This window comes from Bradyrhizobium sp. USDA 376, assembly GCF_054063675.1.
This window is the reverse complement of record NZ_JBSSGN010000001.1, coordinates 7,390,082-7,500,148: the sequence shown is the minus strand read 5'-3', so window position 1 is coordinate 7,500,148 and position 110,067 is coordinate 7,390,082. Positions and strand designations below refer to the sequence as shown.

At 63.5% G+C, this 110,067-nt stretch carries 115 protein-coding genes, 3 tRNA genes and 1 pseudogene (2 of these 119 only partly in view); 68 read left to right on the top strand and 51 right to left on the bottom strand.

What is annotated here, in order from left to right; translation table 11 throughout:
• From ACVJ19_RS35245 to ACVJ19_RS35235, 3 genes are all read left to right on the top strand, one after another.
• A protein-coding gene (locus ACVJ19_RS35245) for an FAD-dependent oxidoreductase (protein WP_453953658.1) crosses the window boundary here: on the top strand, window positions 1–1,241 show its 3' portion. Its footprint begins 307 nt before the window's first position; only the last 1,241 of its 1,548 coding nucleotides appear in the window; the start codon falls outside the window, past its left edge; the stop codon is at window positions 1,239–1,241.
• A gap of 258 nt (window positions 1,242–1,499) precedes the next feature.
• Entirely contained in the window at window positions 1,500–2,837 is a 1,338-nt protein-coding gene (locus ACVJ19_RS35240) for an amidohydrolase family protein (RefSeq protein WP_453953657.1), read from the top strand.
• 478 nt (window positions 2,838–3,315) lie between these two features.
• Window positions 3,316–5,079: a CYTH and CHAD domain-containing protein gene (locus tag ACVJ19_RS35235; RefSeq protein ID WP_453953656.1), complete on the top strand. Its 1,764-nt coding sequence runs from the start codon at window positions 3,316–3,318 to the stop codon at window positions 5,077–5,079.
• Between the two features lie 118 nt (window positions 5,080–5,197).
• Here the strand turns inward: ACVJ19_RS35235 and ACVJ19_RS35230 are convergent, their stop codons facing one another.
• From ACVJ19_RS35230 to ACVJ19_RS35215, 4 genes are all read right to left on the bottom strand, one after another.
• Window positions 5,198–5,821: a transglutaminase-like cysteine peptidase gene (locus tag ACVJ19_RS35230; protein WP_453953655.1), complete on the bottom strand. Its 624-nt coding sequence runs from the start codon at window positions 5,819–5,821 to the stop codon at window positions 5,198–5,200.
• A 331-nt stretch (window positions 5,822–6,152) separates the two neighbouring features.
• On the bottom strand, window positions 6,153–6,764 hold the full coding sequence (locus tag ACVJ19_RS35225) for a PilZ domain-containing protein (protein ID WP_026312634.1): 612 nt from the start codon (window positions 6,762–6,764) through the stop codon (window positions 6,153–6,155).
• Between the two features lie 137 nt (window positions 6,765–6,901).
• A complete protein-coding gene (locus ACVJ19_RS35220; RefSeq protein WP_453953654.1) occupies window positions 6,902–8,143 on the bottom strand; it encodes an MFS transporter in 1,242 nt (413 codons plus the stop codon).
• 275 nt (window positions 8,144–8,418) lie between these two features.
• Window positions 8,419–8,898 carry a GNAT family N-acetyltransferase gene (locus tag ACVJ19_RS35215; RefSeq protein WP_453953653.1) on the bottom strand — a complete coding sequence of 160 codons (480 nt, stop codon included), beginning with the start codon at window positions 8,896–8,898 and terminating at the stop codon, window positions 8,419–8,421.
• 233 nt (window positions 8,899–9,131) lie between these two features.
• Here ACVJ19_RS35215 and ACVJ19_RS35210 point away from each other — a divergent pair, with 233 nt between their 5' ends.
• The 5 genes from ACVJ19_RS35210 to ACVJ19_RS35190 all read left to right on the top strand — a co-directional run bounded on the left by ACVJ19_RS35210 (window position 9,132) and on the right by ACVJ19_RS35190 (window position 12,924).
• A complete protein-coding gene (locus tag ACVJ19_RS35210; RefSeq protein WP_453953652.1) occupies window positions 9,132–9,770 on the top strand; it encodes a Clp protease N-terminal domain-containing protein in 639 nt (212 codons plus the stop codon).
• A 134-nt stretch (window positions 9,771–9,904) separates the two neighbouring features.
• Entirely contained in the window at window positions 9,905–11,056 is a 1,152-nt protein-coding gene (locus tag ACVJ19_RS35205; protein WP_453953651.1) for a zinc-binding dehydrogenase, read from the top strand.
• A 48-nt stretch (window positions 11,057–11,104) separates the two neighbouring features.
• Window positions 11,105–11,878 (top strand): IS5 family transposase, encoded by a 774-nt coding sequence (locus tag ACVJ19_RS35200; protein ID WP_014498128.1) that lies wholly within the window; start codon window positions 11,105–11,107, stop codon window positions 11,876–11,878.
• Window positions 11,879–11,892: 14 nt separating this feature from the next.
• The gene (locus ACVJ19_RS35195; protein WP_453953650.1) at window positions 11,893–12,309 is read left to right on the top strand and encodes a VOC family protein; all 417 of its coding nucleotides are present in this window, start codon (window positions 11,893–11,895) and stop codon (window positions 12,307–12,309) included.
• A gap of 102 nt (window positions 12,310–12,411) precedes the next feature.
• Window positions 12,412–12,924 carry a hypothetical protein gene (locus ACVJ19_RS35190; RefSeq protein ID WP_453953649.1) on the top strand — a complete coding sequence of 171 codons (513 nt, stop codon included), beginning with the start codon at window positions 12,412–12,414 and terminating at the stop codon, window positions 12,922–12,924.
• Between the two features lie 18 nt (window positions 12,925–12,942).
• On the opposite strand, the gene ACVJ19_RS35185 is transcribed toward ACVJ19_RS35190, so the two are convergent.
• On the bottom strand, window positions 12,943–13,296 hold the full coding sequence (locus tag ACVJ19_RS35185) for a cupin domain-containing protein (RefSeq protein ID WP_453953648.1): 354 nt from the start codon (window positions 13,294–13,296) through the stop codon (window positions 12,943–12,945).
• 116 nt (window positions 13,297–13,412) lie between these two features.
• Entirely contained in the window at window positions 13,413–14,153 is a 741-nt protein-coding gene (locus ACVJ19_RS35180) for a metallophosphoesterase family protein (protein ID WP_453955269.1), read from the bottom strand.
• A gap of 848 nt (window positions 14,154–15,001) precedes the next feature.
• Between ACVJ19_RS35180 and ACVJ19_RS35175 the strand changes: the two genes are divergently transcribed.
• On the top strand, window positions 15,002–16,942 hold the full coding sequence (locus tag ACVJ19_RS35175; protein WP_453953647.1) for a DEAD/DEAH box helicase: 1,941 nt from the start codon (window positions 15,002–15,004) through the stop codon (window positions 16,940–16,942).
• Window positions 16,943–17,019: 77 nt separating this feature from the next.
• Here the strand turns inward: ACVJ19_RS35175 and ACVJ19_RS35170 are convergent, their stop codons facing one another.
• Both ACVJ19_RS35170 and ACVJ19_RS35165 read right to left on the bottom strand, forming a co-directional pair.
• Window positions 17,020–17,316 (bottom strand): hypothetical protein, encoded by a 297-nt coding sequence (locus ACVJ19_RS35170; RefSeq protein WP_453953646.1) that lies wholly within the window; start codon window positions 17,314–17,316, stop codon window positions 17,020–17,022.
• Between the two features lie 129 nt (window positions 17,317–17,445).
• Window positions 17,446–17,952 carry a GNAT family N-acetyltransferase gene (locus ACVJ19_RS35165; RefSeq protein WP_453955268.1) on the bottom strand — a complete coding sequence of 169 codons (507 nt, stop codon included), beginning with the start codon at window positions 17,950–17,952 and terminating at the stop codon, window positions 17,446–17,448.
• Between the two features lie 146 nt (window positions 17,953–18,098).
• Here ACVJ19_RS35165 and ACVJ19_RS35160 point away from each other — a divergent pair, with 146 nt between their 5' ends.
• The gene (locus ACVJ19_RS35160) at window positions 18,099–18,485 is read left to right on the top strand and encodes a COG4315 family predicted lipoprotein (protein WP_439368945.1); all 387 of its coding nucleotides are present in this window, start codon (window positions 18,099–18,101) and stop codon (window positions 18,483–18,485) included.
• Window positions 18,486–18,900: 415 nt separating this feature from the next.
• The gene (locus ACVJ19_RS35155; RefSeq protein ID WP_453953645.1) at window positions 18,901–19,386 is read left to right on the top strand and encodes a phasin; all 486 of its coding nucleotides are present in this window, start codon (window positions 18,901–18,903) and stop codon (window positions 19,384–19,386) included.
• A 278-nt stretch (window positions 19,387–19,664) separates the two neighbouring features.
• Here ACVJ19_RS35155 and ACVJ19_RS35150 read toward each other — a convergent pair whose 3' ends face one another.
• Both ACVJ19_RS35150 and ACVJ19_RS35145 read right to left on the bottom strand, forming a co-directional pair.
• Entirely contained in the window at window positions 19,665–20,456 is a 792-nt protein-coding gene (locus ACVJ19_RS35150) for a Crp/Fnr family transcriptional regulator (protein ID WP_456739487.1), read from the bottom strand.
• Between the two features lie 210 nt (window positions 20,457–20,666).
• Complete coding sequence (locus tag ACVJ19_RS35145; protein WP_453953644.1) at window positions 20,667–21,221, bottom strand: PAS domain-containing protein; 555 nt, start codon at window positions 21,219–21,221, stop codon at window positions 20,667–20,669.
• 452 nt (window positions 21,222–21,673) lie between these two features.
• On the opposite strand from ACVJ19_RS35145, the gene ACVJ19_RS35140 reads away from it, so the two are divergent.
• Together ACVJ19_RS35140 and ACVJ19_RS35135 are read left to right on the top strand one after the other, a co-directional pair.
• Window positions 21,674–22,495 (top strand): rhomboid family intramembrane serine protease, encoded by an 822-nt coding sequence (locus tag ACVJ19_RS35140; RefSeq protein ID WP_453953643.1) that lies wholly within the window; start codon window positions 21,674–21,676, stop codon window positions 22,493–22,495.
• Window positions 22,496–22,683: 188 nt separating this feature from the next.
• Window positions 22,684–23,112, top strand: coding sequence for a CBS domain-containing protein (locus ACVJ19_RS35135; RefSeq protein WP_453953642.1), 429 nt, complete (start codon window positions 22,684–22,686; stop codon window positions 23,110–23,112).
• A gap of 19 nt (window positions 23,113–23,131) precedes the next feature.
• On the opposite strand, the gene ACVJ19_RS35130 is transcribed toward ACVJ19_RS35135, so the two are convergent.
• Window positions 23,132–24,172 (bottom strand): patatin-like phospholipase family protein, encoded by a 1,041-nt coding sequence (locus ACVJ19_RS35130; protein ID WP_453953641.1) that lies wholly within the window; start codon window positions 24,170–24,172, stop codon window positions 23,132–23,134.
• A 244-nt stretch (window positions 24,173–24,416) separates the two neighbouring features.
• On the opposite strand from ACVJ19_RS35130, the gene ACVJ19_RS35125 reads away from it, so the two are divergent.
• Window positions 24,417–25,490, top strand: a complete 1,074-nt coding sequence (locus ACVJ19_RS35125; RefSeq protein WP_453953640.1) for a hypothetical protein — start codon at window positions 24,417–24,419, stop codon at window positions 25,488–25,490.
• Window positions 25,491–25,661: 171 nt separating this feature from the next.
• On the opposite strand, the gene ACVJ19_RS35120 is transcribed toward ACVJ19_RS35125, so the two are convergent.
• Window positions 25,662–26,555, bottom strand: coding sequence for a LysR family transcriptional regulator (locus tag ACVJ19_RS35120; protein WP_453953639.1), 894 nt, complete (start codon window positions 26,553–26,555; stop codon window positions 25,662–25,664).
• A gap of 101 nt (window positions 26,556–26,656) precedes the next feature.
• Here ACVJ19_RS35120 and ACVJ19_RS35115 point away from each other — a divergent pair, with 101 nt between their 5' ends.
• The 3 genes from ACVJ19_RS35115 to ACVJ19_RS35105 all read left to right on the top strand — a co-directional run bounded on the left by ACVJ19_RS35115 (window position 26,657) and on the right by ACVJ19_RS35105 (window position 29,073).
• Window positions 26,657–27,640, top strand: coding sequence for an aldo/keto reductase (locus ACVJ19_RS35115; RefSeq protein ID WP_453953638.1), 984 nt, complete (start codon window positions 26,657–26,659; stop codon window positions 27,638–27,640).
• 299 nt (window positions 27,641–27,939) lie between these two features.
• Entirely contained in the window at window positions 27,940–28,134 is a 195-nt protein-coding gene (locus ACVJ19_RS35110; protein ID WP_130369487.1) for a hypothetical protein, read from the top strand.
• Window positions 28,135–28,740: 606 nt separating this feature from the next.
• Window positions 28,741–29,073 carry a hypothetical protein gene (locus tag ACVJ19_RS35105; protein WP_453953637.1) on the top strand — a complete coding sequence of 111 codons (333 nt, stop codon included), beginning with the start codon at window positions 28,741–28,743 and terminating at the stop codon, window positions 29,071–29,073.
• Here ACVJ19_RS35105 and ACVJ19_RS35100 read toward each other — a convergent pair.
• On the bottom strand, window positions 29,036–30,025 hold the full coding sequence (locus ACVJ19_RS35100; RefSeq protein ID WP_453953636.1) for an integrase core domain-containing protein: 990 nt from the start codon (window positions 30,023–30,025) through the stop codon (window positions 29,036–29,038). The genes ACVJ19_RS35105 and ACVJ19_RS35100 overlap by 38 nt on opposite strands.
• A 171-nt stretch (window positions 30,026–30,196) precedes the next feature.
• Between ACVJ19_RS35100 and ACVJ19_RS35095 the strand changes: the two genes are divergently transcribed.
• Together ACVJ19_RS35095 and ACVJ19_RS35090 are read left to right on the top strand one after the other, a co-directional pair.
• A complete protein-coding gene (locus ACVJ19_RS35095) occupies window positions 30,197–31,300 on the top strand; it encodes an IS4 family transposase (protein WP_453947895.1) in 1,104 nt (367 codons plus the stop codon).
• A 486-nt stretch (window positions 31,301–31,786) separates the two neighbouring features.
• Entirely contained in the window at window positions 31,787–34,249 is a 2,463-nt protein-coding gene (locus tag ACVJ19_RS35090) for a putative bifunctional diguanylate cyclase/phosphodiesterase (RefSeq protein ID WP_453953635.1), read from the top strand.
• Here the strand turns inward: ACVJ19_RS35090 and ACVJ19_RS35085 are convergent.
• From ACVJ19_RS35085 to ACVJ19_RS35070, 4 genes are all read right to left on the bottom strand, one after another.
• Entirely contained in the window at window positions 34,235–35,494 is a 1,260-nt protein-coding gene (locus tag ACVJ19_RS35085; protein ID WP_453953634.1) for a serine hydrolase domain-containing protein, read from the bottom strand. The genes ACVJ19_RS35090 and ACVJ19_RS35085 overlap by 15 nt on opposite strands.
• A 191-nt stretch (window positions 35,495–35,685) precedes the next feature.
• Window positions 35,686–37,158 (bottom strand): methyl-accepting chemotaxis protein, encoded by a 1,473-nt coding sequence (locus ACVJ19_RS35080; RefSeq protein ID WP_453953633.1) that lies wholly within the window; start codon window positions 37,156–37,158, stop codon window positions 35,686–35,688.
• Window positions 37,159–37,297: 139 nt separating this feature from the next.
• Window positions 37,298–38,968 (bottom strand): pilus assembly protein TadG-related protein, encoded by a 1,671-nt coding sequence (locus ACVJ19_RS35075; protein WP_453953632.1) that lies wholly within the window; start codon window positions 38,966–38,968, stop codon window positions 37,298–37,300.
• Window position 38,969: 1 nt separating this feature from the next.
• The gene (locus ACVJ19_RS35070; RefSeq protein WP_453953631.1) at window positions 38,970–39,383 is read right to left on the bottom strand and encodes a TadE/TadG family type IV pilus assembly protein; all 414 of its coding nucleotides are present in this window, start codon (window positions 39,381–39,383) and stop codon (window positions 38,970–38,972) included.
• Between the two features lie 218 nt (window positions 39,384–39,601).
• Between ACVJ19_RS35070 and ACVJ19_RS35065 the strand changes: the two genes are divergently transcribed.
• Window positions 39,602–40,465, top strand: a complete 864-nt coding sequence (locus ACVJ19_RS35065; RefSeq protein ID WP_453953630.1) for a LysR family transcriptional regulator — start codon at window positions 39,602–39,604, stop codon at window positions 40,463–40,465.
• Window positions 40,466–40,499: 34 nt separating this feature from the next.
• Here ACVJ19_RS35065 and ACVJ19_RS35060 read toward each other — a convergent pair whose 3' ends face one another.
• Window positions 40,500–41,063 carry a nitroreductase family protein gene (locus tag ACVJ19_RS35060; protein WP_453953629.1) on the bottom strand — a complete coding sequence of 188 codons (564 nt, stop codon included), beginning with the start codon at window positions 41,061–41,063 and terminating at the stop codon, window positions 40,500–40,502.
• Window positions 41,064–41,156: 93 nt separating this feature from the next.
• A complete protein-coding gene (thrS, locus tag ACVJ19_RS35055) occupies window positions 41,157–43,199 on the bottom strand; it encodes a threonine--tRNA ligase (protein WP_453953628.1) in 2,043 nt (680 codons plus the stop codon).
• Window positions 43,200–43,383: 184 nt separating this feature from the next.
• Between thrS and ACVJ19_RS35050 the strand changes: the two genes are divergently transcribed.
• Together ACVJ19_RS35050 and ACVJ19_RS35045 are read left to right on the top strand one after the other, a co-directional pair.
• Window positions 43,384–44,565 (top strand): MFS transporter, encoded by a 1,182-nt coding sequence (locus ACVJ19_RS35050; RefSeq protein ID WP_453953627.1) that lies wholly within the window; start codon window positions 43,384–43,386, stop codon window positions 44,563–44,565.
• 92 nt (window positions 44,566–44,657) lie between these two features.
• The gene (locus ACVJ19_RS35045; protein WP_453953626.1) at window positions 44,658–45,047 is read left to right on the top strand and encodes a hypothetical protein; all 390 of its coding nucleotides are present in this window, start codon (window positions 44,658–44,660) and stop codon (window positions 45,045–45,047) included.
• Window positions 45,048–45,075: 28 nt separating this feature from the next.
• Here ACVJ19_RS35045 and ACVJ19_RS35040 read toward each other — a convergent pair whose 3' ends face one another.
• Window positions 45,076–45,402 carry a hypothetical protein gene (locus ACVJ19_RS35040; protein WP_453953625.1) on the bottom strand — a complete coding sequence of 109 codons (327 nt, stop codon included), beginning with the start codon at window positions 45,400–45,402 and terminating at the stop codon, window positions 45,076–45,078.
• 167 nt (window positions 45,403–45,569) lie between these two features.
• Window positions 45,570–46,892: an alpha/beta hydrolase gene (locus ACVJ19_RS35035; protein WP_453953624.1), complete on the bottom strand. Its 1,323-nt coding sequence runs from the start codon at window positions 46,890–46,892 to the stop codon at window positions 45,570–45,572.
• 315 nt (window positions 46,893–47,207) lie between these two features.
• Between ACVJ19_RS35035 and ACVJ19_RS35030 the strand changes: the two genes are divergently transcribed.
• Together ACVJ19_RS35030 and ACVJ19_RS35025 are read left to right on the top strand one after the other, a co-directional pair.
• Window positions 47,208–48,575 (top strand): APC family permease, encoded by a 1,368-nt coding sequence (locus ACVJ19_RS35030; RefSeq protein ID WP_453953623.1) that lies wholly within the window; start codon window positions 47,208–47,210, stop codon window positions 48,573–48,575.
• Between the two features lie 2 nt (window positions 48,576–48,577).
• The gene (locus tag ACVJ19_RS35025; protein WP_456739486.1) at window positions 48,578–49,789 is read left to right on the top strand and encodes a hypothetical protein; all 1,212 of its coding nucleotides are present in this window, start codon (window positions 48,578–48,580) and stop codon (window positions 49,787–49,789) included.
• Here ACVJ19_RS35025 and ACVJ19_RS35020 read toward each other — a convergent pair whose 3' ends face one another.
• Entirely contained in the window at window positions 49,790–50,002 is a 213-nt protein-coding gene (locus ACVJ19_RS35020; RefSeq protein WP_453953621.1) for a hypothetical protein, read from the bottom strand.
• Window positions 50,003–50,073: 71 nt separating this feature from the next.
• On the bottom strand, window positions 50,074–50,412 hold the full coding sequence (gene yidD, locus ACVJ19_RS35015) for a membrane protein insertion efficiency factor YidD (RefSeq protein WP_211412739.1): 339 nt from the start codon (window positions 50,410–50,412) through the stop codon (window positions 50,074–50,076).
• Between the two features lie 248 nt (window positions 50,413–50,660).
• Here yidD and ACVJ19_RS35010 point away from each other — a divergent pair, with 248 nt between their 5' ends.
• The gene (locus ACVJ19_RS35010) at window positions 50,661–51,566 is read left to right on the top strand and encodes a hypothetical protein (RefSeq protein WP_453953620.1); all 906 of its coding nucleotides are present in this window, start codon (window positions 50,661–50,663) and stop codon (window positions 51,564–51,566) included.
• Window positions 51,567–51,694: 128 nt separating this feature from the next.
• Here the strand turns inward: ACVJ19_RS35010 and ACVJ19_RS35005 are convergent, their stop codons facing one another.
• The gene (locus ACVJ19_RS35005) at window positions 51,695–52,144 is read right to left on the bottom strand and encodes an iron-sulfur cluster assembly scaffold protein (RefSeq protein WP_211412737.1); all 450 of its coding nucleotides are present in this window, start codon (window positions 52,142–52,144) and stop codon (window positions 51,695–51,697) included.
• 252 nt (window positions 52,145–52,396) lie between these two features.
• On the opposite strand from ACVJ19_RS35005, the gene folE reads away from it, so the two are divergent.
• The 5 genes from folE to ACVJ19_RS34980 all read left to right on the top strand — a co-directional run bounded on the left by folE (window position 52,397) and on the right by ACVJ19_RS34980 (window position 57,838).
• Window positions 52,397–53,077, top strand: a complete 681-nt coding sequence (gene folE / locus ACVJ19_RS35000) for a GTP cyclohydrolase I FolE (RefSeq protein ID WP_453953619.1) — start codon at window positions 52,397–52,399, stop codon at window positions 53,075–53,077.
• A 28-nt stretch (window positions 53,078–53,105) separates the two neighbouring features.
• Window positions 53,106–53,528: a phosphoribosyl-AMP cyclohydrolase gene (hisI, locus tag ACVJ19_RS34995; RefSeq protein WP_453953618.1), complete on the top strand. Its 423-nt coding sequence runs from the start codon at window positions 53,106–53,108 to the stop codon at window positions 53,526–53,528.
• 174 nt (window positions 53,529–53,702) lie between these two features.
• Window positions 53,703–54,764, top strand: a complete 1,062-nt coding sequence (locus tag ACVJ19_RS34990; protein ID WP_453953617.1) for a lytic transglycosylase domain-containing protein — start codon at window positions 53,703–53,705, stop codon at window positions 54,762–54,764.
• Between the two features lie 291 nt (window positions 54,765–55,055).
• Window positions 55,056–56,231 (top strand): DUF2336 domain-containing protein, encoded by a 1,176-nt coding sequence (locus tag ACVJ19_RS34985; RefSeq protein ID WP_453953615.1) that lies wholly within the window; start codon window positions 55,056–55,058, stop codon window positions 56,229–56,231.
• Between the two features lie 356 nt (window positions 56,232–56,587).
• Entirely contained in the window at window positions 56,588–57,838 is a 1,251-nt protein-coding gene (locus ACVJ19_RS34980) for an IS110 family RNA-guided transposase (protein ID WP_453948482.1), read from the top strand.
• A 221-nt stretch (window positions 57,839–58,059) separates the two neighbouring features.
• Here the strand turns inward: ACVJ19_RS34980 and ACVJ19_RS34975 are convergent, their stop codons facing one another.
• The 3 genes from ACVJ19_RS34975 to ACVJ19_RS34965 all read right to left on the bottom strand — a co-directional run bounded on the left by ACVJ19_RS34975 (window position 58,060) and on the right by ACVJ19_RS34965 (window position 60,087).
• Window positions 58,060–58,638: an Hpt domain-containing protein gene (locus ACVJ19_RS34975; RefSeq protein ID WP_453953614.1), complete on the bottom strand. Its 579-nt coding sequence runs from the start codon at window positions 58,636–58,638 to the stop codon at window positions 58,060–58,062.
• A gap of 27 nt (window positions 58,639–58,665) precedes the next feature.
• A complete protein-coding gene (locus ACVJ19_RS34970) occupies window positions 58,666–59,211 on the bottom strand; it encodes a response regulator (RefSeq protein ID WP_008549760.1) in 546 nt (181 codons plus the stop codon).
• 96 nt (window positions 59,212–59,307) lie between these two features.
• Window positions 59,308–60,087, bottom strand: coding sequence for an NAD kinase (locus ACVJ19_RS34965; protein WP_453953613.1), 780 nt, complete (start codon window positions 60,085–60,087; stop codon window positions 59,308–59,310).
• Window positions 60,088–60,336: 249 nt separating this feature from the next.
• Between ACVJ19_RS34965 and ACVJ19_RS34960 the strand changes: the two genes are divergently transcribed.
• Window positions 60,337–61,902 carry a S10 family peptidase gene (locus ACVJ19_RS34960; RefSeq protein WP_453953612.1) on the top strand — a complete coding sequence of 522 codons (1,566 nt, stop codon included), beginning with the start codon at window positions 60,337–60,339 and terminating at the stop codon, window positions 61,900–61,902.
• Here the strand turns inward: ACVJ19_RS34960 and ACVJ19_RS34955 are convergent.
• Together ACVJ19_RS34955 and ACVJ19_RS34950 are read right to left on the bottom strand one after the other, a co-directional pair.
• Window positions 61,892–63,276: pseudogene (locus ACVJ19_RS34955) on the bottom strand (serine hydrolase domain-containing protein). The gene ACVJ19_RS34960 and the pseudogene ACVJ19_RS34955 overlap by 11 nt on opposite strands.
• Window positions 63,277–63,385: 109 nt before the next feature.
• Window positions 63,386–63,928 (bottom strand): tetratricopeptide repeat protein, encoded by a 543-nt coding sequence (locus ACVJ19_RS34950; RefSeq protein ID WP_453953611.1) that lies wholly within the window; start codon window positions 63,926–63,928, stop codon window positions 63,386–63,388.
• 249 nt (window positions 63,929–64,177) lie between these two features.
• Between ACVJ19_RS34950 and ACVJ19_RS34945 the strand changes: the two genes are divergently transcribed.
• From ACVJ19_RS34945 to ACVJ19_RS34930, 4 genes are all read left to right on the top strand, one after another.
• Window positions 64,178–64,630, top strand: coding sequence for a His-rich protein BRANT (locus ACVJ19_RS34945; protein WP_453953610.1), 453 nt, complete (start codon window positions 64,178–64,180; stop codon window positions 64,628–64,630).
• A gap of 194 nt (window positions 64,631–64,824) precedes the next feature.
• Window positions 64,825–65,259, top strand: a complete 435-nt coding sequence (locus ACVJ19_RS34940; RefSeq protein WP_453953609.1) for a hypothetical protein — start codon at window positions 64,825–64,827, stop codon at window positions 65,257–65,259.
• Between the two features lie 286 nt (window positions 65,260–65,545).
• Entirely contained in the window at window positions 65,546–66,253 is a 708-nt protein-coding gene (locus tag ACVJ19_RS34935) for an outer membrane protein (protein WP_453953608.1), read from the top strand.
• 264 nt (window positions 66,254–66,517) lie between these two features.
• Window positions 66,518–66,760, top strand: coding sequence for a hypothetical protein (locus ACVJ19_RS34930; protein ID WP_453953607.1), 243 nt, complete (start codon window positions 66,518–66,520; stop codon window positions 66,758–66,760).
• Window positions 66,761–66,773: 13 nt separating this feature from the next.
• Here ACVJ19_RS34930 and ACVJ19_RS34925 read toward each other — a convergent pair whose 3' ends face one another.
• Together ACVJ19_RS34925 and ACVJ19_RS34920 are read right to left on the bottom strand one after the other, a co-directional pair.
• A complete protein-coding gene (locus ACVJ19_RS34925) occupies window positions 66,774–67,028 on the bottom strand; it encodes a hypothetical protein (protein WP_453953606.1) in 255 nt (84 codons plus the stop codon).
• 304 nt (window positions 67,029–67,332) lie between these two features.
• On the bottom strand, window positions 67,333–67,722 hold the full coding sequence (locus tag ACVJ19_RS34920) for a hypothetical protein (protein ID WP_453953605.1): 390 nt from the start codon (window positions 67,720–67,722) through the stop codon (window positions 67,333–67,335).
• A gap of 104 nt (window positions 67,723–67,826) precedes the next feature.
• Here ACVJ19_RS34920 and ACVJ19_RS34915 point away from each other — a divergent pair, with 104 nt between their 5' ends.
• Window positions 67,827–67,994: a hypothetical protein gene (locus ACVJ19_RS34915; protein ID WP_453953604.1), complete on the top strand. Its 168-nt coding sequence runs from the start codon at window positions 67,827–67,829 to the stop codon at window positions 67,992–67,994.
• Window positions 67,995–67,997: 3 nt separating this feature from the next.
• Here the strand turns inward: ACVJ19_RS34915 and ACVJ19_RS34910 are convergent, their stop codons facing one another.
• The gene (locus ACVJ19_RS34910; RefSeq protein ID WP_453953603.1) at window positions 67,998–68,189 is read right to left on the bottom strand and encodes a hypothetical protein; all 192 of its coding nucleotides are present in this window, start codon (window positions 68,187–68,189) and stop codon (window positions 67,998–68,000) included.
• Window positions 68,190–68,442: 253 nt separating this feature from the next.
• Here ACVJ19_RS34910 and ACVJ19_RS34905 point away from each other — a divergent pair, with 253 nt between their 5' ends.
• The 4 genes from ACVJ19_RS34905 to ACVJ19_RS34890 all read left to right on the top strand — a co-directional run bounded on the left by ACVJ19_RS34905 (window position 68,443) and on the right by ACVJ19_RS34890 (window position 73,595).
• On the top strand, window positions 68,443–70,140 hold the full coding sequence (locus ACVJ19_RS34905) for a methyl-accepting chemotaxis protein (RefSeq protein WP_453953602.1): 1,698 nt from the start codon (window positions 68,443–68,445) through the stop codon (window positions 70,138–70,140).
• Window positions 70,141–70,403: 263 nt separating this feature from the next.
• A complete protein-coding gene (locus ACVJ19_RS34900; protein ID WP_453953601.1) occupies window positions 70,404–71,117 on the top strand; it encodes a class I SAM-dependent methyltransferase in 714 nt (237 codons plus the stop codon).
• 101 nt (window positions 71,118–71,218) lie between these two features.
• Window positions 71,219–73,054, top strand: a complete 1,836-nt coding sequence (locus tag ACVJ19_RS34895; RefSeq protein WP_453953599.1) for an outer membrane protein assembly factor BamB family protein — start codon at window positions 71,219–71,221, stop codon at window positions 73,052–73,054.
• 121 nt (window positions 73,055–73,175) lie between these two features.
• Window positions 73,176–73,595 (top strand): GFA family protein, encoded by a 420-nt coding sequence (locus ACVJ19_RS34890; RefSeq protein WP_453953598.1) that lies wholly within the window; start codon window positions 73,176–73,178, stop codon window positions 73,593–73,595.
• Window positions 73,596–73,950: 355 nt separating this feature from the next.
• Here ACVJ19_RS34890 and ACVJ19_RS34885 read toward each other — a convergent pair.
• The 3 genes from ACVJ19_RS34885 to ACVJ19_RS34875 form a co-directional block, all read right to left on the bottom strand.
• Window positions 73,951–74,025: transfer RNA gene (locus ACVJ19_RS34885), tRNA-Thr, on the bottom strand.
• Window positions 74,026–74,087: 62 nt separating this feature from the next.
• Entirely contained in the window at window positions 74,088–75,278 is a 1,191-nt protein-coding gene (locus tag ACVJ19_RS34880) for a tyrosine-type recombinase/integrase (protein WP_453953597.1), read from the bottom strand.
• Window positions 75,275–75,724, bottom strand: coding sequence for a hypothetical protein (locus tag ACVJ19_RS34875; RefSeq protein ID WP_453953596.1), 450 nt, complete (start codon window positions 75,722–75,724; stop codon window positions 75,275–75,277). The genes ACVJ19_RS34880 and ACVJ19_RS34875 overlap by 4 nt, the downstream gene beginning before the upstream one ends.
• Window positions 75,725–75,844: 120 nt before the next feature.
• Here ACVJ19_RS34875 and ACVJ19_RS34870 point away from each other — a divergent pair, with 120 nt between their 5' ends.
• The 10 genes from ACVJ19_RS34870 (at window position 75,845) to ACVJ19_RS34825 (ending at window position 82,336) form a co-directional block, all read left to right on the top strand.
• Entirely contained in the window at window positions 75,845–76,042 is a 198-nt protein-coding gene (locus ACVJ19_RS34870; RefSeq protein ID WP_453953595.1) for a helix-turn-helix domain-containing protein, read from the top strand.
• A gap of 509 nt (window positions 76,043–76,551) precedes the next feature.
• Window positions 76,552–77,961 carry an AAA family ATPase gene (locus tag ACVJ19_RS34865; RefSeq protein WP_453953594.1) on the top strand — a complete coding sequence of 470 codons (1,410 nt, stop codon included), beginning with the start codon at window positions 76,552–76,554 and terminating at the stop codon, window positions 77,959–77,961.
• A 190-nt stretch (window positions 77,962–78,151) separates the two neighbouring features.
• Complete coding sequence (locus ACVJ19_RS34860; protein ID WP_453953593.1) at window positions 78,152–78,454, top strand: hypothetical protein; 303 nt, start codon at window positions 78,152–78,154, stop codon at window positions 78,452–78,454.
• 125 nt (window positions 78,455–78,579) lie between these two features.
• Window positions 78,580–78,864 (top strand): hypothetical protein, encoded by a 285-nt coding sequence (locus ACVJ19_RS34855; protein WP_453953592.1) that lies wholly within the window; start codon window positions 78,580–78,582, stop codon window positions 78,862–78,864.
• A 43-nt stretch (window positions 78,865–78,907) separates the two neighbouring features.
• A complete protein-coding gene (locus ACVJ19_RS34850; RefSeq protein WP_453953591.1) occupies window positions 78,908–79,345 on the top strand; it encodes a hypothetical protein in 438 nt (145 codons plus the stop codon).
• A complete protein-coding gene (locus tag ACVJ19_RS34845; protein ID WP_453953590.1) occupies window positions 79,342–79,581 on the top strand; it encodes a hypothetical protein in 240 nt (79 codons plus the stop codon). The genes ACVJ19_RS34850 and ACVJ19_RS34845 overlap by 4 nt, the downstream gene beginning before the upstream one ends.
• Before the next feature lie 465 nt (window positions 79,582–80,046).
• On the top strand, window positions 80,047–80,241 hold the full coding sequence (locus ACVJ19_RS34840) for a hypothetical protein (RefSeq protein ID WP_453953589.1): 195 nt from the start codon (window positions 80,047–80,049) through the stop codon (window positions 80,239–80,241).
• A 13-nt stretch (window positions 80,242–80,254) separates the two neighbouring features.
• Window positions 80,255–80,782 (top strand): ATP-dependent Clp protease proteolytic subunit, encoded by a 528-nt coding sequence (locus ACVJ19_RS34835; RefSeq protein ID WP_453953588.1) that lies wholly within the window; start codon window positions 80,255–80,257, stop codon window positions 80,780–80,782.
• Window positions 80,783–81,550 (top strand): LamG-like jellyroll fold domain-containing protein, encoded by a 768-nt coding sequence (locus tag ACVJ19_RS34830; RefSeq protein ID WP_453953586.1) that lies wholly within the window; start codon window positions 80,783–80,785, stop codon window positions 81,548–81,550.
• 30 nt (window positions 81,551–81,580) lie between these two features.
• Window positions 81,581–82,336, top strand: a complete 756-nt coding sequence (locus ACVJ19_RS34825; protein ID WP_453953585.1) for a LamG-like jellyroll fold domain-containing protein — start codon at window positions 81,581–81,583, stop codon at window positions 82,334–82,336.
• Between the two features lie 3 nt (window positions 82,337–82,339).
• Here ACVJ19_RS34825 and ACVJ19_RS34820 read toward each other — a convergent pair whose 3' ends face one another.
• From ACVJ19_RS34820 to ACVJ19_RS34795, 6 genes are all read right to left on the bottom strand, one after another.
• Entirely contained in the window at window positions 82,340–82,474 is a 135-nt protein-coding gene (locus ACVJ19_RS34820) for a hypothetical protein (RefSeq protein WP_453953584.1), read from the bottom strand.
• A 226-nt stretch (window positions 82,475–82,700) separates the two neighbouring features.
• Window positions 82,701–83,042: a hypothetical protein gene (locus ACVJ19_RS34815; RefSeq protein WP_453953583.1), complete on the bottom strand. Its 342-nt coding sequence runs from the start codon at window positions 83,040–83,042 to the stop codon at window positions 82,701–82,703.
• 1,469 nt (window positions 83,043–84,511) lie between these two features.
• Complete coding sequence (locus ACVJ19_RS34810) at window positions 84,512–85,135, bottom strand: hypothetical protein (RefSeq protein ID WP_453953580.1); 624 nt, start codon at window positions 85,133–85,135, stop codon at window positions 84,512–84,514.
• A gap of 70 nt (window positions 85,136–85,205) precedes the next feature.
• Window positions 85,206–85,592, bottom strand: a complete 387-nt coding sequence (locus ACVJ19_RS34805) for a hypothetical protein (protein ID WP_453953578.1) — start codon at window positions 85,590–85,592, stop codon at window positions 85,206–85,208.
• Window positions 85,593–85,721: 129 nt separating this feature from the next.
• Window positions 85,722–86,486, bottom strand: coding sequence for a hypothetical protein (locus ACVJ19_RS34800; protein ID WP_453953577.1), 765 nt, complete (start codon window positions 86,484–86,486; stop codon window positions 85,722–85,724).
• Window positions 86,473–86,982, bottom strand: a complete 510-nt coding sequence (locus ACVJ19_RS34795) for a Panacea domain-containing protein (protein WP_453953576.1) — start codon at window positions 86,980–86,982, stop codon at window positions 86,473–86,475. Before ACVJ19_RS34795 ends, ACVJ19_RS34800 begins: the two co-directional genes overlap by 14 nt.
• Before the next feature lie 489 nt (window positions 86,983–87,471).
• Between ACVJ19_RS34795 and ACVJ19_RS34790 the strand changes: the two genes are divergently transcribed.
• Window positions 87,472–88,191, top strand: a complete 720-nt coding sequence (locus ACVJ19_RS34790) for a hypothetical protein (RefSeq protein ID WP_453953575.1) — start codon at window positions 87,472–87,474, stop codon at window positions 88,189–88,191.
• 540 nt (window positions 88,192–88,731) lie between these two features.
• Window positions 88,732–89,508 carry a hypothetical protein gene (locus tag ACVJ19_RS34785; protein ID WP_453953573.1) on the top strand — a complete coding sequence of 259 codons (777 nt, stop codon included), beginning with the start codon at window positions 88,732–88,734 and terminating at the stop codon, window positions 89,506–89,508.
• 242 nt (window positions 89,509–89,750) lie between these two features.
• Here the strand turns inward: ACVJ19_RS34785 and ACVJ19_RS34780 are convergent, their stop codons facing one another.
• Window positions 89,751–90,044 (bottom strand): hypothetical protein, encoded by a 294-nt coding sequence (locus tag ACVJ19_RS34780; protein ID WP_453953571.1) that lies wholly within the window; start codon window positions 90,042–90,044, stop codon window positions 89,751–89,753.
• Window positions 90,045–90,580: 536 nt separating this feature from the next.
• Between ACVJ19_RS34780 and ACVJ19_RS34775 the strand changes: the two genes are divergently transcribed.
• The gene (locus tag ACVJ19_RS34775; RefSeq protein WP_453953569.1) at window positions 90,581–90,934 is read left to right on the top strand and encodes a hypothetical protein; all 354 of its coding nucleotides are present in this window, start codon (window positions 90,581–90,583) and stop codon (window positions 90,932–90,934) included.
• Entirely contained in the window at window positions 90,931–91,185 is a 255-nt protein-coding gene (locus ACVJ19_RS34770; protein ID WP_453953567.1) for a hypothetical protein, read from the top strand. Before ACVJ19_RS34775 ends, ACVJ19_RS34770 begins: the two co-directional genes overlap by 4 nt.
• Window positions 91,186–91,569: 384 nt before the next feature.
• Here the strand turns inward: ACVJ19_RS34770 and ACVJ19_RS34765 are convergent, their stop codons facing one another.
• Complete coding sequence (locus ACVJ19_RS34765) at window positions 91,570–92,055, bottom strand: hypothetical protein (RefSeq protein ID WP_453953565.1); 486 nt, start codon at window positions 92,053–92,055, stop codon at window positions 91,570–91,572.
• A 326-nt stretch (window positions 92,056–92,381) separates the two neighbouring features.
• On the opposite strand from ACVJ19_RS34765, the gene ACVJ19_RS34760 reads away from it, so the two are divergent.
• Together ACVJ19_RS34760 and ACVJ19_RS34755 are read left to right on the top strand one after the other, a co-directional pair.
• Complete coding sequence (locus ACVJ19_RS34760) at window positions 92,382–92,867, top strand: hypothetical protein (RefSeq protein WP_453953563.1); 486 nt, start codon at window positions 92,382–92,384, stop codon at window positions 92,865–92,867.
• Window positions 92,868–92,923: 56 nt separating this feature from the next.
• On the top strand, window positions 92,924–93,403 hold the full coding sequence (locus ACVJ19_RS34755; protein ID WP_453953561.1) for a hypothetical protein: 480 nt from the start codon (window positions 92,924–92,926) through the stop codon (window positions 93,401–93,403).
• Between the two features lie 192 nt (window positions 93,404–93,595).
• Here the strand turns inward: ACVJ19_RS34755 and ACVJ19_RS34750 are convergent.
• Window positions 93,596–93,681, bottom strand: a tRNA-Tyr gene (locus ACVJ19_RS34750).
• 207 nt (window positions 93,682–93,888) lie between these two features.
• Here ACVJ19_RS34750 and rlmB point away from each other — a divergent pair.
• Window positions 93,889–94,716 carry a 23S rRNA (guanosine(2251)-2'-O)-methyltransferase RlmB gene (rlmB, locus tag ACVJ19_RS34745; protein ID WP_453953560.1) on the top strand — a complete coding sequence of 276 codons (828 nt, stop codon included), beginning with the start codon at window positions 93,889–93,891 and terminating at the stop codon, window positions 94,714–94,716.
• Window positions 94,717–94,964: 248 nt separating this feature from the next.
• Here rlmB and ACVJ19_RS34740 read toward each other — a convergent pair whose 3' ends face one another.
• Together ACVJ19_RS34740 and ACVJ19_RS34735 are read right to left on the bottom strand one after the other, a co-directional pair.
• Window positions 94,965–95,996 carry an LLM class flavin-dependent oxidoreductase gene (locus tag ACVJ19_RS34740; protein ID WP_453953559.1) on the bottom strand — a complete coding sequence of 344 codons (1,032 nt, stop codon included), beginning with the start codon at window positions 95,994–95,996 and terminating at the stop codon, window positions 94,965–94,967.
• 135 nt (window positions 95,997–96,131) lie between these two features.
• Window positions 96,132–97,055 (bottom strand): LysR family transcriptional regulator, encoded by a 924-nt coding sequence (locus tag ACVJ19_RS34735; protein WP_453953558.1) that lies wholly within the window; start codon window positions 97,053–97,055, stop codon window positions 96,132–96,134.
• 112 nt (window positions 97,056–97,167) lie between these two features.
• Here ACVJ19_RS34735 and ACVJ19_RS34730 point away from each other — a divergent pair, with 112 nt between their 5' ends.
• From ACVJ19_RS34730 to ACVJ19_RS34720, 3 genes are read left to right on the top strand one after another with little or no spacing between them, the layout of a single operon-like run.
• Window positions 97,168–98,526 carry an MFS transporter gene (locus tag ACVJ19_RS34730; protein ID WP_453953557.1) on the top strand — a complete coding sequence of 453 codons (1,359 nt, stop codon included), beginning with the start codon at window positions 97,168–97,170 and terminating at the stop codon, window positions 98,524–98,526.
• Complete coding sequence (locus tag ACVJ19_RS34725; protein WP_453953556.1) at window positions 98,523–99,026, top strand: GAF domain-containing protein; 504 nt, start codon at window positions 98,523–98,525, stop codon at window positions 99,024–99,026. Before ACVJ19_RS34730 ends, ACVJ19_RS34725 begins: the two co-directional genes overlap by 4 nt.
• Before the next feature lie 13 nt (window positions 99,027–99,039).
• Window positions 99,040–100,287 (top strand): amidohydrolase family protein, encoded by a 1,248-nt coding sequence (locus ACVJ19_RS34720; RefSeq protein WP_453953554.1) that lies wholly within the window; start codon window positions 99,040–99,042, stop codon window positions 100,285–100,287.
• A 6-nt stretch (window positions 100,288–100,293) separates the two neighbouring features.
• Here ACVJ19_RS34720 and ACVJ19_RS34715 read toward each other — a convergent pair whose 3' ends face one another.
• The gene (locus ACVJ19_RS34715) at window positions 100,294–102,351 is read right to left on the bottom strand and encodes an ATP-dependent helicase (RefSeq protein WP_453953552.1); all 2,058 of its coding nucleotides are present in this window, start codon (window positions 102,349–102,351) and stop codon (window positions 100,294–100,296) included.
• Between the two features lie 128 nt (window positions 102,352–102,479).
• Between ACVJ19_RS34715 and ACVJ19_RS34710 the strand changes: the two genes are divergently transcribed.
• Complete coding sequence (locus ACVJ19_RS34710; protein WP_453953550.1) at window positions 102,480–103,070, top strand: TMEM175 family protein; 591 nt, start codon at window positions 102,480–102,482, stop codon at window positions 103,068–103,070.
• Between the two features lie 9 nt (window positions 103,071–103,079).
• On the opposite strand, the gene ACVJ19_RS34705 is transcribed toward ACVJ19_RS34710, so the two are convergent.
• A complete protein-coding gene (locus ACVJ19_RS34705; RefSeq protein WP_453953549.1) occupies window positions 103,080–103,460 on the bottom strand; it encodes a YciI family protein in 381 nt (126 codons plus the stop codon).
• A gap of 201 nt (window positions 103,461–103,661) precedes the next feature.
• Between ACVJ19_RS34705 and ACVJ19_RS34700 the strand changes: the two genes are divergently transcribed.
• Both ACVJ19_RS34700 and ACVJ19_RS34695 read left to right on the top strand, forming a co-directional pair.
• Complete coding sequence (locus ACVJ19_RS34700; RefSeq protein WP_080134380.1) at window positions 103,662–103,847, top strand: hypothetical protein; 186 nt, start codon at window positions 103,662–103,664, stop codon at window positions 103,845–103,847.
• Between the two features lie 13 nt (window positions 103,848–103,860).
• Window positions 103,861–104,064, top strand: a complete 204-nt coding sequence (locus ACVJ19_RS34695) for a hypothetical protein (RefSeq protein WP_453953547.1) — start codon at window positions 103,861–103,863, stop codon at window positions 104,062–104,064.
• A 10-nt stretch (window positions 104,065–104,074) separates the two neighbouring features.
• Here ACVJ19_RS34695 and ACVJ19_RS34690 read toward each other — a convergent pair whose 3' ends face one another.
• The gene (locus ACVJ19_RS34690; RefSeq protein WP_453953546.1) at window positions 104,075–104,788 is read right to left on the bottom strand and encodes a substrate-binding periplasmic protein; all 714 of its coding nucleotides are present in this window, start codon (window positions 104,786–104,788) and stop codon (window positions 104,075–104,077) included.
• A 332-nt stretch (window positions 104,789–105,120) separates the two neighbouring features.
• Here ACVJ19_RS34690 and ACVJ19_RS34685 point away from each other — a divergent pair, with 332 nt between their 5' ends.
• Window positions 105,121–107,532 (top strand): ATP-binding protein, encoded by a 2,412-nt coding sequence (locus tag ACVJ19_RS34685; RefSeq protein WP_453953545.1) that lies wholly within the window; start codon window positions 105,121–105,123, stop codon window positions 107,530–107,532.
• Window positions 107,533–107,849: 317 nt separating this feature from the next.
• A tRNA-Gly gene (locus tag ACVJ19_RS34680) sits at window positions 107,850–107,923 on the top strand.
• Window positions 107,924–107,995: 72 nt separating this feature from the next.
• Here ACVJ19_RS34680 and ACVJ19_RS34675 read toward each other — a convergent pair.
• The gene (locus ACVJ19_RS34675) at window positions 107,996–108,118 is read right to left on the bottom strand and encodes a hypothetical protein (RefSeq protein WP_453953544.1); all 123 of its coding nucleotides are present in this window, start codon (window positions 108,116–108,118) and stop codon (window positions 107,996–107,998) included.
• A 26-nt stretch (window positions 108,119–108,144) separates the two neighbouring features.
• The gene (locus ACVJ19_RS34670) at window positions 108,145–108,354 is read right to left on the bottom strand and encodes a hypothetical protein (RefSeq protein WP_018647175.1); all 210 of its coding nucleotides are present in this window, start codon (window positions 108,352–108,354) and stop codon (window positions 108,145–108,147) included.
• A gap of 93 nt (window positions 108,355–108,447) precedes the next feature.
• Between ACVJ19_RS34670 and ACVJ19_RS34665 the strand changes: the two genes are divergently transcribed.
• The 3 genes from ACVJ19_RS34665 to gmd all read left to right on the top strand — a co-directional run.
• Window positions 108,448–108,930: a metallophosphoesterase family protein gene (locus ACVJ19_RS34665; protein ID WP_453953543.1), complete on the top strand. Its 483-nt coding sequence runs from the start codon at window positions 108,448–108,450 to the stop codon at window positions 108,928–108,930.
• A 279-nt stretch (window positions 108,931–109,209) separates the two neighbouring features.
• On the top strand, window positions 109,210–109,473 hold the full coding sequence (locus ACVJ19_RS34660; protein WP_453953541.1) for a hypothetical protein: 264 nt from the start codon (window positions 109,210–109,212) through the stop codon (window positions 109,471–109,473).
• A gap of 156 nt (window positions 109,474–109,629) precedes the next feature.
• A protein-coding gene (gmd, locus tag ACVJ19_RS34655; RefSeq protein WP_453953540.1) for a GDP-mannose 4,6-dehydratase crosses the window boundary here: on the top strand, window positions 109,630–110,067 show its 5' portion. The gene runs 633 nt beyond the window's last position; the window shows 438 of its 1,071 coding nt (coding positions 1–438); its start codon is at window positions 109,630–109,632; its stop codon lies beyond the right edge, outside the window.

Genomic DNA, 110,067 nt, shown 5'->3' with positions numbered 1-110,067 from the left:
CCGCGATCGACCGTGCCGAGGCCATTCAAAGTGCCGAGGACATCCACTGCGATTTTCAGCGGGTGGACGGCTACTGGGTGTTGGCGCCCGAAACGCCCGCGTCTGAACTGGATCAGGAATTGGATTGCTGTCGCAAGCTCGGGATTCCCGCCGAAAATTGCGTCGAGCCGACAGCATTCCATTCCGGAGGTCTGGCGCGTTCGTTGCGCTTCACCCGCCAGGCGCGCCTGCACCCGACCAGATATCTCGCCGGACTCGCCGGCGCACTGCAGCGCCGTGGGGCGCAGCTCTACGCCGATACCTGCGTTGAAAGCATCCGTGAACAGCATGGCGACATGGTCGTGACGACCATCTCGGGTCACGAGGTCCGTGCCACCCACGTGGTGGTCGCGACGAACTCGCCGGTGAATGTGCAGGTGGCGATCCATACCAAGCAGGCGCCTTACCGCACTTATGCGCTCGCCGCCAAGATTCCGGCCGGCGCGTTGGAGGATGCGCTGTATTGGGACACGCTCGATCCCTATCACTATGTCAGGCTTCAGCCGTTCTCTGCAGACGAGGACTTCGTCATTATCGGCGGAGAAGATCACAAGTCCGGCGAAGCCGACGACGGCGCACAGCGCCTAGCTGCGCTCGAACGCTGGGCGCGCGAGCGATTGCCGGATTTGCGCGAGGTCACTCATCGATGGTCGGGTCAGGTGCTGGAGCCGGTCGATTTCACCGGCTTCGTTGGCCGCAGCCCCGGTGAGGAGCACCTCTTTATCGTCAGCGGCGACTCCGGACAGGGCATCACGAACGGGCTTATGGCGGGCATGTTGATTGCGGATCTCATCATGACTGGCGCGAGCCCGTGGGAGGAGGTCTACGCCCCGGCACGGAAGATTCAGAAGAACATCGGCGAGTTCATCAGCGAGAACATCACGCCTCTCAAGAATTTCGCGGAGTATCTCACCGCGAGTGAGATCGCGAGCGTCGAACATTTGCGGCCGGGGGAGGGACGCCTCGTCCGCCATGGCCTGAAAAAGGTTGCGGCATGCCGGGACCGGAACGGACATTTGCATTTCCATTCGGCGAGCTGTACCCACTTGGGCTGCGTCGTGCACTGGAATTCACTCGAGCAGTGCTGGGATTGCCCATGTCACGGGTCGCAGTTTGCGCCTGACGGCACCGCGCTCAACGGCCCCGCGGTCTCGCCGCTGGGCGAGGCCGATTGGCCGACCAATGTTGAAGCCGCAGAGTGAGCGGCAATCCCCAAAATGTTGCTGACCGCCTGCGGCCTGACGTCACACGCGACCTCTTTGATTCATTTGCTTTGATTCAATTGCCGCCGGACGAGCCGATCCCTCATCAAGGGAGATAGCAGAGCTGCATATGGCCGCCACGGTTGTAAGTTGACGGACGCTAAACGTCGGCGTCAACTGTCGCCAGACGTTGCGTGCCTGCCATCACCCCTCGCGTAGCCTGAACCTGTGCGGAAGGCTGATATGTCGGGTTTGAGGATGTCGGCCAAAGTTTTCGCTATCGCTGCATTGCTTGCCGGCATTGCGATGGTGCTCGGCAGCCTGTCATCCGCATCGGCTCAGGAAGCCGCGGTCCTGTTCCGCAATGTCCGGATCTTCGACGGCAAGGGCAGCGCGCTCTCGGCGCCATCCAGCGTCCTCGTCAGAAACGGCGTCATCGAGAAGATTTCGGCGCCGGACGCCACGACCACCGCTGAGGTCATCGACGGCGGCGGCCGCGTGCTGATGCCGGGGCTGATCGATGCGCATTGGCACGCGATGCTGGTGCGTCCGACGCCGGCCGCGGCTCTCGGCGACGTTGGCTACAACAATCTGCTCGCCGGCAGTGAGGCGACGGCGACGCTGATGCGCGGCTTCACCACGGTGCGTGACATGGGCGGGCCCAGTTTCGGCCTCAAGCGGGCCATTGACGAGGACCTCGTCGCCGGTCCGCGCATCTATCCCTCCGGTGCCATCATCACCATCACCAGCGGCCATGGCGACTTCCGGCAGCTCACCGATCTGCCGCGAACGATCGGCGGCATGCTCAGCCGCATGGAACTGGTCGGAGGCAGCATGGTCGCCGACAGTCCCGACGAGGTCCGCGTGCGGGCGCGCGAGCAGCTGATGCAGGGCGCCTCCCAGGTCAAGCTCACGGCCGGCGGTGGCGTCGCATCGCCGTTCAGCCCGCTCGACGTCTCCACCTTCACCGAGCCCGAGCTGCGCGCGGCCGTCGAGGCCGCCGACAATTGGGGCACTTACGTTGTCACGCACGCCTATACGCCGGTCGCGATCCAGCGCTCGATCGCGGCCGGCGTGAGGTGCATCGAGCATGGTCACCTCATGGACGAGGCGAACGCGAAGCTGATCGCGGAGAAGGGCATCTGGCTCAGCACGCAGCCGTTCCTCGACCTCTCAGGTGCCGCTGCGCTCGGACCTGCGGAGCAGGACAAAATGCGACAGGTCGTTGCCGGCACGGATCGCGTCTACGCGCTGGCGAAGAAGTACAAGATCAAGACCGCGTTCGGCACCGACGTGCTGTTCTCGAAGGCGCTGGCGGACAAGCAAGGCTCGATGCTGGCCGCGCTGACGCGCTGGTACACGCCGGCCGAAGCGCTGGCCATGGCGACGTCGGCGAACGGCGAGTTGCTGGGCCTGTCGGGCCTGCGCAATCCCTATCCCGGCAAGCTCGGCGTGGTGGAGGAGGGCGCGCTGGCCGATCTCCTGCTCGTCGACGGCAATCCGCTCGACAACATCGCCCTCGTCGAATATCCCGCGAAGAATTTCGTCGTGATCATGAAGGGCGGCAAGATCTACAAGAACGGTCTTGCGCACTGACACGCATCGCGTGGTGCGATCTGGCGAAATTTGGACCGCTTCTAGTCCCGATCGTCGGGAACCAGCCTTTTGCGCAGCGAACTCTCTGCGACTTCCGGAACCGCGGCAGGCGGCGCGGGACTTGCCACAAGAGGGCTTGTCGCAACAGGGCTTGTCACAATTCCGGGACTGTCATCGGCGGCGTGACTTCTAAGCGTCTCCAGAACCAGAAAGAATTTCTCGGCTAGCATGAGTCAATCTCACTGACGCGTTCATCTCGCTTTCGAGAACGGCGAGATTCGCTATTGAATTCGATCACCTAATGCGTTTGGCGGCAATTTAATTCGGCGCCTCAAACCGGATTGTGACAAACTTTGCCGGATTTTGTGCCCGACACGTCATGTGGACGATCACGCACTGCGGCGCAACGTTACTATTCAACGTGGATCGCTCCGGCTATATGCTGTTGCCCTGTCATCAAACTGTCATGTCACCGCAAATGCTAAAATCAGACGCAACGCCGGCTCGCAAGAACCCGGGCGCGCCGGATCAGAATCCTGTCTCGAAGGACAACAAGAGAACGCAAGCCGTCGCCGGCTTGCTCAGGCAGATTGAACCGGCGGAACGAAGCGCGGAACCTGCAAACGTCGAGAGCGGTGTGATCGATCAGGCACCATTGCAAGGCACTGCGCCTGCATCGGAGCCACCTCAATCGAACGCCATTGCGCGTCCCGCCGGCGAAATCGAGCTCAAGCTTCTCGTCGATGCCGATCGCATGGCACATTTCAGCGCTGCGCCCGTCATCGCGGCGAACGCGCGCAACAAGGGCACGAAAAAGCGTCTCAAGTCCGTCTACTACGACACGCCCGAGCGGGCACTTCGTCGCGCCGGCTTAAGCTTGCGCGTACGCCAAAGCGGCACGCGCTTCGTCCAGACCGTGAAGACCGACGCCGCGGACGATCCGCTGCGCCGTGGCGAATGGGAAGCGAGCGTGCCATCGCTTGCGCCCGATCCCGCTTTGGCATTGCCATTCATGCCGGAGAAGCTTCGCAGCCATCTCGGCGCGCAGCCGCTGGAAGCGGTCTTCACGGCCGACATCCATCGGCACACACGCATCGTCGATCTGCCGTCCGGCACGGTCGAGATCGCCTTCGACCAGGGCGAGCTGACGGCCGGCGACCGGTCGCTGCCGGTGAGCGAGATCGAACTGGAGCTCAAGAGCGGCAGCGCGAGCGCGATCTACGAGATCGCGCTGCGGCTTGCGGAGCACGGCGCGGTGAAGCCGTCGATCCGCAGCAAGTCCGCGCGCGGCTTCGACCTTGCTGCGGACAAGGCGCCTTCGGCGCACCGCCCGCGCAAGCTTCGGCTCGATCCGTCGGTCACGCTCGACGAGGCCTTCGCCACGATCCTGCGCTCCTGCTTCCTTCATCTGCTGCAGTCCTTGCCGGCGGCCGAAGACGGGCGCAATCCGGAAGGCGTGCATCAGCTGCGCGTCTCGCTGCGCCGGCTGCGCTCGGCGCTCGATCTGATGCGCTCGGCCGGTGCGCTCAGCAATCTCGATGCGCTGCGGTCGGAAGCCAAATGGCTGGCGCAGGACCTGTCCGCCGCGCGCGACTGGGACGTGTTCCAGCTCGACACCTTGCCGGCGATCGCAAAAGCCTGTCCTTCGGTCGCGGGCTTCGATGCGCTGGGGCGGGTCGCAGCGCAGCGTCAGTCGGAGGCCTATCGCAAGGCGCACAATGCGCTCGATGATCGCCGCTGCGCCGTCTTCCTGATCAGCCTCGGCGGCTGGATCGAGACGCGGGGCTGGCGCAACGACGTCGTGCCTGAAGATCTCGGCCTGCTCGCCGAGCCGGCGGTCAATTTCGCGCAGCGCGTCCTGTCGGAGCAGCACGCCAAGGTGCTCAAGCGCGGCCGCCGCTTCAAGTCGCTCACGGTCGACGAGGTGCACCGGGTGCGGCTCGCGGCCAAGCGTCTGCGCTATCTCAGCGAGTTCCTGCTGCCGCTGTTTGCCGATCGCAGGTCCGCGCGAAAATTCGCCCGCAGGCTCGCCGGCCTGCAGGAGGAACTCGGCGCTTTCAACGACATGGCGGTGACGGCCTCATTGCTCGACGGGCTCGGCTCCGAAGATCGTGACAGCGCCATCGCGGCGGCCGCGATCGCCGGCTGGCAGGCGCGTGCATCGATCGGCGTGCAGGGGTCCTTGCAGGACAGCTGGCGAGACTTCACCGCGGCGCGCGTGCCGTGGTCGTCGCAGAACTGATCGCGTGTCCCCAAAAAAGTTGCGGCCAGCCATTGGGGGATGGCTGGCCGCGCGCGAACCGGTCTGGGACGGGGAGGGGTGGGGATGTGACCGGGTCGCGTAACCTGTTGTCTCGTTCCTAGTCTCTTGCGCTGGCGGTGGAGACCGCCGGCTTGGTATCGCCGAGCGAGACCCAGACGTTGGGATCGTTCTGCGACTGGCGCTTGACGAAGCGGTAGCCGGTCTCCGTCCAGGCAACGACGTTCTCGTTCTGATTGTCGAGAACGAACTCGCCCTTGTCGGTCTTCACCGTCAGCACCGCGTGGCCTTCGCCCTTCTTGTCGCGCACGACGGTGATGAGCAGGGCCTCGCGCGGCCAGCCGGCATCCATCAGCATCTTGCGCTTCAACAGCACGTAGTCTTCACAGTCGCCGTAACCGTCCGATGGCAGCGACCACTTCTCGATCACGCCCCAGTGCTCCTGGTCGGTCAAAGGCTTGACGGTCTCGTTGACCCAGCGATTGACCTTGACGAGGTCGCGCCACGCGGTCTGCGACATCACGATGTCGCGCGGCTGCGTCGGCCCGCCCTGACACTGAGCGGCGTTGTCCGCACAGAACTCGACCCAGCCGATCGGCGCACGCGTGGTGTCGCCGAGGCTCGCGTAGAGCAGACGGCCTTCGCCGGCCTGCGCTGCCGCGCTGATCCCGAAGAGCATGGCGGCGATCGCCAGTCCCTTCCCCTGTCCCCTGAAATCAAACATTGCGGCCCCCGTTTCTTGTTGGGACCACATTGCGCACGGAGCTTTTGAGTTGCCGCTAAGTCGACCAAGTCAAGTCGAGACGAATACAAGTAAAACCAGCGGCTAATTCGATCTATACTTGAATAAAACTCGTCTAAAATTTGAAATGACTGCAATTGATTCAAACTTTATCGATTAACGCGGAAACGCTGGCGGAACCGCCGTTTCGGCGCGCAGGCGGCCCTCGCGTTAACCCGCGCAGCGCCCGTCACAACGCATGAAAGAGGCGGCGTCCGCAGTGCGGAAGCCGCCTTTAGGGCTGGAAAATCAGTGGTTTTGGCGCGGTTGCGCTTTACCGCGCGGTAACGCTCTCTTCGAGTGTCTCGGCCGGCTGCTCGTGCATGAACTCCAGCGCGAAGCCGTCTTCGAGGTTTCGGACCACGCGGCCCTGGACCCGGCCGAGCAAAACTGTCGACTTCAGCGGCGGGCGGTTCTCGGCGGCGATGGCCGCGCCCGACAGCGACAGGTCGATGATGCGGCAGGTCATCTTGGTGCCGTCCTCGAGCGTCAGCACCGCGATCGGGTTGCGCGGCACGATACGGTCGTGGCGGCGGTCCTCGGGCAGGTTGAGGATGTCTCGGTTGGCGAGCCAGGTGAGCTGGGCCGCGAGCTTGTCGCGCTTCCTGGGCGTCGCCCCGATCGTCATGGCAAAGCCATTGTCGATGATACGGGTGATCTTGCCCTCGACGCGGCCGATATGGTCGAGATAGGCGACCACGCGGTCGCCGACATTGCCGATGCCGGGGGCGAGCAAAGCGAGGCCGCCCGGCGACATGTTGATCACCTGGCAGGGGAATTCGCGGCGGTCCGGCAGCATGTAGCGGCCGAGCAGGTGCACCTTGACCCGCTGGAAACGCCGACGTTCCTCGGCGGCCGGAAGAAATTTTTTGTTCGCCAACGCCATTTTCAACACCCGACCCCCCGCCCGGGCGGAGTCCGGCACGACCCTAAGGTGCATAGGGTTAATGACGCGTTAGGATCGGACGCGCCGGTTACGGACAGACACAATCGAATGTCACCTCCCGAGGGGGGCGCGACCGGTCAGGCCGTCCGCGTCCCCCGCCGATATAGCAGGAGCAGCAGCGTCAGCAGCACGGCGGCCGAGAGCCCGAGCGACCAGTGGATGCCGATCGCCGCGCCGAACACGCCGACCGTGATGCCGCTGAAGGCCCGCATGCCCAGCCCGGCCATATTATAAAGGCCGACGACGCGGCCGCGGATGTCGTGCGGCGCGTTCAGCTGCACCAGCGCCTGCGCCATGGTGTTGAACGAAAGCTCGAAGAAGCCCGCGAAGAACAGCAGCACGATCGCGACCGGATAGATCCGCATCGCGGCGAAGCCGAGCAGCGCCACGCTCCAGAGCATCGCGAGCGTGATCGCGGTGCGCGGCGTGCCCTTCAGCCGTCCCCAGGATTCCAGCGCGATGCCGGCGAGCAGCGCGCCGGCCGCATCCGCTGCGAGCAGCACGCTGTAGGAGACGCCGGGATCGCCATGGCCGAGATCGCCGGCAAAGCCCGGCATCTGGGCATGATAGGCATTGCCGATCATGAAGGAGGTGAGGCCGGCGAGCCACGTCATCGCCGTCAGCACCGGCTGCTTGCCGATGGCGCGGATGGTGAGCATGATGTCGGCTAGGCCGCGCACCGCAAAGCGCCGCGCAGCCAGGCTCTTGTCCCGCACCGGCGCCCAGAACAGCCACAGCAGCATCGGCAGGTAGAACAGCGTGTTGACGATGATGCCGTGCGAGGGGCCGAGCGTCAGCATGATGATCCCGCCAACGGCCGGTCCGACCAGGATGCCGAGGTAGCGCGCCATCGCGTTCAGCCGCACCGCGCTCGGCAGGTCGGCGGGGCCGACGAGGTCGTAGAGCAAGAGCTGGTTCGGCGTCTGCCACAGCACGCCGGCGCAGCCATGGATCACCAGCAGCAGCATCGCATGCCACATCTGGATGGTGTCGGTGAGGAAGAAGAAGCCCCATCCGGCCGAGGCGACGATGAACAGCAGCATGCCGCACTGGATGATCCGGCGCGGATCGAACCGGTCGGCAAGCCCGCCGACCGCGACGGAGAACAAGAGGAACGGCAGCCAGTGCGACAGCACGGCAAAACCGCCCAGCGTCGGCGAATGGAATTTCTGGAACACCACCCAATAGCTGATCACGTGCTCGATATTGTCGGCCATCATCGCTAGCACGTAAGCCGTGAACTGGAGACGATACGGCACGGATCTCATCGCCGCGAACGAGCCGGACGCGACCACGGGATTTTGGGGAAGGGGGTTCAAGCGGGCACCTGGGTGGAATTTCAACCGTCCGTACACGGTCGCTGGTGAAGGCTCAAGACACTTGGGTGTGCTCGAACATCAGCCATGCAGTGCCGCCACACCCACCGCCGTCATCCCCGCGCAACCGCGAAGCGGTTGTCGCTGGAGGTGCGCGCTCTTGCGCGCCTCGAAGGATGGGCCGCAAGCGCCCGTAGCCCATCCTTCGAGGCTCCCTTTGCGATGCTAAAGCATCGCAAGGCTCGCACCTCAGGATTACGGCGGTTGTGGTCACGAGACTAGCCCAGCGACTTCACGTAAACCGCATACGGCACACCCAAAATATCCGGCGCCTCGCGAATCCGGACAAATCCCATCCGAAGATACATCGGCAGCGCGACCGTCATGATCGGCGTCGTGTGCAGCGCGATCACCAGCGACTGGTCGCGCTCGGCGCGGCGCAGGCATTCTTCCGTCAATTGCCGGCCGATGCCCTTGCCGCGCGCGAGGGGATCGACCACCAGCATGCGGATGACCGGCCAGGCCGGATCGAAGAAGGCCGCCTTCGGCGCTTTCGGACCGACATAGGCGACGGCGCCGACGATCTGGCCGCCATCTTCGGCGACGATGATCTCGCCGGATTTGACAAGCTCCGGCATCTTCGCGACGTGAGTCATGAACAGCGGCCAGTCGGAATAGTGCTGCTCGAACTCCGCGAACGCCGCCAGAGCGACACGGACGATCGCGTCGGCATCTGCTGGCAGATAGTCACGCAGCATCGGCCTTGTCCTAAACCAGCAACTGCATCTAGACTATTTGCGATTTACACCGGGCGCCACTATTGGCAGGCGGCGGCCGGCGAGCCACCTTTCTCTCAGGTTGATACGACCTGCCGCTTGCACCCTTGCGGGAATGGTGAACGTATCGCACGCATGTCTTGGCCCCTTTGCCGAACAACGGGTCAGCAACGCAAGCACTGGCTTCCCGAACAGTTCAAGCAAAGGACAAAGCCATGCGCGACTTCCGCGATGCCAAAGCTATGGCGCACACGCTACGCGCCTCTCTCGTTTCCAAGGGTCTCAAGATTTCGGTTGCGGAAAGCCTTGAATTGACCGCCGAGCTGTTTGGCTTGGCTGACTGGAATACGCTTGCTGCTGCTATTCGGCGCGAACCGCCCGCGTCCGATACGGCCTCGTCCCAGCCGCCGCCTGCAAGCATCAGATGGCCTTCGGGATTTACCCGAGAACTCGATTTGACCCTGAAAAGGGCGCTCACCTACGCGCAAGCGCGAAAGCACGAGTTCGCGACGCTAGAACATCTCTTGCTTGCGCTGCTGGATGATCCGGATGCCTTGGAGGTGATGAAGGCCAACCAGGTTGACCTCGAGGCCCTGAGGCGAGCCACGACCTCGTACATCGATGACAAGCTGAGCACCTGGGTGATGATCAGCGACGAGCGCGACACGACGCCGACGGTTGCGTTTCGACGAGTGGCGCATCGTGCAACCGTGCGCAGCCTGCAACGCGAAACGAGCGGGCTGGACGTGCTGGCGACCATGTTCGGTGAGAACGCAAGTCCGGCGGTTTGGCTCCTGAGCGAGCAGGGAATGACGGGCGAACGTCTTGAGAGGACGCTTCCTCGCGCCAGTTGAGAGGAACGGCAAACGTTTCCCGTCCTTGCGGAGCTGAGATGCGCGCTAGGGTGTTTGCAATGCCGTATGGCTGTCATAGGCTGATCTCAGCCCGCACCCATCAATCATAACAGACGAGCACTGAGGAAACAGCCATGCAACAGATCCGCGTCTGCACCCACGCAGGGCCGGGCTCGGAGCCCGTCATCCGCACCGTGCCGTGGCCGAAGGTCGGCAGGAAGGCTGCGCTGATCAAGGTCGGCGCCTGCGGGGTCTGCGGCACCGACCTGCATATCCTCAAAGGACACTGGCCGAAGCCGCTGCCCTGGCCGTTCACGCTTGGCCACGAGCTCGGCGGCATCATCGTCGAATGCGGCGACGAGTTCACCGAGGATTTTATGAGCAAGCCGCTGACGGTCGGCTCCAAGGTGATGATCCCGCCGCTGATGCCGTGCGGGCGCTGCTATTACTGCATCCATTATCCGCAGACGGCGAACAAATGCCTGACGCCGGTCTATTACGGCCGCTATCTCGGCTTCGACAAGGCGCCGCACATGTGGGGCGGCTGGGCCGAATATGTCTATGTCGATCTCGAGATGCTGCCGGGCACCAAGATCTACAAGCTGCCCGACGACATGTCGCTGCGCCTCGGCGCGCTGTCGGAGCCGCTGACGTCCTGCATCCGGGCCTTCAACCGCGCGACCCGCGCCGGTGGCTTTTCCTGGGGCGACACGGTGGTGATCCAGGGTTCGGGCCCGATCGGCATTCTCGCGGTCGCGGCCGCCAAGGAGATGGGGGCGGGGCGCGTGATCTGCGTCGGCGCGCCGGAGGAGCCGCGGCTCAAGCTCGCGCGCGAGTTCGGCGCAGAAGCGACTGTCAACATCGAGGAGCTCAAGTCGCCGCAGGAGCGCATCGCGCGCGTGCGCGACATTGTCGGCGGCTTCGGTGCCGACCTCGTGATGGATTGCTCGGGCCATCCCACCGCCGGCCCCGAAGGCATCGAGATGCTGCGCGACGGCGGCACCTATGTCGAGATGGGCCAGTTCACCGACGCCGGCTCGATCGACACGTCATGGCACCGCATCTGCACCAAGGATCTCAACGTGCTGGGATCCTGGGGCTTTACCGGCAACGATCTGCCGCTCGGCGTCGACATGCTCTACCGCACGCGTGACAAATATCCGTGGCTGAAGATGCAGACGATCTACCCGTTCACGGAAGAGGGCGTCGCGCAGGCGGTGAAGGACGCGATGGCGATGAAGACGGTGAAGTCGACCATCGTGCCGTGGCCGGAGCTGGTGGACTAGAACCTATCTCAAAATTGAAGATCAGCGTCGATCGGCTATAAAGGAAAGATGATTCGGCTGACGGACGAGCAATGGGAGCGCATCCGGAAACACTTTCCGGAAGAGCACATTGCCGACGGCCGGCCGGGCCGGAAGCCGATTGCGACACGTCAGGTTCTCGAAGCCGCTCTTTGGATTTTGAACACGGGCGCGCAGTGGCACATGCTGCCGCAGTGCTATCCGAACTATAAGACCGTACACCGTCGCTTTCAGAACTGGTGTCGCAATGAAGTGTTGCGGCGCGTTCTGACCGATATAGCCAACGAACTTCGTGAGAAAGGCTTGCTCGACGAAGAGGAGTGTTTCATCGACGCGACCTTTGCGATGGCCAAAGGCGGCGGTGCAGAGATCGGCCCAACGAGGCGCGGAAAAGGCTTAAAAATCATGGCGATTGTGGATCGCCACGGTTTGCCGCTTTCAGTGAGCACGCATGCCGCGAACCATCACGAAGTGCGCTTGGTACAGCTCTGCTTCGACTTCTACATGATCGAGGCCAAGCCAGAGAACCTGATCGGCGACCGCGCCTATGACAGCGATTCGCTCGACGATGAACTGCGCTCACAAGGCATCGAGATGATCGCGCCACATCGTTCAAACCGAGTGAGGTCGCTCACCCAGGACGGCCGCAGGCTCCGTCGTTATACTCGGCGTTGGCTGGTCGAACGCTTCTTCGCCTGGATACAGTGGCGGCGGCGCCTGCTGGTCCGCTGGGAGTTCTATCCGCAAAACTTCCTCGGCTTCGTCCAGCTCGCTTGCCTGCTGATCCTGTTTCGACAATTTTGAGATAGGTTCTAGGCATGATAGACGAGAAGCCAAGCAAACCCCGCTCACCCTTCGGCGCCATCCGCGCGATCGACTACACCGTCATCTTCGTCCGCGACATGGCCGTGATGCGGCGCTTCTACGAGGACGTGCTCGCCTTTCCGCTCTCGCGCGAGCTCTCGCCGAACTGGATCGAGTACGCCTTGGGCCCCAATACGCTGGCTCTGGCAAAACCGAGCCGGACCGCTTCCGATCCGCCGACGCCGGCGGGCAGCGCCTCGCTGCAACTGGCCTTCAAGGTCTCACCAGCCGAGGTCGATCAATGCGCCGACGACCTCGTACGGCAGGGCGTGGCGCTGCTCTCGCCGCCGACGGACCAGTCCTTCGGACATCGCACGCTGTTCTTTCGCGACCCTGACGGCAATCTTCTGGAGGTCTATGCCGAAATCTGAGCCGGCCGATGCCCGAAAAGTTCCACCAGGAATTCGCAAGTTATTCACGCCTGGGTGAAACTTAAGTCCCAGTTCCGGCTTTCAGTTCGCGGGAGAGGTCTCGTGAAGCGAATCCTGAAACCCGTCACTTACATCCTGGCTGCGATCTACTTCCTGGTAGATGCGGTCTTCATGGCCGTGGCGATGCCGATTTCGCGCTGGATCGGGCGGCATTTCGAATTCAGGCGATTGCGCGCCTGGATCAGGGCGCTTCCACCTTATCCGTCACTCGCCTTGTTTTCCGTGCCCGTCATCATTCTGGAGCCGATCAAGCCCTTGGCGGCCTACCTCGCCGCGACCGGTCAGGTCGTGAGCGGTGCGGCGACATTCATCATCGGCGAATTGTTAAAGCTCGTGCTGGTCGAACGCCTGTTCCATCTCACGCGCGACAAGCTGATGCGGATTCCGGCCTTTGCCTGGACCTACGGGAAGTTCGCGGAGGCGAAGGCGTGGCTGCAGGCAACCGAAGCCTGGCGGGCCATCCGTGCTCTGAGCCGCGCGGCGAAGGACACGGTTGCGCGCGCAAAAGCCAAGCTGGTCGGTAGCTTCAGCAGGCTGGCGACCTCGAGGGACTAGGCGCAACTGCATTGGCACTCATGCGAGCTTGCGCGCAGCGGCGGTCGCCTTGTCGCCGGTGTTCGGGGTGCCGGTCGGCTCGATCAGCATGAGATGAACCTCCTCGCGGGCTACCGGGCGATGCTCGACGCCTTTAGGTACGACGTAGAGTTCGCCCGGGCCGAGCGTCACCGTCCGATCGCGCAGCTCGATGTCGAGACTGCCCTTCAGGACCAGAAAGAAATCGTCGGTGTCGTCGTGCTTGTGCCAGGTGAATTCGCCCTTCACCTTCACCACCATCACGTCGCAATCGTTGAAGGTCGTGACCGTGCGCGGCGACCAATAATCTCCAAAGGTCGCGAGCTTGTCGGCAAGCGATATTCCGTCGGCCATGGGCCCTCCAGTTTTGTTTTCAGTGAGGCACGATTTGGGATCGGGTAGCGGGCGCGACAAGGCCGTATTCGTTCACCGGTCGATCCTGCCCTGCGGAGGGTGCTCGGAGCCAGCTTCTATTTGACGTATCCGGACAACATGGCCTGTGCCCATTCAGGGCGGTTGTTGGCGAGTGCACGCGCCGAGGCCGCCTCCCAGTCGTATTCGAGAGCCAGAAGTTCGGCCTGCCAGCCCCTTTTTCGCTTCGTGATGATCGCATATCGGGCGTGCGGCGAGCGGTGTTCCAGTTTTGCGGCAAAGGGAATGTCCGCGAAAACCGGGCATCCGACGCTCCCCGGATTGAGGACCAGACACTCGCGCGGCCCGTGAACGACGGCCTGACGGTGGCTATGGCCACACAGCACCACGCGCGCCGCCGGCTCGCTCGCAAGGCGTGCCTCCAGCACGTCGCGGCGTGCCGGCACAAAGCGGCCGTCGTCGAGCGATTCCTCCAGCAGGCACGTCGTGTCGTTCTCGGGCGTGCCATGGCAGGCCAGGATTCCATCGTCCAGTCGCAGCTGGGAGGGCAGGCCGTGGAGTGCGCGACGCTGCTCCGCAGTCAATGCGTTGCGCGCAAACAGACCTGCCGGCGAGAGCTTGTCGTCCGGAAACTCCTCGATCCAGCGATCATGATTTCCTCGCACGGTCGGCAATGACAGCGACTCGAGTGCTTCGAAAGTCTCTTTCGGCCACAACGGGCTGGTGACGCAATCGCCAAGGTTGACCGTACGATCGACGCCGCGCGCCTTGATGTCGGCCAGCACGGCCTCCAAGGCGGCGAGGTTGCCGTGGATGTCGGAAATGACTGCCAATCGCATCGTCGTGCTCCCTATTCTATTTCGCCTGAGCTTAGTTCTGCCAGGTCGCTGGACATATCTAGCATCGGCCGATGGCACGTTCACCCACTTGCCATCCCTGATCGGGCTTTCCTTCACCACCTTTGCGCCTACCACCTTCGTGCCCTCGATCTCCCGCACGATCCGTTCGTCCGGCCCCACGATCCCGAGATCGAACTCGCGATCCGGCGTGACGAGGGTCAGGCGCTGACCGGCGATCACGACCACCGTCATGTTGTTGCGCTCGCCCTCCGCCGCCCATGCGCGGATGTCGCGGGCGTAGGGCTCCCTGCGCCAGGCGTTGGGAGAGCCCGGGTCGCAGCGGACTTCGATGCCGTCCTCCGAGGTGGTCAGGACGAGCTTTGACCGGCTTGGCTTCCATCGTTCCTCGAGGAGATCGTTGACCAGCCACAGGCAGGCGAAGTCCTCGCATTCACCCGGCCGCGTCGCGTAGATCGCGCAGCCGCGGCCGGCCTTGCAATGCCGGCACCAGGTGTTCGCGGGCTTGGCCAGCGCCTCGATGGCCATCACCTTGCAGCAGAGCGTGCAGTCGCCGCAGGTGCGTTTGACGGAGGACGTCACGCGGTCATTCCCATCCGATCCGGAGGGTCTCAGGTTAATAAAGGTAGCCGCAAAAATCCGCTGCAACCTTCAGGCGCGGGGCTCTCTCCGGAAAGCCATGCATCAAAGGCATGGTGATTTGGCAGCACTTGGCGTAAAGAGCCTCCAATCAAATCGCCAGCGTGCGGCCAGGCCCTTTGCCGCGCACGCCAGCTCAGGTCCGCCGGGTTCATCGTTCCGCGCCTGAATTAACCAAGGTTTCCCATCTCGTGTCTCTTCCGGCCCTGACCCCGCCGCTCGCCCGAGCTTTGGCCGAGCGGAACTATGATTCACTGACCCCCGTCCAGCTCGCCGTGCTCGCCCACGAAGCCACCAGCCGCGACCTTCTGGTCTCGGCCCAGACCGGCTCCGGCAAGACCGTCGCCTATGGATTGGCGATCGCCAAAAATCTTCTCGATGATGCCGAGCAGTTCGAGCAGGCCGGTGCACCGCTCGCCCTAATCGTGGCGCCGACCCGCGAGCTCGCGCTTCAGGTTCAGCGCGAGCTGGCCTGGCTCTATGGGCATGCAGGCGGGCGCGTCGTCTCCTGTGTCGGCGGCATGGATCCGCGGCGCGAGCAGCGCGAGCTGGCCGCTGGCGCGCACATCGTCGTCGGCACGCCCGGGCGGCTGTGCGATCATTTGCGGCGCGGCCGTCTCGATATCTCCGAGCTCGCCGCCGTCGTGCTCGACGAGGCCGACGAGATGCTCAATCTCGGTTTTCGCGAGGACATGGAATTCATCCTCGAGACCACGCCGGAGGCGCGCCGCACGCTGCTGTTCTCGGCGACGTTTCCGCGCGGCATCGTCGCGCTGGCCAGGCAATATCAGCGCGACGCCTTCCGGATCGAGGTCGCCGGCGACGAAGGCGGTCATGCCGATATCGAGTATCGCGCGATCCGCATCGCGCCCGCCGATGTCGAGCATGCCGTCGTCAACGTGCTGCGCTTCCACGAGGCGCCGAGCGCGCTGGTGTTCTGCAGCACGCGCGATGCCGTCAGGCATTTGCAGGCAGCGCTGCTGGAGCGCGGCTTTGCCGTGGTCGCCCTGTCGGGCGAGCTGACGCAGAACGAGCGGACCCTGGCGCTGCAGTCGCTGCGCGACGGTCGCGCCCGCGTCTGCGTCGCGACCGACGTTGCCGCCCGCGGCATCGACCTGCCGAGCCTCGACCTCGTCATTCATGCCGATTTGCCCAACGACGCCGAGGTGATGCAGCATCGCTCGGGCCGGACAGGGCGCGCGGGCCGGAAGGGGACGAGCGTCCTGCTGGTGCCGCCCGCGCGGCGGCGGCGTGCGGAACTGTTGCTGAACCTCTCGGGCATCGACGCGGACTGGGGCACGGCGCCCCAGGCGGACGAGATCCGCAAGCTCGATCACGCGCGCATGAAGGACGTGCTGTTCACCGAGGAGACGACTCCCGACGATCTGGCCTTGGCGCAGGCGCTATTGGCCGAGCGGTCGGCTGAGGACATCGCCGCGGCGCTCGCGCGACTTTACCGCGCGCGGCTGCCGTCGCCCGAAGACATCATTGATCCCGGCGAGCGGACCGGTCGGCCGCGCGACGAGCGTGGTCGTGACAGGTTTGATGGCGGTGACGATCGTCCGGCCAAGCCTCGGAAGCCCGGAAAAGCATCGTCGAAGCATGGCATGGGCGAGGCGAGCGTCTGGTTCCGCGCCGCGATCGGGCGGCGCAAGAATGCGGAGGCGCGCTGGCTGCTGCCGATGATCTGCCGCCGCGGCGGCATCGACAAGCGCGACATCGGCGCCATCAAGATCATGGACACCACCACCGAGTTCGAGATTTCCGAGCGGGTCGCGGAGTCCTTTGCCGCGAAGATCAAGCGTCCGGACAAGGAGGACAGCATCCGCATCGAGCCGATGGCGGATGCGCCGCAGCGGCAGGCGGATTCGGAAGAGCGGTCACACGCGCCGCGGCGCGAGCGCGGCGACAGCGATCATCGTGAACGTCAGGGCGACCGCCCGCGCGAGGCACGTGAATTCAAACCACGCGGCAAAGCGCTTGGCGAGCGCGGGCCGAAATTCGACGATGCGCCTTCGTTCGGAAAGAAAAAGAAGCACAAGAGCAAGCCGGGCCATGCAGAGCCTTCGGTCACGCCGTGGCCTGTCAAAGGTGCGCCGGGAAAGAAATCGAAGAAGAAGCGTCGCGGCTGAACGTCCGTCGTCCAGCGCAGACGCAATGATGCCGCCGGATTGCACCGGCGACATCATCTCGAAAGTCAGGTGTGGGCTCAGCGGCCACCGCCGCCACCGCCGCCACCTCCGCCGCCGCCACCACCGCCGGCATCACGCAGTGCCGAATTGTAGCGCGGGTCGGTCTGCTTCATGTAGGTGGGCGAGACATCGTTGGTGAGGCGAACGACGCGCCGTCCGCCTTGGTTCGGTGCCTCGACGAAGCCCATGCAGCCTTCGAAGAAAGCGGTGTCGCAGCCATAGGTCCGATACTGCGCCGCGTTGGCGCTGGTCGCGGTGAACGCAGCCGTCGCAGCGAATGCAATCAAGGCAACTTTCGACAATGTGAGTTTCATAGACATTCTCCAGTCTCGGTTCGGCGAGACCGGAACGGCCCGCACGGTTCTTCGACGGGAGCTGGCCGAAAGCGGTTCGAGGGCGCGGCTTCACGCCCGCGTGAGCCGAGCGGGGCTGGTGGAGAGGCGTTACGTCGCAGCGAGGTCGCGGAGCATGTAGGTCGCGCCGTTGCCGTAGGATGCGAGCTTTTCGCTTAATTCCGTGTTCGCCGTGACGGGCTGAAAGCCGAGGCGTTGCCACAGCGGCCGCGTGGCGTAGACCGAGACCAGCGCGAGAGCAGGGATGGCCGAAGCGCGAGCCAGTCCCTCGATTGCTACGACATAAGCGCGTGCTACACCGCCGCGGAAATCGGGCAGCACGGCGACGTCGTGCAGATAGATGCAATCCGCATCGTCGGGGATGAGTTCGAGGAAGACATCAAGCGGCGGAATCCGGTGCTGCTTCCAGGGATGCGCGAGGCCGTAACCAACGATCTCGTCGTCCGCGATGAGCGCGCGGCAGCCATCGGGATAGAGCCGCATCTTTTCCGCGAACACCTCGGCTCGTTCCGGAAGGTCGGGATGGATGCGCGCCGCGATCGCGCTGATCGCGGGCAGGTCGGAGGCGCGCGCGGGACGCCAATGCGGCTTGTTCATGTCGGTCCGTCGTTCGGTCTCACTCATTCCAGTTTATTCCGCCGCGCCGGTGCGCGCAGCGAAAAATATCTTGGCCGCGCGCGCAGGAATAGGACGCCTCGCGCGGCGTCCTACCCATGCAAGCCAATTGCATGACAGGAGACACCATGACGTCCTCGATCCGCCTCGCGCTCACGCTCGCCGTCTCGCTCGCGATCGTTCCCGCTGCCTTCGCCGCGCCGCCGACCAAGACCGGCAAGACCGACAAGGGCAACGTGCTCACCGACGCCAAGGGCATGACGCTCTATACCTTCGACAAGGATGCCGACGGCAAGTCGGCCTGCAACGGGCCGTGTGCGACGAACTGGCCGGTGCTGAAGGCTGAGGCGAGCGACGCCCCCGGCGACGGCTACACCATCATCACGCGCGACGACGGCTCCAGGCAATGGGCCTACAAGGGCAAGCCGCTCTACACCTTCGCCAAGGACCAGAAGCCCGGCGACATCACCGGCGACGGCTTCTTGAACGGTGCGTGGCATCTGGCGATGCCCTGACGGATCGCGCCCGGTGCGCCGTCTTACGGAGGCAGGCGCACCGGGTCGCACGCGGGCGCAAATCCGGCAAAAAAGATCGTGTTGCAAGCGCTATCATTTGCCTCGCAGCAGGGGCGTTGCTGCGCTGATCTCAAGTTGGCGCATGCGATCGCAACAACTTCAAAGATGCAAAGCGCGGTCTGCGCCGCTTCGCCGCATCCATTGCACAAATTCGCGCTGAGAGTCTGAAAGCGAACCGAACCGGGCAGTCTCTTCGGTCATAGTTGGTCCTGCAAGGGGACGGGGGCGGTTATCCGCAGCAACAATCCCACCGTGTTGAAAGTAGCAGTATTGGTGTCCTGGTGCGGCACGCACCTCGACGCCCGGGGGGAGTCTTCAATCCGTGATCTAGTTTCGCTTGAAAGGATGAAAGCCCGTGACTGATGCCAGTGTGAAAGTCGAGACGAATGCCGCTCCGCAAGACGTGGGGGCCAACGGAAGCGCAAAGCTCCAGTTCGACGTACCGTTCTTCAACATGCAGACGATGTTCGGCAGTTTCGCCGAGCAGGGCGCCACGCGGGCCCAGGCAAATTTTGCGAAGGTGAGGGCGACTTCGGAGGAAGTCACCACAGCTCTCTGCGATGCCTATTCGACCAATGCCAAGCGTGCCGCCGACTACGGCATCAAGCTCATCGAAATATCCCACGTCAATACCACCTCCACGCTGGACTTCATTTCCCAGCTTGTCGATGCGAGGTCGTTTGCCGATCTCGTCAACCTCTCCACCGCCCACAGCCGCAAGACCTTTGAAGCAACTTCGGCCCAGAACCGCGAACTCTGGGACCTCGCCCAGAAGGTCGCGACGGAAACGGCCGAGCCGATCAAGCAGAGCTTCAACCGGGTATTGCGTAGCGCTGCTTGAGTCGAAGCGGTTGGCCGCGCGGACCGGCTGGACGAGCGTCTTCGCAAGAAGAGGCGCCGTCCAGCCGGTTGCGGCCTCCCTCACTGTTGAGGTGATGCCAAGCTGGAGGAAATCACGATGGGTATGGTGATGATCAAGTGCCCGGAAACGGGAGACGCCATTCCGACCGGCATCGAGATGGATGGCGAGAGGTTTCGGTGCAGTGCGGTGTTCTTTTCGCGCACCTATTGCAGGATGTGCGCCGCGACGCACGAATGGTTCGCCAGAGAGGCGTGGGTCTACGAGTCGGTCTTGGCGAACGGCGGGTCCGGGGGTAGGCAGCCAATCCGCGCCGGCGCGGCGTGAAGGACCCTCGGCGCATCCTGCGAAACGATCCGATCGATCCTGCGGCTCATCACCTTGTAGCACTCACAGGCGATGATCTCGAGCCGGTGCCTGTCGATCTCCAGCTGGCCGCGCCGGTTGGACTTGATTGCCCGTGATGAGCGCAACGCGCTCACCACGTGCGTGACCGTGGTGCGGCGGACCCCGAGCAATTCCGACAGCGTCTCCTGCGTCAAGGGCAGGATGTCACCACCATCCGTCCGGTCGTGGATGTGCAGCAGCCAGCGGGCGAGGCGCGCCTCGACCGAATGCAGAGCATTGCAGGCTGCGACGTGCTGGAATTGCGTCAGCAGCGTCCTGGTGAGAAGCTGAACCGAACTTGCAATGGCGGGACTGCGTTCGAGCGCAGCGTGAAATCGCGCGGGCGAAATCTGCAGCGCCGTCCCGGCCACGCGGACGACCGCAGTCATGGGTGATCGGATCGGGCCGAGCGCCGTCATCAGTCCGACGGCACCGTCGTTGCCGATCACGGCAGTTGCCGCCGTCTGTCCGTTCGGCAACTCCATGATGAGGGCGATCGCGCCGCTGCAGGGAAAGGAGAGGTGCTCGATCTTGTCGCCCGACCGAACCAGGACTGCGTCGTGCCGGAGCTCGACTTTTCGCAAATGGGGTGCAAGCAACGCGAAATCGGCCGGCGGTAACGCAGCTAACAACCGATTACCAACTCTGGGCGCGTGCTCCATCACGGGAATCATCCCTGGACGGAGGCTCGGCAGACGCATCTTCACCAACCGAGCCGCGTTGCCGCTTGCCACGGCAAACGAATTAAACGCGTGTTAAAAGCTAACGTTCCGCTGGCCGATTGGCAAGCCGGTACGCGAATGAGTCTGAGCGCGATCAGGCCTCGAAGACCGCAGGCCGTTTGCAAAGCTGCGCGTCTGACGCGAGCGCTGCTCCTAGCGCAGCCCCTCATACACCATCAGCCCGCGTGCGATCTGCAGTTTGCGGATCGCGCGCGGCAGCAGCTTCTCCGGCTGATGCAGGTAGCGCCAGGAGGTGAGGGTGAAGGCTGAAAGCGCGCCGCATTCGTCGTCGAACGGCGCGAGCACGCCGGTGACGCTCACCGGCGTATGCGGGCGGGCGTTGAAGGGCAGCAGCAGGAGCTCGAGATGCGCCTTGCTGCCGTCCTCGCGCGCGGCGGTGACGCCGGCGATCGCACCAAGCGTCTCGTCGGCGACGATGGTCGCGATGTCCTCGATCTCGCTGCGGCTGGCCGCTGTGAACAGCGCCGTAAAGCTCCGGTCCTTGAGGTCGATCCCGGCAAGCGCGCAGACGCGGGTACCGGCAACGCGGAAGGGGAAGCCGAGATTGGGCTCGCAGGACAGCACGAAGATGTCGCCGAGCAGGCCGCGGACCGCGGCCGGATCGATGTCGGCCCGGTCAGGGGCCCGCGCATTGCCGCGCTTCTTGTCCCAATATGCGAAGAACGCGCGGCTCGACGGATGTTTCATGGCTGACGCTAACCCCGGGGCGCAACCTGGCGGGACAGATCTGTCCCGCTTCAGTGCACCCGCGATCCCTTCTGTTGTTGTGCAGGAGGGGATTTGCAGCGTCCATGCCGCGGGGGCGTTTTCACGCCTGTTGAGGCAGTCTTTGCGTCGTTAACGTTAAATTAACTATGCGCTTCGCGTCTCGCGCGGGACTGCTATGGTGACCGCGGTCGCAAGCCTCGCCGCTTTTCTCCAGGTTCTCGGCGGGGCCTGTACACAGGGCGTCAAACAGTTTGGCCACGGGCCGGGGAGGGGTGGGGATACACCTTCATTCCTCAGGTATCGGAAGGCCGACACGGACAGGCAGGGCTTTCCCAGGGCCCTGCCTTTTCCTTTTGTGCACTTGCGCAAGGCCGGCAAAGACGACTATCTCCAAGCCTGTCGCTCCGATAGGGCCTGAAAGCGAAGCTGCCTTGGATTCCCCGCAAGATTCGTCACCGCAAGGTCCTCAGCCGGGCCTGCCGGCCGTCCATGAGGAGGCTCCGCGCGAGCCGATCCTGACGCTGCCCGCGGCGCTGACCGCCTATATCGTGCTGCTGGCGGTGATCCATCTGCGGGTGCTGCTGCCGCCGGAGCTCGAGAACTGGACTATCGACGCCTTCGGCTTCATCCCGAAGCGCTACGATTCCTCGCTGCTCAATCTGCAGATCCCCGGCGGCGCCGGCGCCAAAGTCTGGAGCTTCTTCACCTATTCGCTGCTGCACGCCAATCTGACCCATCTCGGCTTCAACGTGCTGTGGCTGCTGCCGTTCGGCAGCGCGCTGGCGCGGCGTTTCGGCGCTGTCAGGTTCTTCGTCTTCATGGCGGTGACGGCGGCGGCCGGCGCGCTCGCCCATCTCGTCACCCATGAGCATGCGGTGGCGCCGATGATCGGCGCCTCGGCCTCGGTGTCGGGCGCGATGGCAGCCGCGATCCGCTTTGCCTTCGCCCGCGGCAGCTTCCTCTCCTTCAGCCGTTCGGACGCCGATACCGCCGCAAAAGTTCCCGCGCTGCCGCTGTCGCGTGCACTACGCGACGGCCGGGTGGTCGGCTTCCTCGCAGTCTGGTTCGGCGTCAACATCATCTTCGGCGTCGGCGCGATCGGCATCGATGCCGAGACCACCAGCGTCGCGTGGCAGGCGCATATCGGCGGCTTCTTCGCCGGCCTCTTGCTGTTCGCGCTGTTCGATCCCGTGCCGCGCGTGCGAAGCGATGCTGCGGATGCGTCATCACGGGACGCTTCTGACCGTGTTTGAAGCGGCGCTTGCGGCGCGGCCCGAATTCATCCATCATTCCCTGGAAGAATGTTCCGAAGCGACAAGCCCATAGCGGCAACGCTTCGACAAGCGCGCGAGCGTGAAACCCGCGCCAAAACTGTTAGTTGAAGACTCGCGAACAAGTCCGGACCGCCAATGGCGGAAGGCTCCGATTCAGGGAGGCGACAATGACGGTACGTTCCATTCTCAACACCAAGGGCCACCAGATCATGAGCGTCGAGCCCGACGCCAAGCTGTCGGCTGCGGTCAAGCTGCTCGGTGAGAAGAAAATCGGCGCGGTGCTGGTGATGAACGAGAGCCGGCTGGAAGGCATCCTGTCCGAGCGCGACATCGTGCGCGTGCTCGGCGAGCGCGGCGCCGGCGTGCTGGAGGAGCCGGTCTCGGAGGTCATGACCCGCAAGGTCGTCACCTGCAAGGAGACCGACACCGTCGCCGAGCTGATGGAGACGATGACGACAGGCAAGTTCCGCCATTTGCCCGTCATCGACAACGGCAAGGTGGTCGGCCTGATCTCGATCGGCGACATCGTCAAGCGCCGCGTCCAGGAATACGAGACCGAGCAGGAAGCCCTGCGCGACTACATCAAGACGGCCTGACGGACCCCACGCGTCCGCCTTACTCGCCCGCTTTGGGCGCGTGGCCAGCGGGCGCCGGCGCGAGCACCTCGATCGCCTCCTGGATCGACTCCAGCGCGCGGTCGGCGGCGCGCGTGCCATGGGCGATCAGGTCCTGTGCGCGGTGGAAGTCGAACCAGCCGAAGTGGCCGACCCGCGGCGTGATCAACATGTCGGGCGGATCGCCGGCGAGGCGCGCGCGGGTGATGCGGTCCTGCATGATGTTGAAGGCATCGACCATCACCGAGGAGATGCCGGGCCGTCCGCCGCCGCCGAAGAACTCGCGCTTCATGGTCTTCTCGGGCGAGAACAGGCGCGGAAAGCGCCGCTTGGTCGTCGTCGCCTCGGCCTCGGGCGCGACCGGGGCGGGCGCGGCGCCGTGTGCATGGATCGTCGTGGAATGGGTGAAGACGTCGCTGGAAAGATTTGCGGCGATGACGATTTCGGCGCCGAGCGCGCGGGCGGCCGAGACCGGCACCGGATTGACCAGCGTGCCGTCGACCAGCCAGCGGTCGCCGATCAGGACCGGTGAGAAGATGCCGGGCAGGGCGTAGGACGCCCGCATCGCGTCGACCATGCGGCCGCGCGTCAGCCAGATCTCGTGGCCGGTGCGGACCTCGGTCGCAACCGCGGCGAACTTGACGGGCAGGTCCTCGATCAGGGTCTGGCCGACCGCCTCCTCGAGCCGGGTTGCGAGCTTCTCGCCGCCGATCAGGCCGGAGCCGTTGAGGCGGATGTCGAGATAGCCGAGGATATTGCGCATGCCCTGCAGGCTGCGCCCCCAGTCTTCCAGCGTGTCGAGCCGACCGGCCGCATGGAGGCCGCCGACCACGGCGCCGATCGAGGTGCCGACCACGACGTCGGGCACGATGCCGTTGGCAATCAGGGTCCTCAGGATCCCGATGTGGGCAAAGCCGCGCGCCGCGCCGCCGCCGAGTGCGAGGCCAATGACCGGCCGGCGGATGCTACCGAGGCCGACCTTTTCGCCGGCCTTCTCGCCGTTGGAGCCGTTCGAGCCGCGGCCCTTCAAGATCTCCAGCACCAAAACTCTCCTCCGCTGGGCCACCCACCGCCAGACTACGCACCCCAATTGCGCTCCGCCATATCAGGGGTGAAGCATGGTTTATGCCGCTTTGGAAAAGGCGCTGGGCAGGAGTATGGCGAGGGGCGGTTGCCTTAAGTCTAATCACGCAGCATCAGTCGGGTTCCATAGATCGCATGGGGGCCGTATTTCCTGGGATATCCGAGGCTTGAATTTGCCGCGTTTTCGGTGAAAAGCAGGGAACATGACACGCGGGGGTGACGGCATCATCGGATGGCGGCGCAGCGGCAGGCTGCTGCCGGCGCTGATCCTTGCCGCCTGCCTCGTGACAGCAGGCCAAAACGCTGCGCAGGCGCAGCTTTTCTCCGATCGCCCGCCGCCGGTGCCCCCGGCCTCGGTGCCCGATCCCGGCGGTGCCGTCAGCCTGGCGCCGCCCTCCGGCCCGGGCGCCGGACCTCCGAGCCTGCCGCCGACCCTGACCCAGCCGGTGACGCCCAGCATGCCGCCGCCCGCGGTCACGACCGTACCGTCGGCCGCGCCGCTCAATGCGGCCGTGCCCGGCCAGGGCGTGCTGTCGCTGACGGCGAAATACGGCAAGGACTCGGCCCCGATCACCAGCGGCCTGGTCTGGCGGGTGTTTGCCGACCGTCCCGACGAGAACGGCACCTTCAAGCTGATCCGCGAGGACCGCAGCGCCACGCCGAACATCGTGCTGCCGCCCGGCAACTACGTCGTCCACGTCGCCTTCGGCCTCGTCAGCGCGGTGCGCACCGTCAGCCTCAAGGCCGAGACCGACCGCGAGTCCTTCGTGCTGCCGGCGGGCGGCCTGCGCATCGAGGGCCGCGTCGGCACCAGCCGCATTCCGCAGAACCAGATCTCGTTCGCGATCTACAAGGGCAGCCAGTTCGAATCCGGCGAGCGCGCCTCGCTGGTGCCCAACGTCGCCGCCGGCGACGTCGTGCTGATCCCGGAGGGCACCTACTACATCGTCTCCAACTATGGCGATGCCAATTCGGTGGTGCGCTCGGACATCCGCGTCCAGGCCGGCAAGCTCACCGACGTCACCATCACCCACCGCGCCGCGGTCATCACGCTCAAGCTCGTCAGCGACAGGGGCGGCGAGGCGCTTGCCAACACCGCCTGGTCGGTGCTGACCCCCGGCGGCGACGTCATCAAGGAATCGATCGGCGCCTTCCCGCGCGTCGTGCTGTCCGAAGGCGAATACCGCGCCATCGCCAAGAACGAGGGCAAGGTCTACGAGCGCGGCTTCAACGTCGTGAACGGCGTCGACGGCGAAGTGGAAGTGGTGGCGCGGTAGTCTTTCGCCTCTCCCCGCTTGCGGGGAGAGGCCGGAATTTGCGAAGCAAATTCCGGGTGAGGGGGACTCTCCGCGAGTCCAATTCTTACCGTTCTCGCGGACGCAGCCCCTCACCCCAACCCTCTCCCCGTAAGAACGGGGCGAGGGAGCGCACCTCCGCTGTGGCGGCTCTCACTTCCGATACCTCAGCGCCTCCACCAGCACCGCAAACGCCGGCGTCGGCTGCCGCCGGCTCGGGTAATAGAGGTGATAGCCGGCGAACGGCGCGCACCAGTCGGCGAGCACGCGGATCAATCGTCCGTCGGCGATCTCGCGCTTCACGATGTCCTCCGGGACATAGGCAAGACCAAGCCCCGCCAGCACGGCATTCATCCGCAAGAGGCCGGTGTTGAACACGAGCTGGCCGTCGACGCGCACCTTCATGGCGCGGCCTCGCTTCTCGAACTCCCAGGCGTAGATCCCGCCATAGGTGGGCAGGCGAAGGTTGATGCAATTGTGCTCGGTCAGATCCTGCGGCCGCTTCGGCTTGCTGTGCGCGGCGAAATAGGCCGGTGAGCCGACGACAGCCATGCGCATCTCCGGCCCGATCCGCACCGCGATCATGTCTTTCGCAACCTGCTCGCCGAGCCGCACGCCGGCGTCGTAACGCTCGGCGACGATGTCGGTGAGGCCATAGTCGACGACGAGCTCGACCTTGATATCAGGGTAGCGCGGCAGCAGCTTTGCGAGCGCCGGCCACAGGATGGTCTGTGCCGCATGCTCGCCGGTGGTGATGCGCACGGTGCCGGCTGGCGTCTCGCGCAGCGCGGTCAGCGCCGACAGCTCCGCGTCGATTTCGGCGAAGTGCGGCCCGATATTGCGCAGCAGGCGTTCGCCGGCCTCCGTCGGCGCGACGCTGCGGGTGGTGCGGGTGAGGAGCCTTAAGCCCAGCCGCTCCTCGAGGCCGCGCACGGTGTGGCTGAGCGCCGATTGCGATAACCCGAGCTGGGCTGCAGCGCGGGTAAAACTGCGCTCGCGCGCGACCGCGAGGAAGGCGAGGAGGTCGTTGACGTTGGTGCGGGCCATTCATGAATCCGGATCATGAGTACATGCCGCTTTTATCACCTAATCGCAGGCTCGCGCGCGGCCTAAATTCGGAGGCCGGAGACGATGAAGGAGAGCTGACGATGCAAACGCGCAAACTGGGCAAGAGTGGCCTCGAAGTCTCGGCCCTCGGCCTCGGCTGCATGGGACTGAGCTACGGCTATGGTCCGGCGACCGGGACGGCGCAGGCCATCACGCTGATCAGGAGCGCCTTCGAGCGTGGCGTGACCTTCTTCGACACTGCCGAGGCCTACGGTCCCTTCACCAATGAGGAATTGCTCGGCGAGGCGCTGGCGCCGTTCCGCGACAAGGTCGTCATTGCGACGAAGTTCGGCTTCAGCGGCGGCAAGGTCGAGGCCGGGCTCGACAGCCGGCCCGCCAACGTCAAGGCGGTGGCGGAGGCCGCCTTGAAGCGGCTCAGGACCGACCGCATCGATCTGTTCTATCAGCATCGCGTCGACCCCGACGTGCCCGTCGAGGAGACCGCTGGCGCGGTGAAGGAGTTGATCCAGGCCGGCAAGGTCCTGCATTTCGGCATGTCGGAGGCGGGCGCGCAAACCATCCGCCGCGCCCATGCGGTGCAGCCCGTCACCGCATTGCAAAGCGAATATTCGCTGTGGTGGCGCGAGCCGGAGCAGGAGATCCTGCCGACGCTGGAAGAGCTCGGCATCGGCTTCGTACCGTTCAGTCCGCTCGGCAAGGGCTTTCTGACCGGCGCGATCACCGAGAGCACGACATTCGACAAGAGCGACTTCCGCAATATCGTACCGCGCTTCTCATCCAGCGCACGAAAGGCGAACCAGACGCTGGTCGAGCTGCTCGGCGAAATCGCCACGGCGAAGCAGGCGACGCCGGCACAGATCGCGCTGGCCTGGCTGCTGGCGCAGAAGCCGTGGATGGTGCCGATTCCCGGCACCACCAAACTGCACCGGCTCGAGGAGAACCTTGGCGCGGCGGTGGTAACGTTGTCTGAGGCCGATCTCGCTGCGATTGCAGGAGTGCTGGCCAGGGTGCCTGTGCAAGGCGATCGTTATCCCGCGCATCTCCAGGCGCGAGTCGGCCGTTAACACATATTGCGTGCAGCCCGGTGAGCGTTTGCTTACCAGGCTCCGCGTCTTGTGTTCCGGTTTGAATACGCGTGCGAGCGCCATCAAGCGGCGTTGGAAGGCCGGTTAACACCGGTAAAGTTGGCTTATTCCACCGACGTCACGACGCCATCATCGCCGGTGGAAGATACGTAATTCCGACAATCAATTTTATTCTCTTTCCATCCTGCTGCGTTATATGTCGGGCATCCGTCCAATGGGGGACGCCGGAGCAGGCTATTGCCTGCGAGACCGGAGGAGCAGGGACCAAGCCCGTCGGCATGTTCGAAGTGATCCTTACCAGGCGCAAACGGTTCGGTTGGCGGTGGCAGGTGTGCGACCAGTCCGGCAAGATCTTTGCCGACGGGTTCGAGCGCACCCGGCCGGCCGCCAAATATCATGGCGAGCGCGCGTTATTCTTCCTGCTGTCGCAAGCCTATCTGCGTAACCCCTTTGCGGCGTCGAGCGAGGACTAGCGGCGCGCTGCTACAAGACCTTGCGTTGCTCGTCGGGCAAAACACCCAAGCCATCGGTCAAGAAGCAGCCGCTAAAATATTCCGCTTTACCGAAATTCGGAATTGGCGGATAGTGCGCGCACTCCGGCCCAAGGAAGAGGGGCGTATCGCGATCGTCACGAACGCGGGCCGGGCGGCGGTGGACGCAGATGGCGTTGGCGCGAACGGGTTTGCAGGGCGGGAGACCGTGAGCAAAACCTCGCGCACACGACCGATGCCATCAGCGTACGGCAAAATCGTGTGGTCCTGACGCCCGGGGTCTGTGCGTCAAGTCTTGCGGTGATGTGGCGGCCCGACCGGGTCCGCGCATCAGCCATCCGCAAGGCGACGGGGGCAATAGTGCATCGCTCCCCGGGGAGATCACGACATAAGCCGTAACACCACTGCGCAGGGAAGGCCGGGATGTCTCCGGTTGCCCTGTTCCCCGCTGTGCATCGTAGCGCAATCTGCTCGTGGCATAGCGGTCAATGGGAGCCAGCCGGCTCCCGGTCTTCCCTGCGCCCTTTTCAATGGGGGTGAGGCGACCAGGCAAAGCTCGGGCGGAGGATGCCGCGAGGATGCGAAGGCGTGTCTGTCGCTCAGAGACTGAATACCGAATGCTGCCGCGAGCACCAATTTACAACCGTCACCCTGAGGTGCTCGATTTGTGGCGCGGGCGCGCCGCAAATCGAGCCTCGAAGGGCGACGGCCCGGCAATATCTCGGCCGTACATCCTTCGAGGCTCTCAGCACGGTGCTGCGCACCGCGCTGCTCGCACCTCAGGATGACGGGATGGATATTGCCATCGCGGAGAGATCTTGGATTGCTTCCGCCTTCGCTCAAGCTTCGGCGGACAAGTCGCTGCGCTCGCAATTGTCGATGTTCAATAATTCGCTGATTGGATCGCGGTGGTCTTGGTAGCGGCGAAGGCCTTGGGAGTTTGTCCCGCCAAGGCCTGATGGGGTCTGTGGTTGTTGTAGTAGACGAGGTACTCGAACAGTTCATTGGCGAAGTGGTCGAGGTTGTCGAAGGTCGCGCCGTCGATGACGTCGTCATCGAGGGTACGCCAGAAGCGTTCGACCTTGCCGTTGGTCTGCGGCCGATAGGGCCTGGTGTAGCGGTGTTTGATGCCGAGCTCGAGCAGCATGGCCTCGAACGGATGCTCGCCCGGCTTGGTGCGGGCGGCGAACTCGGCGCCGTTGTCGGACAGGATTTCCTGGAAGACGAGCCCATAGGTGACGTTGAGGGTGTTGATCATCTTCAGGGTCTTGAACATGACCGGCAGCGCCTTCTTGGATGTCAGGACCTCGGCCCAGGCCAGACGCGAGCAGCTGTCGATCAGGCTGATGATGTAGGCCGTGACCGGGGGTGGCGCGAGGAACATATCGCGCGGCAATTGATGCAGATCGACGTGGCCCAGCTCCCCGAGCTTGTCCTTGATAATACGGCGTTTCTCCTCACGCATCGCCGGCGTGCGGTGGTTCAGGCGGTAGTGTTTCAGCACCCGGTAGATCGTGATCGGCGAAGGTACCGTGTCGCGCGTTTCGCGCAAGACGGCATGAATCTCATAACGGTTCATCCCCCGTTTGCGATGGGCGACGATCTCCGCCTCGATCCCTTCCGGCTCGCGCCGTTCCCGCCACTTCGGGCCGCGCCGCCGCGGCAGCAGATCCGCGTCCTCGCCGCTCTGCAGATAGCGATTGTAATATTTGCGGAACGTCTGCGAGCAGGTCCCGTGGTGCCGGTAGAAGTCGCCGACCCGCTTGAACAGCGGCGATCGGCCAGCCTTCACCGCCTCATACTCCGAAATCAGAAAACGCCACTTGTGCAGATAGTTGCGCTCAACCGTTCGGTCATAGCTGTTGTCTCGCATCGGATCGTTCCTCCGCTGGAGCGATCCAATCAGCGAATTAGTGAACATGCACAGCAATGACGAGGATGATGCAGTCTTGCGCGCATCATCTCCCCATCGTCGTCCTGGCCTTCGCCCATGGGCGCTAAAATAGGATTTGCGCATTGGATTGGCTTGTGATTCCAAATTGGGATGGCACACGAATCGCTTGTGAACGAGGACTGGGCGCGTGTTGTCGCCCGGCTTGGCGGCGCCGAAGCGCTCAACGTTAGCGCGCGCGAGACGAAGGCGTTTGTCCGCCCGCGGGAAATCAGCAATGCGGTGGATTTGCTGCGCTTGATCCTGGCGTATTGCCTTGGCGAGCGAGGTCTGCGGTTGACGGCGGCATGGGCCACGTCGGTGGGCCTTGTCGATATCTCCAACGTGGCTCTGTTGTATCGGTTGCGTCAGTGCGGAGATTGGCTGGCGAAGTTGATAGGCCAAGCACTGGCGAGCGGTGCGCCGAAGGCGAGCCACGGCCGCCTGATCCGCATTGTTGACGCCACGACGGTCCCGAAGGCTGGGACGAGCGGCAGGAACAAGAACGCGGTGTGGCGCATACACAGCGCGTTCGATCTTCCGCAGGAGCGCTTTGGTCACTTCGAGCTGACCGATCAGCGAGCGGGCGAGACGCTGGACCGGATACCGGTGATTGCCGGCGAAATCCGTCTTGGCGACCGCGCTTATCTGCAACCGGAGCGCATGGCACGTCTCGTCGATGCCGGCGCGGACTTCGTGATCCGGTCCGGCTGGAAGAGCGCGCGTTGGGTTGATGCCAAAGGTGGTCTGGTCGATCTGACGGCCGAACTGCGCAAGGCTTCGGCATGTGGCCTGATCGATCGACCGATCTGGATAAAACGCAAGTCTGGCGCACCGCTGCTCGCTCTGCGTCTGGTTGCCGTCAAGAAGCCGGCGCAAGCGGCCGCGGTCGCACGACGCAAGGCGCGCCGAACGGCCCAAAAGGGAGGCCACCAGCTCTCCAGGCAAACACTTGACGCTGCAGATTGGGTGATCCTGGTGACCTCGCTCGCACCGGAGGACTTCTCAACGAGCGATGTCCTTGCCCTCTATCGGCTGCGATGGCGCATTGAACTCGGCTTCAAGCGGCTCAAGAGTTTGATTGGCCTGAAGGGCCCTCCCGGAACTGACGAGCGGTCCGCCAGGCCCCACATCCTCGCTCATCTGCTGATCATTCTCCTGCTCGAGCCACTCGTCGACGAACTCGAGGACTCTCCCCGCTTGGCCGAGGCCGCCTGACCCGTCCAGGGACCTGGCGTCTGCTCCGCCAACTCGTCGCCTCCCTCCGACAAGCAATCATGCCCCAACCCGCGATTGCTTGCCTGCGCAGACTTCGCTCCACGCTCGGACGGCATCTACACGAACCACCAAGACGAAAACGTCGCTATCAAGCAATGCAACTATTTTAGCGCCCATGGGCGAAAGCCAGGACCCATTACCCCGTCAGCGTTGTCTTTGCGCGATGTGGCCACCAGCGTTCGCAGCAACCAAGTTCGGTGGCTATGGGTCCCGGCTTTCGCCAGGACGATACTGAGAGTGGCGCGATGCTGTCGTCATCTCATCGCGCACACGCAAAACCAAACTGTCATAGTCTCTAACGGCTACTAACCAACGCCTGACTTAAAACTGTCATAATCGCTGAATGGAACCCGCATCTGCGTCCTTTTTACACGCCATTAAGTGCATCTGCTTTGGATGCGTCGGGATAGTGCGTTGGGGACTACGATGACTGCCGCGAAGAAGATGCCGGGAAAACCGGCCGCCGAAATGTTCGACGACATCCCGGTGCTTCAGCGCAAATGGCGTGCCGCGTTGAAGCCGGGTGAGCGGCTGCCGCGCTACGAGGACGTGATGCTCGGCAGCCTCGGGCGGCTCGCCGACCACATCGCGCTCTTGAAGAACGACGGTGCGCTCGAACTGTCGCGCAGCGGCCGTTACGTGCAGAAATGGCTCGGCGAGGAGCGCTGGGACATCCCGGTCGCCGAGCTCTCGCCGGATTGCGCCACGGCGCTCTCGGAAGCGGCGGCGAGCGCGCTGGCGAACGGACGGCCGTATCAGGCGAGCGCGCATTGCGTGCGTGACGGCATGGTCAGGACCTACGATGTGCTGGCGCTGCCGACCGCCTCGCGCTGGGGCGCCACGCTGGTCGGCGCCTATGTCAACGAGCGCGGCGCGCAATACAATCTGCTGGATGCGATCTTCTCCGCGACCGACGATGCGGTGATCTCGCTGGCGACGCTGCGCGATGCCTCGGGCAAGCCGTTCGATCTCCAGATCGTGCACCACAACAAGAGCGCGGGCGCGCTGCTGGAGGCCGCCGGCACGAGCCTGTTGTGGCGCCGGATCGGCGAGGGCGGCACGCTGCTGGCCTCGCCCGACATCATGGAATTCCTGCTCAGGACCGTCTCCGGCGGTCGCGGCGAACAGCTCGAGATCGAGCACGAGGACCGCCATCTCCGCCTCGGCGCCACCGCCTTCGCCGACGTGGTCTCGCTGACGATCTCCGACGTCACCGCCTTGAAGCGGCGCGACGCCTCGTTCCGCCTGCTGTTCGACAACAACCCGATGCCGATGTGGGTGTTCGACGCCGAGAGCAAGGAGTTTCTCAGCGTCAACGATGCTGCAGTCCAGCATTACGGCTACAGCCGCGCCACCTTCCTGCGCATGAAGCTGCACGAGATCTGGCCGCAGGACGAGTGGGACAGTCACGCCGAAGCCCTCGAACGCCTCGGCGACACCTATCACTCCTCGCGCAACTGGCGGCATTTGCGCGCCGACGGCAGCGAGATCGAGGTGCTGACCTTCGGCCGCCGCGTCGCTTTCGATGATCGCGACGGCTATCTGGTCGCGGTGGTCGACATCACCGAGCGGCGCAAGGCCGAGGCACGCATCGCCCACATGGCGCACCATGACGGGCTCACCGACCTGCCGAACCGCGAATATTTCCAGGAGCGCCTGAAGCAGGCGCTCGACCGGGCCGGGGGAAAACGGGTCGGCGTGCTCTACATCGACCTCGACCTGTTCAAGAACATCAACGATTCCTTCGGGCATCCCTCGGGCGACCGTCTGCTCAAGGAGGTCGCCGAGCGCCTGACCACAGCGGTCCGCGGCGCCAATCTCGCGGCCCGGCTCGGCGGCGACGAGTTCGCCGTGATCCTGGCCGCGGACGTGTCGCCGAACGAGGCCAGCGCCTGCGCGAGCCTGCTGATCGACATGCTGAAGGCGCCTTATGAGATTGACGGGCAGGAGATGGTGATCGGCGCCAGCATCGGCATCGCGCTGTCGCCGGGTGACGGCGTGACGTCGGAGGAGTTGATGCGCAACGCCGACATGGCGCTGTACCGGGCGAAGTCCGACGGCGGCGGCGTGCATCATTTCTTCGAGCGCGAGATGGACCTCCAGGCGCAGAAGCGCCGCGACATGGAGCTCGATCTGCGCCGGGCCTTCACCAATGGCGAGTTCGAGCTGCACTATCAGCCGCTGGTGTCGATCGCCTCCGACCGCATCTCCGGCTTCGAGTCGCTGTTGCGCTGGCGTCATCCCGACAAGGGCATGATCTCGCCCGCGGAGTTCATTCCGGTCGCCGAAGACATCGGCCTGATCACCCAGCTCGGCGAATGGGTGCTGCGCGAGGCCTGCGCCGAGGCGGTGAAATGGCCGGTCGACGTCAAGGTCGCCGTCAACCTGTCGCCGGCGCAATTCCGCAGCCGTAACCTGGTTCAGGTCGTGATCTCGGCGCTGGCGCAGTCCGGCCTGTCGCCGAAGCGGCTCGAGCTGGAGATCACCGAGTCGATCTTCCTGGCCGAGACCGATGCCAATCTCGCGATCCTGCATCAGCTGCGCGAGCTCGGCGTCGGCATCTCCATGGATGATTTCGGGACCGGCTATTCCAGCCTCAGCTACCTGCGCAGCTTCCCGTTCGACAAGATCAAGATCGACCGTTCCTTCGTCAAGGATCTGGCGCAGCGGCCCGATTGCGGGGCGATCGTGCGCGCGATCTCCGGGCTCGGCCGCAGCCTCAACATCACCACGACCGCGGAAGGCGTCGAGACCGAGGATCAGCTCGACTGGCTGCGCGCCGAGGGCTGCAACGAGGTGCAGGGCTTTCTGTTCAGCGCAGCGCGGCCCGCGGCGGAGATCGCAACATTGCTGGCCGAGTTCGGCCAGCGCGCCTCACGGGCGGCGTAGCGCCTCGGGGAAGCAGTCGTAGACCAACGCCTTGAACGCCGGCGTGATGCGGCTGCGCTCGTTCTGGGTCTGCTGCATCATGAGGTAGACCATGTCGAGCTTGGGATCGACGCCGAAATAGGTGCCGCTGCCACTGTCCCATTTCAACTCGCCGAGCGAGCCCGGCGGCGGCGGTTTTGCGTTGCCGGGATCGGTGCGCACACCGATGCCGTAGCCATAGCCGAAGCCGTCGCCCGGGAAATAGAAATAGTCGCGCCCCACACCCGAGCCGGGTCCGATGTGATCTGTGGTCATGGCCTTGAACGCGGCGGGGCTGAGGTAGCGCTTGCCCTCGAACTCGCCGCCGTTGAGCAGCATTTGGGAAAAGCGCTGATAATCGGTGATGGTCGAGAGCAGCCCGCCGCCGCCCGATTCCCATTCGGGGTGAGCGAGCCGGTCGCGCTCGCCGGCAAGCAGGATCGGATCGTTCGGCAGCGGCCGCGCCATCCGCGCGCGATCCTCCGCAGTCGTGAGCACGAATTTGGTGCTGGTCATGCCGAGCGGATCGAGAATGCGCTGTTTGAGAAACTGGTACAGCGTCTGGCCGGAGATGATCTCGATGATGGCGCCGAGCACGTCGGTGGAATGACCGTAGCGCCACAGCGTCCCGGGCTGGCGCGTCAGTGGCAGCTTGGCGATACGGTCGGCGAATTGTCTGTTGTTGAAGGGACCCTCGAAAATATTGGCAGCCTGGTAAACCTGCATCACCCAGGGGGCGCCGATATAGTCGTAGCTGATGCCCGATGTGTGCCGCAGCAGATCCTCGACGTTGACGGGACGGACCGGCGGCTCGAGTTTGACCGTCGATGTGCCCTTCGGCTCGATGCCCACCCTGGTGTCGGCGAAGAGCGGGACGTATTTCGACGCGGGATCGGTGAGCGCGAGCTTGCCCTCGTCGATCAGCATCATCGCGCCGAGGCACGTGATCGGCTTGGTCATCGAGTGGATGGCGAAAATCGTGTCCGGCGTCATGGCGAGGCCGGTCCTGGTGTCGCGCACGCCGAAGGTCTTCAGGTAGACCGGCTTGCCGTGCTGCTGCACCAGGATCGCGGCACCCGGCAGCCGGCCGCTCGATACCTCGTTGTTGAAATAGGCGGTGATGCGCTCGAGCCCGTCGGGCGAGGGGGCAGGGATGTCGGCGGCGCGGCTTCGCGCCATAGACCCGGCGAGCAGCGCGGCTCCGACCAGAAATTCACGACGCTTCATCCTGGCTTCCTCCCTCGGCTGGATCAAAGCCGCAAGATGCCGAAGGCGTCAACAAGCCATCGATTAAAATCGCGTCACGATTTCCGAAAGGAACGGTCGCGGACGGTCCTCGCTGAGCTTCGTCCGCGTACCCGATAGGGCGCCGCTTCTCGTCCGGCTTGAGGTCGTATGGCGCAATTGGGCGGATTCGACTACATGGCACGAACGCTCGCGAGGAATTTATCGACCTGGACTTCCAGCTCGGATGCATTCCTGGCGAGGCTGCCGGAGGCGGTCAGGACATTCCCCGCTGCGTCGCTGGTTTCGCCGACCGCCTGATTGGTGCTGCTGATGTTGGTCGTCACCTCCTTGGTGGCCGCGGCTTGCTCTTCCACGGCACTCGCGATTGCCGTGCTGATCTCGCTGATCCGGTTGATGGTCTGGGAAATCGCCTTCAGCGCCCCGGCTGTGTTGCCCGTCGCGGACTGCATCTCGTTGATCTGGGCGCCGATGTCCTCCGTCGCCTTGGCTGTCTGGCTGGCAAGTGCCTTCACCTCCGATGCGACGACGGCGAAGCCCCTGCCGGCCTCGCCGGCGCGCGCGGATTCGATGGTCGCATTCAGTGCGAGAAGGTTGGTCTGACCGGCAATCTGGCTGATGAGCGCCACCACGTCGCCGATCTTCTGTGCCATTGTCACGAGGCCGGAGACCAGTCGATCGGACTTTTCGGCCTCCTCGACCGCGGCCCTTGCGACCTTGCTCGCCTCGGCGACTTGCCTGCTGATCTCGTTGACGGAGGAGCTGAGCTGCTCGGAAGCCGATGCCGCCCCCGCGGATCGCTGGCTGACAAATTCGGCGGTGGAGGACAGCGACTGCGCCGTCGCCTGCATCTCGGAAGAGGCGGAAGCCAGTGTGCCCACCAGGCTCTTCACGTCTCGTTCAAAGTCATCCGCAAGTCGCACATTGGCGGTGACGACGGCCCAGTTCAGCATCGCTCCGATGTAGCTGCCTTTCCTGTCGAACATGGGCGAAACGCGCAGGTCGAGCGTCTCCGGTCCCAGCTTGATCTTGGCCGCGTGGGGCAGCCGGGTCGGGTCACCGACGATACGGCGCTGGTGTTGCGGGTTCTTGTGGAAGATGTCGAATGACTTGCCGACGAGTTCGTCCGGGGCGACCGGGAGCAGGTGCTTCAAAGGCGCGAGCGTCTTGACACTGGTCTTGTTGACGTAGGTGATATTGAAATCGGCGTCGCACATCATGATATTGAGCGGCATGTTGTCGAGCATCTGCAATTGGCGTTCGGTCTCGGCTTCGAGCTTGGCTTTCTCGGTCGCAAGCTCCCAGGTCAGCATTGGGCCGGTGTAGCGGCCGCGCGCATCGATCATGGCGGTCACGGTGAGATCGAGCGTCTCGCCGCCAATCGTGATACGGGCGCGGTGCGGGAGGTTTTTCGGATCGGACAGGAGTCGTCGCTGGTGCTGCGGGTTCTTGTGGAAGATATCGATCGATTGGCCAATCAAGGCGTCGACTTTGACGGGCAGCACGTGTTCGATTTTCTTGAGGTTGCTCCTGGTCGATTCGTTCACATAGACGATCTTGAAATCGGTCATCTCGCAGATCATCACGCTGATCGGCATCCGGTCCAGCAGACCAAACGAACTGTCGGATTTGAAACGGGAAAGCATGCTAAGACCCCCAATTGAGAATGTTCAAAGTTAAGATGGCATCGGGCCAGGACTGGCCCGTTTCCGAAACGCGGAATGACTCAAACACAACTTGCTACAATGATCGCGCGATCCCCTGAGCTTGATTGCGGCAACTCGATCAGTTGACGAGCACCGCACCGTCGCATCGCACGCCGGAAACCCACACGTCCGCTTGCCCAATCCCGACGCCGAGTGCGGCAAGCGTGGCCGCGAGTATCTGATCGATCGAGCCCGTGGCGCCGGAGAGGATGTTGGCGATCGTCGAGCCGGCGCCGGGCAGCGGCAGCGCGAGGGGACCGGAGGTGACTGTCAAGCTCATGTCCCGGAGCAGGCTCGACATCAACGAAGAGGTGAAATTTGTCGTGGTGACTGTCTTGATTGTCTGAGCCTGTATGTCGGCGTAGCTGAAGTCGACCTGCCTTGCCGTGGTATTGCTGATTTCAGCATGAGCGCGGCCGGTGATGGTTACGCCAGCTATGTTGACCAGTGTGGCGGGCGGAGGATTGGGCTTGGTCCTGAAATTGGTCATGTCGGCCATCGAAACGTTGCCGACCCAGGCGTCGACGACGCCCGGGGTGACGCCGAGCGTTACGGTCGAACTGCTGATGTCGGGCCGTCCGCAGGAGATGCCGGACAGCGTCGCCGTGCCCGCTGCGACCTCGACATAAATCGGCAGATTGACGGAAGGAATGCCGCCGCTGCCGGCGAGCTGGATCGTGATCAGGACGCGCGTCTGAGCCGTGTGGACGCTCGCCCCCTGCGCACCGACGGCGAACCAGCCCGAGCCCACGGGACGTTCACCGACCGTGGCGACCACCGAAACCTGCGTGATCCCAGGCAGGTTGAGGTTCACGCTCGTCGCGATCTGATTGTTCCCGTTCGTGACGGCGGCGGTGCCGGACAGCAAACTCAAAAGCGAAATGCTGGCTCCGACCTTCGGCTTCTGGCCAATTGCGAGGCTGCCGTAAGGCCCAAGATCCAGGAGCGATCCCGGAGCAATCCGGGTTGACTGTGCGGATGTGGCTTGGGCGATGCTCGGCAAGGTGATCGTGGCCGCGTTGTTGCCATTGGCGTTCTGTTGCGTCGTCAGCATTGCCGCCATCAGATCGGCCATCTTGATGTTGCTGGTCAGGACATTGTCGTAAGTCGGACCAGTCACATTGGCCCGCGTGGCGACCGCAGAGAGAAAATCGAGCGCGTCGATGCGCGCGTTCGCGAGCGCCTGATAGTCCATGGCCGTCAGTGAAAGGTTTGTTCCCAGCATTGATCCAAGCACGGCGTTGATCAGCCCGCCGTTGACCGCCAGGAGGCGTGAGCCGATCGCGAACGAGGCGAGGGCCGTGCTCGATGCCGTCGCTGTCGTCTTGATCGTGTATTGGCTCGAACCGGTGACGTAACGCGCGAAATAGAGCGGTGTCTTTGTTTCGAGGGTGACCCGTGCGGCCGTCGGCGTTCCCGTTGCCGGCGTGACGAAGCGCTTGTCCGGCGCTACGGCAGCATTGGCCGTGTAATTTCCAAGCTCGACGCCGACCAGCGCGTTCGCCGGATAGTTGTTGCGCACGACGGTCGCAGAGGCGGCATTGGTCGCGTTGTTCAGGTTGCCGGCCGCGACGATCGCTGCAAGGTCCGCCGCGCTCTGGGCCTTGCGCCTGTCGGCGAAGATCGAACCGAGATCCACGCCGAGCGCGGCGAAGCCGATGACCAGGGTCATTACGACCGCTCCCATGATCGCAACGTTGCCACGATCGTCGGAGGCAAATCGGCGCACGAGGTGCTTTGCCAATTTCATCCTAGAACCCTCCATAGGGAATGGCGGCGGAACGAACGATCGTGGAGGAGGGAGCCGGTGCGAGTGGAAGCGCGAAGATGATGCTGTTAGACGCGTCGTATGTCACGGTCACCACGTACACGTTCGTGGAGCTGCTCGATGGAGCGGCGCTGACGACAATTTTGCCCGGGTCGAGCAGCGGGTAGGTCGAGGCGTTTGCAGAGACGTAGCCGGTTGCAATCGTGTTGCGCTCGCCGTCGGAGATGCCGGCGACCGACGAGCGGGCAGCTTCCGCGGCAAACTGCTGGACCCCGTGAATCATCGTCAGATAGCCGCCGAAGATGACGATTCCAAACAGCATTAATAGAAAAAGAGGCGTGATCAGCGCGAATTCGACGGCGGAAGCGCCGCGCAGGCAGCGCACGAATCGAAGCATGTCGAACCTCAACCCTTTGTTGTGGTCGAGGATGGGGGCAGGCTCGTTACGGCTTATTTTATGGATCGTTCCGTAAACTTGCGGGTTCCATTGCGGCCTTTGGGCCTCAAAAAATTTATGGGGCTATAGAAAGCTTGTTTTAGATCAACACTTCAGAGTTGTAGGGTGATTCTAACGGAGACAACCTGCGGTTAAGTATTTTTAAGGAGATTAATTAAATGAATCAACGCAAGGGGTACGTAAATATTCCTACGGAAATCGTGCGTACCGCGATTGCGATCTCCGAGACCGGAAGCCTGTCGAAGGCCGGTGAACTGTTGGGCCTGAGCCAGCCGGCGATCAGTTCACAGATGAAGAGGCTTCAGAATCTGGTGGGAGGGCCGTTGTTTGAGCGGACCTCGACCGGTACGGCCCTCAGCGATTTCGGCAGGCTCGCTCTGCAACAAGCCAGGCGCATGATCGAGGCAAATGACCAGTTACTGAGACTGTCCGGCAATACCGATCGTTCGCAGCCGGTCAGGCTGGGGCTCAATTCACTCTTCGCGACCGATTTCTTCAAGGCGCAGCAATCTGCCGGCAGTCTTTCCGGCATTTTCGTCCAGGTCGATCAGTCAGGCACCCTCGCCAAAGCCTTGATCGAGGGGTATCTCGACATTGCCTGCATGTTTGATCAACAGCGCATGGATAGCGATATCCGCCAAATGATCGTGGCGGGAATTGAAGAGCCGCTCGTCTGGGTCAGGGCGAAGCCGTTCGTGGTAAGTCCGGGATCTCCCATTCCGATCCTGACATGGCCTGGCGACGATTGGATGGTGCGAACGCTCGAACGTCACGAGATTTCATACAAGATCGTCTTCAGCAGCCCCGATTTCGAGGTCAAGCTGCGAGCCGTGGAAGCCGGCATGGGATTCACCGCCGTGCCTGCCAGCAAGGTGCCGGGCACGGTGGTCGTCGCCAAGGACTATTATCTTCCTGAATTGCCGACCATACGCCGGATTATGTGCGTTCGAGCGAGTCTCGGCAGCGCGCGCGTGGCTGAACTCACGAAGCAGCTGGCATCATTGTTCTTCGAGCCGAGATAAGATCTTGAGCCTAAAAGGCGCGAGCTTTCCGGGCCTAGAACCTGGTCACGATATCGGACAGGGTGGGGCGCGGACGGTCCTCGCTCGGCTTGGTCGGCGTGCCGATATGGACAAAGCCGGCGAGCTTCTCGTCCGGCTTGAGGCCGAGGCCGTCAAGTACGTCGCGATCGAAGGCGAACCAGCCGGTCAGCCAGCAGGCGCCGTAGCCGAGCGCGGTCGCAGCCGTGACGATGTTCATGGCGCTGGCGCCCGCCGACAGTTCCTGCTCGAAGGCCGGCACCTTCGGATGCGGCCTGGTGAAGCTGACGATGCCGATCACCAGCGGCGCGTCCATGAGGCGCTTGCGCTCGGTCTCGACGTCGGCGACAGGTGCGCCGGGATTCTTGCGGGCAAAGACCTTGGCGATCACCTCGCCGGCACGCTGGCGGGCGTCGCCCTCAAAGATGATGAAGCGCCAGGGCGCGAGCTTGCCGTGATCGGGCACGCGCGCGCCGATGGTGAGGATCGTCTCGAGTTCGGTCGCCGACGGGCCGGGTGCGGTCATCTCGCGCGGCTTGACCGAGCGGCGGGACTTCAGGAGTTCGATGGCGTCGGGCACGGGGAGGTCCTCTTCAGCTGGTCGTCGGGCGTGCCATGCTGAGATAAGCATGCACGCCCGCAACCGGAAGCGAGTTTAGATCGATTTCAGGGATCAGATGGCGCCCCGCGCCCGCTTCACATCCGGCGGCGTCGCCTCGTCGACCAGGGCGGCGATCGCCTCTTCCGTCGTCATCACCTTCTGGCCGTCGCTGCCGAGCCGTCGGACGGAGACCGAATGCGTCTCGGCCTCCTTCTTGCCGACCACGAGCAGGGCCGGGATCTTGGCCAGCGAGTGCTCGCGGACCTTATAATTGATCTTCTCGTTGCGCAGGTCGATCTCGACCCGAAGGCCGGCGCGCCGCGCCAGCTCCAGCACCTGCTTGGCGTACTCGTCGCCTTCCGAGGTGATGGTCGTGACCACGGCCTGCACCGGCGAGAGCCAGAGCGGGAAGTTGCCGGCATAGTGCTCGATCAGGATGCCGATATAGCGCTCCATCGAGCCGCAGATCGCGCGGTGCACCATGACAGGCGGCTTCTTGCCGCCGTCATGGTCGATGTAGAACGCACCGAACCGCTCCGGCAGGTTGAAGTCGACCTGCGTGGTGCCGCACTGCCAGTCGCGGCCGATCGCGTCGCGCAGCACATATTCGAACTTCGGTCCGTAGAAGGCGCCTTCGCCCGGGTTGATCTCGGTCTTGATGTGATTGTTCTGCGTCTGGATTTCGCGCAGCACCGTTGCCATCACCCGCTCGGCATGATCCCACATCGCGTCGGTGCCGACGCGCTTGTCGGGGCGAGTGGACAGCTTCACCGTGAGGTCGCCGGTGAAGCCGAAATCGGCATAGGTCGACAAGATTAGATCGTTGATCTTCAGGCACTCGTCGGCGAGCTGGTCCTCGGTGCAGAAGATGTGCGCGTCATCCTGGGTGAAGCCGCGCACGCGCATCAGGCCGTGCATGGCGCCGGACGGCTCGTAGCGATGCACCACGCCGAATTCGGCTAGGCGCAAGGGCAGGTCGCGGTAGCTCTTCAGGCCGTGCTTGAAGATCTGGACATGGCCCGGGCAGTTCATCGGCTTCAGCGCAAACCAGCGCTTGTCCTCGGCCTCGTCGCCGGCCGACTGCGCCGCGAACATGTTCTCGCGATACCAGCCCCAATGGCCCGAGGTCTCCCACAGCACCTTGTCGAGGATCTGCGGCGCGTTGACCTCGCTGTAGTCCCCGGTCAGGCGTCGGCGCATATAGGCGATCAGCTGCTGGAAGATGGTCCAGCCCTTCGGGTGCCAGAACACGACGCCCGGACCTTCCTCCTGGAAGTGGAAGAGGTCGAGCTCGCGCCCGAGCTTGCGATGGTCGCGTTTCTCGGCTTCCTCGATCTGCTTCAGATAAGCGTCGAGGTCCTCCTGCTTGGCGAAGGCGGTGCCGTAGATGCGGGTCAGCATCGGGTTGTTGCTGTCGCCGCGCCAATAGGCGCCGGCCACCTTCATCAGCTTGAAGGCATTGCCGACCTTGCCCGTCGAGGTCATGTGCGGACCGCGGCAGAGATCGAACCAGTCGCCCTGGTAGTAGATCTTGATCGGCTCGTTGCCGGGAATGGCGTCGACCAGCTCGACCTTGAAGGCCTCGCCCTTGTCGCGGAACACCTGCTTGGTCTTCTCGCGGTCCCAGACTTCCTTGGTGAAGGGTTTGTCGCGCGCGATGATCTCGCGCATCTTCTTCTCGATCGCGGCAAAGTCTTCCGGCGTGAACGGCTCGTTGCGGAAGAAGTCGTAGTAGAAGCCGTTCTCGATCACGGGGCCGATGGTGACTTGGGTGCCCGGCCACAGCGTCTGCACGGCTTCGGCCAGCACGTGGGCGCAGTCGTGGCGGATCAGTTCGAGCGCACGCGGATCGTCGCGATTGACGAGCTCGATCTTGGCGTCGGCCTCGATGGGATCGTCGAGGTCGGCGAGTGCGCCGTCGAGCGCCATCGCAACCGTGCGCTTGGCCAGCGACGGCGAGATGCCCTTGGCGATATCGAGGCCGGTGATGCCCTTGTCGTATTCGCGCCGGGCGCCGTCGGGGAAGGTCAGGGTGACTTTGGGAGCGGGGGTCACGGGCTTCAGGTTGGACAGGCTGTACTGGAAGCCGGACTCGGATTTGGGCTGGTCGGTCATTGCTTTCTCCTGAGGCTCACTCCTGCGAACGAGCGCAGGTAAGCGGGAACGAGCGATATATCAGGCGATTCGGCCTGTGCAATCCGGCATTTCCAAGAAAGTGGCGCGCAAAAGCCGGGGCGGTACTCAACTATTTGGTGCCGAGCCCTTTAACTGGTTGCGCGACCGCTCTACATGCAGCTGCATGAAAAATCCGCCCGCCGTCGGCCGTTTCGCGCCGACTGCCCTGATGCTTGGCAATCTCGTCACCGGCTGCTCGGTGCTGGCGCCGGCGGGCATGCTGCCGGAACTGTCGGCGGGGCTCGGGATCAGCGTCCACGCGGCCGGGCTCCTGATCACCTTCGGCGCGATAACGCTGTGCATCGGCTCGCCGCTGACCGCGTGGCTGACCAGCCGGATCGAGCGACGGACTCTGCTCACCACGACGCTGGCGGTGCTCGCGCTCGGCAATCTCGCCTCGGCGTTTGCGCCCGACTATGCGAGCCTGCTCGTCATCCGCCTGGTCATGCTCGCGGTTGGTGCGCTCTACACGCCGCAGGCGGCCGGTACGGCGGCGCTGATCGTGCCGGCGGAGCGGCGCGGCAGCACGATCGCCTATATCTTCCTCGGCTGGTCGCTGGCGGCTGCCGTCGGTCTGCCGTTGATCACCTTCATCGCCAGCCGCTATGGCTGGCGCGCCGCCTATGGCGGGATCGGCGCGCTCGGCTGCATCAGCTTCCTGTTGTTGCTGCTGCGTTTGCGGGCGGGGCTGAAGGGCACGCCGGTGGATCTGAAGACCTGGAGCGCGGTCGGCCGCAGCAGGGCGATCTTGCTGTTGCTGGCGATCACCATGCTGCAAATGTCCGGGCAGTTCGTGGTGTTCACCTTCATGGGCCCGCTGCTGAAGAAGCTGACCGGGGCGAGCCCCGATGCGGTCGGCATGGTGTTCGCCATCTATGGCATCTGCGGCTTCATCGGGGTCGCGATCGCGACACGCATCGTCGACACCTGGGGGCCTTACCGGACCTCGCTGCTGTTCACTTGCCTCGTGCTTGCGGGCATCACCACCTGGGCACTGAGCGCGGGCACCATCGCGTGGATGGCGATCGCGGTCGCGATCTGGGGCCTGGGCTTTGCCTCGACCAATTCGATGCAGCAGGTGCGGCTGGTCGCGGCCGCGCCGCCGCTGGCGCCGGCGACCGTCGCGCTCAACACCTCCGTCCTCTATATCGGCCAGGCCGTCGGGTCCGCCACCGGCGGACTGCTGTTCGCCCGCGAGCTCCTGCATACGATCGGCTTCGTGGCGGTCGGCTTCGTGGTGCTGGCGCTGATCCTGGTGATCCTGACCCGGCCCCGGCCCCGGCCGGCTGCGGCTGCGACGGCCTGAAATCGCGCGTTTTCGTGTGCGCAAGGTGCTTGGCAAACGGCGCGCTACAGCGCTAGAAGGCCGGTCATGGGGACCAAAGAGAGTTGACTGAGATGAGGATGATTCTGGCGGTTGCCGCGGTGTTCTATTCCACCTCCGCGTTCGCGCAAGCCGACAAGCCACCGATGATCGGAGACAAGCCGCTGGTGCAGGTCAAGCCCAAGGGGGCCAAGGAGGGGACCAAGGCGGCGGCCGCAACCGCCGCGCCGGCGCCGAAGGGCAAGCCGCAATCGATCGCGGCGCGGCTCCAGGCCTGTCTCGAGATCGACGACGGCACCAAGGACCGTCTCAACTGCTACGACGCGGTGATCCCGCCGGCGCCGAAGCCCAAGCCGGCGAAGGCCAAGGGCTACGCCGATTGCCGTTTCTTCAAGGAAGAGGACGAGCGGCTGGCCTGCTTCAACGGCTTTGCCGAGAGCATTCCGAAGCTGCCCAAGACCTGAACGTCAAGACCTGAGGACCGGCTGACGTTCAGTCGCTGATCCGGCTCAGCACGGCCCTGAAGGCAACGCCCGGCGCTTGCAAGGCGCTGCCTTCGAACTCCGCCGTGTCGCCGTCCTCCCGGCCGGTCAGCGTCAGCGTGATCCGGTCGATGCCGAACACCGCCTTGAAGGACGGATCGTCATTGTAGCGCTGGGTCGAGATCTTGACCTTGATGCTGTCGCCTTCGCCCGTGTAGGTGCCGATGAAAGCGAAGGCGGAATTGCCGCCGCGCATCTTGCCATCCATCACATAGACGACGCCGCACCCGGTCCCGTGAACCGTGTGGAAGTCGGCCTTGTAAAGTCCCTGACGCACCCGCCTGTCCCCGCAGAATTCCGACCGCAACTCGGCTGGCAAATTATGGTCGTTGGCAGCGGGCGCAATCCGTTGGCTCCCGGGGATGAAAGCCCATCAACATCACATTTTGATCAGAGCCTGAGACAATTGCAGGCAGCGCAGCCAAATACCGGCTGGCGCAATTTCTAGCGGCTCGATGCGGCGGGATTGGTGGATGCAACCCGCGTCAGGGCCAGTGCCGGCGTCGCCGACATCTTCACCAGTACGTCCTTGAGCGGATCCCGCGTCCAGGCGCGGGTCACGTAGTCGCGATGGGTGATGCCGTCGCCGGTTTCGACGAACACCACGCTGCCGGGACGCAAGGGCCCGTCGATGTCCTCGGAGACGCTGATGCCCTTCTGCCTGAGCATGCTCATCAGCTCGCGGTCGCGCCGTGCGGTGTAACGAGTGTAGGAGCTGACGAAGAAGCCGGAGCGGTGGCTCTCGATCCAGGAGGCGAACTTGTCCATTTCGCCATAGACGGCGTCGAGCAGCACCACGCCGCGGACGCGGTCGCTGATGCCGCCGACCTCTAAGCTCCATGCAGTCGGCAGGAAGCCGCCGCTATAGCCGACGATGACGATCGGCATGTTGGCGAAGGCGCGCGCGCTGTTGGGATCGCCGGTGAGGCGGGCGAGATGGCTGGCCGATTCCTCCATGAAGCGCTTGAAGCCGCCAGCCTGCCAGAACTTTCCGGCGCTGGAATCGGCGGCATCGACGGCCATCTGCGGCGCAAGCAGGATGGCATTGGCGCCGGAATCGGTGATCTGCTGCGGCACCAGCTGCCGGTTGCGCACGTCGCGCTCCAGCGTCGCGCCATTGCCGTGGAAGAACACCACGATCACGCCCGGCTTGCGCAGGTCGAAATGCTCGGGCACGTGCACCAGCACGCGGCTGTCGCTGTAGGTCTCGTCCTGCCAGTAGACGCGTCCGGAATAGCTGCGGTGGCCGCGGCGGTCGCCCTTGGAGATGTTGAGGAACGGCGCGTCGGAGGCGGGGTTGTTGCCGAAATAGGGGAAGGCCGACGACTTCATGCTGACGAGCGTCGTCAGGTCTTCACGCGGCGGACGTTGGTAAGGGACGTGCGGCGCGAGCGAGGCGACCTTGTAGGGCGCTTGCTCCGGCTGCTGTTGCACGGCACGCTTGGGCGAGAAGTCCGACATCTGCCGTTGCAGCAAGCTCTCGCTCGCAGAGGGGAAGCGCTCCCTAAACTGCGGGGCCGGGAAGCGATCCTCGAATGTGTCGGCGCTTGCGACCTGTTGGGTATTGGTCTTGGCGACCACCTGGACGTTCGCCTGCGAGTTCGCCGCGAGCGCTGCCGGATCGGGCGCCTTGCCGCATTGAACCAGTGTGAGCGACAGCGGTACCAAGGCTGAGATCAGGCCGACCCGGAGCGCACGACCGTGCCGACCGGACGACGTCCGATCGGCACGAATGTCAGCTCTTATGTTCGGAACGGCCCCGACCATCCACCCATGACCCCAATCCAGCGGCAATGTTTAAGATAATTGAGCCGACTGGCGTTTAGGTGACGTTAAGTGTCCGGAGAAACTTCCCCACATCCGGAATGCTCAAAAGGACCATGCAATCGTGTCGTGATTGTGGGGAAGGGGGACGGGATACTCCGGTACTCGCGCAGCTTTATTGCCCGGGAGCATACATAAGCGGTGCTGAAATACCGATATCCCTTGCCTCATTTAGCCCTTGTTAACCCTGCTTGAATTGACTGGACCAAACTGCACGATGCTACCCACGAGGCGTGACGCCTGAGGTTAAGGACCCCGATGACGGCATCAGATGCGGGACCCGCGCGCTGGACTGGCCGGCTGACCGGGAGCGGGCCCGGGGTCTCCGCTCTGGTCGCAACCGCCATCGTCGTTGCCGACATGATCGGGGTCGGCGTCTTCACCAGCCTCGGCTTCCAGGTCAAGGACATCCCATCCGGCTTCTCGATCCTCCTGCTCTGGACCGTTGGCGGCATCGTCGCGCTGTGCGGGGTGTTCGCCTACAGCGAGTTAGGCGCGATGTTTCCGCGCTCGAGCGGCGAGTACAATTTCCTCGGCCGCGCCTATCATCCCGCCTTCGGCTTTCTCGCCGGCTGGGTCTCGGCGACGGTGGGCTTTGCAGCGCCGGTCGCGCTCGCCGCGATGGCCTTCGGCGAATATGCCAAGTCGGTCATTCCCGATCTGCCGCCGATCCCGCTCGCCATCGGCGTGGTGTGGCTGGTCTCGATCGTGCAGCTGACCGGGGTCAGGCACTCCTCGACCTTCCAGCTGATCTCGACCATTTTGAAGGTCGTGCTGATCGTCGCCTTCCTGGTCGCCGGCTTCATCATCGGCGCGCCGCAGCCGATCGCCTTCACGCCGCAGCCGGGCGACCTCGCGCATATCGTCAGCGCGCCCTTCGCGATCGGGCTCGTGTTCGTGATGTACTCGTTTTCGGGCTGGAATGCCGCGACCTACATCATCGGCGAGATGAACATGCCGCAGCAGAACCTGCCGCGTGCGCTGCTCGCGGGCACGCTGATCGTGCTCATGCTGTATGTGGCGCTGAACGCGGTGTTTCTCTATTCCACGCCGGTCAGCGCGCTCGCGGGCCAGCTCGACGTCGCCAGCGTCGCCGGCACCGCCATCTTCGGCAGCCTCGGCGGCCGGATCGTCGGCGCCATGATCTGCGTCGGCCTGATCTCCTCGATCAGCGCGATGATGTGGATCGGCCCGCGCGTGATGATGACGATGGGGGAGGACATTCCCGCCTTGCGCGTGTTCTCGAAGCGATCGGTGAACGGCGCGCCGGCCTATGCCATCCTGTTCCAGCTTGCGGTCGCGACCATGCTGCTGTTCACGCGCAGCTTCGAGGCCGTGCTCGACTTCATTCAGTTCGCACTGTTGTTCTGCTCGTTCTTCACGGTCGCCGGCGTCATCAAGCTGCGCATCACCGATCCCGATCTGCCCAGGCCCTATCGCGCCTGGGGATACCCGTTCACGCCGCTCGTTTTCCTGCTCGTGACCGCGTTCATGATGTACTACCTCTTGACCGAGCGACCGGTGCAGTCGCTCTCGGGGATGCTCGTCATGCTCTCGGGCCTGCTGATCTATGCTATTTTCCGCAGGCGGCCGGTCGCCGCTGGCAATTCATCACACCGCGAATAAACATGTTTCGACCCATGAGAATTGCGGCCGTCGCCCTTGCCCTCCTGGCTGCGGCCGTCTCGTCCGCACGGGCCGCCGACGTCACCTTTGACGATACCGCGCGCTTCCTCGCCGGCATGCAGCCTGCGGCGGACTCGCCGCTGGTACCGCTGACCAGGGACCCCAACTGGCAGCATCACGCAAAATTCTTCGACAATGCCTTCGCCCAGCTCGAGCAGCGGCAAATATCGAAGATCCGCGCCTGGGCCGACGTCAATCTGGCCGCGCCGCGGCCGACCATGTTCTACATGTTCAGCGGCCCGGACTTCCTCTACGCCAATGCCTTCTATTCCAAGGCCAGCACCTACGTGCTCGGCGCGCTGGAGCCGGTCGGCGCCGTGCCCGATCTGACGAAGCTGCCGCGAGGTTCGGTCGGCGCGGCGCTCTACAATGTCGAGCGCTCGCTCGGCTCGATCCTGAGCTTCTCCTTCTTCATCACCAAGCAGATGAAGGTCGACCTGCACACCAACCAGGTCAACGGCACCTTGCCGATCCTCTATGTCTTCCTCGCCCGCTCCGGCAAGACCATCCGCAACGTCGAGATGGTCGCGCTCGACAACAAGGGCGGGATGCATGTGGGGGGCGACAATCCGGGACCGAACGCGACGCGTGGTGTCCGCATCACTTTCGCCGGCAGCGACGGCGAGGTGCGCACGCTGTATTACTTCTCGACCGACCTCTCGAATTCAGGCGCGCGTGCGACCGGTTTCCTGAAGTTCTGCGAGACGCTCGGCCCCGGCAACAGCCTGCTCAAGAGCGCGTCCTATCTCCTGCACTCCGGCAACTTCACCGTCGTCCGCGACTGGCTGCTCGCCAACAGCGCCACCATCGTCCAGGACGATTCCGGCATCCCGCTTTCCAACTACAATGCACGGCAATGGCGCTTCTTCCCGTTCGGCCGTTACCTCGGGCCGATCAGCGAATTCCCCGGACGCTACCAGGAACGCTACGCCGAACTGTTCACGCGCGCCCAGCCGATCGACTTCGGCGTCGGCTATCGCTGGCGCATGCACGAGTCGAACTTGCTGCTGTCGGTGAAACTGCCGGGGACCGAAACGCCGGGCGCGGAGACGACATCGTCTGCCGAGCCATCACCAAGACCGCCACGTCCAAAGCGGCCGCGTCCGCCCGAGTCTATCCCGCCGTCACAAGGACGTTTCTTCTGGTTCCGCTGATTACCAGTGCACGCTCTGGCTCGGAACGATGAAGGCCGTGGTGCCGGGCGGGATCGCAAAACTCATCGCCAGATACCAGCCGGAACCGGCCGCGAGCAACAGCAGGGCGATGATGGCGAGCATGTCGAGAGTTCTTGGATCGTGGCCTTTCGAACCAGCCTTGAGATCCGGCCCAGATCTGAAGTGAAAATGAGGGCTGATTTTCCAGCGCATTGTAGTTTCCTCCCGTGGGAGCATCACAACAACGCGAAGCGAAAGTTCCGGTTCCGCTCAGGGCTGCATGTCTAGGGCGCGTTGACGCCGCGCCAGCGGGCATACCGCCAGGGCAGATACCAGCGCGCGTTTTGGGGCGCGGCGAGCGGCACATTGTCGATGCCCGAGGTGCCGTATGGATTGCAGCGGAGCAGGCGCGCGAGCGTCATCCAGCCGCCGGCCCAGAGACCGAAGCGCTCGATCGCCTCGTCGCCATAGACGGAGCAAGTCGGCAGGTGCCGGCAATTGTACCCGACCAGCGGCGAGAGCGTGTGGCGATAGAGCCAGATCAGTGCACGGCCAAATCTCCGCGGAAGGCGAAGGAGGCCCTCGACGGGAGTGGAACAATGCTCGCAGGTTGAATGCTTCATGGGCGCGTTGCTGCGACGTTGGGCGAAGGGTTGCGCGGTTCCGGCGCAGGGAACTGTAAGGTGTTGTTTGCGCGCCATATTTTGCCTGCTTTCTGGGAGCAGTGCAGCAAGTATCTGTGGACGATCTGTATTCGCCCGGATACCATTTTTATGACGCCCGTGTGTAGAAACATACGCCTGTATGATGGACTCAGAGGGCGCTACCGGGGATTGTTTGGCGACCTTGGGGTTTTGGGGAAGGAACCAGATTGAAACTTCTGAGCTCCCTTGATCTTCGCGGCTGGTTGCTGGTGGGAACCGCCGTCTGTGGAGTCGCGCTGGCCGGCGCCGTCGCGACGTTCGGGTCGTCGGCCCGAGCGGGTAGCGCTCTCGAAGAGCGCAAGCTGCCGATGAAATTCAGCTGGGTCGCTTGCGAGCCGAACTGCCGCGGCTGGATCAGCGCGGTCGGCATCATCACCGCTGACACGCCCAAGGAGTTCGAGGAGTTTGCGCGCGGACGCCAGCTCGGCGGTGCCACCGTGGTGCTCGATTCCAGCGGTGGTTCCGTCAACGACGCGATCACCCTCGGCCGGCGCTTCCGCAATCTCGGACTTTTGACGACGGTCGGAATCAGCCTTCAGAACCGCAGCGGGCAATCGGCCCGTCCGGCGGTCGCGCCTGAGGCCTATTGCGAGTCAATGTGCGCGTTCCTGCTGCTGGCCGGCAAGAAGCGCTACGTGCCGGAAGCGGCGCATGTCCGCGTCCACCAGATCTGGATGGGTGACCGCGCCGACGATGCCAAGGCGGCGAGCTACAGCGCGCAGGACCTGATGATCGTGGAACGCGACATCGGCCGCTTGGCCAAATACACCTTTGACATGGGCGGCGCCGGCGACCTGCTGTCGCTCGCGCTCAGTGTGCCGCCTTGGGAAGATCTGCACGAGCTCGATGCCGGCGAACTCAAGCTCACCAATCTGGTGACGACTGATCTCGTCGCCGACGTGCTGCCGCATGTGGACGTCACGGCGCCGGCTATGGCGGAGCTCGCACCGAAGACGCAGGCGAGGTTCGGTACGGAACCGGAGCAGTCGGCAAAGTCGACCAAGACGGCGGAAGCCCTGATGCCCACGGGCGGCGTGGCAGCGCCGGCTCCGGCTACGGCGGCGCAGAAGTAAGCTCTCAGATCTTGGCAGTCATTCCGGGGCGCGCATAGCGCGAACTAGGGTGCGCAATTGCGCACCTGAGAATCTCGACCGGGATTCCGGGTTCGATGCTGCGCATCGCCCCGGAATGACGGGGAGCGTTAGCCCTGTGCTGCGGCGGGCTGCTTGGCCTCGATCTGGCCGATCGCATCCACCACCGCATCGAAGGTCAGCAGCGTCGAGGCGTGCCGCGCCTTGTAGTCACGGACCGGCTCGAGGAACTTGATCTCCTCCCATTTGCCTTGAGGAGGCGTGCCGTTCTCCTTGAGCATCTTGCGAACGGTTTCGCGTAACTCACGGAGTTCGCTCGCAGTCGAGCCGACCACGTGACTTGCCATGATGGATGAAGAGGCCTGGCCTAGCGCGCAGGCCTTCACGTCATGGGCGAAGTCGGTGACGGTGTCGCCGCTCATCTTGAGATCGACCTTCACGGTCGAGCCGCACAATTTGGAGTGGGCGGTTGCGGTGGCATCGGGGTCCGAAAGCCGTCCGATGCGCGGAATATTCCCCGCCAGCTCGATGATCCGCTTGTTATAAATGTCGTTCAGCATGTGATGGAGTCCAACACTTCCACACCCACTTCCGGGCCGGATCGGACTTGGCGGGCGCCGTCCACGGTCCTATATAGGGGCGGAACTGGCGGAAAAACAGTCCAGCGGTGCGTCGGCTGCGATCCAGATCTGCACTATCGACGTTGTGACCGAAGGGCCTTTTCGCCAAAACTGTTCTCTTCAGGCGTCTGGCGGCTTGCCGCCCCGTCTGCCGGTGACACTCCGGCCACAAGGCCGTCGAACGGAGTAGACATGGACGCTACAATCAAGCCGATCCGCCCCAACAAGCAGCCCGAGAGCCGCCCGGCCGAACTCGATCCCGCCGAATTCCTTGCGGCCGCCGTCCGCGCCGACCAGCCGCGCCCGGCGCGTGCCGAGGCGGAAGCTGCGGTGAAGACGCTGCTCGCCTATATCGGCGAGAACCCCCAACGCGAGGGCCTGCTCGACACGCCGCGCCGCGTGGTCGAGGCCTTCGACGAGCTCTATCAGGGCTACCACCAGTGCCCGGCCGAGGTGCTCGACCGCACCTTCGGCGAGACCGCCGGCTATGACGATTTCGTGCTGGTGCGCGACATCGAGTTCACCTCGCAGTGCGAGCATCACATGATGCCGTTCTACGGCAAGGCGCATATCGCCTACACGCCGGTGGAACGCGTCGTCGGTCTGTCGAAGCTCGCCCGCCTGACCGACATCTTCGCCCGGAGGCTTCAGACCCAGGAGCACCTGACGGCGCAGATCGCGGCGGCCATCGACGAGATCCTCAAGCCGCGCGGCGTTGCCGTCCTGATCGAAGCCGAGCATACCTGTATGTCGGTGCGTGGCGTCGCCAAGCATGGCGCCTCCACCTTCACCAGCCGCTTCACCGGCATGTTCCGCGACAATCCGGCGGAGCAGGCCCGTTTCCTGTCCCTGGTGCGAGGCCTGCAGCGCTGACCTCGCGAGTTAACTGGCGAGGTTAGTCGTGTCCGCTCACTCCCATGAGATCGAGGAAGGGCTATCCTTCCGGCCGCGCTTCGATGCGAACGGTCTCGTGACCTGCGTCGCCACCGACGTCGCCACCGGCGACGTGCTCATGGTCGCGCACATGAACGACGAGGCGCTGCGCAAGACCATCGCGACCGGCGAAGCCTGGTACTTCAGCCGCTCGCGCAATGCCTTGTGGCGAAAAGGTGAGACCTCAGGTCAGACCCAGCGCGTGGTCGAGATGCGCACCGATTGCGACCAGGACGCGGTCTGGATCCGTGTCGAGCAGATCGGCGCGGCCTGCCACACCGGGCGGCGGTCGTGCTTCTACCGCAAGGTCGAGGCGGAGGGCGGGGGAGCCAAGCTGGTCTTCACCGACGCCGAGCGCCTGTTCGATCCGAACGACGTCTACAAGAAGTAGCAACCTGTCACTCCAGGTGCGAGCCCGGAATCCATCGTACGGCATCACGCGCGGCTGGATGGATTCCGGGCTCGCACCTGGGGTGCGCCCCGGAATGACTCGGGGCGGCGGGGAGTGCCGAATTAACTCCGCATTAACCATACCTGTCCCACGGTGAGACGACAGGGCGCCGAATTGCCGGCGTCCCTCAACGCCGCGCGGGGCGGGCACTCCATCATGTCGGTCGACAATTCCAGTGCCTCACAGACGGCGGTTCTCGATCCGTCGCGGGCGCGCGTCGCCGGTGCGATCAAGCAGGCCTCGAACATCTCCGGCGTCAGCTTCCAGTACATGCTGACCACCGCCAAGATGGAATCGGATTTCGATCCCACGGCAGGGGCCACCACATCGTCCGCGCACGGGCTCTACCAATTCATCGACCAAACCTGGCTCGGTACCGTTAAAGAGGCGGGGGCCCAGCTCGGCTATGGCAACTACGCCGACGCGATCACCAGGACGTCGTCCGGCACCTACACCGTCGACGACCCCGTCACGAAGCGGTCGATCATGAAGCTGCGCGACGATCCGGAGGCCGCATCCAGCATGGCGGCGGCGCTGACGCAGTCGAACAGCTTCAAGCTGACTGGCCTGCTCGGCCGCAGGCCAAGCGACAGCGAGCTCTATATGGCGCATTTCATGGGCGTCGGCGGGGCCGCAAAACTGATCGCCAATGCCGAGGACAATCCGCAAGCGGTCGGTGCACGGCTGTTTCCCAATGCGGCCGCGGCCAACCGCTCGATCTTCTACGCCAGGGACGGCCGCGCCCGCAGCGTCTCCGAGGTCTATTCGGTGCTGGATTCCCGCTATGCCAGCGCGGCGAATTCGAAAGTCACGCGCAGTGCGATGGCGATGTATGGCGGCACGCCCTCGACCACCGAGGTCGCCAGCGCCAACGGCGTGCAGCCCGCAGTGCCTGTCATCGACAACGCCGCCTATCTCCAGACCTTCCCGAATACACGCGCGGTGACGCCTGTCAGCGCGACGTCGTCAACAACGGTCGCCGACAATGCGCCGACGACGCCGGTGTTTCGCTCGATCTATCAGCCCGGCGATGCCACGCAGCCGGTCTCGGCGACGGTGCAGAAATTGTGGGGCAACAACGCCTCGCTCACCTCGGTCGCTTCGGCAACGCCGGACGTGCGGCCGCCGCAGCCGCTCGACCTCTTCAGCGATCGCAGCGGCACCTTTTCGAGTTAATCACCGCTCCCGTGTCCCGGACGCGCTGCAGCGTGTAACGCTGCCGCGCAGAGCCGGGACCCATGCTGCAGCAAATCCTTTCGCTGAAATGGGCCCCGGCTCTGCAGCGCATCGCTGAAGAGGCGCTGCGCTGCGTCCGGGGCACGTAAGCAGGGCGCCTCGGTTCCCTTAACAAAACGTCAATAAAACCAGCCAGTTATGGTGAACGCTTTGTTAAGCGTCGTGGTTTATTTTGTGTTGCAGGTGACGAGCCGTCACCGTTTTTCGTTTGTTGTGTAAGCCGGAAGCAGCATGATTGTTCGGCAGTTCATCAATTGGATCAGGACGGCGCCCGCCGGCGAGCGGGCCGAGGCAACGCGGGCATTGGCCCGGGCCTGGCTGATCTCAGATCTCTCCCAAGACGACCGCGTCGCCGCCGAAGGCGCGCTTCTGATGCTGCTCGACGATCCCTCGCCGCTGGTGCGGCAGGCGATGGCCGAGGCGTTCGCGCGCAGCCTTGATGCGCCGGCGTCGATCGTGCGGGCGCTGTCGGCGGACCAGCCGACCGTCGCGCTGCCCGTGCTCGAACATTCTCCGCTGCTGATCGACGCCGATCTCGTCGACATCGTCGCGACCGGCAATGACGAGGTGCAGTGCGCGGTCGCCCGCCGCATCGCGCTGCCGGTCTCGGTCTGCGCCGCCATCGCCGAAGTCGGCTGCGCGGCGTCAGCGCTCGAGCTGATCGAAAATCCGAATGCCGAGCTCGCGCCGTTCTCCTGGAATCGCATCGTCGAACGCCACGGCCACCTCGCGGCGATCCGCGAGGCGATGCTGGTGCTGGAGGATCTACCGGCGGCAACGCGGGCAGCGCTGGTGGCAAAGCTTTCCGAGACTCTGGCGCAATTCGTCGTGGCGCGGAACTGGCTGAGCGCCGACCGTGCCGAGCGCGTGACGATCGAAGCGCGCGACCGCTCCACCGTGAACATCGCGGCGCGCTCGCGCGGCGAGGACATGCAGGGCCTGGTGCATCACCTCCGTGTCACCGGCCAGCTGACCGCAGGTCTCATTCTGCGCGCGTTGCTGTCGAGCAATCTCGACCTGTTCGACGCGGCCCTGGCCGAGCTTGCCGATGTGCCGCTGGCGCGCGTCACCGCGCTGCTGCACGACCGCGGCGGCAACAGCCTGCACGCGCTGCTCCGCCGCGCCGGCCTTCCCGAGGCGACGTTTGCGGCGTTCCAGGTGGCGCTCGATGCCTGCCACGAGCAGGGTTTTGTCGATAGCGACGACGGCGCGGCGCGGCTGCGCCGTCGCATGGTCGAGCGCGTGCTCACCCATTGCGAGACCGACCGCCGCGCCGCCGAGCCGCTGATGGTTCTGCTCCGCCGCTTCGCCACCGAGTCCGCGCGCGAAGAGGCGCGGCTGTTGTGCGACGAGCTGGTCGCGGACGATACGATCGATCCGGTTTACGACGACCTGATTGCGGCCTAGCGACATGCCGTAGGGTGGGCAAAGGCGCGAAGCGCCGTGCCCACCATTCACCTGCACAACTTATGCTGATTGGCGGGCACGCTTCCGCCTTCGCTCTTCGAGCTACGGCGGACAAGTCGCTTTGCCCACCCTGTACCCTTTTGGGGTTCGCATCCAGTCGAAGGTGTAGACTGGAACACGGGCCGATCCGCCGGGAGCAGCCTTGCCCACCTGTGTCTTGAACACCGACGTAGGAGCCGCGCCCCGGCAGAGCGGCCGCGGTCGAGATCCAGTAGGAGGTTCGCGCCGAGAGCGCCAGTACAGGGATCGATCAGGATCGCGGTGGCCCGCTTTTTGAGAGCAAGGAGGTCCCAACAATGCTCGAAGATGTACGCTGGTTCGTCGGGATCGATTGGGCAACGCAGAGCCATAGCGTTTGCCTGCTGGATACCGAAGGAAGACAGGTTGCTCACTGCGAGTTCGCCCATGAGGGTGCGGGCCTGACGGAGTTGCGCGACTGGCTGCTGCAGAAGACCAACGCCGCACCGGGGCAGATCGCCGTGGCGATCGAGATGCCGCACGGCCCGGTGGTGGAGGTGTTGCTCGAACACGGGTTTGCGGTGTTCGCGATCAATCCCAAGCAGCTTGACCGCTTCCGTGATCGCTTCACGGTGGCTGGTGCCAAGGATGACCGCCGCGATGCCCATGTGCTCGGAGCTTCGCTCCGCACGGATCGCGCGGCGTTCCGTCGGCTTGTGGTCGACGATCCCACGATGATCGAGCTGCGCGAGTGGTCGCGCTTGGCCGACGAACTGCAGCAGGAGCGCACACGTCTTGCCAACCGGCTGCGCAAGCAGTTGTGGCGATATTATCCGCAGGCCACCAAGCTGACCGACGATGTCGCTGACGAATGGTTCCTGGCGCTTTGGCAGATGGTGCCGACGCCGGCCCGTGCGGCCAAGGCCAGCGAGAAGGCAATTGCACGCGTTCTGAAAGCCCATCGCATCCGCCGCCTTGATGCGGCGGGGGTGCTTGAAACTTTACGCGAGGCCCCGCTGTTCGTGGCACCCGGCACCACCGAGGCCGCCTGCGCACACATCCGCAGCTTGGCGGCACGACTGCACCTGGTCAATCAGCAGATCAAGGAGGCGCATCAGAACCTGGACCGTCTGTGCGTCGCAATCGAAGGCGAGGAGAAGGCCTCGGGGCAGAGCTCGGAGCAGTGCGACGTGACGATCCTTCGCTCCTGGCCAGGAATCGGCAGGATCCATCTCGCCACACTGCTCGCCGAGGCCGCAGAGCCTCTGCGCAGGCGAGATTATCATGCTCTGCGCGCCTTGGCAGGGGCCGCGCCGGTGACGCGGCAAAGCGGCAAGCAACGCTTCGTGATCCGTCGCCTCGCCTGCAACAGGCGGCTACAGAGCGCCGTCCATCACTGGTCGCGGGTCGCCATCCAACACGATGAGGCCAGCAGGCGACGCTATGATGCCTTGCGACAGCGAGGACATGGCCACGCGCGTGCTCTGCGCACTGTAGGGGATCGCTTGCTCTTTGCCTTGTGCACGACGCTCAAGCGACACACCCCATACGAGGCGGACTATAGCGCAAGGACCTCCACTAAAGCCTGAGCCTCATTCCTTTGTTCGGCCGGTGTGACCATTCCTTCGTCCCGACCTGCCGATCGCCACAGCGCCGCGCGCAGACGCTGTCCAGGAGGCCGTCGGCACCGGCAACGCCGGCGCGAAGCGTCCTGGACGGCGGCGAGCACGGCGCTATGCTCGCCCATCAAGGACGTCTACCTCTTGACCACGGGTAGGAGGTCCTACGATATCTTGCGGACGGCGAAAACTTACTCCGCCGGCACGATGCTGGGCGCCAGGATCGCTTCGAGATGCTCGGGACGGTCGCGGTTGACCTGGGTGAGATAGTCGTCGGCGACCTTGCGCAGGCGGCGGCTGAGCTCGGCGGAGACGCTGATGCTGTCGAGGCGGGTGTTCTCGTGCACGATGGCCAGGATGGCATTGATGTGATGCGTGAACAGCTCGGCCGGCACCTTCTCCAGATCAGGGGCGTGCTCGATGACGCGGCACAGGCTCTCGGCTACTCCCGCCGCCGCCGGGAAGCCGAACGTCGCGGCATCGCCCTTGATGTCGTGCGCGGCGCGGAACAGCTCGTCGCGCCGCTCCTTGGTGAAGCCGTCATTGCGGATGGCGACGTAGGCGGCCGACAGGCGGTTGACCTCGGTTGCCATCCAGTCCTTGAACTCACCGGAGAGGCCTGCGAGCGCCTGCTCGGCACGGCTGACCGGATCATCCATGTCCTTCTCTTCGACGCGACGCAGAACCTTGCGCAGCGGATTTGGCTGCGTGATCAATTGATGCGTGGCGAAGGCTTTGACCTCGATGTCCTTTGCGTTGTTCTTCGCCATGATGCCTGCCTCGTCTAAGACGTTGCGCTAGATGGAGGAGCGGGCCTTGTCGAGCAGCGAGGGCTGCTGCAGCACCTCGTGCTTTTCGCCGACGCGGCGCTCGGGGCCCATATAGGCGGAGTTGGTGTTGCGGCGCCGGTCCGGGCCGAAATAGGTCTTGGTCTTGATGAAGGGGCGGGGATTGGCGACGACGTTGAGGATGCGCTGGTACAGCCCCTTGGCCGAGATCGGCTTGGCCAAAAATTCGGTGACGCCGGCGTCGCGCGCGACCGTGACGCGGCGCTTCTCGGAATGGCCGGTCAGCATGATGATCGGCGCGTAAGGGTTGCCCTTGGATTCCGGCTGCCGGATCATCTGCGCGAGCTCGAGCCCGTCGAAGATCGGCATCGCCCAGTCGGTGATGACGATGTCGGGCACGTAATGGCTGTACATTTCCAGCGCCGTGGCGCCGTCTTCGGCCTCATAGACTTCGCGCGCGCCAAACGAGTGCAGCAGCGTCCGCAGGATGCGGCGCATGTGCGGATTGTCGTCGCAGACGAGGAAGCGCAGCTTGTTGAAGTCGATACGGAACATGACGCCCGGGCCAAAGCGGTCAACCTTCGTTAACCATATCGTGGCGGGGGTTAACGAAGGGTTGCTGCCGGCCGCCCGGCGGGTGGGGGCAGGGGCTCAGTAGCCGAACTGCTCGCGTAAAATACGCTCTTCCAGGCTGTGGCCGGGGTCGAACAGCATCCGCATCGAGATGCTCTTGTCCGAGAGCACCTCGACGCGCCGGACCCTGCGCACCTCCTCGTGATCGGCGACGGCCGCGACGGGGCGCTTGTCGTCCTCCAGCACCTCGATCACGACATAGGCGGTGTTGGGCAGCAGGGCGCCGCGCCAGCGCCGCGGCCGGAAGGCGCTGATCGGGGTCAGCGCCAGCAGGGCGGCGTTGATCGGCAGGATGGGGCCCTGCGCCGACAGATTGTAGGCGGTCGAGCCTGCCGGCGTCGCCACGATGATGCCGTCGGCGATCAGCTCGGGCATACGTTCGCGCTCGTCGATCAGTATCCGCAGGCGCGCCGCCTGGGAGGTCTGGCGGAACAGGTAGACCTCGTTGATGGCGTGGTGCAGGTGAACGCGGTCGTTGACGTCGGTCGCCCGCATCAGGAGCGGATTGATCTCGGATTCATGCGCCGTCGCGAGCCGTTCGCGCAGATCGTGCGTCGAGTACTCGTTCATCAGGAAGCCAACCGTGCCGCGGTGCATGCCGTAGATCGGCTTTCCCGTGCGCATGTTCTGGTGCAGCGTCTGGAGCATCAACCCGTCGCCGCCGAGCGCGACCACGACATCGGCGTCCTTTGGGTCGCAATTGCCATAGTCCTCTGTGAGCTGGCGGAACGCGGTCTGCGCCTCGCTGCTCGGGCTGGCGACGAAGGCGATCCGTTCGTATCGCGAGGGCTTGGTCATGGCTTTTCGGTCAGGCTCGCTGGCTCGAGAAAGTTCCGCCGGGCTCGTCTATACGAGGTGGGGCTCCATTGTCGAGGATGACCACCCTTCAAGGCAAACGGCCGGCTGCCGGATCCGGGGCAAACCGGGTCGTTTCGACCCCGATCGGCCTCTGAAGGGGGCGCCGCGTGAATGATCCCCCAAACCGTCGCAATTTCGCGCTAGCCTTGCGGCCTCACCGGCTCTCCCAGCCGGTCAGGGAGAACGATCATGGTCACGAGCTTGCCGGCGCTGCGTTGCACGGCCTTGCTGCTGGCGGTGTCGGCCTTCGCACTCGCAGGATTTGCGCGCGCGGACGATCCGCCGCAGCCGCGCACCGAGACGACGGCGCCAGCCGGACAGAAGGGCGGGCGCGGTGGTGGCGCGCAAAGCGCGTCGCAGAATTCGCCGTCCTCCGAGCCGCACCGTCTGCCGCCGGATTCGACCACGAGGCAAGCGCTCGATCTGCCCGGCCGCACCCTCAACTTCGCCGCGACCGCGGGCTCCATCCGCGTGTTCGATGGCAAGGGCGAGCCGCTGGCCGACATCGCCTACATGTCCTACCAGCTCGACGGCGCCGACCGCGCGACGCGCCCGGTGACCTTCCTGTTCAACGGCGGACCCGGCGCGTCCTCGGCCTGGCTCCAGTTCGGCGCCGCGGGTCCGTGGCGGCTGCCGCTCGACGGCGAAGCGCTGTCGCCCTCTGCTTCACCCGAGGTGAAGCCGAATGCGGAAACCTGGCTCGACTTCACCGATCTCGTCTTCATCGATCCCGTCAGCACCGGCTATAGCCGGTTCGTTGCGAGCGGCGAGGACGCGCGAAAATCCTTCTACTCCGTCGATGGCGACGTCAATTCGATCGCTCTGGTGATCCGTCGCTGGCTCGAGAAACACGACCGGCTGCTCTCGCCGAAATACGTCGCGGGTGAAAGCTATGGCGGCATTCGCGGGCCGAAGGTGGTGCGCCAGTTGCAGCTCCAGCACGGCGTCGGCGTCAGGGGATTGATCCTGGTGTCGCCGCTGCTCGATTTCCGCGACTTCACCGGCACGAGCCTCCTGCAATATGTCGCGACGCTGCCGAGCTATGTGGCGGTGGCGCGCGAAGCCAAAGGTCCGGTCAAGCGTGCCGATCTCGCCGACGTCGAGGCTTATGCGCGCGGCGAATTCCTGGCTGACCTCGTCAAGGGCGAGGCCGACAAGGAGGCCACCACACGCCTCGCCGACAAGGTCGCCGAGCTCACCGGCATCGACCAGGCGGTGAGCCGCAGGCTCGCGGGCCGCTTCGACGTCGGCGAATTCCGCCGCGAATTCGACCGCAAGAACGGCAAGGTGACGGGACGTTACGACGGCTCGGTGCGCGGCTTCGATCCCTATCCGGATTCGGGCAACTCCCGTTTCGGCGATCCCTCGGGCGATGCGCTCCAGGCGCCGCTGACGAGCGCCGCGGTCGATGTGTTGACACGCAAGCTCAACTGGCGGCCCGACGGCTCCTACGAGGTCCTGAATGGTAGCGTCGAGGGTAACTGGGATTTCGGCCGCGGCATCAACCCGCCGCAATCGGTGTCGGACCTGCGCCAGATCCTCGCAACCGACGCCAAGCTGAACGTGCTGGTCGCGCACGGCCTGTTCGATCTCGCCACGCCCTATTTCGGAACGAAGCGGGTGCTCGACCAATTGCCTGGATTCGCGACCCGGCGCGTGAAATTCGCCGTCTATCCCGGCGGTCACATGTTCTATTCGCGCGACGGCTCACGGCAGGCCCTTCGCGGCGAGGTCGAGGGATTGATCAGGGAGTAGGCCGCCGCTTGCGCGGCGGATAGCGGCGCGCGATCTCGCGTGCCACGACTTTTTCCGGCTTCACGTTGGCGCCGGCAATCCAGATGTCGCTGACTTTGCCGCGCTTGTCGCGTACCCGGCGTACCGGCTCGCCGTGACTGGAATAGCCGGCAGCCCAGACAAGCTTGCCGGTGTCGCGGCCGGTGACCTCGATCTCGCCGGCATCCATGAACGGATTGTTGAACTGCGGGTTGGCGACGAGCACGCGCTTGCCCATCGGCACCAGATCGGTCGCGCCCACATCGTCCACCAGCGCCCTCGCCAGTCGCGCGCGCGGCGGTCGGGCGCACCGCGGGTCTTGAAGACCCGCAGGATCTGCATCGCGCCGTCCATCCAGAACGGCGCGGCGCCGTCGAGGGAGTTGCTGAGGATGCTGATCGCGAGGTCGCAGGTGGGAATCGTGCAGGTGCGCGAGATGTAGCCCTGGAAGCCGCCGCTATGGCCGAACCAGTCCCAGCCGTCGGACTTGCCGGCGTTGACGCCGAGACCGTAATAGGCCTCGAAGCTTTGCGGGATACGCCAATGATGCCGCGTCATCTCGCGGCGGCTTGCGACCGAGAGCACGCTCTTTTTCGCGTTGGGTGCAAGCTGAGCGAAGAAGCGGGCGGTGTCGGCGGCGGTCGCGACGAAGCCCGCGGCCGAAGCCATGGCGTATGCGGGATTGTCGCCGGGGATCACGCAACGCTCGCCGAACGGCAGTTTTCGCGTATGGCCGCGTGCGAATAGCGCGCCCCTCGGTAGCGGCGCATTCGGCTCGGTCTCGCGCAGCCCCGCTGGCTCGATGATCTCGCGCTTGATCCACACCGGGTAGGGCTCCTTCGTCACCGCTTCGATGACGAGACCGATCAGGGCAAAGCCGTGATTGGAGTATTTGAAGCGCGTGCCGGGATCGATCGCCGTCGGCAGCTTCAGCTCCGCGAGCAGCTCTTTGGCGTCGAGATAGGGACGGCTGTCGATGAACTGGCCGGAATCGGCGCCGTCGCGGGTCAGCCCGGCGCTGTGCGAGAGCACCTGTGCAATCGTCGTCTCGGCGACGCGCGGATTGAGGCCGCCGACATACTGGCCGACCGTGTCATCGAGCCGGATCTTGCGCTGCTCGCGCAGCTTCATGATGCCGGCGGAGGTGAAGCTCTTGGAGTGCGAGGCGATACGGAAACGGTGGCGCGGGGTGAGCTTCTCGCCGGTGTCGAGATTGGCGAGGCCGAATGCGTGCTCGGCGACGATCTCGCCGCGATGCGCGAAAGCGACGATGACGCCGGGCTGCTGGATTGTCGTCTGCTGGAATTCGATCCAGGAGCCGATGTAGTCGATCGCGGATCGCAGCCACGTATCCATTGCGCACCAATTGTGAGGGGAGGATTCGTGCGCGAAGGCTAGCCGAGAAAGCAGAACGGGCACAACCCCTGGGTTGTGCCCGTTCGCTTCATTCGAAGATGCGCAGTCTTCAGTAGACGAGCGTCGCGCCGGTCGGCTTGTCGAGCGCCGCGGCAAGCGAGCGATACTCGGAGCTGTCGGTGCCGGCGAGCGATGCGATCTTGTTGAGGTGATACTGCGCCTGCTCGCGGTTGCCCTGCTCGAGCTGCCAGAGGCCGTAATACTGCCAGGTACGGACGTGGTTCGGATCGTCCTTCAGCGCCAGCTCGTAATAGACCTTCGACGACTGGTAGTCGCCGAGCTTGCGATAGGAGTAGCCGATCAGGTTGGCAACGTCGGCAACGTCGTCGCGCTTGAGCGACTTCAGCTGGTCGATCGCGCCGGTGTAGTCATGATTGTCGTAAATCGCAGTGTAGGCGGTGCGATAGGCCGCGAGGAATTTGGGATCGCTGACGGAGGAGCTCTTCTTCTTTCCCTTCTTGGACGAGGAGTCCGACTTCGGCGGCGAGGAGGGCTCGTCGCTGCCTGCGGCATAGGCGCTGGTCAGCGCCGGCCCGGCTGCGAGCGCCATGGAAACGAGGCCCGGCAGCAGAAGCATTGAGAGTTTTCGCATCTAAGTTCTCCCGTATGGAACGTGGCGATCCTACACGATTGCCCGAAGACCGGAACACCCAGGAGGGGAAAACATTCCCGCTTCGCACGATCTATTCGCCCCGCGCAGATGACAAACTTGTCATCCAGATGAACGGAAGCCTGCGATCGGCTTCAGAATGGGTTCAGCGCGCGGCGCCTAGGCTCCCACCTACGATCGAAGGGTTGGCGAGAGGGCGCCGCCTCAAGATCCTTCCAAGAGGAGACCACCATGTTGAAGACCATGTCTGCAGCCTTGCTTGCCGCCTCCGTGATCGCAGCTCCGGCCTTCGCCGCTGAAGCCGGCAAGACCACCATGACCGCGCCGGTGATCAAGGCGGACCAGACCCAGACCAAGGCGTCGACCACCGTGAAACCGGACGCCGGCATCAAGGCCGATGCCAAGACGTCGGACGTCAAGACTTCGGGTGCCAAGGCTTCCGACGCGAAGGCTTCCGACGCGAAGGCTCCCGATGCCAAGGCGCCCGATGCGAAGGCCGACGTCAAGGCGGACTCCAAGGTCGACGCCAAGTCGAAGGCGATGAATGCGAACGCCGCGGTCACGCCCGACGAGCACAAGACCGTGCGGAAGCATCGCCATCACCACAAGCATCTGTCGTCGAAGAAGTCGCTGAAGACGCAGCCGGACGTCACCAAGCCGGTGACGACCGAAAAGCGCAGCTAAGTCTGACCCCGCGCGGCGGCATCCCTGGCATTGCCCTGCTGCCGCGCGGACTTCAGGCCCGTCCCGCCGTCCGGCGCATTGCGCGAAAGCGCGAGGTGCCGGCGGCGGGCCGGTGCGCTTTGCAAGCGAATTCCCTTCGCGCGACCTTGGGGCTAGAACGTCTCTTGAGTCTGGGCGAGCGGAGAGCGTGACCTGTGGGGCGATTGGCGAAACGTGCGGTGAGCGCGGCATTGATCCTGGCATTGCCGCTGGTGCTCGCGGCGTGTTTCGGCAGCGACGGCGACCGTCCATCCCTGATGGACGGGACCCAGGCCGGAGGGCCGCAGCCCTTTCCCGACAATTTTCGCAGCGACACGCTGGCCTTGATGCGCACCTATCTCAACAATCCGGTCGGCGTGCGTGAAGCCAGCATGGCCGAGCCGGTGCAACGGCCGGTCGGTGGCCGGCAGTTCTATGTCAGCTGCCTGCGCTTCAACCCGCGTGAGACCGACGGCAGCTACAAGGGCGCGCGCGAGCGCGCGGTGATTTTCGTCAACGGACGGGCCGATCGTGTCGTCGACAAAGCGAGCGAGCTCTGCACCGGTGCGGTTTACACACCCTTTCCGGAACTGGAAAAGATGACGCGTTAGCGCAAAGCCCGCCTTCATCGCTTGGTGCTAGAACGAGGGCGGCCGGAACCGCTGGATCACATTTCAGCGAGCTTTGAACGGGGCGGATTTGCCTTGCGACTGATCGTTACGGCAGGCCCTGCGCAAACGACAAAATCTGTCGGCGCAAGGACACGTGACGGAACAAAATCGCGACGTTGCCACCCCGTCACAGTTGCGAACGATCAACGTTCCGGCATCGCTGCGAAGCAACCAAATTCACGCCACGTTGTTTGCTGAGGGTCGATTTGAAAGAACGGGGATGGATATGAAAACGATTTTCCTGGGCGCAGTCGCCTTGCTTGCGCTGGCCGCGCCGGCCGCCGCGGCCGACGTCCAGCCGCGCACCTACACCAAGGCGCCGGCCCCCACGCCGCCGCAGGTGATCTACAACTGGACCGGCTTCTACATCGGTGGTCATGTCGGCGGCGCGTTCGCCGGCGACAGCAGCTTCCAGTCGAGCGACGCCCGCTTCCTGGGCGGCGTGCAGGGCGGCTTCGACTACCAGTTCGCGCCCAACTGGGTCGTGGGTGTCGAAGCCCAGTATTCCTGGCTGCCGACCAACAACAACGGTGCCACGTTCCCGCTGGGCACGCAGGTGACGTCCAACACCGACCAGCTTGGGTCGGTGACCGGCCGGATCGGCTACACTTGGGGCCCGACGCTGCTCTACGCCAAGGGTGGTTACGCCTGGCGCAATGGCGGCCTTGGCGTCAACGTCGCCGGCGTGCCGCAGACCTTTACCGCCACCGGCAACAACAAGGACGGCTATACCGTCGGTGCCGGCCTCGAATACATGTTCGCGCCGAGCTGGTCGGCCAAGGCCGAGTACCAGTACTACAACTTTGGCAGCACGACCCTCACCTCCGGGCCAGCCGACATCGTCGGCGTCCGCGGCCGGGAGGACGAGCATACCGTCAAGGTCGGTGTGAACTATCGCTTCGGCTGGGGCGGTCCCCCGGCCTCGCGCTACTGACCCGCCAAAGGCGATCCAGTGGGATCACAGATCTGACAAAGGCCGGCTCCCCGCCGGCCTTTTGTTTGTCGGCACCGGCTTGCCGGTGGGTCGTTTGCCTCGCGTGAACCATCTGGCGCGTCATTTGCAGGCAAACATTCCGGCACGCGCTTTCTCATGCGTGTCATGGGGCTGGCGTAAAGCAAAAATAATTTTTGCCGCTTACGGAACTCGCGCTCCGGAACGCGTTAATATGGGACTTCCCGGGCTGGTGGGACGACGGTCATGCGTATCTTGGTGTCGGCAGTAGGGCTCTCGTGCTTCCTCGCCCTGCCGTGCTCTGCTCAAACAATCCTCAAATCCGAGCCTCTGATGCTGGCACCCTATGAGGTGGCCTTCGTCAAGGACGCCTCCTGTCCGTCCGGCAAGGTGCTGAAGGTCACCGGCGCGATCCGCGGGCTCCACCGCCGCAAGGCCTGCGTCGTGCTGGCTGGCGAACAGGCCTCCCTCGCGACCGCGACGCCCTGATCCGCTCCGAACCTCAGGAATTCAGCTCAAGCTCCATCCTGGACTGGTGCTCGGCCTCGGCCTTGTTCCTGGCGGGGTCCTCGCCTTGGGCGACCCGGCAGGGCTTGATCTTGTAATCATTGTCGAGCACCCGGCGCGGCCCGGCACGCTCCTCGTCGGTGCTGACATCCACGACCAGACCACTCAGCTGCGCGAGTTTCCAGACGTCGGCCTCATCAGGATAGGCCTTGCTGATTTGGGCGTCGTTGCAGAACAGGGCGTAGGGCATTCTTTCCGCTCCGGGAAAGCCCGTTAACGAATCTGCTGGGGGAGGGGTTCCGGGCGGCCAGGCGATCACGGGGGCGTGATCGGGGTGGTCAGGCCTTGAGTCGTAAACGAGTCCTGAATCCCCAAAAAAAGAATCCTTGGGACTCTCCGGCCGGAATCAGCGGATGTTTTGGCCATGACGAGCGACCTCAAAACCTCCTGCGGGCACATGCTCCTGCCGCTGACGCTGGCGTTGTTCGGCGCCTGCGCAGCCAATCTCTGGATGGTGTGGTCCTGGCTGTAAGGTCCTGACGGACGGGCGTGCGTTACTTTTCGGCCGGTGGAGGAGGGCCGGCGTCGCGGAGGGCGGCGCGGAGCTTTGTCAGGGTCGCCGCGCAATATTCCTCGCGTTCGCGCTCGAACCGCTCCTGATGCTTGCGGAAATTTGCGATCCTGGCCTGCATCTCGGTGCGGAAATCGCTGCCGGGGCGGGGCGGCGGGATCGGGACGGGCCGGGCTTGGGGTTCGGGCGGGGGTGCGGCCGGCGGCAGCTCGGTTTCGACCGCAACAGTCTGCACGGTCACGATCTCCGTGGTGACCGCGAATGCAACAGGCGGTCGCTCCGGCGGATGGAGCTCATCCTTCTTGCCGGTTACGGATTGGACGAAGGCCAGTGTCTGCGCGATCAGTGCGTCGCGCTCCGCGATCCACTTCATGGGCGCCCCCTGTTGGGCCATTCCATCAAAGCTGGAGGGGCGAATCAAGGAGGTAATCCTGCAAGGGGATTGCATATTTTTCCCGGTCGCCCGACAGTGGGCGGATGGAAGCCGGGAAAGAAGAAGAGTCGCTCGAAGTGGAGGGCTTGAGACTTGTGCGCGCCTTCCTCTCGCTGCCGCCCGATAAGCGGGCGGAGGTGATCGCATTCGTCGAGGAGCTGGCCCGTGTTCATGCCCAGGCCGAGGAGGGCGAGGGCACGCCGGCGAGATGAGTGCTACCGCTCGCGCGGTTTGACGTTCGGCACGAATGGCGCGCCGACCAGCCGGACCGGCGCCGGCGCAGCGACATCGACAGGTTTGCTCTCGGCGACCTGCCTCTCCGGCGCCTGCCCAAAGACGGGCTCGAGCAGCGCAAGCGTTCCGGCCACGATGGCGCAGCAAAGCGTCACCGTTCCCAGCAGAAGCATGTTTCGATTTTCTTCCCGGATCTGCATGAGGCCGAGAACGATCGGCGCGGCGCTTTGGTTCCGGTCGGCTGGGCGCCATCAGATGCCGGCGAAATACGCCGAAGCTTGCGTGAAGCTTACGGATGGGCAGCGGAAGGTTATTTTTCCGTAAGACTACCCGGGCCATTTGGCATCAATTTTTAACGTCCGCCGGGTTCCAATGCATGGTGCTGGGATTACGCCCTGACTGCAAAAATCATTGGAACGGCCTGAGATGCGCTTTTTGAACAATCTGAAGATCGTGTGGAAGGTTGCGCTGATCGTGGCCGTGATGGGCTGCGCGATGATCACCGTCGCGGGCTTCGGCACGCGCGAACTCTCCGCGACCGTCGATGGGTTCAGCGAGCTCGCTGCTGCGCAATCCTCCGCCCTCAACCTGACGCGCGCCCAGCGCCGCGCCGAGACCTATCACGCGGCGCTCTATGCGGTCTTTACCGAGGCGACGGAGGCGGGCAACGGCGCCCGCCTCAAGACTGCCAACCAGAACCGCAACGAGATCGGTCAATACCTCGACGCGGCGGAGAAGGACGATCCGTCCCGCGCGAGCCAGATCAAGAGCATCGGGGATCAGCTCAAGGCCGCGTTCGCCAGCTGCGATCCGGTGCTCCAGGCCGGCGCACAGGCGAGCAGCGTGGAGGAGAACGCCAAGGCTGCCGAACGCGCGCACAAGGAATGCGATCCGGTGCTGGACGCAGCGCTCGCACGCATTGTCCAGTTCGTGACCGACTCCGCACAGACGGTCAGCAAGCGCAAGGAAGCCATCAACCGCGATGCCAGGTCCGCGACCTGGACCGTGATCAGTGTCAGCGCCGGTGGCCTGATCCTCGGAATTGCAATCGCGCTGTTCATCGGCCTCAATGCGATGTCGCGGCCGATCGCCCGGCTCAAGCTCGCCATGGAGGGCCTCGCCCGCAACGATCTCAAGATCGAGGTGCCCGAGAAGGAGCGCCATGACGAGATCGGCGACATGGCCAAGACCGTCGAAATCTTCAAGACCAACGGGCTCGAGGTCGAGCGGCTCAAGGCGGCGCAGGCCGAAGCCGAGAAGCAGGCAGCCGAGCAGCGCCGCCGCGACATGATCAACCTTGCCGACGGCTTCGAGCGCGCGGTCGGCGAGATCATCGAGACGGTTGGATCGGCGTCCACCGAGCTCGAGGCATCGTCCTCGACGCTGGCCACCACCGCGCATCGCGCGCAGGAGCTGACCTCGGTCGTCGTGGCCGCTTCGGGCGAAGCCACCGGCAACGTGCAGTCGGTTGCGACCGCGACGGAAGAGCTGTCCTCCTCGGTCAACGAGATCAGCCGCCAGGTGCAGGAATCGGCGCGGATGGCCGGCGAAGCCGTCACCCAGGCGCGCACCACGACCGAGCGCGTCAGCGAGCTCTCGGTCGCCGCCACCCGCATCGGCGACGTCGTCGAGCTGATCAACACCATTGCCGGCCAGACCAACCTTCTGGCGCTGAATGCCACGATCGAGGCGGCGCGTGCCGGCGAGGCCGGCCGCGGCTTCGCGGTCGTTGCCTCCGAAGTGAAGACGCTGGCCGAGCAGACCGCGAAGGCCACCGGCGAAATCAGCCAGCAGATTTCCGGCATCCAGACCGCGACCCAGGAATCGGTGAACGCGATCCGCGACATTTCCGCGACGATCGAGCGGCTCTCGGAAGTGTCGTCGACCATCGCTGCGGCCGTCGAGGAGCAGGGCGCGGCGACCCAGGAGATCTCGCGCAACGTGCAGCAGGCCGCCCACGGCACCCAGCAGGTCTCCTCGAACATCACCGACGTGCAGCGCGGCGCCGCCGAGACCGGCTCGGCCTCCTCGCAGGTGCTCTCGACCGCCAAGATGCTGGCGAGCGACAGCACCCGGCTGAAGGACGAAGTCGGGAAATTCCTGCGCACGGTGCGCGCGGCGTAAGCCCAGCGCGGCGGCTGTTGCCCGCCGCAGGCCACATCTATCGCGCCAGCAGAAATGCGAGCGCGATAACCAACAGGACGGCCGTCATGACGACGGCCGTCACGGCGCCGGCGATGATCTTGGCCTTCTCTCTGGAGGTGGTAGAGCGCATGGGACGCGGACGAGACCGATAACGCGGGCAGATTCGCTTGCGAACAATTTCGGACAGGCCGTTCTGGTTGTATAGTGCGCCTGCGACTGAATTTCGACCAGCGTCTCGCCCCATGATCCCCGATCGTCCACCTGTGCTCGCCCATGAGCGGTTTGCCGCCGACCGCGAGAACTTCGTCGGCCTCGATCTCGCCGCGCGGTTCGAGCGGATCGAGCGGACCAACCTTTGGGGCGCGGCGAGCTCGGTGTCCGGCCTCGGCTCGGAGGATGTCGCAACGAGCGCCATCCGGGAAGCGCTTCCGCTGCTGTTGCAACGGCACGGCGTGCGGTCGCTGCTCGATGCGCCCTGCGGCGATGCGGGCTGGATCGGCCGCATGAAGCTCGATCTCGACTACACCGGCATCGATATCGTGCCGTCGCTGATCGCTGCCAACAGCGAGCGCGCGGCGCGCGGTGAGATTTCCGGTCGCTTCCACGTTCGGGACATCACGCGCGATGTGCTGCCGTCCGCCGACCTGATCCTGTGCCGCGACTGCCTGGTGCATTTGAGTTTCGACAACATCGCTCGCGCAATCGCGAACTTCCGTGCGAGCGGCGCGCGCTTCCTGCTTCTCACGACGTTTCCCGAATGGGACGACAATCGCGATTGCGAGGACGGCGACTGGCGCGCGCTGAACATGGAGAAGGCGCCGTTCGACTGGCCGCCTCCGCGCGAGCTGATCAACGAGCGCTGCGAGGAGGGTGATGGCGGCTGGCGCGACAAGAGCCTCGGCCTCTGGCAGCTCGATCGACTGCCCGATCGTGTCCGCATTGCCACGGACGTGTGACAGGCGCGGGTCGAACGTCCATTGCGCCCGCGAGCGTCCCGGCGATAGACTTTCGGTTGTGCAGCGATCTCGTATCGCGATGACCCTGCCGGAGCTCACCCATGAGAGCAAGTGCCGTCCTGGCCGCGTTGTTGACCTGGTGCTGCGCTCCGGCCCTGGCGCAGCAGCAGGACGGCGCCGCGCTCTACGCCACGCATTGCGCGCAGTGCCACGAGGGCAATGCGCAGAGCCGTGTACCGGGCCGCACCGCCATGCAGGCGATGTCGTTCGATCATGTGCTGGGGGCTTTGACCTCCGGCAGCATGGCGGCGATGGCGAAGGACCGCAGCGACGCGGAACGCCGCGCGATCGCCGTCTTCGTCACCGGCAAGACCGCAGGGAGCGGCGTTGCAGCCGACGCGGAAGGCCGCTGCACGCAGCAGCTCAGCGGCTTTCCGCAGGCCCTCGATGGTCCGCGCTGGAACGGGTGGGGCGTGGACCTCAACAACAGCCGCTTCCAGCCCGCCGATATGGCGGGGCTGACGGCGGAGCAGGTGCCGCACCTGCGGCTGAAATGGGCTTATGCGTTTCCCGGCGCCTCGGTGTCCTTTGCGCCGCCGACCATCGTGGGCGGGGTGCTGTTCATCGGCGGCACCGATCGCAAGGTGCATGCGCTCGACGCGCGAAGCGGCTGCACGCTGTGGACGTTCGCGACAGACGGGGCCGTGCGCGCCGCGATCAGCTTTGCGCAACTTCCAGGCTCCGATCAGTTCGCGGTCTTCTTCGGTGATTTGCGCGCCAACGCCTATGCCGTGAACGCGCTGACCGGTGCGCTGATCTGGAAGACGAAGGTCGAGGAGCATGCCGCCGCGCGGATCACCGGCGCGCCGACGCTGCATTCCGGCGTGCTCTACGTGCCGGTGTCCTCGCTCGAGGAAGCCGCCGGCTCGCAACCCAGTTACGAATGCTGCACCTTCCGCGGCAGTGTGGTGGCGCTGCAGGCCGCGACCGGCAAGCCGGTGTGGCAGGCCTATACGATTCCCGAGGTGCCGCATCCGACGAGCAAGAATGCGAGGGGCACGCAGCTGTTCGGTCCGTCCGGCGCCGCCATCTGGTCGGCGCCGACGATCGATCCGAAGCGCAACGCCGTCTATGTCGCCACCAGCAATTCCTATTCGAACCCGCCGGCCGCAACCGCAGACGCGATCCTCGCTTTCGAGCTCGGGACCGGGAAACTGCTCTGGAAGCAGCAGGCGACGCCCAAGGACGCCTATGTCGTGGCATGCTACGGCGCGGACAAGACCAATTGTCCCGACGATCACGGACCCGATCACGATTTCGGCCAGTCGCCGATCCTTGCGACCTTGCGTGACGGCAGGCGCGTGCTCGCCATCGCGCAGAAATCCGGCGTCGTGCACGCGCTCGATCCCGATGACGGCGGCAAGATCCTGTGGCAGACGCGGATCGGGAAGGGCGGCGCGCTCGGCGGCAGCGAGTGGGGCTCGGCCGCGGACGGTGAGCGCATCTATGTCGCCAACTCCGACGTGCGCTTTACCCGCGACGGAACGCGGCAACTCGATTCCACGCAAGGAGGAGGTTTGTTCGGCCTCGACCTCGCCAGCGGGAAGATCGCAATGGAAGTGCCCCCGGTCCCCTGCGGCGACCGTCGTCAATGCAGTCCCGCGCTCTCGGCGGCGGTGAGCCTGATCCCGGGCGTGGTGTTCTCCGGTAGCGTCAGCGGCTTCCTGCGCGCCTACGCCACCGACGGCAAGCTGCTTTGGGAGTTCGACACCGCGCAGGATTTCAAGGCCGTGAACGGCGTCCCCGCTCATGGTGGCGCGATCGACGGCCCCGGGCCGGTCATCGCCGGCGGCATGGTCTACACCAATGCCGGCTACGGCCAGTGGAGCGGCGTCGCCGGCAACGTGCTGCTGGCGTTCGAGGTGGGGACGGAGTGAGGGCGTCACTGAGTCCTTCCCTGCGCTGCGTCCGGGACCCGGCTTGAGGTTGCCTCATCGACGACGGAGGGTGAGTGGCGCTGCTCTTTCGATTTGCATGCGGCAATGGGAGGCAAATTCGATGATCGAGGCCAGCTGCAGTTGCGGCGCTGTTTCACTTTCGCTTCCAGGACCGACCAGGCTGGTCGCAGCCTGTCATTGCATCGACTGCCAGCGGCGAACCGGGGCACCGTTCGGGGTCGGTGCGTTCTACCCGGTCGAAGCCGTCACGATCTCCGGCGCGCCGAAGGAGTACGCTCGCGCCGCCGCAAGCGGCGGCAAGGTCCGCAGCCATTTTTGTCCCGACTGCGGTTCAACGGTCTACTGGCAAGCCGACAATCTGCCGGCGATGATCGGCGTTGCCGTCGGCGCCATCGCGGACCCGGATTTTCCGGCGCCCGTCAGATCGGTGTTCGAGCAATCGAAACATGCCTGGGTCGAGATCGGCGGCGCGGGTGTCGAGCACTTCGAACGGAGCAGCGTGCGGACGAGTTCAGGCTGAGGCGCAAGCATCCGCGGCCGGTGTTCGGTCAGGGACGCTGCCTTGCGTTCGACGGCGTTCCTGTTGTCTGTATCGGTTCACCGGGAGCACGGTCCAGCGGCGGGTGAGGCCTGGCGAGTCCTACCGTTCCGGGAGGCGCATCGTTGCTGGCCGTGCGGGTATTGACGCGCTCTAACGTGACTGTCGATGCAACCACAATGGCGATGGCCAAGGCGACAGCGGATAGGGCTAAGGCTGCCCGGTCATTCGGGTCCATCGCTAGACCTCCACGAGACGGCTCTGTAGTGCGAGGATAACGCCGAACCGATGATTTGGTTCTTGCGTCAGGCCATGACGGGGGTGTCGGCTAAACCAATGGTGCCGGCTGAGGGGATTGAACCCCCGACCTTCGGTTTACAAAACCGCTGCTCTACCGCTGAGCTAAGCCGGCAAAAACATGATGAATCAGTCGCTTGTCGATAATCCGGATTGAACGTTTTGGCAACCTTGGCCCTAAACTGGCCCAATGCTCAGCCCCTTAGTCAGGAGGCCGATTTTCTCGGCTGCCGACTCGTCTCCCTTCTGGGTCCTCTTAGCGTAGACCTTGAGCAGGACGCTAGGGTCATGCCCCAACCTTTTTGCAACTGTATGAACTGGTGTCCCCTGATCGAGCAGCCAAGTTCCGTGGGATACTCGCAAATCGTGAAGGCGGATTGAGAAGCCGAGGATCTTCTCAGCGCGGTGTGTGAATTGCTTCGTCACGCTGTCGGGGTGCCTGGGCTCTGTTGGCTGGCCTCCTGGGGCAGGAAAGATTAGCCAATCATCCGGGATGCGAACGAGACTGAGGTCGACATCGGTGCCTTCCGGGGCGCCCGCTACAAGCCGCAGATAGGGCTCCCGCATTCTGAGCAGCAACGCGACCAAGGTGTCGTCGAGCTTGATGGTACGCTTGCCGCGCTCCGACTTCGGTTCCTTGAAGCGAAGCCCGTGCTTCTTGGTGTATTCCAGGGCCCGCTCGATGCGCAGCGTCTTGGCGGCGGGAATGAAGTTGGACCAGCGCAACGCCAGTGCTTCGCCGCGACGCATGCCGGTGAATGCCATCAGGAAGGTGAAATCGAATAGCGTCGACCCGCGGAAGCCATCAACCAGGGAGGTGATCTTTTCCTGCTCGAGGGCTTGGCCGACATCGGAATCGCCTGCTGACGGCTTCTTGATCGCGGACGCGGGATTGACCTGAAGCAGCTTGCCGATGTCGACCGCAGCCTGGAGGCATGCCTTCAAGACGGTGGCGACATGATGCCGGGTGCGCGGCGCGAGATCGAGCTCAGCATAAAGCAACTGGATTTCGATCGGCTTAATTTGCTGGATAGGCCGGCCGCCGAGCTTTTGCAGAACGTGCTTCTTCAAAAGATCTTCATACCGGGCCACTGTCTTGTGCTGGCGCTCGGCGGCTTTCAGCGCGATCCATTCATCGGCCCATTGCGCGAGCGTCCTTTTGTCGGACGCAATGTGCGCGCCCTTGTCAGCGTCAGAGAGCAGGCTTCGAAGCTTCGCTGTTGCTTCGCCCTTTGTACCGCGGAAGGTGAGGGCGTGCCTAACGTCTCCGACGTAGTAGCGCAGCCGCCAAGAATTTTCTCCTCGCCTTTGAATGCTACCTTCACCGTGTGATCGCTTCATCGTTCGTTCGCGGACATGCCCTTTCATCCTTCCTGTCCCTCCCAGCGCGTAAGAATGCGCCCCTTGAGCGCTTCAAAGGTTAGAACAACTTCCTCTTTGGACTGATCAGGCATCGCGAAGATGAGTCGCTCGACTAGGCTTAGCAACGCGGCGCGGAACGACGCTTGATCGGCCATCCAATCGCGCGGCGTCCAATCACGATGGCCGTTGGCTGTTGCATACTGCTGCCCGGTAAAGGCGAAAGTAGAGACCAGCATCATCGCGAGATCTCGCATGTCGCTGCCGCCGAGCGCGGTCTCTTCCGAAAAGCTCTGCTCCAGCCGCCTGACCGTCTCCTCCGAAATTGTGCGGCCACTCTGCTCACTAGATCGTTTCAAGCGGTCATGTAGCGCGGGCTCTATCCGCAAATTTAGCAGAGGTTTTCGACCGCTCGGCCTGCCGACCTTTGCCGGCTTGCTCTTGGTCTTTTTCATTTCCTATCCCCAACATTCACGACGTGATGCTTTATAGCATCAAAATTTTCGTTGACACAAGAGAACAAACAGTGGATCAACGCAATTGATGATTTATAGCATCAACTCAAAGGACGTGCGATGACCCAAGACATTATCGATTTGCTGACAAAGAATCTGACCGTTCCGGTCGACGTTGCAGGAAGAGCGATCGGTCTTAGTCGGAATGCCGCGTACAGGGCGACCAAGACCGGCGAGATCCCGAGTATCAGGATCGGGGGCCGGATCGTAGTTCCGACCGCATCACTGCGGAAAATGCTCGGCCTCGAGGTCGCCTGATGTCCGCGTCTCGCATGCGACGCAATCCGATCTACGCAGCCGACATCCGCCAACTTCGCGGCATCGTGACAGTGCGATCGCAGGCGGACCGATGCACTGGGGAGACCGTCTTTAGGGTCTCTCATGTCTCGGCCGGTGGCGACGTCGCCTTCACGTCCGGACCAATCACTATTGAGGATCACGCGGACGCTGCTGCGCGTGTTCTCGCTGAATTTGTTGACGCTAGGGAGGTGAAGCTTGCTCCCTGATAAACGAACCCCCACCGCGATGGGCGGGGTTCGCTCAATTGACATCGATCAGCTTGGCGGCGATCGATCCCAAAATATCGAAATCTTTTCCCGACTGCAAGAACGACGCATTGCTAGGCGCTTCTTTGTGAGCGCTGCAGTGGCGGCAACGATTGCGCGGCTCGCATACGACGGGGACGCGAAATGAATGCCCCCATAAGCAGCTCTTCATCCCCTTCGATGCCTCTGCAATTCCCGCCATTGGCCTCGCTAACTGCCGGCATGGCCAACAGCGAATACGCCAAGGCTAGATATCTTCTATCCGGCCGCGATCCTGACGATGGCTTGCGGACTCTGGTGCTGCTCACGCAGCGCCTAACGCGCGTCCAGATGCACGGTTTTCTAGGCGACAAAGATCTGCCCGAGCACATCTGGACCGCGGCCGAGTTAAGCGGAATCGTCGACCAGCACGGCGCCGACACGGTCCAGACCGTAATTGCGGCGGCCATCGAAAAGGCGGTGACCGATCCCGGCGAGAAGATCGCCAGTGAGGCGCCCGTCGTCAGGGCAACGCCCTATGTGTGGCGCCCGCCTGAGACCATACCGGAGCGGGATTGGTTATACGGCCGTTTGCTGGTCCGGAAATTTCTATCGGCGACCGTGGCGCCAGGGGGCGTGGGCAAGTCTGGGCTCGTCACCGCCGAGACGCTTGCTCAGACATCCGGAAAGCCTCTGCTGGGCGTTAAACCGCAGCGTCCATTGCGGGTGTGGCTCTGGAATCTTGAGGACCCCCAAGACGAAACGGCGCGCCGGATTCAGGCGGCGGCCCTGCACTTTGATCTCTCCGCAGACGATATTGTCGATCGGCTATTTGTCGACAGCGGCCGTGACCAACGGCTCGTCGTCGCCACAGCAACACGAAACGGCGCTGTGATCGTCCGGCCTGTCGTCGACGGGCTTATCGCCGAGATTAGGGCGAGGAAGGTCGACGTCATCGTAATCGATCCCTTCGTGAGCTGTCACGAGGCGAGCGAGAACGATAACAACAGCATGGACATGATCGCGAAGGAATGGGCCGCAGTCGCAGACCGGGGCAATTGCGCCGTTCACCTTGTCCACCACACCCGAAAGCTTAGTGGGACCGAGACCGAGGTAACCGTCGAGTCCTCGCGCGGTGCCAAGGCGCTGACGGACGCTTGCCGGGTGGTGCGCGCCATCAACCGCATGTCGGAAAAAGAAGGTCAGGACAGCGGCGTGGACAACCCGCGCCTCTATTTCCGCGCCTTCAACGACAAGGCCAACCTAGCTCCGCCGGCGGACAAATCCGACTGGTTCAAAATCGAAAGCGTCGGGCTCGGCAACGGCCCTGACGGGCTTGGGGATAGCGTTGGCGTTGTCACGCCTTGGGAATGGCCCTCCGCCTTCGGCGAAGTCACCACGGATGATCTATTCCGCGTCCAGAAGGCAATCGCCGCGGGCGAATGGCGGCAGTCCAGGGGGGCTAAGGGTTGGGCCGGCAATGCCGTCGCCGATGTGCTCGGCATCGACCTAGGAGATCCTGCCGGCAAGGCCAAGGTCAAAACCCTGCTCCGGACATGGATCGAAAACGGAGCACTCAAGGTCGTCCAGCGACCAGACGAATCACGCCATGAGAGGCCGTTCATTGAGGTGGGCCAATGGGCGAATTGCTAAGGCCTGCGACACTCTATGAAACTGTCGCAAATCAAGTGTCGCAACTGTCGCAACCCCGATCAACCTTGCGACACTGCGCCAGTTGCCTCTCCCCCTATGGGGGGGAGGCACTTACTGGCGCGGTGTTGCTGAGAGGGTTGCTGGCGCAAAACCAAAGTGTCGCAAATCTGTCCCGGTCCGAGGCGGTGGGATGAGCGAAACCAATAGCCCGCCTGAGCCGCCAATCGCCAAGCCAATCGCAAAAACGACCGCGGAGCGGATGCGGACCTACCGCGAGAACAAAAAAGCGGAACGGGCACGCAGGGAAGCCGGACGATGCAAAATCACCGTGCAAGTCGACGGCGTAACCCGCTCTTTCGAGATCGACAATGGCGAGCTTGCAGACGGATTCGTCGACCGTCGGATTTTGAAGCAATGGGACAGCGAGAACGCGATAGCTATCGCGTTCGCCCTGGAGCAAAGGCTTAGGAAATTCATGGACGGTTGTTCGTAACGCGCGCGTAACGCGGGACGGATTTTGGATCTGCTATCAACATGTGATCATCGCGTTCGAGGAGAACAAAATTGGTGCCAGTCGTCAAAATTTCCGGAGCGAGTACTCGCCAACGGCGGGGAGTCGTGAGCATCGCCCCCACTGATGCGGACGTGTGGGGGCTCGAGATTAGGCTCGGTAAAGCGCTGGCCCATAATGACTTCGGCAGTGCCGCCTACCTTCGCGCCGAAATTAGCAAGATCAAATCGCTTGGCTATCGCCGCGGCGGGGAGCGGCGGTTCTCTCAACTTGATCTGATCGATCTCAAGATCGCGCGGGCATATCTCGCCGGCCAAAGCGACAATGCCCGATTCTTCATCGGTCAGCGAGCGAAGCAGAGCCTGATCGATATCCAGAACCGTCGCTCCTGAGAATGCCGCTAGCACGATCCGATAGGATTAGGGGGACACCGCAATGGTTAGAAAATATTTGATCGACGGCGCGCTCCTGACAGCCGAGGAAGTCGGCAAGATCAAGAATCCAACAGAAAGTCAGAAGCAGCAATTCATCCGTCAAAGCGGAATCTCGGATCAAAAATTGCGGGAGATCGAGACGATTATGGATGCGATTGCTCCTGTGATCCGTGAGTACGTTGTAAAAGCGGTGACTCCTCTGGTCGATCGCCTCATTGAGGTTGAGAAAAAGACGCTCGAACTTCAAGACCGACCGCTTGTGCCATGGGCGGGCACTTGGGAATCCGAGAAGGAATTTAAGCGTCATACGTTTTGCAGTGATCGTGGCGCGATGTGGTACGCCGTGGCCGACTCCAAGGGCGTCCGCCCAGGATCGGGTGAAGGTGTATGGCGCCTTTGCGTGAAGGCCGGCCGCGACGGAAAGGACGCTCCCCGATGACGAAGATCAGGGACATCGAGAAGATTATGGCGAAGGTGCACGAGAAAAGCATCGAGCTAATCGCTAAGTCCGAAGAGCGCTTCGTCGAGGACGTTCTGGCTAGCGGTGCGATGACCTTTGAAGAGGCCGTGAATGTCCTCCGTGATCACCGCGAGACGGTGCTGCAGGATTCAATGGACGAGAACATGGCCAAGGTGCGTGCATGGCTCGAGCGGGGCTGCACCGATCTTCATTAAGGGCAAAGCTATGTACAGGGGGGGGGACTCCGGAAAAAGGTCCCGGTTTGGACCAATACACCGCAATGGGGCTCACCGGCAGAATTTTTGGTCCCGTGGGTAGTTCGCAGGAAATCAAACAGCAGAGAAGTCCTAGCAACTAAAGGCATTTTCGGAAAGACGCGAAATTGAAAAAATCAAACAGCGCCGTTGTTCAAACAAAGAAATCAAACCGCGGCGGCCGACGTGCCGGCGCAGGTCGCCCGCCAGGTAGGCGCAATGATCCCGACGTTTACCCGGCCTGCTCTAGGGCGCTTGTGGATGCGTTGGATGGTCAAAGCCAATATCAATTCGTCGCCGCAATGATGGTCCTGGGTGGTTCACCCGATGCAATGCGACAGGCTCTGCAGCTGTCGCGCGCCGACTTCGTGGCGAAATGGGGCGGCTTCGTCAGGGATCTGTCTCGGCGGCTCCAAGGCGTTGCCCATGACAGCTGATCAGGCGACCTCGGATGAACAGGCGTCGATCGTCGAGGCCGAGCGGGCTGATCTCGCTCGGCCTCGCTCTGACGAAACCATCTACCTGATCAACGCCGATCCGCGAACGCAGCCAAAGCCGCTCCCACAATTCGTCAACCCGTTCGCGCCGACCGGAGGGCCCGGATCCCACGCTTGTCCTTGAGTTCTTCTCGAAGGTGCCCAGTGGCGTCGATATTGCCCTAGGTCGCGCTTCGAAGCGCGATACCGGCCACTTCCTCCGCCAGATCAACGGGGCGGGTAATCGCAATATTGAATGTAGGATCGACTGCGCAGGCGGAGACGCAGACAGCGCGCTCGCGATTGCGACGGCTTTGCTGCGGCATCCGTTTCGCGTCACCGCCAGGATTGCCGGGCGCTGCTCCAGCGCGGCGGTGTACATTGCGTTGGGCGCAGACAAACGGACGATCGTCCCTGATGGCTCGGTGCTGATTCACAAAGCATGCCGAGTGGCCACCCTCGCTCAATGGAAGAACGTTCGGCAGCTGCCTCCGTCTGAACGACGAAAAATCAATGAATCGCTGAACGATACTGACGATGCCACCGTGTCACTGTTGACGACGCGCCTTGGCGTTTCTGAAGACGTGGCGCGGCAATGGCTGGCTGAAGACAAAAAATGGACCGCCGAAGAGGCGCTCGCGAAAGGTTTCGTTCACTCGATCATCGCCGATTTGGAGGCAGCTTAGATGGTGGAATTTATTGCAGAGTCGTTCATGAAATGCACGGCAGACGCGCCAGATTCCGGCGATTCTGACACGACGCCATTCCCTGGCATTTCGGGCTTGATTGCGTGGTACGATGCCAGCGTCTTTTCAAGCCTCACGCTATCCGGTTCAACGATCACCAATGTCGCCGATCAGAGCGGACATAACAATCATCTCGGCGACGGAACAACGTTTGCGAAACCGACCTACAGCGCGACCGGATTAAATTCGCGTCCTGCGATCATGGTCTCACCAGGTCATGCGCTGCGATCAGCGGTCAATGCGTTCCCCATGGGGACGGGCAACACGCTGACGTTTTTCCTGGTGGGGACGTTAACGAGCCTCTCACAAACCAACGGCCGATTCATATCTTATTACGACGGCGTCGGCAGCGACTACAGCGCCGCAGGAAGCTGGATTTTCTTTCGCAATGTCGGAGCTGCCGCCGTTGGCATCATGTGCAACAGCGTGTCAACGGTGCAGAGCATCAGCTATGACACGGCGTACAGGTTCATCGGAACTATCAATTCCAGCGGCGTAATGACGCTTTACGTCAACGGAGCGGCGACGAGCACAGCGACATCGTCAGGTAACTGGATCGACAACGGAACGCTAGGCATCGGCGCCAGCATCAGTGACACCGTCGGCGTTGACGGCGCCATATCAGAAGTCGGCATCGCCACCGGCTTTAGCGATGCCACAGCCGTCGCGGCGCTGGACGCGTACCTTAAAGATAAGTGGGGGCTCTAATGTCTAGCTTTTATATATCGGGGGAAGCCCATGCTGTTTAGTCCTCAACTCGCCATCAGGAGAGCTAATAAACGCCCGTCGGGCGGCGGCGGCGTTACACCGCCTCCCGTGTCGGGCCTGATCGGCTGGTGGGACGCAAGCCAGACATCGACCCTGACGCTATCCGGTTCAACGATTACCAATGTTGCCGACGCGAGCGGGAACGGTAATCACCTCGGTGACGGGAGCACGAGCACCAAACCTAGCTACAACGCGACCGGCTTCAATTCGCGCCCGGCGATCGTCGTGTCTAGCGGTCACGCGCTCGCATCGACCAATCCGTTCCCGCTGGGGACTGGCAATACGTTGACGTTTTTCTTTGTGGGCACTCTTACGACTTCGGCCGCAAGCAATGCGCGCGCCATGTCGTACTTTGACCATGTGGCGAGCGACTACAGCAGCGCGGGCGGTTGGATTTTCTTTCGCAATGGCACTGGTGCCGCCGCCGGCATTATGCGCAACACCGTGTCGACGGTGCAGAGCATCAGCTATTCAACGCCATATCGTTGGATCGGCACTGTCGATTCCAGCGGCGTCATGAAAATCTACGTCAACGGCACTTCCACCGGCTCGGCCACGCAGTCGGGAAACTGGATTACCAATGGCGCGCTCGGTATCGGCGTCAGCATCAGCGACGGTTCGTATTGGGACGGCGCAATTGCGGAATGCGGCATCGCTACAGCCTTCACCAATTCGACCGACGTTGCGACGCTTGACGCTTTCCTTCAAGCCAAGTGGGGGCTGTGATCGCTACTTGCCGGCCACGGCGCGCATTGCGTTATTGAACATTTGCTTTCGGTAGGCCGCGCGCTCTTTCAGGCGCGCCTTGGCCAGCATCGCCACGGCAACAAGGATGAAAAAAGCCACGGTCACGATGGTTGCCATCGTCGTCTAGCTCCCGGTGGAACATTCGGGAATCCTGAATCAACCCGGAGTCGAGCGCAAGTGGAATTTTACGCCTTTGGCCGCCTTTGGCCCACTAATGATTGAGGGGGCAGATGCCGGGAGGGCAGAGACGTAGATTCTGTCGTTAACCTGAAGTAGTGGGCGCAGTGCTTCGCCCTATCTGAAACCGCAAACGCGGACGAATAGCTAAGTGGGGCCTCCGGCTTCAGGACTCCCGATCACGGCGACGCCTTAGGTCGACCTGATCCAGCCGATCATAGATTTGGCGGTTTATCACCGCATCTTCCCTTTGACCTCTCTTGCGATGAGCCAGGAAGATCAAGCCAGCAACGGCGCCAATTGTGGTGATCAGCCCAATGCCACCGTAGAGATACCACCAGTTCATGCCGCGATAAGAGGTGATCTGACGTGACTTGGCGAGTCCTTTATTCGCGTGGTTGACGGTTCCACGATCATCCGAGGTGGATGCCGGCCTCCCGGCTTTCTTACGCCGGTGCGCGTCCATCACTCGAATTCCTAGGAACGAGAGCCCCTGCTGTCCGTTCATTGATCAGTCTTGCATGCGATCCTTTGGCAAGACGTTGTTCCGCGACTAAGCTCCAGCTCGTCCCCCCGGCGGGCTGGGGCTTTTGTTTTGAGGCCGATTCACAAATGTGAATCCTCCCGGGATCATTTCAATTCTTACGCCGGTGCGCGTCCATCACTCGAATTCCTAGGAACGAGAGCCCCTGCTGTCCGTTCATTGATCAGTCTTGCATGCGATCCTTTGGCAAGACGTTGTTCCGCGACTAAGCTCCAGCTCGTCCCCCCGGCGGGCTGGGGCTTTTGTTTTGAGGCCGATTCACAAATGTGAATCCTCCCGGGATCATTTTCTGGGATGAAGCTGTGTTTGCGGCGGCAAACCTCTCGGTCCCAGCTCGTTTTTCGATCCGGAAAAACCTCCAGGCTGGGGCCGATGTGGTTAGGACGCGCAGGGCCGGCTAGTTCATCTTGCGGCGCAGCTTCTGGATGATCGCGCGCAGCTCGGCTGCATACTCTCAATGATCCGCCGCGCCTCCTCCAGCAGGGAGGGCTTGGGCTGTTTCACCTCGCTCTGTTTATCGGGCTCAGACATGGCGAAACGGTCGTCCGGGGGCGGCGAGACCGTTGAGCTAGATCAATGAGGCGGCCTTAGTCTTCCCAGATCAGGTTGTGGCAGTCTCGGCAGCGATAGACATTCACCGAGGTGCCTTTGGCTGTGTCCGGAAGCGCTAGGTAAAACCGTGGGACGCCATCGCAGAGCGGGCAATGGCTCGGCGGCTCTCGGGATGGCAGAGGCTGTCGCGGAGTACTCATGGCGCGCTCCTTTCAAAGGCGGGAGCGCGCGTCTCTCTCAGTCACCGAACGCCTCACGGGCATAGGTCGGTGATGTCAGAATAATCTTCCTGTTCCCGGTTGGTTGCTAACGAACTTACGACAGCCTGAGATTCAACTTAGGACAGTCAGATACGGATAGTACCCGATCGAGGTGGCCGGAGAGGCGGCCCCGGCTGCCAGTGCTGGGGGGTATGGCCGGGGTCGCTCCGCCGGCTCGGGCGGCGAGCCAGCAGATGACAAACTGCCAGCCGGTTCCCTGTTCCTATTTGAGCAAATCTTGACCCGGCGGCAGCAGCCTCACATAGGTGCCGCTCTCGTGCAGCTCGAGCCAGCCGCACTCGGCTGCGAACTTGGATGCCGGCTCTGAACTCTGCGCCTGTCGCTTTGCAGCCGTTCTGCGACAGGAACGGCGCGTTGACTTTCTCGATGTGGATGCGGCCGTCCTGCACCGCCCTCGATGCTCTTGGTGAGCTCGATCAGCTTGCGCGCGGCGGCCTCTAGATCGGCAAAAGGCCGGCTCGGAGCGGACTAGTCACACCGCGTCCTTACGATCGAGTAGGTTCGCTAAGTTGTTCCACGCCAATGCGATGCGCACCCAGTTTTCGCGCTCCAAGGGGGCACGTCGCTGAGCTCCGGCAACAGGGGACCAGCCTAGGTCTCTTAGGGTTGGGCCGGACGCTTCATAACCAATGTATGCACCTTGTCGTCGGTCGCGACCTTTAAGAGAACTCTAAGCTGATAGTTAGGGTCGCTGAGTTGGATTCGATGGCAGTTTAGTAACTTGACGATTTTCTTCATCGTGCGAAGAATCTCCTCGAAATCGCCGGACCTGAGCGGTTTCAGATCGCGCATTGTCCCTCTGTGCAATGTGTTCCCTGTTTCGTGGTAAAGCGCGATTAATTCCTTCTTGGTGAGGAACCCGGCTTTAGTTTCTTCGAATCTTAAAGCGTTTCCGTTCTCGTCGCGGATTTCTTTGAGCGGGGTCGGATAGAAGGCGGGATGCAGTACATCGAGCTTATTGAGAATGGCGTCAGCTTGATACGTCTTTTTCAGCTTGCCGGATTTCGTAGCCGGAATATCGCCGTGCGCCGCCAGAGAAGCCAAAGCGATAGTTTCGCAAATAAGTCGGAACTGCAAATAGCAAAACTCGTAAGCGGCCATTTTGGGGAGGTTGTATTCCCTTCTAGCGGCTGCTCCGACGTAATCGACCCTGTAACGCACCTCCGTCATGAGATCGCTGTAGAGATTGTAGAGCGCCAGTTGTTTGTGCGGGTCAATTGCCATGCGATAAGGGGGCGGAACGGATGGCCGCCGTGTATGGAGGGCGAGCGCAAGAGAAAACGGCTACTTTTTGCTAGTCCTTTAGCTGCTTTGCAAGCTCGTCTATTACGTCAACATCGCCGATTCTATGAGAACCCAACGGAAACGTTGTTCGGACACCGGAAACATAAGGAGCAACGAGTTCGATGTAGTCGCCGATCGCCACCTCGAGTCTCCAGAATTTCATCTTCAGTTCGATGATGTCCTCATCGCTGTAGCAATACCGCGCCCGCCAAAATCTAGAGAAGTGATCGATCTTTGGCTCATATGCGTGAGTCCTGCCGGTGTTGTACTCAGGCGGCATCAAGAATGATCCGAGTTGCGCTTGGGTGATCATTTCGCCGTTTGCTTTGGTCGATGTGTATTCGATGTTCTCGACCCCGTGCGGGGGAATCGCATTTTGGGCGGCTATCAAAGCCATAGAGCCACACACCGCCAATCGCGGCGACCAGCGCAATGGATACCGGGGTCAACTTCATGGGAAGCCGCTGTCTGTGCACGGGCCAAAAAGCTTGCCAATTACATGAGCAGACGAAACTCGTTTGTTCGTTCAAGGCTGTTCGATATCAGTTACGGCAATTTCTAAAAGGTCGCTTACACAGTTTGCAGCTCCTCGGGCGATCAAATCGGAAATACGAGTGAATAATTTGTCAGGCATCGACACCAGCATCGTTGAAAAGGGGAGCCTGTGTGTCAGTGCCGACTGGATATGCTGATAAAGGCCGCGACATTGGCAAACTTCTCCGCACGCGGTGATGCGAGCTTCTATTTGTGTGATGGCGATCTGATATTCACCGTGGGCTATCGGCGCTTCCCGCGTCTTGTAATCTGAATAAGCCGACGGCTGGATGTTGTGGGCAGGATCCAAGAGAACGACGTTAAACACTCCTTTTTCGTCCCAAAATCCAACGATCCTTCCTAATGCTGTCGATACTGAAAACTGCCAGAATGGATATTCCTCGTCGTTATCCAGGTACTTTTTGTCGATCCAATTCAGGTCCGATCGCTTGATCGGTACGCCCCTGTGATTCCAGTCTATCTCGTGCAGTCGCCAACGGAGCTTTTCCGCCGGGGTTTCGAGCACGTCAGAAACCTTTTTGCTGCTGAGGTCCGAGATTTTTTCCAGGACCGAAACAAACCAGCTGGCGTCCTTGGCGCCGGTCCCGAACAGATCAATTTGCCTCAGATACCTAAATGAAAAGGTCCATTGTCGAACCATAGGCACCGCGCCCACGGCAACTTGCCTGCTTGCTGCAGGTACTTGGCCGACGACTGGCTTGAGAGGGGATTTCGGTCTGTTTTTATTTCTGCCCACGTTTGAGCCGCCGTGAGTAAAATTCGGCCATCACATCGTCTGAAATGGCCTCTTCACACCGCTCCTTGGGATCATAACCATCTCGAGCTTCGATCCACGGGCGCTCTCGGTGCGTCATTTCCTCAAGCTGATCATCGGTAAAGTCCGCGTAGGCTTCAAGGATCGTATCGATATGCCGCTTTGCAGCGCGAGGCAGTTGGTCGAGATCGAATTCATCTCGGACATCTCGCGGTCGAACCGGAGAATACATCGATTTCGCATCCTTAAACCGGTCGTATATCGGCCGGCACACCGGACCGTGTACCCACGCTTGGAAGGTGCTGTTGAAGAGGCGCCCCCGGCGGAAGGCCAGGTGCCATGCCTGGACGTAGTAGAGAAGCTTGTGCAACTTGAGCACATTTAGGCGCGTGTCAGCCTCATTCAGCTTTACGATTATGTAATCGCAAACATCGTGAACGTTCAGGAAACCATGCTTCTGGTGCGACGTGATGGGCAATTGAGAGCTCGCGCGACTAAATCGTAGTCACGATAACACATTGCGACTCGCTGGTCACGGACTGGAAATGGCTGCTCTGTCAGGGGGTTGCGACGTTCCTTAATCGACACCCGGAAATGGTGATTCGGTCGAGGGCCCGCCCTACAATAGGGCTGGTGGCCCGCGAGGCGGAACCGCTAGCAAAAAAGCTATTTCCTCCTTCGGCCTTTAGTCCCAGCATTCCAGGGCGCACAAGCCATCCTCAATGATGGTGGCCAGCCGCTGGCTGCGCTCGAGCGCGCCTCGACGTGGGCAAACTGACGAGCCGCCGGTCCAAAGAATGAGGAACATTGAGGGCTGGAGAGCGGGATGGTCCGGCAACACTTCGTCAACAATTGAGGCGCATGCTCAAAAGGTCGCGGGGGATTCCAGCCCAACCGTTCCTACCGTGACCGGACATGAGGCCCGCCGCGCGCAATGCCGGCGGGCTTTTTCGCAGGGAATTTGAGCATGCTGGCTGAGATTTGGGACACTCTTGGTCCATGGGTAGTTTCTGCGGCTGGAGGAGCAATTGGCGCGGCTGCACTTCTGCCAACGAAGCTGGGTGAGTCACTTTTCAAGTACCGGTTCGACAAGGCAATTGAGGGCTACAAGGCCGAGCAGGGTACCAAGCTGGAGAGGCTTCGCGAGCAGCTCAGTCATATCGGTGATCGGGGGAAGCGCTCGAACGAAATGGAGTTTACTGCCATCCGTGAGGTTTGGGAAAAGACCGTTGAGGCCTACTTGGCCACTGCAAACTGCACAACGAACTATATGGAGTTCCCGGATCTCAATCGGTTGCCAGACGAAGAGCTGGACGGATTTCTCAGTACAACGGGCTTCTCCAAGGAGCAGAACGATCAGATACGAACCGCGGCCGACCACAACGACATGTACGCCAAGATTGTAACTTGGCGAAGCATTGCTGAAGCCGGACAAAAGAACTTCGATGTGCAGCTGCTGTTACGGAAGCAGCGCATTTTTATGCCCGGCGCGATCCGCGCCGAATTCCAGTCGATATTAGACATGCTGCGAGGAGCTCAGGTCGAACGCAAGCTTCAGTTCCAGCACCCGCATATTCCTCGAAACGAATGGGGAGGCGCGGTAAGCCGTTTTTTCGAACAAGGGGATACGACGCTCGACCGGCTGACCGATGTCGCAAATCAACGTCTATTTCGAAATGAGGCCTGAAGAAGCTGGGGCGGGAAGAGGTTGGCAAAATGGGTAGAACCGTCGCCCAATTTCAGCTGCCCGGAGTCCTTCAAATCGTTGGACGGCAAGCCGGCCGATGGGGGAAGATCGCGCCCACAGTATCTGCAAACAATCGCCTCGCTTTTAATGTGCTCAGCGCAGAAGGGACAGAGTTTTGAGTCGTGAACGTTAGAGAAAATTTCCTACGGGACGGGATCTGCCGGCACCCGGCTTTTGCAGCTGTTTCTGCGCAATATAACCGATGATGGCTGGCTGTATAATCATCATTAAAAAGACAACAGCAACGCCCATGTAATCGCCTCCTCAAATAATCGCGCCGAGCATACCGGCGACAAAACTGAGGACGGCAATTGCCCAAACCGAACGGTCCATTGAAATTCCCCTAAAGAAAGCAGGGAGCGTAGCGCAACCAAGGCGAGCGGGGAAGTTAGTCTAAAGGGCTAATCGCGCCGCCGTGTGGTGGTGGTTGTCGCGATGCGCCTATGCTACCTTGCTCGGCGCATCATGTTGGGGGAAGCCGTGTCAAAAGAGACGAATTGCCCAGTCATCTTACTGTCGTCTGGCCAGAAACTCACGCTGCTCAAAGTCATGCTCTACGACGAAGAGGGCGTTCAAGAGGTGGCTAAACTTCGGGCTCAGGCGACCAAGAGTCTCGGCGGCGGATCGCTTGGCGTAGGTGTTCTGGGTGTGCCTAGCTGGACACTACTGGGAGAGGCCGCGGCCCTCTCGATAGTGAGCGGACTGCTTTCTGGCGCGTCTCAGAAACAGGCAGCGGAAATACTGCGTGTCGCGCAAGCAAAGTCCGAGGCCGTCGCTAATAGCGGAACCTTCTTCGAGTTTCCGCAGCTCAAAAACATTCATAGTCCCCATCCGAGCGTTTGGTACGTGGATGCCTTTAGACGACGGCACGTCCACAATGGTGATGAATTTGTGAATGTTGAAACCGACGCGGGCACAATGAGTATTCGATGGGCGCAAGTGGCTGCATACTTTTCACCGCAGCGGCTGCCCCACGAAGTCGTAGAACCGACTTCCCTTCGCGAGCAAATGCCCGAGCGCGGGCACGCGAACTTGGTCCCATGGGGTAAGGCCACCGTGCCTTCAACACCATCGGTTCAAGACTCTGAAGGCTTCCCGGTCGGCACAACCATCTACGATGCCAGCGGTGTGCGACTTGCCGTTCTTCCAGACCATTCTGTCTTGGTGGCTGACGCTGATCGTTCATATCCATCGGTCGAAGCGTATCGCAACGAAATGAAGGATCGTAGTCGCTGGGACGTAATAACCAGATACTAGAACCGTTTTCGCTGATCTGGGATGGTGGGGCCTGCAGTCGCGGATCAACGACAAACGCGCCGAATAAACCTTCGTATACCCCGAGTCTCCGCCTGACCTATGTTAACCGTGATGCGGGTCCTTGGTACGACACCTCGTCCGCGAGCCTCGCGCCATCCACCTGCGCAGCCCCTGTCGCGTGCACCGGCAGGGGCTGTCGAATTGGAAGTTCCAGAGTCGTAAAATTAGCCGCAAAGCTCACTTCACTGCTTCTCTGCTGCGGGGGCATTGACGCCGCTGGGCGGTTCAGCCGGAGATGCGGGCGGTGGAGTTTCCGGTGCGGCTGGCGCCGCAGCAACGCAGTCGCCCGCCCAAAGCTTGGTCCCCTTCACCGTTCCCACGAGCTTGCAACCCGTCGGGGCCGCTGGCTGTTTTTGCGGCTTGGCCGCGCGGGCTTTGGGCGGCGCGGTCAGCTTGGGCGCCGCAGTTTGAGCGAAGGCGGATGCAGAAAAGCTAAGGATGATCGCGGCGAGAATCAGGGGCGTCTTCATGGTCATTTGCCTTTCGCCTTCAGCCCGATCTCGACCAGCCGACGGATGGCCTCGGAGCGTGACGGCGTGTCGGCCTGATCTGCCGCCCACCGGTCGACGTCGGCGGTCAGCTCCGGCGGCAGCCTCACGGCGCTGACAGGGTGAACCCCGCCCTTCTTCCGCGGCCGTCCACGCTTTGATTTTATGTTTACGGAAATTGACTTCGGCATATTTTCAGTTTACAAAAAATAGCAAGCCGGGGCAAGGCGGGCACCTCGCCGCCGGCTCTAACCCACAACAACATGGAGTGACCCATGAGGCAGCAGGCTGAGACCGAGACTAGCATATCCACGCCCGCCGTTCCGACGCGCCGGCACTTCTTCACACAAGCCGTTGGCGCGGCCGCTGGTGGCACCGTTCTGGCACTGGCGGCAATTCCGCCAGCGGTAGCGGTGGCCGCACCAGCTGGGTCGGCGCCGGCCCTGGATGCCACAAGGATAAGCCCGGAGCTCCGGGACCTAGTCCATGCCCTGCAGGGCGCCGACGACGCTTTGACGCCGGCCATGGCTGCCTTCGATGCAGAATACGAGCTTTATCGGGAGTGGCTGGAGCAGAATCCCGAGCCGCCCGGCAAGAGTCGGCGAGCGATGCGCAACTGGGATCGCCGGCAAGAGAAATACATGGAAGCAAGCAACTTCCTCTCCGCGCAAGCTGCCCAGGTGGACGCCGTCCGGGCCCATGAGGCCGCTCGCAAGGCGATTGCCGAGTACCGAGCGCGCGACATGAACGAATTGGTATACATGGCGTGCCTCGTCTGCGTCTTCGAAGACGGCAAGCACGGCCGTTCTAGGGTCTTCATGGCGCAAGGTGTGGCTTACGATCTGGCGCGGTTCGGCACTGGCGGAGGCATCTCATGAGCCACCTCGATACATTTGGTGTGCAGGAGGTCTTCTGCGAGGCACTGGCGCGCGTAGAGCGCATCGGGCCCAACCGGCGGCTGGTGTTCGTTATCACCGTGCCCAACAGCGACGGAGGTAAAGAGCAGGTTGCGGTGGTCAAACTCGCACTATCGGCTGATGCTGCATTCCAGGCCGCCCAAGCAATCCTCAATGATGGTGGCCAGCCGCTGGCTGCACTCGAGAACGTCCCGACGGTCTGGGCAAACTGACGAGCCGCCAGTCCAAAGAATGACCGCCCGTCAGCTTCGGCTGGCGGGCTTTTTCTTGGCCCTGAATTTGGCCCCAAACTGTTCGGTAGCAGCAGTTACTGGGAGGGGCGAGGGGGTATCGCTGAGAGGGGAAACCGCAACTAAAACATACTGTGCGGTATGCGTTGGTGCGCACCCTTGCGTATTACAAAACCGCTGCTCTACCGCTGAGCTAAGCCGGCGACGCTTGAAAGCGGGGCCGGGCCCGGCATGTACCGGGGCTGTCCGCCCGTGCGCCGCAATACCAGACTTGATTGGAAAGTGCCAGAACCCGAAGGCTGCGCCTCGCCGGAATGAAACAGGCGGCCCGTTGGGCCGCCTGAAGCACTTCGCCAGACTGGGGATCTATTGGCAGATGTGCCGGAGGCCGTCCGCGCCCTTGTACCAGGTGCCGGGCCGGCAAACGATGCCGTTGCGGGCCGCGTAGGTATCCCAGTTGCCATACCAGCCCATTTCGCCGCGGCCACCGTTATACCCACCGGAAGTGTCATAGGCGTAGGAATTGTCCCAGCCGCGGAACGGTGCTGAGGCAACGGCCGCTGCGGTGCCGACGGCGGCGCCTGCAACCGCGCCCGCAGTAGCTGCGGGCCAGAAGCCGCTATCTTGCCTGTTCACGTTGTTGCGGTTCGGGTCGCGATTGGCTGTCCGCCTATATTGTCGCTGTTGGCGGCTGGTGGCGTACGGGCTGCCGGCGCCCGTGTTTAGGCAATTGGCGCTGGGGAACATGGATTCGCAAGCGGCCGGATTGGTGATGGAGGCCTGACCCATTGCAGGGCTCGCCAGTGCGGACGCCGCGATCACGGCGGCGCCGATCATTTTGAGACTCGTCATGGCATTTACCCCATGTGCTGAGAGCAACACTAAACGCCACGCTAAGTGCGATCGTCGGCGAGTCGTTCCGCGATTTCATGCGAGCGACGTCACTTCGATGTGATCGCGCAGGGGATGTGCAGTATGTGCCATGCATCCCCGGCTGGCTCGCGCGAGGCCGTGCATCGCGGCTCCCGCACAGTGTTAATGCTTCGCTAGCTCGCTTCGCGGCATTCGAGCAGCATGCGATCCTTACGCGTTAGGCTTACCGGAATTTGGTGAGCAGGCCTTAACCCTCTCCCTGGTGCGATCGGATAGGTTGTGTTCCGGACAACCGGGGCCTTCTCATGCGCGCTGTGGCGCTCGCTGCCTTTCTGATCGGACTGCCCGCGACAGCATTGGCCGGCGGCGGTTTCGACATTGTCGTGCCCGGCCGTCCCGGCGTGCCCATCATCATCAACAACATCGATGCGTCCTACACCGTTGTCGAAGGTGTCTGGGGCCTGGGCAAGAACGTCCAGGTGCAGCCAACGATTTATGGCGGACGCTATATCGCCGAACGGCAGCCGTCCGACGTCGGTCATTATTATCCGACGCTCGGCTTGCGGCCCGGCTACGGCCGGCTCGAGGTCGAGCCGCCCGCGAACCGCAAATTGCCCAAGCCCGCCGAGAGCTACCACCAGAGCTGGGGAGCGCAATCGGCGCCGCTGCCGCCGCAGATGGACGTGCCCGTCGATCCGCCGCCGGTGATCTATGCACCCGAGATCAACGACCGTCCCCGGCGCCCCCTGCCACGGCCGCACGTCGAAATCCCCGGCAAGCCGCCGGGTTAAGAAGCGTCAAGAATCCAAGACAAAATCCAACAAACGGATACCAACAGGAGAGAGTAATGCGTCAGATGATTTCGGGACTGGTCGCGGCGGCTGCCGTGATGTTTGTCGGGGCTGCGCCTGCCGCGGCCTGCGGCTTCGCCACGTGCGCCCCCGTTGCGCCGGTCTATACCGGCTGCAACACCGGCTGCGGCGGCTATGGTTATGGATACGGCTATGGCGCCTTTGAGCGTCTCGCCGAGCCGACCACGCAGTACTATTACGTCAACCAGGGCCCGACCTACACCGGCCCCGGCGCCTTCGCGCCGTATCCGACCTATCGTGAGGACGCGGTCGTCGCTCCCGCCAATTACGGCTACGGCTATGGCTATCGCGCCGCCCCCTATCACCGCCCGTACTACCGTCCGTATCGCTACGGCTACGGCCCGCGCTACGGCTATCTGCCGCGCACGCACTACGGCTACGGTCCGCGCTATGGCTACGCCCACCGTCACGCGCCGTATTACGGCGGTCACCGCGTGCTGCGCCGCTATTACTGATCGCCTGATCGGTTGAATCAACGAAGCGCCCGTTCGCATGATGCGGACGGGCGTTTTGTTTTGTTGGTGTGAACTGTTCTGTATCGGCGATCGCCGATCGACAGCCCGCCCACGCCTGCCGGCTACGCTAACTTCGCGCCATGATGTTCTGAGGTGGCCTGCCAAGCCGAAGCTCGCGAAGCGAGCGAAGGCTGGTGGGGGAGGCAGGACTCGAACCTGCGAAGCCATGAGGCGGCTGATTTACAGTCAGCTCCCTTTGCCACTCGGGACACTCCCCCGCTCGACGGCAGCACAATCGGGCCGGACCTTACCGGCGGACCGAAGACGGCCATGGAACGTGAAGGCCGCGACAGCCCGGATCGGGGCGCGACCGGGCGCGTTTATGGGCGAAGCGGTGGGGCAAAGTCAACCGAGGCGAACAGCTAAAATCGTCCCTGAAGGCACCGAAATTGCCATATTCCGGCACCCGTGACACAAGCGAGCCCATGAAGGACAAAAAATTCGCCCCGAGGGGCTCCCGCGGCGGGGCTAAGCCCTTCAACAGGCCCGGAAAATCGGCCGGCCGCCCGGCCTGGCGCGACCGCGATTCGCACGGCGAGGGACCCGTCATCCTTTATGGCTGGCACACCGTCACCATGGCGCTGGCCAATCCGGAGCGGCGGATCCGCAAGCTGACGCTGACCGAGAACGCCGCCCGGCGGCTCGCGGAGGAAAACATCGCAACCCGTGTCGCGCCCGAGATCGTCCGGCCCCAGGAGATCGATCGCCTGCTGTCGCCCGACGCCGTGCATCAGGGCCTGCTCGCCGAAGCCGATCCTCTGCCTTCGCCTGACATCGAAACCCTGAAGCAGGAAGGCATGGTGTTGGTGCTTGACCAGATCACCGACCCGCACAATGTGGGCGCCATCCTGCGTTCGGCCGCGGCGTTTGCGGTGAAGGCGATCGTCACCACCGCGCGTCACAGCCCGGAAGCCACCGGCGTGCTCGCGAAAGCTGCCTCCGGCGCGCTCGAGCTGGTGCCTGTTGTGACCGTTCAGAACCTCGCCCGCGCGCTGACCGCGCTCAACGAGCACGGCTTCCAGACCGTCGGTCTCGATAGCGAGGGCACCGAGAACCTTTCGGACGTCGCGCTGCGCGAGCCGCTTGCGCTGGTTCTCGGCGCCGAGGGCAAGGGCCTCAGGCAATTGACCCGCGAGACCTGCAGCGTCGTGGCGCGGCTCGACATGCCCGGCGAGATCAAGAGCCTCAACGTCTCGAACGCCGCCGTGCTCTCGCTCTATGTCGGTGCAAGCCGGCTTGGGCTGATGAAGTAGGCGTCTGACCTCGCACGCTACCCGAGGGGTATCGCAAGACTTTCGGCAACGCCTCACCGCACGCCTCGTCCTTCGAGACGACCGCTTCGCGGTCTCCTCAGGATGAGGCTAAGCAGCATTGGCGCCCGTTGAAATTGCTGTCGTGCACTCCGCCCTCATCCTGAGGGCCCGCCGCAGGCGGGCGTCTCGAAGGATGGGCCGCGGGCGAGCTGTCCCGCCACGCTTCTCAGATGCGATAGCCCTCCGCGCTACTCCATCATCTCCCGCACCAGCGGCACCACTTTGCGCCCATAGAGCTCGATGCTCTTCATCAGCTTCTCGTGCGCCAGGGGGCCCGCCGAATATTTCAGCTGGAACCGTGAAATCCCGAGCGCCTTTGCGGTCTTGGCGATCTTGCGCGCCACTGTTTCCGGTGAGCCGACATAGAGCGAGCCGTGCTCGGCCTCGTTGACGAATTCGTCGCGGCCCATCGGCGGCCAGCCGCGCTCCTTGCCGATGCGATCGCGCATGGCCTTGTAATCGGGCCACAGCTCCTCGCGCGCCTGTTCATCCGTCTCGGCGACATAGCCGGGCGAGTGCACGCCGATCAGCTGCACCGGGCGGCCGAATTCCTTGAACGCGCGGTGATAGAGATCGACGTAAGGCGCAAAGCGCGCGGGATCGCCGCCGATGATCGCGAGCATCAAAGGCAGGTCGTAATGCGCGGCGCGCACGACCGATTGCGGGCTGCCGCCGACGCCGATCCAGGTCTTAAGCCGGCCGTTCTCGACCGGGGGATAGACGAGCTGGTCCTTCAGCGCGGGACGCAGCTTGCCCTGCCAGGTCACCGGCTGCTGCGACAAGAGTGCGGCGAACAGATCGAGCTTCTCCTCGAACAGCTCTTCGTACTTGCGCAAGTCAAAGCCGAATAGTGGAAAGGATTCGGTGAACGAGCCGCGGCCGAGGATCACCTCGGCGCGTCCGTTCGAGAGCGCGTCCAGCGTCGCAAAGCGCTGGAACAGGCGGATCGGGTCATCCGAGCTCAGCACCGTCACGGCCGAGCCGAGATGGATGCGCTTCGTGCGCGATGCGATTGCGGCCAGCACGGTTTCTGGCGAGGAGATCGCGAAGTCAGCGCGGTGATGCTCGCCGAGGCCGATGAAGTCGAGGCCGAGTTCGTCGGCCAGCACGGCCTCCTCGACGACGTTGCGGATCACCTGCGCATGGGGAAGCATGGTGCCGCTGGCGTCCTTCGTCACGTCGCCAAAAGTGTCCAGTCCGAATTGAAGCGGTGCATTCATCGATCAGGTCTCTGTGGGGGCAAGTGGCGCCTGCCACTTGGGAGGGATGGTTTTGCGGTGGAGCTAAGTCGCGACCACCGGTTCAACAAGGCTGCTCTGGGAAAGGCTGGGTTTCCGGTTTTTCACCGCGCCGGCTCAATCGGACCTTGCGAACATCTCGACCACGGTCTCGCGCAGCCAGCGCTGCGCCGGCACGGTGTCGTTACGCTGGTGCCAGAACAGGCTGACGATCCGCGGCGGCGCCTTGAGCGGAAGCGGCATCGCATGGAGGAACGGCGCATGCCTTGATTGCGAGCGCAGGTCGCTCGGCAGCACGGCGATCAGGTCGGATTGGCGCACGACCTCGTAGGCGGCGCTGTAATGATTGACGGTCGCGACCAGATTGCGCGACAGCCCGCGCGAGGCCAGGAAGAGGTCGTAGGACGGCATGGTCTTGCCGGCGAGGCTCACGTCGACATGTCCCGCGTTGAGGAAAGTGCGCGTGCTCAGCCGTTTCTGGGCGGCGAGCGGATGGCCGCGCCGCATGAAGCAGGCGTAGTCGACCGTCCACAGCGAGCGCGAGCGAATGGCGGCCGGCTGTTGCGCCTCGTTGACATAGACGCTGAGCACGCAGTCCACTCTGTTGTCCTCGAGCTGGTCGGCGATCTCGACGACGGTGTTGGGCACGGTGTGGACGCGCGACTTCGGCGCAACCTTGCCGAGATGGCCGAGCAGGTTCGGCATCACCAGCGAGGAGACGTAGTCCGACATCGACAGGCTGAATTCGGTCTGTGCACGCGCAGGATCGAACACCTCATCGTCGAGCGCGCCGCGGACGCTTTCCAGGGCCTCGCCGATCGGCTCCCACAGCACCACGGCGCGCTGGGTCGGGCGGATGCCGGTGCCGGCTCGCACGAAAAGGGGATCACCGAGCGCATCGCGTAGCCGCGCGAGCGCGTTGCTGACGGCGGGCTGGGTCATCCGCAACGCATTTGCGGCGCGCGTGACGCTGCCCTCGGTCATCAGCGCCTCGAAGACTTTCAGGAGGTTGAGGTCGAGCGCGCGGAACGACACGAACATTCACCATGGTGATATATCAGATCATGATTATAAATTATGACGATAATGTCACTTTGTCTATGGTTCCCTCCCGAGCGGCGCGCCGGGCCCGTGACATCAGAGGGGGACTTTCATGTCGATGATATCGGCGCGCATCGAGCGCCTTCCGTTCGCACGCTTCCACACGCATCTGCTGCTGATGGGCGGGCTCGGCTACATGTTCGACGCGATGGACGCGGCGGTGCTGGCCTTCATCCTGCCGGTGCTGCGCACGGCGTGGAATCTGTCGAGCGTGCAGATCGGCGTGCTCGGCAGCAGCACCTATATCGGCTTCCTGTTCGGCGCGCTGCTGGCGGGCACGCTGGGCGACCTGATCGGGCGCCGTGCGGTGATGATGTCGGCGCTGGCGCTGTATTGCGCAGCATCGATCGTGAGCGCGATGCTCGACGCATGGCCGTCCTTCTTCGCCGCCCGGGTCGTGGCCGGCATGGGCACCGGCGCGGAGAGCGCGATCATCGCGCCTTATCTCGCGGAGTTCGTGGCGCGGCGTTACCGCGGCAGCTTCACCGGGGCGCTGGCCGGCTTCTTCTCCTTCGGCTTCGTTGCCGCGGCCTTGCTCGGCTACTTCATCGTTCCCACCTCCGACAACGGCTGGCGCATCGTGCTGGTGATCACCGCAGTGCCTGTGGTCATGCTGCTGTGGTGGCGCAAATCGCTGCCGGAATCGCCGCGCTGGCTCGAAAGCCGGGGCAGGGGCAAGGAGGCCGAAGCCTTGCTCGACAGGATCGAGGCGGGCTTTGCGCGCGAGGGCCATGTCCTGCCGCAGCCGGTCGTCGAGGCCACGGCGTCGGCGGGGACAGGCGGCACGCTGCTCGCCAATTTCGCGGCGCTGCTCGCTGGCCGGCAGGCGCGCATCACCATCATGACCTGGATCATGTGGCTGGCGATCACCTTCAGCTATTACTCCTTCTTCGTCTGGATCCCCGGCCTGCTGGTCCAGAACGGCATGAGCATCACCAAGAGCTTCGCCTATTCGATCGCGATCTATTGCGCGCAGATTCCCGGCTATTTCAGCGCCGCGTATTTCAACGAGCGCATCGGCCGGCAGGCGACGATCGCGACCTACATGCTGCTCGGCGGCGCCAGCGCGCTCGGGCTCGCCTTCGCGCAGAGCGACCAGCAGATCATGGCGGCGGGAATCTTCCTGTCGCTGTTCATGAACGGCACCTATGCAGGCGTCTATGCCTATACCGCCGAGGTGTTTCCGACCCCGGTCAGGACCACGGGCGCCGGGCTTGCCTCCGCGATCGGCCGTATCGGCGCGATCGTCTCGCCCATTCTTGTCGGCTATCTCTATCCGAACTTCGGCTTTGCCGGCGTGTTCGGCGTCACCACCACCGTGCTGCTGCTCGGGGCCGTCACCGTCGTGTTGATGGGCGTGCCGACCCGCGGTCGTTCGCTGGAGGAGATTGCGGCGGGTGAGGTGGCATGACGCGGGCGAAACTGAAGGCCGATCCGCTCCTCTGCGCCGTCGCGGCGGCGCAGAGCAGGGTGGATCAGCCGGATGCGCTGTTTGCGGCGCTGGACGAAGCCATCAAGTCGGCGATCGGGCACAAGCTGTTCACGATTCTGACCTATGACGGCACCAGCGGTGAAGCGGCGCGGATCTATTCGAATCTCCCCGGCCCGTACCCGGCCGGCGGACGCAAGCGCCTCGCGCCCGGACCGTGGACCGAGGCCGTGCTCGATCGCGGCGAGGCCTATATCGGCCGCACGCAGGACGATCTGCGCACCGTCTTCTCCGATCACGAGCTGATCGCTTCGCTCGGCTGCGAGAGCGTGCTCAACATGCCCGTGCGCTGGCGCGGGCGCACGCTCGGCTCGCTGAATCTGCTTCACGAGGCGGGCTGGTACGGCGAAGATGATGTCGCCGCGTGCCTTCCCTTTGCCCAGCTCACTTTGCCGGCGCTGCTCGCGCCGGCTGATCTCTGACAGGACTGTCGCGATGCCCAGCATCCTCTTCCAGAACGCCGCTCTGCTTGACCCGCTCCAGCCGGACTTGCTGGAGGGACAGCACGTGCTGGTCGAAGACAACCTGATCAAGGAGGTCTCCGACCGACCGATCCGGGCTACCGCCGATCGCACCATCGATCTCGAGGGCAAGACGCTGATGCCTGGCCTGATCGACCTGCACGTGCATGCCATCGCCGTCGAGCTCAACCTGGCGCAGCAGGTACACATGCCGAACGTGCTGGTGACGCTGCGCTCGACGCTGCTCCTGCGTGGCATGCTGCGGCGGGGCTTTACTACGGTCCGCGATGCCGGCGGCGCCGGCCACGCGCTGAAGCAGGCGATCGAGACGGGTCTCACCGATGGCCCGCGGCTGTTCGTCTCCGGCCGCGCGCTCAGCCAGACCGGCGGCCACGGCGACATGCGGGCGCGTTCCGATTACCTCGCCAGCGACGCACCATGTCCCTGCTGCGTGCGGGTCGGCGCGCTCGCGCGCGTTGCCGACGGTGTCGACGGCGTGCGCAAGGCGGTGCGCGAGGAGCTACAGATGGGTGCCGACCAGATCAAGATCATGGCGTCCGGCGGCGTGGCCTCGCCGACCGATCCGGTCGGCGCCTTCGGCTACTCCGAGGACGAGATCCGCGCCATCGTCGAGGAGGCGCGCGGGCGCCAGACCTATGTGCTCGCCCACGCCTATACCGCTGCGGCGATCGAGCGCGCGGTTCGCTGCGGCGTGCGCACCATCGAGCACGGCAATCTGGTCGATGCGCCGACCGCGCGGCTGATGGCCGAGAAGGGCGCCTATGTGGTGCCGACGCTCGTCACCTACGAGGCGCTGGCCAACGAGGGTGCCCAGTATGGCCTGCCGCCGGAGAGCGTCGCCAAGATCGCCGACGTCCGCGACGCCGGCCTGCGCTCGCTCGCGATCTATCGCGACGCCGGCGTGAAGATGGGGTTCGGCAGCGACCTGCTCGGGCCGTCGCAGCGCCTGCAGAGCGACGAATTCCGCATCCGTGCCGAGATCCTCGGCCCGCGCGCCGTCATCGCCAGCGCGACAGTGATCAGCGCCGAGGTGCTCGGCATGGAGGGCAAGCTCGGCCGGATCGCACCCGAAGCCATCGCGGACCTCTTGGTGGTCGACGGCAATCCGCTGCGCGATGTCGCCTGCCTGCTCGGCCAGGGCGAGCACATCCCGCTGGTAATGAAGGCGGGGAAGGTCCAGTTCGACAGGCTGAACGCCTAGCTGGCGTTATCGCCACATCCCGCGCATCTTCGCCCCGATGTCGATCTTCGGCCCTTGCGCCGCGGTGCGCGCCGCGCCCGCTGCGGCCTTCGGCCAGGCGGTGCGCTCGAACAGATAGACGAGGGATTCCGGGATGAAGCGGGTGCGCGAGGCGTAGACGTGGCGGTCGCCCTTGGCGGCCTGGCCGTGGACGAAGAAACGCTGCGGCACGACGAGATGGAGATCGTCCTTGGCGCGGGTCATCGCGACATAGAGCAGGCGGCGTTCCTCCTCCAGCTCGGCGCTGGTGCCGGCGCCGAGATCGGACGGCATGCAGCCGTCGACGACGTTGAGCACGAACACCGATTTCCACTCCTGGCCCTTCGCGGAATGGACGGTGGAGAGGATCAGATAATCCTCATCGCGCAAGGGGGGACCGGATTTGTCGCTGGTCGCATCCGGCGGATCGAGCGTGAGCTCGGTCAAAAATTTCTCGCGCGAGGAATAGCCGCTGGCGATCTGCTCGAGCTGCATCAGGTCGGCGCGGCGCGTCTCGGAATCCTCGTGGATGCGGTCGAGATGCGGCTCGTACCAGAGCCGGACGCGTTCGAGATCGGCCGGCCATTCCGAATAGCGCAGGTTTTCGATCGTGCGGACGAAATCGGTCCAGTCGGCACCCGTGCGCGCCGGCACCGGGAGCTGGCCGAGTGCGTGCAGCGGATCGGTGCTCTCCGCCATCTGGTCGAGCACGCGCTGTGCGGTGGCGGGGCCGATGCCCGGCAGCAGATGCAGGATGCGGAAGCCGGCGACGCGGTCGCGCGGATTTTCGGCGAAGCGCAGCAGCGCCAGCACGTCCTTGACATGCGCGGCATCGAGAAATTTCAGCCCGCCGAATTTCACGAACGGGATGTTGCGGCGGGTCAGCTCGATCTCGAGCGGTCCCGAATGCGAGGACGTCCGGAATAGCACCGCCTGGTGCTTGAGCAGCGCGCCTTGCTCGCGATTGGCCAGCACCGCTTCGACGATGTAGCGGGCCTGGTCGGCCTCGTCATGCACGGTGACGAGCTGCGGCTTCTGTCCGGAGGTGCGGTCGGTCCAGAGGTTCTTGGTAAAGCGCTCACGCGCGAGGCCGATGACGCCGTTGGCTGCCGCCAGCACGGCTTGCGTTGAGCGGTAATTGCGGTCGAGCGTGATCATTTCCGCGCGGGGCGAGAAGCTCTGCGGAAAGTCCAGGATGTTGCGCACGGTGGCGGCACGGAACGAATAGATCGACTGCGCGTCGTCGCCGACCACGGTGAGGCCGCGGCCGTCGGGCTTCAGCGCCAGCAGGATCGAGGATTGCAGGCGGTTGGTGTCCTGGTATTCGTCGACCAGCACGTGATCGAAGCGGCCGCCGATCTCTTCGGCGATCAGCGCATCGCTCATCATCTGCGACCAGTACAGCAGGAGGTCGTCGTAATCGAGCACGTGCTGGGCCTGCTTGGCCTCGACGTAAGCTGCGAACAGGCCCTTCAGCTCGGCCGCCCAGCCCGCGCACCAGGGATAGTGCACCCCCAGCACCTTCTCGATCTCCATCTCGGCGTTGACGCAGCGAGAATAGATCGACAGGCAGGTGCCCTTGGCCGGAAAGCGGCTCTCGGTCTTCGACAGGCCGCGCTCGTGCCGGACCAGGTTCATCAGGTCGGCGGAATCCTCGCGATCGTGGATGGTGAAGGCGGGATCGACGCCAATCCGCTCGGCATATTCGCGCAGGAGGCGCGCGCCGATGCCGTGGAAGGTGCCGGCCCAGGTCAGCGCGTCGCGCATGATCGCGGCGTTGTTCTCCCCCAGGACTTTCCGGGCGATGCGCTCGACCCGGCCGGCCATCTCGGCCGCGGCGCGGCGCGAAAACGTCATGAGCAGGATGCGGCGCGGGTCGCTGCCGGCGACGATCAGGTGCGCGACGCGGTGGGCCAGCGTGTTGGTCTTGCCGGAGCCGGCGCCGGCAATCACGAGCAGGGGGCTTCCCACGGTCGCGCCATCGGCCACGCCATGCTCGACGGCGCGGCGCTGCTCCGCATTGAGCGTGTCCAGATATGTTGCCACGAATCGCCCCGGTGAAAGGCCGAGAGTCGGCGATCCCGGCGCGAATCGCAATGCGGCTGGACGGAACCGGAATTAGGATTTAGGGGGAAGACGGCCCAAGGTTCCAGCCCGAGAAGAGCACGCCCGGCATGACCGAGCTCAAGCCCGACCAGTTCGAGATGCGACGGCTGGAATCGCTCAGCAACACCATTTTCGGCGTCGCCATGACGCTTCTGGCCTACGACCTGCCCAAGGCCGCAGTCTTCACCAGCGCCCCCAGCTGGAGCGATCTCGCCCATGTCTATTCCGGCAAGCTCGCCGGCCTCGCGCTCAGCTTCATCATCGCCGGCGTGTTCTGGATCAGCCATCACCGGCGGCTGGCGCGCCAGCCGGTCGGCGGCCGCGGCGTGGTGATCCTCAACCTGTTCTTCCTGCTCTCGATCGTGCTGCTGCCGGTGACCAACGGCCTCTACACCAATTTCGCCATGAGCAGCGCCGTCGCCGTGCTCTATGGCCTGCATCTGACCGCGATCGCCGCGCTCAATGCCTGGCTGTGGTGGACGATCCTGGGCGGCTGGCGCCACGAGATCATGGCCTCGCTGTTTCCGCTGCTCGTGTTCATCCCGGGCACGATCGTTGCGGCATTCGCGCCGCATGTCGCGCCCTTCGTGTGGTTCGTCGCCTTCGGCGGGCTCCTGATCCAGCGCTTCTATGTCGCGCAAACCGGGCCGGACGCGTAGCCTGGTGCCTCAGCCTCGTGTCGTGCCGAACCCATCGGACGGCACGTAAAGCTTGACCGGGCGGATTTCGTAGACCGCGGTCGGGTTGACCTCGCGCAGCTTTCGCGCCGCCGCGATCGCGTCCTCATCCGTGTCGTATTCGACGAGGTGGAAGCCCAGAAGCTGCTCCTTGGTCTCGGCAAACGGGCCGTCCAGCACCATGCCGGCGCCGGGGCCGCGCAAGGTGCGGGCTTTCTTTGTGTCATCCAGGCGGGCGGCTGGCCCGAAATGTCCGCTTGCCCGGAGGGGCGCCTGAACCTCGATGACTTTGGCGACGACTGCGGCGTCCTGCTCCGGCGTCCAGGACAGGATTTCGTCTTCCACGTGATAGGCCAGGATGGCGTAGAGCATCGTCACCTCTTGTTTGTTTGCACAGGTCCGAAGGACGTATCACCGTGGCCCGCCCCGACAATCCCCTGGCAAAAAAATATTGCGTCGCCGCGTGCGCGACGAAACCTTCCTGAAACCCGATTGGGGTCCCGTGGCGTGAACGCCGCCTGAAGCCGATGCGACTGATGACCACCAAGAAGGCTGAGGAATTCGGAGGCGGCAATGTCGGGTCAGACCATCAAGATCATCTGCGACGCGCGGCGGGCGGGCCAGTCGGAGCCGGCTGATCTGCACGACCAGAGCGGTCACCACCGCTATTACGGCAGCTCGGCCGAGAATGGCGGCGAGCGCATTGTCGAGAGCCGCCGCGGCAAGCGCCCGCGCGCCCTCAATGTCTGCGGCTTCTGACGCCGGCCGGCAGATGAGTGCCCTGCAAATCTCGATCGCCGCAGTGCCATTCCTGCTCTCGCTGGCGAGCCGGACCGGTAGCGTGATCGCGCCATGCCTGGTCACGAGCATATTCACCGTGCTGCTTGGCGAAGAGCCTCACCGGGCGGTCGTGGCCTGGTGCGTCGGCGTGCTCATCGCCGCCGTCGCCTTTCGTGAACGGCTTCGCGCGACCTGAGCCGGCACCGTTACGGTGCGCTCAGGACCTGCTTGACGAGTCTCTCACGCAGCGTTGCCAGTTCGCCGCTCGCCTCCATCTGCGCGATCACCTTGCCGACCTCAGGCACCAGAGCGCGATGGCGTTCGTGCAAATAGTGGTAGATGTGGATGCGCTCGAGCGGTGGCGAGAGCGGGTAGATCCTGGCCTGCAGGTTGAGCTTCCGCACGGCGACGAGCCCGCTGAAGAGGTCGGTGACGATCACGTCGAAACGATCGGCGTCGAGCATCTTGACCATGCTCTCCAGGCTGGTCGTGGCCGTGACGCGGGCCATGCCGCGCGTACCGGCCTCCGATGAACCGACGCCGCGGACGATGCCGATGCTGTAGTCTCGAATTGAATCCCAACCGGCGACGTCGAAATGGAGCTTCGTCGTGAACACCGCGGGCTCGATGTAGTTGATCGCCGGCGTGACCTGGACCAGCGTCGGATAGTCGCGGGAGAGCGTCCCGATCCGCTGGATCTCGCCGTCCACCTCGCCGGCGCTCGATAGTGCGAGCGCCCGCTTGCCGGGAACGTCCTCGAATTCGAGCTTGATATTCAGCTTGGCGTAGACGGCCCGCAGCATCTCGCCGCCGACATATTGATCGGGGATGTCGGCGATGCGCGCCAATCGGATCAGGTCCTGCGCCTGCGATGGAGCGGCTGCGAGCAAAGCCAGCCAGGCGACGGCAATCCGCCACATCACGCTTCTCCCTGGTCGAACCTTGCTACCGCAGGATTCGGAGGCCCGCGCGATCTACCGGGGGGCGCGCCCCGCGCGCCGGCCACAACGATCAACGCTCGCCTGCGAGGTGAGGCGCCTCCGGACTTTCACCGATGTCATTCTAGCACGCGAGGTGGTAGCTTGCGCGAGGATCCTGCTGCTGGGCGCAACATATGACCCCGCCGACCTCAAGCCGCCCATGGGCCGACAGGATCACCACGCGCCTTGCGTGAAGAGAATCTCAACTGTCGAATTGCTCGCGGTCGCCACTGGCCGGCGGAGCAGGTGCCGCCATTCCCGGGACATGGTGCATGGGCAACTCACGCGATGAGGATTCCAAGCGCAGCCGCGCCGTTGCCCCGGCGGCCGCGAAGCCGGATTTGAGCGGGATCGGCGCTGCACTCGCGCCGGCGATGATCGGAACATTGCTGTCGCGGATCTTCAACTGGTTACGCGGTGGCGTCGGGCCGCGCCTGCTGGCCGCCGTGCTGCTGTTCTCCTCGATCGTCACGCTGGTGCTGACCGCGCTTCAGCTCTATCTCGACTACAACCGCGAGGTCGGCGTCATCGAGACCCGGCTCGGCGAGATCGGCCGCAGCACCACCGGCAGCCTAGGCGAGAGCCTGTGGAATCTCGACCAGAACCAGCTCAGGCTCCTGCTCGACGGTATCCTGCGGCTGCCCGACATCCGCGCCGCCGAGGTGCGCGAGATCGCCGATCGTCCCAATCCGATCCGTGTCGCGGTCGGCGAGCCGAACACCCGTTCGATCGTGACGCGCGACTATCCTTTGACCACCACCGTGCAGGGGGCGGTGCGCACGATCGGCGTGCTTCACGTCGAGGCGACGCTGAGCGAGGTCTATCAGCAATTGCTGAACCGTGCCCTGGTCATTCTGGCGAGCCAGGCGGCGAAGACGTTTCTCGTCTCGCTGTTCATCATCTACATGTTCCATCTGCTGGTGACGCGGCATCTGGTCGCCATCGCCGACTTCGTCAGCAAATACAGCCTGGCGCGGCCGCCGCCGCCTTTGCACCTGGAGCGCCGGCCGCCCCACGATCCCGACGAGCTGGACAAGGTGATCGTCGCCTTCAACGCCATGTGTGCCAATCTCGGGCGCGCTTATGACGAGCTGCGCAAGGCCAACGCCAATCTCGAGCGTGACCTGAAGATCCGCCGCAGCGCCGAAGAAGATGCGCGCGCGAGCGAGCAACGCTTCCGCGACTATGCCGAGACCGCGTCCGATTGGTTCTGGGAAACCGGACCGGATCATCGGTTCACCTACATATCGGAGCGCGCCGGCGCCTTCGGCATGGACCACAAGGCGCTGATCGGCAAGCGTCGCACCGATGCCGCTTTCGACCACGACGCCGAGCCGGAGAAATGGCGCGTGCACATGGCGACGCTGGACCATCACGAGCCGTTCCGGAAGTTCGAGTATCGCGGTCACGATGCGAACGGACGCATGCACCATTTCAGCGTCAATGGCCAGCCGGTGTTCGCGTCCGACGGACGCTTCATGGGCTATCGCGGCTCCGCCACCGACCTCACCGCGCAGCACGAGACCGAGGAGCGGCTGCGCCAATCCCAGAAGATGGATGCGATTGGCCAGCTCACCGGCGGCGTCGCGCATGACTTCAACAACGTGCTCACCGTCATCACCGGCACGATCGAGATCATCCAGGAGGGGCTCGCGGACAAGCCCCAGCTGGCCGCCATCGCGCAGCTCATCGACGATGCGGCCGCGCGCGGCGCCGAGATCACCTCGCAGCTCCTGACCTTCGCGCGCCGCCAGCCGATGGAGCCGCGCGAAATCGACGTCAATGCCCTCGTGCTGGAGACCGCGAAGCTGCTGAAGCCGATCCTGGGCGAGCATGTCGAGATCGTGACCCGGCTTGCGGGCGACGCCTGGTCGGCGATGGCGGATCCGTCGCAGCTCTCGTCCGCGATCGTCAATCTCGCCGTCAACGCGCGTGACGCGATGCCGGGCGGGGGCAGGCTCACGCTCGAGACTGCGAACCGGGAGCTCGACGGCACGGAAGGTGCCGGCGAGGGCGACGTCACGCGCGGCGCCTTCGTGATGGTCGCAGTCAGCGACACCGGCCACGGCATTCCGGCCGACATCCGTGAGCGCGTGTTCGAGCCGTTCTTCACCACCAAGGGCGTCGGCCGCGGCACCGGCCTCGGGCTCAGCATGGTCTACGGCTTCGCCCGCCAGACCGGCGGCACCGTCGCGATCGAGAGCGAGGAGGGGCGCGGCACGGTGGTGCGCTTGTTCCTGCCGCGATCGCAGGACGAGGCGCCGGCCCGAACGGCGCCGGTTCAGGCGCTCGCCGCAGCGCGCGGGCATGAGACGATCCTCGTGGTCGAGGACGATCCGCTGGTGCAGGGCTATGTCATCGCCCAGCTCGGCAGCCTCGGCTACCGCACGCTCGCTGCCGGCGACGGCGCATCCGCGCTCGCGCTGGTCGACCAGGGCGCCAAATTCGATCTTCTGTTCACGGACATCATCATGCCCGGCGGCATGAACGGGCGAGAATTGGCCGAAGCCGTCCGGCTCCGCCGGCCGGGGGTGAAAGTGCTCTACACCTCCGGCTATACCGACGACACCATCGTCCATGAAGGGCATCTCGATCCCGGCGTGGCGCTGCTTCAGAAGCCATACCGCAAGTCGGAGCTGTCGCAGAAGCTTCGCGAGGTCCTTGCGGGCGAGCCGTCTGCCTGAGCCGCGCCGACAGACGAAAAAGGCGCGGCGGGGAGGCCCCGTCGCGCCCGATTTCTTGCTCGCTGGTCCAGGGCTGAGAACGCCCCGATGCCAAGGCCAATTCAAAGCCTAGCGGGCGATCCCAGCGAGGTGACAGCGCTTGAGATAAGACACTGGATCACCTCCTTTCGTTGGTTTCGGGAGCTCCAATATAGGGCGAGATCACCCCGCCGTTAAGGGGCGGCACGAAAGGCCGGGAACAAGGTCGCTCGTGACACGGGAAAGACCGTCCAGAGGCAGTTGAGACCGCCGCCCGGCCGTGTTAGGGGATCGCCAACGCGGGTGTAGCTCAATGGTAGAGCAGCAGCCTTCCAAGCTGAATACGAGGGTTCGATTCCCTTCACCCGCTCCAACGATTTCAATTACTTATTCTGCCTCGATTGTTCGTTCGCACAGCAGCGCTGCCGCTCATCCGGACGGCGAGTCAGAATGGCCAGGCCCTGGTTGCGACGAAGATTGCCGCATCAGCCACGGCCATCAGCAGCAGGACGATGAGGACGGCGATGATCGCTCCGGGCCGGGCGATCGCGCGCAAGTCTTCATGCATCGATCGTCCCCGGCTTTGGGGCGCCATCACCTTGCCATCGGCTTTTGTGGATCATCGCGGCGCTGCGCCGCTTCCGTGTTCCGGTCCAGTTGCGCCCGCTCGCTGCGGCGCAAGTGTCCCGATCGTCTGACGCCATACCAGATCACAGCGCCAAGGACGAAGGCGCCGATGAACCATAGCCACAACGCTGTGGCCGAGACGTCTCCCAAAAACATGCCAACGCCGCTATTGCCCATCCGTGTGCTCCCGTTAGTTATGCGGGCAATGCGGGCGCGCCGTCGTGGTTCCTAAGCGCGGGCAAGGCATCGGCAGGACGTCAGGAGAGCGCGGTGATTACGATCGGGGTGATTTCGGACACGCACGGGCTCCTGCGGCCGGAAGTCGCGCATTGCTTCGCGGGGGTCGCGCATATCATTCACGCCGGCGATATCGGCGCCGAGCATGTGCTCGAGGCGCTGCGCAGGATTGCGCCTGTGACGGCCATCCGCGGCAATGTCGATAGCGGCGACTGGGCGCGGAACTATCGCGATACGGAAACCGTCCGCCTCGGCCGGTACTTGTTCTATGTCCTGCATGATCTGAACGAACTGGAGAGCAAGCCTGCTCCCGACGGCGTCGACGCCGTGATTTGCGGTCATTCGCATCGCGCGAGCGTCAGGACGGCCGACGGCGTCCTTTATCTGAATCCCGGAAGTGCCGGGCCGAGGCGCTTCAAGCTCCCGATCACGCTGGCGACGCTCGATCTCGATGATGGTACCGAGCTTCGACCGGTCATGCACACGCTCGGTGGGACTCTCACTCCGAGCACTTAATTGATCTTTTGGGCCCGCACATCGATGCGGTAGAGCGGATCATCCTCCGGTGGACAACAAGGGACCAATCGCCTCCGTTGGAGCTGAGTGTCGAGGAATATCGCGCCATCCAGTTGAACGGCGGGGACCGGCGAGGCGTTCCTAATCGTCAGCCGGGTCCACGCTCGGAACATATGACCCGCAACAGGACAATGGAGGAGGCGAGCGGACGCAGCTTAGGAACGATCGAGCCGGGTTGCGGTTGCGGCAATGAAGGCAGTCAAATGAAAGTGTGATTTGATGACGCACATCATCTTCAGCGACTATCGCAATCCGGCTGCCGAGCAAGCTTATGACATCGCCTGGGACTTTCTCGTGCGGACGGGAGCAATCCGGGATGAATTCGAGGCGTGCGTATTTCTCGCGCAGCGCGTCGCCACGATGGTCGACGAAGGACAGACCAATTGCATCCGGATGGCCAATCGTGCGATCTCCCAATATCAGCACCACATTGGCGAACGCGAAGATCTCGTCCGATGTGGCGGCCGTCGCAGCGCGCAGTGAGCCTGCGGGCCCTCCGCGTGCCGGAATTGCCGAACGGAGCCGGTAACCCTTGTCCCATATTGGGTTGACCCCGGCGGCCGATCTGTCAGAGAAAGACGGCGGCCGGGACGGGAATCCGGCGGCCCCTCGGGGCGCTGTTGGGAACGGGTAGCACATATGGCTGAGCGGATCGCTCTCATCACCGGCGTGACCGGCCAGGACGGCGCCTACCTCGCCGAATATCTGTTGTCGCTCGGCTATGTCGTGCACGGCATCAAGCGGCGCTCGTCCTCGTTCAACACGGCGCGCGTCGACCACCTCTACCAGGACCCGCATGTCGGCAACGTGCCGTTCCTGATGCACTATGGCGACATGACGGATTCGACCAATCTGATCCGCCTGGTGCAGCAGATCCGCCCCACCGAGATCTACAATCTCGCCGCGCAGAGCCACGTCGCCGTCAGCTTCGAGAGCCCGGAATACACGGCCAACGCCGACGCCATCGGCGTGCTGCGCTTGCTTGAAGCGATCCGCATCCTCGGCATGGAGAAGGAGACGCGGTTCTACCAGGCCTCGACCTCCGAGCTCTACGGCCTCGTGCAGGAGATCCCGCAG

Bases quoted from the DNA above. Each gene is read 5' to 3' on its own strand.
- ACVJ19_RS34695 (WP_453953547.1), top strand. From the start codon at position 103,861: ATGAGTGCCCTGCAAATCTCGATCGCCGCAGTGCCATTCCTGCTCTCG.
- ACVJ19_RS34660 (WP_453953541.1), top strand. From the start codon at position 109,210: ATGACGCACATCATCTTCAGCGACTATCGCAATCCGGCTGCCGAGCAA.
- ACVJ19_RS34675 (WP_453953544.1), bottom strand. From the start codon at position 108,118: ATGCATGAAGACTTGCGCGCGATCGCCCGGCCCGGAGCGATCATCGCC.
- ACVJ19_RS35005 (WP_211412737.1), bottom strand. From the start codon at position 52,144: ATGCTGAACGACATTTATAACAAGCGGATCATCGAGCTGGCGGGGAAT.
- ACVJ19_RS34725 (WP_453953556.1), top strand. From the start codon at position 98,523: ATGACGCGGGCGAAACTGAAGGCCGATCCGCTCCTCTGCGCCGTCGCG.
- ACVJ19_RS34730 (WP_453953557.1), top strand. From the start codon at position 97,168: ATGTCGATGATATCGGCGCGCATCGAGCGCCTTCCGTTCGCACGCTTC.
- ACVJ19_RS35065 (WP_453953630.1), top strand. From the start codon at position 39,602: ATGAATCAACGCAAGGGGTACGTAAATATTCCTACGGAAATCGTGCGT.
- ACVJ19_RS35085 (WP_453953634.1), bottom strand. From the start codon at position 35,494: ATGAAGCGTCGTGAATTTCTGGTCGGAGCCGCGCTGCTCGCCGGGTCT.
- ACVJ19_RS34915 (WP_453953604.1), top strand. From the start codon at position 67,827: ATGGAAGCCGGGAAAGAAGAAGAGTCGCTCGAAGTGGAGGGCTTGAGA.
- ACVJ19_RS35025 (WP_456739486.1), top strand. From the start codon at position 48,578: ATGTTTCGACCCATGAGAATTGCGGCCGTCGCCCTTGCCCTCCTGGCT.
- ACVJ19_RS34965 (WP_453953613.1), bottom strand. From the start codon at position 60,087: ATGACCAAGCCCTCGCGATACGAACGGATCGCCTTCGTCGCCAGCCCG.
- ACVJ19_RS34720 (WP_453953554.1), top strand. From the start codon at position 99,040: ATGCCCAGCATCCTCTTCCAGAACGCCGCTCTGCTTGACCCGCTCCAG.
- ACVJ19_RS34765 (WP_453953565.1), bottom strand. From the start codon at position 92,055: ATGACGAGTCTCAAAATGATCGGCGCCGCCGTGATCGCGGCGTCCGCA.
- ACVJ19_RS34875 (WP_453953596.1), bottom strand. From the start codon at position 75,724: ATGAAAAAGACCAAGAGCAAGCCGGCAAAGGTCGGCAGGCCGAGCGGT.
- thrS (WP_453953628.1), bottom strand. From the start codon at position 43,199: ATGACCGACCAGCCCAAATCCGAGTCCGGCTTCCAGTACAGCCTGTCC.
- ACVJ19_RS35080 (WP_453953633.1), bottom strand. From the start codon at position 37,158: ATGCTTTCCCGTTTCAAATCCGACAGTTCGTTTGGTCTGCTGGACCGG.
- ACVJ19_RS35145 (WP_453953644.1), bottom strand. From the start codon at position 21,221: ATGAAACATCCGTCGAGCCGCGCGTTCTTCGCATATTGGGACAAGAAG.
- ACVJ19_RS35095 (WP_453947895.1), top strand. From the start codon at position 30,197: ATGGCACACGAATCGCTTGTGAACGAGGACTGGGCGCGTGTTGTCGCC.
- ACVJ19_RS34770 (WP_453953567.1), top strand. From the start codon at position 90,931: ATGAGCCACCTCGATACATTTGGTGTGCAGGAGGTCTTCTGCGAGGCA.
- ACVJ19_RS34815 (WP_453953583.1), bottom strand. From the start codon at position 83,042: ATGAACGGACAGCAGGGGCTCTCGTTCCTAGGAATTCGAGTGATGGAC.
- ACVJ19_RS35090 (WP_453953635.1), top strand. From the start codon at position 31,787: ATGACTGCCGCGAAGAAGATGCCGGGAAAACCGGCCGCCGAAATGTTC.
- ACVJ19_RS34760 (WP_453953563.1), top strand. From the start codon at position 92,382: ATGCGCGCTGTGGCGCTCGCTGCCTTTCTGATCGGACTGCCCGCGACA.
- ACVJ19_RS34685 (WP_453953545.1), top strand. From the start codon at position 105,121: ATGGGCAACTCACGCGATGAGGATTCCAAGCGCAGCCGCGCCGTTGCC.
- ACVJ19_RS34980 (WP_453948482.1), top strand. From the start codon at position 56,588: ATGCTCGAAGATGTACGCTGGTTCGTCGGGATCGATTGGGCAACGCAG.
- ACVJ19_RS34895 (WP_453953599.1), top strand. From the start codon at position 71,219: ATGAGAGCAAGTGCCGTCCTGGCCGCGTTGTTGACCTGGTGCTGCGCT.
- ACVJ19_RS35050 (WP_453953627.1), top strand. From the start codon at position 43,384: ATGAAAAATCCGCCCGCCGTCGGCCGTTTCGCGCCGACTGCCCTGATG.
- ACVJ19_RS34960 (WP_453953612.1), top strand. From the start codon at position 60,337: ATGGTCACGAGCTTGCCGGCGCTGCGTTGCACGGCCTTGCTGCTGGCG.
- ACVJ19_RS34930 (WP_453953607.1), top strand. From the start codon at position 66,518: ATGCGTATCTTGGTGTCGGCAGTAGGGCTCTCGTGCTTCCTCGCCCTG.
- ACVJ19_RS34900 (WP_453953601.1), top strand. From the start codon at position 70,404: ATGATCCCCGATCGTCCACCTGTGCTCGCCCATGAGCGGTTTGCCGCC.
- ACVJ19_RS34950 (WP_453953611.1), bottom strand. From the start codon at position 63,928: ATGCGAAAACTCTCAATGCTTCTGCTGCCGGGCCTCGTTTCCATGGCG.
- ACVJ19_RS34705 (WP_453953549.1), bottom strand. From the start codon at position 103,460: ATGCTCTACGCCATCCTGGCCTATCACGTGGAAGACGAAATCCTGTCC.
- ACVJ19_RS34890 (WP_453953598.1), top strand. From the start codon at position 73,176: ATGATCGAGGCCAGCTGCAGTTGCGGCGCTGTTTCACTTTCGCTTCCA.
- ACVJ19_RS35205 (WP_453953651.1), top strand. From the start codon at position 9,905: ATGCAACAGATCCGCGTCTGCACCCACGCAGGGCCGGGCTCGGAGCCC.
- ACVJ19_RS34820 (WP_453953584.1), bottom strand. From the start codon at position 82,474: ATGGCAACCATCGTGACCGTGGCTTTTTTCATCCTTGTTGCCGTGGCG.
- ACVJ19_RS34805 (WP_453953578.1), bottom strand. From the start codon at position 85,592: ATGGCTTTGATAGCCGCCCAAAATGCGATTCCCCCGCACGGGGTCGAG.
- ACVJ19_RS34870 (WP_453953595.1), top strand. From the start codon at position 75,845: ATGACCCAAGACATTATCGATTTGCTGACAAAGAATCTGACCGTTCCG.
- ACVJ19_RS34810 (WP_453953580.1), bottom strand. From the start codon at position 85,135: ATGGCAATTGACCCGCACAAACAACTGGCGCTCTACAATCTCTACAGC.
- ACVJ19_RS35120 (WP_453953639.1), bottom strand. From the start codon at position 26,555: ATGGCCCGCACCAACGTCAACGACCTCCTCGCCTTCCTCGCGGTCGCG.
- ACVJ19_RS34985 (WP_453953615.1), top strand. From the start codon at position 55,056: ATGATTGTTCGGCAGTTCATCAATTGGATCAGGACGGCGCCCGCCGGC.
- ACVJ19_RS35215 (WP_453953653.1), bottom strand. From the start codon at position 8,898: ATGCTGCGTGACTATCTGCCAGCAGATGCCGACGCGATCGTCCGTGTC.
- ACVJ19_RS35100 (WP_453953636.1), bottom strand. From the start codon at position 30,025: ATGCGAGACAACAGCTATGACCGAACGGTTGAGCGCAACTATCTGCAC.
- ACVJ19_RS34920 (WP_453953605.1), bottom strand. From the start codon at position 67,722: ATGAAGTGGATCGCGGAGCGCGACGCACTGATCGCGCAGACACTGGCC.
- ACVJ19_RS35210 (WP_453953652.1), top strand. From the start codon at position 9,132: ATGCGCGACTTCCGCGATGCCAAAGCTATGGCGCACACGCTACGCGCC.
- ACVJ19_RS35035 (WP_453953624.1), bottom strand. From the start codon at position 46,892: ATGGTCGGGGCCGTTCCGAACATAAGAGCTGACATTCGTGCCGATCGG.
- ACVJ19_RS35165 (WP_453955268.1), bottom strand. From the start codon at position 17,952: ATGAACAAGCCGCATTGGCGTCCCGCGCGCGCCTCCGACCTGCCCGCG.
- ACVJ19_RS34710 (WP_453953550.1), top strand. From the start codon at position 102,480: ATGACCGAGCTCAAGCCCGACCAGTTCGAGATGCGACGGCTGGAATCG.
- ACVJ19_RS34840 (WP_453953589.1), top strand. From the start codon at position 80,047: ATGACAGCTGATCAGGCGACCTCGGATGAACAGGCGTCGATCGTCGAG.
- ACVJ19_RS35240 (WP_453953657.1), top strand. From the start codon at position 1,500: ATGTCGGCCAAAGTTTTCGCTATCGCTGCATTGCTTGCCGGCATTGCG.
- ACVJ19_RS34790 (WP_453953575.1), top strand. From the start codon at position 87,472: ATGCTGGCTGAGATTTGGGACACTCTTGGTCCATGGGTAGTTTCTGCG.
- ACVJ19_RS35230 (WP_453953655.1), bottom strand. From the start codon at position 5,821: ATGTTTGATTTCAGGGGACAGGGGAAGGGACTGGCGATCGCCGCCATG.
- ACVJ19_RS35020 (WP_453953621.1), bottom strand. From the start codon at position 50,002: ATGCGCTGGAAAATCAGCCCTCATTTTCACTTCAGATCTGGGCCGGAT.
- ACVJ19_RS34830 (WP_453953586.1), top strand. From the start codon at position 80,783: ATGGTGGAATTTATTGCAGAGTCGTTCATGAAATGCACGGCAGACGCG.
- ACVJ19_RS35180 (WP_453955269.1), bottom strand. From the start codon at position 14,153: ATGCGATTGGCAGTCATTTCCGACATCCACGGCAACCTCGCCGCCTTG.
- ACVJ19_RS35135 (WP_453953642.1), top strand. From the start codon at position 22,684: ATGACGGTACGTTCCATTCTCAACACCAAGGGCCACCAGATCATGAGC.
- ACVJ19_RS34780 (WP_453953571.1), bottom strand. From the start codon at position 90,044: ATGACCATGAAGACGCCCCTGATTCTCGCCGCGATCATCCTTAGCTTT.
- ACVJ19_RS34690 (WP_453953546.1), bottom strand. From the start codon at position 104,788: ATGTGGCGGATTGCCGTCGCCTGGCTGGCTTTGCTCGCAGCCGCTCCA.
- ACVJ19_RS35110 (WP_130369487.1), top strand. From the start codon at position 27,940: ATGTTCGAAGTGATCCTTACCAGGCGCAAACGGTTCGGTTGGCGGTGG.
- ACVJ19_RS34670 (WP_018647175.1), bottom strand. From the start codon at position 108,354: ATGGGCAATAGCGGCGTTGGCATGTTTTTGGGAGACGTCTCGGCCACA.
- ACVJ19_RS35195 (WP_453953650.1), top strand. From the start codon at position 11,893: ATGATAGACGAGAAGCCAAGCAAACCCCGCTCACCCTTCGGCGCCATC.
- ACVJ19_RS34735 (WP_453953558.1), bottom strand. From the start codon at position 97,055: ATGTTCGTGTCGTTCCGCGCGCTCGACCTCAACCTCCTGAAAGTCTTC.
- ACVJ19_RS34905 (WP_453953602.1), top strand. From the start codon at position 68,443: ATGCGCTTTTTGAACAATCTGAAGATCGTGTGGAAGGTTGCGCTGATC.
- ACVJ19_RS35045 (WP_453953626.1), top strand. From the start codon at position 44,658: ATGAGGATGATTCTGGCGGTTGCCGCGGTGTTCTATTCCACCTCCGCG.
- rlmB (WP_453953560.1), top strand. From the start codon at position 93,889: ATGAAGGACAAAAAATTCGCCCCGAGGGGCTCCCGCGGCGGGGCTAAG.
- ACVJ19_RS34850 (WP_453953591.1), top strand. From the start codon at position 78,908: ATGGTTAGAAAATATTTGATCGACGGCGCGCTCCTGACAGCCGAGGAA.
- ACVJ19_RS34845 (WP_453953590.1), top strand. From the start codon at position 79,342: ATGACGAAGATCAGGGACATCGAGAAGATTATGGCGAAGGTGCACGAG.
- ACVJ19_RS35125 (WP_453953640.1), top strand. From the start codon at position 24,417: ATGACACGCGGGGGTGACGGCATCATCGGATGGCGGCGCAGCGGCAGG.
- ACVJ19_RS35225 (WP_026312634.1), bottom strand. From the start codon at position 6,764: ATGGCGTTGGCGAACAAAAAATTTCTTCCGGCCGCCGAGGAACGTCGG.
- ACVJ19_RS34775 (WP_453953569.1), top strand. From the start codon at position 90,581: ATGGCTGCCTTCGATGCAGAATACGAGCTTTATCGGGAGTGGCTGGAG.
- ACVJ19_RS35235 (WP_453953656.1), top strand. From the start codon at position 3,316: ATGCTAAAATCAGACGCAACGCCGGCTCGCAAGAACCCGGGCGCGCCG.
- ACVJ19_RS34975 (WP_453953614.1), bottom strand. From the start codon at position 58,638: ATGGCGAAGAACAACGCAAAGGACATCGAGGTCAAAGCCTTCGCCACG.
- ACVJ19_RS34825 (WP_453953585.1), top strand. From the start codon at position 81,581: ATGCTGTTTAGTCCTCAACTCGCCATCAGGAGAGCTAATAAACGCCCG.
- ACVJ19_RS34935 (WP_453953608.1), top strand. From the start codon at position 65,546: ATGAAAACGATTTTCCTGGGCGCAGTCGCCTTGCTTGCGCTGGCCGCG.
- ACVJ19_RS35075 (WP_453953632.1), bottom strand. From the start codon at position 38,968: ATGAAATTGGCAAAGCACCTCGTGCGCCGATTTGCCTCCGACGATCGT.
- ACVJ19_RS34860 (WP_453953593.1), top strand. From the start codon at position 78,152: ATGAGCGAAACCAATAGCCCGCCTGAGCCGCCAATCGCCAAGCCAATC.
- ACVJ19_RS35200 (WP_014498128.1), top strand. From the start codon at position 11,105: ATGATTCGGCTGACGGACGAGCAATGGGAGCGCATCCGGAAACACTTT.
- yidD (WP_211412739.1), bottom strand. From the start codon at position 50,412: ATGAAGCATTCAACCTGCGAGCATTGTTCCACTCCCGTCGAGGGCCTC.
- ACVJ19_RS35160 (WP_439368945.1), top strand. From the start codon at position 18,099: ATGACGTCCTCGATCCGCCTCGCGCTCACGCTCGCCGTCTCGCTCGCG.
- ACVJ19_RS35185 (WP_453953648.1), bottom strand. From the start codon at position 13,296: ATGGCCGACGGAATATCGCTTGCCGACAAGCTCGCGACCTTTGGAGAT.
- ACVJ19_RS34865 (WP_453953594.1), top strand. From the start codon at position 76,552: ATGGCCAACAGCGAATACGCCAAGGCTAGATATCTTCTATCCGGCCGC.
- ACVJ19_RS34925 (WP_453953606.1), bottom strand. From the start codon at position 67,028: ATGCCCTACGCCCTGTTCTGCAACGACGCCCAAATCAGCAAGGCCTAT.
- folE (WP_453953619.1), top strand. From the start codon at position 52,397: ATGGACGCTACAATCAAGCCGATCCGCCCCAACAAGCAGCCCGAGAGC.
- ACVJ19_RS35070 (WP_453953631.1), bottom strand. From the start codon at position 39,383: ATGCTTCGATTCGTGCGCTGCCTGCGCGGCGCTTCCGCCGTCGAATTC.
- ACVJ19_RS35115 (WP_453953638.1), top strand. From the start codon at position 26,657: ATGCAAACGCGCAAACTGGGCAAGAGTGGCCTCGAAGTCTCGGCCCTC.
- ACVJ19_RS34945 (WP_453953610.1), top strand. From the start codon at position 64,178: ATGTTGAAGACCATGTCTGCAGCCTTGCTTGCCGCCTCCGTGATCGCA.
- ACVJ19_RS34740 (WP_453953559.1), bottom strand. From the start codon at position 95,996: ATGAATGCACCGCTTCAATTCGGACTGGACACTTTTGGCGACGTGACG.
- ACVJ19_RS35170 (WP_453953646.1), bottom strand. From the start codon at position 17,316: ATGAAACTCACATTGTCGAAAGTTGCCTTGATTGCATTCGCTGCGACG.
- ACVJ19_RS35030 (WP_453953623.1), top strand. From the start codon at position 47,208: ATGACGGCATCAGATGCGGGACCCGCGCGCTGGACTGGCCGGCTGACC.
- ACVJ19_RS34910 (WP_453953603.1), bottom strand. From the start codon at position 68,189: ATGCTTCTGCTGGGAACGGTGACGCTTTGCTGCGCCATCGTGGCCGGA.
- ACVJ19_RS34880 (WP_453953597.1), bottom strand. From the start codon at position 75,278: ATGAAAGGGCATGTCCGCGAACGAACGATGAAGCGATCACACGGTGAA.
- ACVJ19_RS34970 (WP_008549760.1), bottom strand. From the start codon at position 59,211: ATGTTCCGTATCGACTTCAACAAGCTGCGCTTCCTCGTCTGCGACGAC.
- ACVJ19_RS34755 (WP_453953561.1), top strand. From the start codon at position 92,924: ATGCGTCAGATGATTTCGGGACTGGTCGCGGCGGCTGCCGTGATGTTT.
- ACVJ19_RS34700 (WP_080134380.1), top strand. From the start codon at position 103,662: ATGTCGGGTCAGACCATCAAGATCATCTGCGACGCGCGGCGGGCGGGC.